Genomic DNA, 99,970 nt, shown 5'->3' with positions numbered 1-99,970 from the left:
CCCGAGGGGCGCACTCCACCGATCAAGGAGATCACCCATGACCAAATACATGTTAGCAGAAACGGTCGCGCTGAAGGCGCTTCTTTCAGACACCGCAGATCATCAAATACTGGCCGAGATGCTTGGGTTTGTCGCCGACCGCCTGATGGCGCTGGATGTGGATCAGCAATGCGGTGCTGGAACGCATGAGCGCAGTACCGAACGGGTAAACCATCGGAATGGATATCGTGAGCGCCGGTGGGAAACTCGGGCCGGGACCATCGATGTTCAGATCCCGAAGCTTCGGAAGGGGACGTATTTTCCTGAGTTTCTGGAGCCCCGCCGGGCCTCGGAAAAGGCGATGACGGCAGTGATCCAAGAAGCCTACATTCAGGGCGTTTCTACCCGCTCAGTCGATGAGCTGGTGAAAGCGATGGGTATGACTGGCGTCTCCAAAAGCCAGGTCTCGCGCCTTTGTGTCGAGATTGACGAACGTGTTGACGCTGTCCTCAACAGACCGCTGGAGGGCGAATGGCCCTACCTCTGGCTGGACGCAACCTACATCAAGGTCCGCCGCTCGGGGCGGATCGTCAGCGTCGCGGCCATAGTGGCGGTTGCGGTCAATACTGACGGACGGCGTGAGGTTCTGGGCGTCGCCATCGAGCCCAGCGAGGCCGAGGTGTTCTGGGACGAGTTCCTGCGCGCTCTGGCCGACCGGGGCCTGCGTGGGGTCAAGCTGATCATCGCGGATGAACACAAAGGACTGAAGGCCGCAGCCGCCAAAGTGCTGGGGGCTACGATCCAGCGTTGCAGGGTTCACTTTATGCGCAATGCCTTGGCCTGCGTCGGTAAAAAGGACCGCCCAATTGTCACAGCGGCACTCAGAACAGCCTTCGATCAGGACACGCTGGCAGAAACCAAGGATCACTGGGCGAAACTGATTGAGGCCTTCCAGCCGCGCCACACCAAGTTCGCCGAACTAATGCTACGCGCCGAAGACGACGTGCTGTCCTACAAGCCGTTCCCAAAAGCACACTAGCGGCAAATACACTCTACCAATCCCTTGGAAAGGCTGAACAAGGAGATCAAGCGCCGGACCAATGTCGTCGGTATTTTTCCCAACGAGCAAGCCATCAGACGTCTTGTAGGAGCGTTGATGCTGGAACAGTACGACGAATGGGTGGTCTCACGGCGTTACATGACGCCGGAAACTGTTGCCGCCATCTGCGAGGATATCACCATGGACCCGGCAAAGATCGCCGCCCTGTAAACCGGCTCATCTCCCAGCCGTAGAACAAGTTACACCACGCCTCGGGACACTACCCCGAGCGTGTCCGAACCAAGCAGAAAGGATGATTGGCAGGTCGAACAATCTACTTGCGTGCTGTGTGAAAAAACATCTTATCATCAGAGAGATGAGGGCGTTTCTTTGCGAGTATCGAAATTGTTTCGATCGGGGGCGTTCCCTATTTTCATGACAAGGATTGTCCAACCATGCGGACCAGTCAAAGCCATCCTCTGCAGATCGCCGCTGTGCGGTCTGACGCCCTTCCGGGGCGGATCGGCATCACCTTCTGTCCCGGCAAGATCCAGCCGGGAGCGATGTCGGGAAGCTGGAACCGAGACCTCGGGCTGGACCTCGACGCCATCGCCGCTTGGGGTGCGACGGCGGTCGTAACATTGGTCGAGGATCACGAACTGCAGACGCTGCAGGTGCCGCGGCTCGGTGCGGAGGTGGCCGCCCGGCACATGAGCTGGTTCCATTTGCCGATCCCGGACGTTTCCGTGCCCGATGCGGCGTTCGAGGCGCGTTGGGAAACGGTTGGTCGCGATTTGTGCGACCGGCTCCGCGCGGGGTTTGATGTGGTGGTCCACTGCAAGGGCGGGCTCGGCCGGGCAGGGACCATCGCCGCGCGGCTGCTGATCGAGCTTGGAGACACGCCGGGCGATGCGATCGCCAAGGTCCGGACAGCGCGCCCGGGCGCCATCGAGACGGCGGCGCAGCAGGGCTACGTCCTGCGGCAACAGGCGCGCCGGGAAGATGTGCCCGCGACAACGGCCGAGGCTGTTCGTGATCGTGCCGTCGGTGCCTTGCTCGGGCTTGCGGTCGGGGATGCTGTTGGCACCACGCTTGAGTTTACCACCCGTGACAGCCAAGGGCCGCTGAGCGACATGGTGGGGGGCGGGCCCTTCGGCCTGAAGCCCGGCCAGTGGACGGATGACACGGCCATGGCGCTGGCGCTGGCCGACAGCCTCGCGCAGTCGAGCGCGCTCGACGAGGCCGACCTGATGCGCCGCTTCGTCGACTGGCACGAGCGCGGCACCTATTCCTGCACCGGACGGTGCTTTGACATCGGCATCACCACGCGGCAGGCGCTGGCGCGCTGGACCCGCAGTGGCGATCCCATGGCCGGGTCCACCGATCCGATGAGCGCCGGAAACGGCAGCCTCATGCGCCTTGCTCCGGTGGCCATCGCGCATCTGAACGACCGTGCCCGGCTGCGCGACGTGGCGGCGCGGCAAAGCCGGACCACCCATGCCGCCCCGGAAGCGGTGGATGCCTGCGTGGCCTATGCCGAATGTCTGGCTGATGCGATCGAGGGGCGCCCCCGTTCGGACGTGTTGCGCAACCGGTCCGAAGGTTATGCCGGGGCCATTGATGGCATCATGGCCGGGTCGTGGCGCGGCAAGGCGCGCACGAAAATCCGCGCATCGGGATACGTGGCGCATTCGCTGGAGGCCTCGCTCTGGAGCGTTGCCCGGTCGGGCAGCTTTCGCGAGGCGGTGCTGACCGCCGCGAACCTCGGCGAAGATGCCGACACCACCGGAGCGATCACCGGCCAGCTTGCCGGGGCGCTCGGCGGGGCCGGTGCCATCCCGCCGGACTGGCTGGCGAAACTCGCTTGGCGGGATCGGCTGGTGGCTGCGGCCGAGGCGCTGTTGTCGAAAACCGTGGCTGACTGATCCCGGCGCGTCGAGGGGCAGAGCCAAAGGATTGATCGCGGCTTGCGCGAGCGAAGATCCGCGGTTCACAGTCCCCTCGGCGTATCCGCCGTGGCGGGTACGCCGACCTTTTCCAAGGCAAGGCCGGAATTGGGTTGCAGCGCCGTTAAGCCGTGGTGATCCGACAAGGCCGGAGCGCCGAACCCGAAAGTCTCGACAGGGGGCAGGGCTGCCGTGAGGCCGCGCGCAGGTCATCTTCTTGTCAGAGCAGATCAACAGCGACGCCCGCTTGCGCAGCGTCGCTGTGTCACCGAACCAGATCGTCTCGCGATTGCGGGTGGGTGTTGGCCTGCACTTGGCATCCCTGCAACCGGTCGGGTTCAAAATGAGACGCCGCGACCATCAGTGCATTGCGACAATGGCAACCCGACACAGGACCGCGCAGTGTTTCTGGCAGGAACCGCGCACTAGTGGCGCGGCGCCAGTTCAAGCTCTTGCCAGATGGTCGAGAACAACTGCTGGTATTCGGGCCGGTTGCGCACGGCGACCGGGTCGACGTCTTCACTGCCCCAAGGGGTTTCGTAGACCGACTTCACCGTGGCGGGCCGGTTGGACAGCACCACGATCCGGTTCGCCATCGAGATGGCCTCGCCGATGTCGTGGGTGATCAGGATCACGCTGCGCCCCTGATCGCGAATGATGCGCTTGACGTCGGCTTGCAACAGGGTCCGGGTCTGGAAATCCAATGCTGAAAAGGGTTCGTCCAGCAAGATCACCTCGGGGTCAAAGGCCAGCGTGCGCATCAGCGCCGCGCGCTGGCGCATGCCACCCGACAGACCCGAAGGTTTCGAAGTCTCGAATCCCGACAGGCCGTAGCGGTCGATCAGGTCCTGCGCCCTGGCGCGCGCCTTGGCCTTGGCAATGCCGCGAATTTCCAAGCCCAGCGTGATGTTGTCGATCACGCTGCGCCACGGCAGCAGCAGATCCTTTTGCAGCATGTAGCCGACGTGGCCCTTGGCCTCTTCGACCTTGGTTCCGCCCACCGAAACCTGCCCTCCCTGAAGCGGGATCAGCCCGGCAATGGCGTTGAACAGCGTGGTCTTGCCACAGCCGGACGGGCCGACGAGGGCGAGAATCTCGCCCCGGTGCAGGTCCAGCGTGATGTCGCGAACGGCCTCGACGGCCGCATCGGTGCCCTCGTTGTAAACGACGCGGGCGGCGTCGGCGCTCAGAACGGGGGTCATGCTTGGTCTCCTGTCAGGAAGGCAAGGGCGATGGCGTTGAACTCATCGGGGAACACCTGGCTTGCCGCATGGGCGCCATCGGACATGATCGACAGCTTGGCGTTGGGAATGGCCTCGGCCAGCGCCTCGGAGAAATAGGCCGGGGTCAGGTGGTCATTGGCAACGCCCATCACCAGCACCTCATGCGGGATCTTTGGCAGATCGGCGGTGCGGTCAAAGGCCAGCAGCGCGTCGATGCGGCTGGTCATAATGCCAATATCGTGGTCGCCGCCGTAGATGCCGCTTTTGCCGCCCTCGATGGCGTCGATGTTGTCGCGCACCCACCAGCTGGGGTGCAGAAACAGGGGCGTTGCCTTGATATAGGCCTCGGGCCCGGCTGTCAGCAGCAGTTGCTTGCGGGTCTCGAAGCAGCGTCGGAAGAAGCCATCCGCCTTGGTCCACCCCGAGGCAAGGATGATGCGGCCCAGCCGCTCGGGGTGATCAACCGCAATCGCCTGCGCCATCGACGCGCCGGTGGAATGGCCGACGAAATCGGCTTGTTCGATGCCAAGCGCATCCATCAGCGCCAGCGTATCGGCGGCCATCTGGTCAACGGAATAGTCGATCTGCGAGCGGCTCGATTGCCCGGTGCCACGATGATCGTGCAGGATGACGCGGAAATGTTCGGCAAAAGGGGCGATCTGCGGCGCCCAATAGGCGCCGATGCCGCCAAGCCCGGCCACCATGATCAGCGGACGGCCACTGCCGTGTTCTTCGTAGTAAAGCGCGTCGCCGTCGGGAAGGGTGATGTGCGGCATATCAGTGCTCCATGTCGAGAGAACGTTCAAAGCGCGCCACAATGGCTTCGAGCAGCAGCGCCATGATCATCAGGCTGAAGATGCCAACCCAGACCGAATTCAGATCGTACAGCTGCCCGGCATAGTAGACCATGTAGCCAAGCCCTTCTTCTGCCGAGATATATTCGCCCACCACCGCGCCGATCAGCGCGAAGCCGACGTTCAGCCGCAGCGCCGAGACGATCCACGGCAAGCTGCCCGGCACCACGATGGTGCGGAAGGTCTGCCAAGGCGAGGCGCCAAGCGATTTCATCAGGCGGATCAGGTCTGGGTCGATTTCCTGCGTGCCCTTGTAGGCCTGCAGGAACGCCACGATGAAGGTGATGATCGACGCAATGGCGATCTTGCTTTCCATGCCCAGCCCGAACCAGACGATGATCAGCGGCGCGAGCGCGATCTTGGGCACGCCGTTCAGCGCAATCATGTAGGGGTGCAGGATCTTGGCCCAAAGCGGCGACAGCCACAGCAGCAAGCCGCCCGCGCTGCCAAACAGACAGCCGATGGCAAAGCCGATCACCACTTCCACCCCTGTGACCCAGAAATGCCGCAGCAGCGAGCCATCGGCCAGATGCCCGGCAAAGGATTGCACCACGCCCAGCGGCGTGCCGTAGACATAGGGTTTCAGCCAGCCGAGCCACAGCCCGACCTGCCACAGGGCGACAATCGCCAGCAGCACCATGATCTGATAGGCGCGGATGCGCAGCGCGGCGTCCACCGGGCTGCGGCGCTTGATGCGCGCCGCAGGGGTGGATTGTGAGTCCGTTGCCATGGCCATCACGGTTTGCCGAGATATGCCGTTGCGGCGATTTCGACCAGCAGTTCATCGCGCACCAGTTCCGAGATGATGCAGTAGCGCGCGGGCGGGTTGGTCCCGAAATATTCGGCATAGACCTCGTTGAAGGCCGCGTAATCCGCGCGGTTCTTGAGGATGATCACGTTGTAGCAGATGTCGGCCAGCGTGCCGCCGGTGGCTTCGACCACGCGGATGATCTCATCGATCACATAGCGGGTCTGGGCCTTTACGTCGCCCGGATGCAGGCTTTCGCCATTGGGGCCAAGGGCAAGCATACCGGCAACGTAAAGCGTGTCGCCCACGCGGCTACCGGGAACAAAGGGAGCGATGGGCGTGGGGGCGCCTTCGGGGATGATGGGGGTGAACATGATCGGGTCCTTAGTCTGCGGGGGCGGTCAGGGTGGCGTCGACCTCGGCCAGCGTGGTGGTCCAGCCGAAAAAGGTGCGTACGTTGAACATCGTGGCCTCGTGCATGGCGCGCGGCCCGGCCTGAAGGCAGCAATCCTCGACCATGACAGGGTGGTATTCATGGGCGAAGGCGTCGCGGATCGTGGTTTCGACGCAGACGTTGGACGCCACGCCGCAGACCAGCAGCGTGCGGATCCCGCGCGAGCGCAGCATCGAATCCAGCGGCGTGTTCACAAAGCCCGAGTAGCGCGTCTTGGGCACCAGCAGATCGCCGTCTTGCACGCTCAGCTCATCGATCAGCGCGTAATCCCAGCCGCCCTTGGCCAGCAGCGTGCCCTGCAATTCCGGGCGCTCGCGCATCACGCGCAGGGCGTTGGACTTGGCCTGATTGACCGACCCCGGCCCGCCCGCCTCGGTATATTTGGCGTCCCAACCGTTTTGCAGGAACACCACCTGCACACCATGATCACGGCAGGTCTGGGCCAGCGTGGCAACATTGGCATTCACCGCGTCGATCCCCGACAAATCGAAGCCGGCGATGTCAAGATAGCCGCCGCGCGCCGCATAGGCGTTCTGCATGTCCACCACGATCAGGGCGGTGGATGCGGGATCAAAGCCAACTGCTTCGGGAAGCGCGGGCAGGCTGCGCATTTCCTTGGTATCGCTCATGACAGACCAAACTCCTTCGTCGCCTTTTCGGCAAAGCTGTTGTCGACCATCTGCTCGTAGGGCAGGTCGGCGCGCAGCGTTCCAACCCCGGCTTCGTGATCGATCAGCGTGCGCCATTCCTGTTCGCTGATCATCGGATTGCGCGGCACCAGCGGGACGTCGCCAAAGAAGCGCGGGCGGGCGGCGGCGATGACCTCGGGGGCGATCTGCGGGAATTCCTTGGTCGCAACGTCGATGAACAGCTGTTCATTCTCGTGCAGCGCGCGTTCGGCCTCGGCGATGGCGTTGCAATAGGCCTGCACCTTTTCAGGGCTTTGTTCGATGAAATCCGCAGTCACGAAGGTGGACGAGAACAGCGCCGGGCCAAGCGCCTCGCCCAGCGAATAGACCACCTCAAGATCGAATTGCGTCGCGCCGATCGAGGCATCCCATTCGAATACGGTGGCGAAATCCGCGCGCCCATCAGCGACTGCCTGAAGCTGTGCGCCAAAGGGCAGCTGCATCCAAGTCACGTCTTTCTCAGGGTCCATCCCGGCCTGTTTCATCGCGTAGAACGGCGTGGTGTAGGTGTTGGACGGGAATTTCAGCGTGGCGATGGTCTTGCCGGCAAAATCCTCGGGGCCGTTGAAGGTGGTGCCGGGTTTGGCCACCGCCCAGACCGAGATCATCCCGGCGATCTTGGCGATGTTGACCATCTGCGCGCCTTCGGCGGTGGCGTTGATCGACATGCCGCTGCCGGTGACGGCGAAATCGGCTGCGCCAGACAGAACGGCGGGCACCGGCTGGGCAATGCCGCCTGCGGATTTGAGATCCGGCGTCAGCCCGTGCTTTTCAAAGAAGCCGCCGTTCATCGCGGCGTAAAGCGGCATGTAAAGCCCAAGGTGAATGGCCTCGGAAATATTGGCGGGGGTGGCGGCGCGGGCGGCGCCGGGCAGGCCAAGACTTGCCGCGCCGGTCAATCCGGCAAGGCCAAGGACAAAGCTCCGCCGGTCCAGGGACGAATGCGTCATGGACATCTCCTGTTGGATATACTGAGTGAGCCGACCTCGTGGGCGGGCCGGATGCGATGAACCTACACCAAGTTTCTGTGTCACAAAGTGCCGATGGCGCACCGCGATGTTGCGCAAAGAGCAACGCTGAGGTCTATCCGGCGCGCAGCCCCCGGAAATGCGCGACCAGCAGCGCTGACAGGGCCTTGGCCGCGAAGGACAGCTCACGATCCCGATGCACGCAAACGGTGACCCGCGCGGCTTCGAGGTCTGGGCAATCAAGGTGCAGCGCCACGAGTCGCCCGGCAGCGACATCCTTGCGCACCATGAAACCGGGCATGAATGCGACCGCATCACCTGTCATGGCGACGCGTTTGGTCAGTTCCAGCGAATTGGTGTTGATCGCAAGCCGGGCCGTCCCGGCGCTGCGCGCAATGGCGGTATCGACCATGCGCCGCATGCCGAACGATGTTTCCGGCAGCGCAAGCGGCCAGGCAAGCACATCGCAAAGGCCAGGGCGCGGGTGGCGCGCCAGCGGATGATCGGGGCAGACAAGGCAGCAGATCGGCTCGGTGTGTTCGGCCAGCGCGGCGATGTCGTTGCGCATGGGACCGTTGAAGGTGATGCCGATGTCTGCCTGATCGTCGATCAGCGCCCCGACGATGGCATCGGTGGACTCAAAGCGGATGTCGAATCCGATCTGTGGGTGGCGCGCGGCGAAATCACTGATCACGGCGGGCAGAAATTCGGCCACCAGCCCTTCGGCGGCGTATAGCGTCACCTGTCCGCGATGCAGGCCGCGCAGGTCGTCGATGGCATCGCGCACGCGGTCAAATTCGCGAAAGGTGCGTTGCGTGTGGCGCATCAGCAAGGTTCCAGCCGCAGTCATGGTCATGCCCCGGCGGCTGCGTTCGAACAGCGGCGCGCCAAGGTCGTGTTCAAGTGCCGCAATGGCGCGGCTGACCGATGAGGGCGTGACGTGCAGCGTTTCGGCGGCACGACGGATCGATCCCGAACGGGCGGTTTCGTGAAAATAGCGCAGCGCGGTGAAGTCCATGGGCGTGATATGCCTGAGTGCGATGAAACTGTCATCCATCCTTGATCGCGTCGGGGAGGGGTATGTAGAGTTCATAACGTGATGCCCGCATCGGCAGGGGATGCCCGGCCCCGGCGTGACGTGGTCAAAGCCCCCGAGGCGCAGGCCGACCTCATCGGCCGCCGAAGAGTAAAAGGCAAATCCGGGAATGGTCGGGTTCGGATTGCGGCAATTTGGCAGAACGCGGGCTTTGACCGCCCGCCTGATGACGCTTGGGATCTGTTCTGCCTTGGTTGCCTCACTCGAACCATCATCGGCATGCCTCCGGTAATGATGAGTTCTGGCTCTTGGGGCGCCGCGCGCGACGGTGGGGTGGGTTTGCGTGATGGAGGGCCGTCCAGCACCGGCTTTCTGGACGGCACCGGCGCGGTGCGCGGCGCTTGCCAGAGGGGTTCGGGGCCGTTTCTGGACGCGGGATCGGTCATGTTTTCTCAGGGCGCGTCGAATTCGGGCAGGCCAACGACGGGATACTGGTTGCCGTCCGGCAGGTATCCCATAACGACCCAGCCGTTGATGCGGCATCCGGCGACGTCTCCGCATCCCTGATTTGCAACCTCGCGCATACAGCCTTCGAAATCCCGGATGATCGCGTAGAGCGGTGGGTAATAGGCGCGCACGAATTCCGGGGTGAATTGCTTGATGTATTGGGTCGCACCGAAGTCGTAAGGGTTGCCCCCATTGAGATCCGGCGCGTTGGCAAGCGGCGAGAAGGCATCCGCAGGCTGGCCGCTTTGCATCTGGCCGTACAGACGTTCGATCAGAGCTACATGAGACCGCGCCGATCTTCTGTAGCAGACCAGCTCTGGCCGCCTTGCATCATCGCTGCCGGAGTCGGAAACGCGCCAATCCATCGGCGCCGAGAAATTATACGGCATGCAGCCGATCAGGGGGCGGGAGTCCGGGGTCATGAAGCAGGCCGATGCCCCCGCCGGAATGATCGCCAAGGTCAGGGTGCAGGCGATCTTCGCAAGAAAGTTCATGTCAACAATCCTTTGCTCTCTGATCGAACGGATCAGGAGTTTTCCGAGTATTGATCCGGGTTCAGGAACAGCAGCTTGCCGTCGGGTGTTTTCGACACCAGCCATTCTTCTCCGAAGGCGATCTGGGTGCCAACGGTCATGCGCAGCTCCCGTCCACCCCCGAAGCATTGCGCAACAAGCGCGTTGCGATGCGGCATGACATGCACCTGCCCGCGGTCGGGGCCGGTGGAGATGCTTCTGGGCCGCAGGTTTTCGACCCGGGGAAGCGTGCGGAAATATTCCTGCGGGAACGGCCCGCCCGAAGATACGATGGGCTGCGCAAGGTCACGGTACACCGGGATCATCTGCGGTGCATAGCCAAGGGCGATTTCCGGAACGGTGCCGGTCTCGGAGTCGGGGTGCTGCTTGAAAAGGATAACGGCGGGCGTGGCGTTGACCTCGTTCTTGTAGATCATCCGGTTCCAGATACTGGCTGATTGCAGGATCAGGTCTGTGAAATTCACCAATGTGTCGAGCGCCGCAGGATCGGCCCTGCTTAGCGTGGTTGGGCGGCGGTCATGGAACGCATCGATCGCCTCGTCGCCGGGATGCATGATGAGGTCCCAGATTTTCTGCCGGTCGAGCTGCGAGCGGGCGAAGGCCGGGATCAGTCTGAGGTTGAGCGGCAGCTCTCCCGCCTTGGCTGCGAGGATCAGCTCGCGGCAGCGCGGACACCAAGGGGCGACGAGCCCATAGGCGGTCGCCGCCCGATCCTGCGGGCCAGCGCTGCGCCAGAGTGACATTTCGAGACCGGTCTGAAGATCTCCGAAACGGATCGGATCACAGTCGAAAAAGGCGGCTGCGCCCTTGGGCAAGGCGGCGCCTGCCAGGCTGGCCAGAATGAGCGCGCGGCGGTTGATCGTCATGTTGAACCCTCTATAAACAACTGCCTTTCGGCACAGTCTCGCGCGTGACGTCCGGGCGAGAGCGAAAAAATGAAACGCTTTGGTCAGGCTATGGAAGGCGGATGGGCCTTTGTCCGATCGCAGCAAAAGCCCTTGCCGGGCGGGATCATGGCAAGGGCGCAGGTGGCGCATGCCACAGTCATGGGGCTACTGGGTGTAGAAACCCGACCTGCGGGCGAATTGCAGCGCGTCCGTGGAGGTGAAGGCACGCACCGCCACCCAGTCTTCGCCGCCGAAAGCGACCGTGCCGACGCTTGGGTAGGCGCTGTTGGCGCGGATCTGATCGACGAATGGCGCATCCGGGACCGGTGCGGCGAAATAGGGGGTGTCGGCCTCGCGCGCAAAGAAATTCTGCGCGCTGCGGCTGACCTGCGGCGCCGCGCGCAGATAGTCGCCGTAGCGCGCAGGGTCGGGGGCCGTGGCAGCCTGCGTGGCGCAGAATTCACCGATCTGATCAAGATACATCCATGCGCCCATGATCGAGACAATGGAATCATTGCCGCCATCGCGCAGCACGACCGAGGGATAGGCAAAACCCACCGGGGTGGCGCTTCCGACATTCTCTCCCAGCGTCATGGAGCCGAAATCAGGCGCCATGAGATGCCCCGTGACGAGGTTGATATGGCCGAAGAGGTCGCTCGCGCGCGGCGAAAGCGCCGAATTTCGCGCACCGGTATCGCTGTAGAACAGGCCGACCTGATCATCGGCATCGCTGAAAAAGGCGTTGACCACCGCGGGCCCGTATTGGCGAAAGCCCATGAAGACAAAGCGGTAATCGATGTCCTGCGGCGTCGCCAGAATGGTCTCGTAAAGTTGCTTGCAATAGGGACACCAAGGCGCGGCGATCACATAGGCCGCGCGCTTGGCGCCGCGGCGGGTGGAAAGCCAGGCCGATTTCTCCATGTTTGCGAGAATATGGCCGGGTGTGAAGGTAACACCCTGAGCGAGCGCCAAGTTTGGCAAAAGCAATGACGATGCTCCCGCAAGAATGGCGGATCGACGTGTAAACATTAAATATCCCTCGTACTATACTACCCGCAAAGGGTAGCCGGGAATCTTGCCGTGGCATAATATTTTTCCGCTCTTTGAAGACCATTCCGGCAGGGATTGGCAGAGGTTGCCCGATGTGCGACAGCGCCCGACTTGCCTGCCTGTTCACAACTCTGGCGGCCTGATCGCCCCGGCACCGCAGCCCATCGCAAGCCTCTCTCACCAACGCTTGCGGCGTCGCAATGGCGGATCGACGCCAAGGTAAACCGAAGGTTGACGCAGCGTCACCTTTGGCGCAATCTTAGCCTGCAACCAGAATTTTGCGCGAATTCCTTTCAAACAGCTCACATGAACACGGAGGTTTTCATGGCGACGCAAGGTAATGACACCCTTTTTGGTACCGCGGGCGACGATACGATCAACGGTCTTGGCGGAGACGATCGCATCGAGGATTTTGAAGGCGGCAACGACAGTTTCATCGGTGGCGATGGACGCGACACGCTGCGCGGCGGCGATGGGAACGACACGCTGCGCGGCGGCGCGGATGAGGACAACCTGCGCGGCGGGACTGGCAATGATCTGCTCGACGCATCGGGCGGCAGCGCGCAAAGCCACGATTATGGCGACTGGATCGAGCCGGGGCTGGGACAGGATACCATCCTTGGTCATGCTGGCGCCTTTGCCACCGACAACAATGGCATCGACCTCAGTTACGAGGGCCTGACCGGCACCGGCGGGCTTGTGCTGACGGTTGGAAACAACGGCTCGGGCACGGCAGTGTCGAACATTCCGGGCCTGATCAACGATACCTTTACCTATGCCGTCCGCTTTCGGGGCACCATGGACAACGATCTGATGACCGGGTCGGGCAATAATCGCTGGGAAGGCTGGGAAGGCAGCATCGGGTTTGACACGCTGCATGGCAATGGCGGCTATGACGAGCTGCTCTATCATCAGGAATACCACGCAGGCGGCACGGGCGCTGTGACGGTGAACTTCGCCACCGGCATGGCGACGGACAGCTTTGGCGACACCGATAGCTTCAGCGGTATGGAGGCGGTGCGGGGCACCGCGCTTGGCGATCATTTCACCGGCTCTGCGTCGCAGGAATACATCAGCTATCGCGGGCTGGACGGGGCTGACACCATCATCGGCTCGGACAGTTATGACCGCGCGGATTATTCGAACGATGGCAATTATGGCGGCACGGCGGGCATCCGGGCCAACCTTGGCGCCGGGACCATCGTCGACGGATTTGGCATGACCGACCGGGTGAGCCTCATCGACGAGGTCTACGGCACCGACGCGAACGACAGTATCAGTGCCGGAAGCTACGGCAGCGATGTGCGTTTCAGGGGCGAAGACGGCAATGACACAGTTCGGGGCGGCGCAGGCGATGACAGGCTGGAAGGCGGCGACGGCAACGACCGGATCATCGGAAACAACGGCAATGATCGTCTACATGGCGATGACGGCAACGACACGCTGATCGGTGGCAACGGGCGCGACAACCTGCGCGGCGGCGCGGGCAACGACCGGCTCGACGCCTCGGGTGGCAATGCCGCAAGTCAGGAGGGCGGCGATTACATCGAGCCGGGCCTTGGCAGCGATACCATCCTTGGCCACGCCGGGCTTTGGGCCACGGGAGAGGGCAATGACCTGTCGTGGCGCGACGTGGGCGGGGTCGGCGGGCTGGTGATCAGCGTCGGGGCCAATGGCACCGGCACGGCGGTTTCGGGCGTCGCGGGGGCGGTCAACGACAGCTTCAGCTATTTTCATCTGTTCTTCGGCTCGCAGGACGACGACCTCTTCAATGGCTCCGACGAAGATCGCTGGGAGGCATGGGGCGGTTTTGCCGGAAACGACACGATCCACGGCAATGGCGGCTATGACGAATTGCTCTACGACGATGAGTTTGACGATGGTGGCACTGCTGGCGTGGTGGTGAATTTCGCGACCGGGATCGCGACCGATGCTTTTGGGGGCACTGATACATTCACCGGGATCGAAGCGGTGCGCGCCACGGCAGAGGCAGACCGGCTCATCGGCTCGGCAAGCATCAACTTTATCAGCTACCGGGCGATGGAGGGCGCCGACACCATCACCGGCAGCAGCAGCTGGGACCGTGCCGATTACAACCGCGATGCATCGAGCGGCGGCAACGCGGGCATCAATGCAGATCTGGGCGCCGGAACCATCGTCGATGGCTTTGGCGACACCGACGTGGTTTCGCAGGTCGAAGAGGTGCGTGGCACCGATTATGGCGATCGCATCGTCGCGGGCAGTTTCGGCAGCTGGGTCTGGCTCGATGGCGAGGGCGGCGATGACACCATGGGCGGGGGCGCCTTCGATGACACGTTGCGCGCCGGTGATGGCGATGACCGCGCTTGGGGCAATGGTGGCGCTGACAGCCTGATGGGCAATGACGGCAGCGATACGCTGTTTGGCGATGCCGGAAACGATGTGCTCGAGGGCGATGCGGGGAATGACCATCTCGAAGGGGGCACACAGAACGACTCCCTATACGGTGGCGATGGCAATGACACCGTGCGCGGCGACAACGGGGCGGATCGCGCATGGCTGGGCGTTGGCAACGATGTCTACACCGATACCGCGCAGGCCGGGGCGAACGGAGCGGATTCCGTCTGGGGGGGCGCCGGGGCTGACAACATCCATGGCGGCGGCGGAGCGGACCTGCTTAGGGGTGAGCTGGGCAATGACACGCTGATCGGCGGTAGCGGCGAGGATACCCTGCGCGGCGGCGCCCATCGCGACCTGCTTGAGGGCAACGCCCAAGGCGACCGACTGTTCGGCGAAGGCGGCAACGACACCATCCGGGGCGAGGGTGGCAATGACTCTGCTTGGGGCGGGGCCGGGGCGGACACGCTCAACGGGGGGGCTGGCGATGACCTCATGCGCGGGCAAGGGGGGAACGATTCCCTTATCGGCGGATCGGGGGCAGATGCGCTTTACGGCGACGTTGGCGCCGACACGATCCGGGGCGGCAACGGAACCGACAGTGCATGGCTCGGCGCAGGGAACGACCTTTATACGGATACGGGGCAGGGCGGGAGTTTCGGTCGAGACTCGGTCTGGGGTGGCTCGGGCAATGATACGATCAACGGTGGCGGCGGGGCGGACGATCTGCGCGGGCAGGCCGGCGCCGACCGGCTGATCGGCGGTGGCGGAGATGATACGCTGCATGGCGGCGAAGGTGCCGATGTTTTTGTGTTCATCGGCGGCGGCGCGGACATGATCGGCGATTTCGCACTCGCGTTCGACGCGATCGAACTGCATGCCGGAACGTCCGATACTGACGATCTGACCTTCACCGATGAAGATGGCGGCGCGCTTCTTGCCTGGGCGGGAGGCTCCGTGCTCGTTGTCGGCCTTACGGCCACGGAGTTGGCATCCGCGACGGTCGAGCTGCTTTAACGGCTTGCTGAAATGATCCAATGGCCGGAACGGTTTCCCAGCATCAGAGTATTGTCGCGTGATCGCCATGCCTGTCGGCACGTTTGTCGCACACAGCTGTTGGTCTCTTTGCGCCAGACTGCCTTTGGTTCGGGGATGCGTGGTTCTTGCGCCTTGACCTGCGGCCATCGCGTCAAGGGCGGCTATGTCGCGACATCTACTGCGAGACCGGCCCTGCAGCCGTCGACAGCTCGATGATCTCGGTTGTCATCTGTTCCTGACGTGCGCGCTGGAAGTCTGACTGCAGATCTGCGGCGATGCGTTTGACGTTGGTCTGCGCCCGCGTCATGGCCGCCGCTCGGGCCTCGTTTTCCGCCGCAAATCCCAGCATCAACGCTTCGCAGAGCGCGGTGAAGACATATTCCTCGACCAGATCCGACAGCAAGGCGTCCGCAGGCAAGTTGGTCAGAGGTAGATGCGTCGTCTGGGCGGGTAAGCGACTGAAATCGAATGGAAACAGCTTGCGGCGGATCAGCGCCAGCTCTGCCGTGTCGGGATCGGCAAACAGGATCGTAACGGGTTCGCCTGCTGTCTTTGTCAGCCGTTCGAACAGGACATCAGAAAGCCTGCTGGCCAGCGATGGCACATCAACCGCATGCGATGCTGTTTCGGTGAAGTAGACCGGCGTTACGCCTTTTTCGGCAAGCGCGCTCAGGCTGCGCCCGCCAACCATGATGATCTGTGCGCCTCGGGAGGCCTCGGCCAGCGCCGCGTCGGCGATCCGCTCGCCAAAGGCGCCCGAAAACCCTTGTGCGGTGCCGACCACGATGGTCAGGCCGGGAACATCCTTGCGAGGCGGCGCGCTCGCCTGCGCGATGGTCAGAGCGGTGGAGAGCGCCTGTGCCACGCTGGCCTCATAGGCGCGGATCGGCACAAGATGGGCGCGCGCTTCGTGCTGATGCGAGACCGCAAGCGCGCGCAGCGTCGACACGATGCTTTCGATCTCGCGGATGTTGCCGATCCGGTCGCGGATGTCTTCGGGCCGGTTCATGGCGTCGGTGCTTCGGGCAGGGCGGGCAGTTTTGCGATGGCGGTGCGCACGCAGTCGGTGGCGGCCTTTCGTGTCGCCGCGTCGACTTCGGGGGCGACGTTCAGTCCGGCAAGCTGCGGCTCGGCCGCGATCAGCGGCACCAGCGCGGCCTTGAGGGCGGGAAACTGGTCGATGGCAACGGGGTCAAGCACACCATCTGCCAATGCCGCCAGCAGCGCCACCTGCACAGCCGTTGACAAGGGGCTGTAGCGGTCCTGCGCCAGCAGCGCCCCGATACGGGCACCGCGTGCGAGCCGTTTCTTCATGGCGGCGTCACCAAACCCGCCAAATCGCGAGAACATCTTCATCTCGAGATATTGCGCATAGTCCAGCCGCAGACGCCCCGCCACCGCCTTGAGCGCGCGCGGCTGCGCCTTGCCGCCGACGCGGCTGACCGACAGGCCGACATCGACCGCCGGGCGCTGATTGCCGGCAAACAGCGTCGCCGAGGTCACGATCTGCCCGTCAGAGATCGAAATCAGGTTTGTCGGGATATAGGCTGACAGGTTGCCCGCCTCGATCTCGGCAATCGGCAGGGCGGTCAGGGAACCGCCTCCCATGGCCTTGGACAGTTTCGCCGAACGTTCCAGAAGCCGCGCATGCAGATAGAAGATGTCGCCGGGATAGGCCTCGCGCCCGGGCGGCTGGCGCGACAACAGCGCCAGTTCCCGGTGCACGGCCGCGTGCTTGGTCAGATCGTCGTACACGATCAGCGCATGGCCGCCGCGGTCGCGGATCGTTTCCGCCATGGATGTCGCCGCGAAGGGCGCAAGCCAGCGCAGCCCCGGTTGCGACGTTGCGGGCGCGACCACAAAGATCGTCCGGTCAAACGCGCCCTTCTGGCGGACCGCTTCTATCACCCGGCGCACCGCAGTCGCGCGCTGGCCGATGGAGACGTAGATGCAGACGATGTCGCTGTCTTTCTGGTTCAGGATCGCATCCACCGCGATCGAGGTCTTGCCGGTGCCGCGCTCGCCAATGATCAGCTCGCGTTGTCCGCGACCCACGGCAAAGAGCGCATCGACCACCAGCACGCCCGTCTCGACCGGCTCGCTGACGAAGTCGCGCGCGATGATCGAGGGGGCCGGGCGTTCGACCTCGGCCATTTCGCTCGCCGCGAGCGGACCAAGGTCATCAAGCACGCGCCCCAGCGGATCGACCACCCGGCCAAACAGCCCGTCTCCGACCGGCACGGACACAAGCTCTCCGGTGCGGGTGACGGTGCTGCCCGCCTCGATCCCGGCGGTTGCATCCAGAAACGCCGCCTGAAGCGTGGTCTCGTCGAGGTTCAGCACAAAGCCGCGCGCCCCGCCGGTGAACTCCAGCACTTCGCCAAGACGGGCGCCGGGCAGGCCGGAGACATGCGCCAGCCCGTCGGCGATTTCCGTCACGGTGCCGGTTTCGCGCGCCTCCGGGCCCAGCGACGCTGCGGTGACACGCGATTTCAGCGCGTCAAGTCCGGGATCCATTGTCATCGTCTAATGCCTCCGAAATGCGGCGCAGGTTGTGGGCGATTGAATTGAAGACCGCGCCGGTCGCGGAGCGCAGTTCGAGCCCCGAAATCAGCGCCGGATCGACCTCGATTGCCGCGTCGTGCAAACCCAGCGGCGCCAACACGGCCCGGGCGCTTGCAAGATCTTGCTCACCCGGCGGATGGGCGGCGATCAGCGTCAGGTTCGCGCCCGACAGCAGGGCCTTGCGTTTGCCCTCGGGCATGGCGGCCAGCTCGGCGGCCAGCCGCTTGGCAAACCCCGCAGCCGTCGGCGGATCGGGCAGATCCGATAGCGCCTTTTCGGCGATGGTTTCGGCCAGATCGCGGGCGCGCCGCAGGGTATCGGTCTGCCCGTCGGCGGCGATCCGGGCCGCTTTGGAGCGGGCATCATCGACGATCTTGCTGGCCTCGCTGTGGGCTGTCGCGACAAGCGTGGCGCGCAGCTGCTCCGCTTCGAGCTGCGCCGCGGCCAGCACATCGTTGCGGGCGATCGCGGTTTTCCCGGCTTCGTCCTGTGCCATCGCCTCTGCCGCCGCCGCCCGCGCCTGCGCGGTGTCGGCGGCATCTTTCGCGGCGACGATCTCGGCCTGCCGTCTGGCAATGATATCGGCCACTGGGCGGAACAGGAAATGCTGCAGGATCGCCAGCAAGACCAGCACGTTGAACAGCTGAAGGCCGAAGGTCACCCAGTCAAAGCTCATGGGGCTACTGGACGAACGGGTTGGCAAACAGCAGCAGCAGCGCGATCACGAGGCAATAGATCGCCGTGGTTTCGATCATCGCAAGCCCGACGAACAGCGTGCGCGAGATGGTTCCCGCCGCCTCGGGCTGTCTGGCGATGGCATCCATCGCGGCCGCCACCGCCCGGCCTTCGGCGAGCGCCGGGCCGATGGCCCCAAAGGACACCGCAAAGGCGGCCGCGAGGATGCTGGCAATGTCGACGTAATTCATGATTTGGGCTCCTTGGGGTCAGGGGAGGCGTCCTCGACCGCCGAGGCGATGAAGACGAGCGACAGGATGGCGAAAATATAGGCCTGAACGGTGCCGGTCAGCAGATCGAGCGCCATCAGCGGAATTGGCACCAGCAGGCCGGCAAGCGACAGGATGATGCCGATCACGAAGACTCCGCTCATGACGTTGCCGAACAGGCGGATCATCAGCGAAAACGTGCGGGTGATCTGTTCGATCAGGTTCAGCGGGATCATCACCCAGCTTGGCCGGGCAAAGCTTTTGACATAGCCCCACGGGCCCTGAGCCGCGATGCCGTAACCGATTGTCGCCACGAACACGATCAACGCCAATGCGGCATCGGTTTCCAGATGCGCTGTCGGCGGCTCGACCTGCGGGATCAGCGAGCTCCAGTTGGCCGCGAGGATGAATAGGAACAGCGTTCCGATCAGCGCCCGATAGCGGGCCGGATCGCCGGGGATGGTGGCGATGATCTGCGCATCGATGGTGCCGACGACCAGTTCGAGCACCGATTGCACCTTGCCGGGCCGGATCGCAAGCCGCCGCGTCAGGGCAAAGCATCCCAGACCCAGCACGATCAGGATGCCCCAGGTCACCACCACGACCCAGCTGATCGCCAGCGGGCCGAGATGAAAGGCATAGCTCAGATCCAGAGGGGAGTCGGTCATGGCGTGTCCTTTCTGGCTGCGCGCAGCACCAGCGCCCGGCCGATCAGCACCCCGGCGCCAGCGCCCAGCAGCGCCGGGGTGCCAAGCCGGGCGCAGAGGTACAAGAACAGCGCCATAGCGACGAGGCGCGCGATCTGAATCGCGACAGCCAGCAACTGTCCGGAGGCGAGCCGATCCGACACGGCTCGCAGGCTTTTGAAATGCAGGTATCCGGCAAGCACGCCCGCGAGGGCGGCGAGCAAGGCAAGTCCCAATGGCATCTCGAACCCGCTCATTGCCGGTTCATCCAGCGCATCGCCAGCCACAGGCCAAGCGCCGCGCCCAGCATTGTCAGCGCCGCTGACAGCATGATCCCGCTGCCCAGCAGATGATCGAGCCAGTTGCCGACGATCACCCCCAGCATCATCGGCCCCACGATCACCCAGCCCAGCACGCCGATCTGGCCAAAGCGCTTTGCAAGCGACGGTTCAGGGTCGCGCAGCGCGGCGGCGTCGCGTTCGCGGCTGCGTTTTGCGGCATTGGCAATCTTCTCCCGTCCGGGTTCGCTCATCGGAAATCCTCCGCAAGGGGGCGTCCCGCGTGAGAGGTTCCCAGTTGCCGTATCAGGCTGCGGATGGCAGTGGCGTGCAGGCGGGTCTGCTCTGATCGGGCCTGACGGGCCGCGTCGATCTCATCGTCGATGGTCTGCCAGACCAGCGCCTCGAGCGAGGCAAGGTCGTGGCCCCGCACCGCCTCGCGGCAGGCCACATCGACCGTCGTGCCGCCGTGCATTTGCAGCACGCCCCCGCGCAAGGCGCAGTATTCCCAAGGCCCGGAAGATTTGCGCCAGCGCAGAACCGACGCCCCCAGTATCGTGAGAAAATCGGCGTGCCCCGGCAGCAGGCCGAAGCCGCCGCTGCGATCCTCGGCGCGGATCGAGGTCACATCGGTTTCACACACCGCAACGGCAAGCGGCGTGGTCACTGTCAACGTTACGGCCTGTGTCATGCCGGGGCCTCCTTGCGCTTTGCTTCGCGGGCGCGCGCCTCGTCGAGGGTGCCGATCATGTAGAGCGATCCTTCGTCCCAGTCGTCACACTCGCCCGCAAGGATGGCGGCGCAGCCAGCCACGGTTTCCTTGAGTGGCACAGAGCGGCCTTCCATCCCGGTAAAGGCGGCGGCGACAAAGAACGGCTGCGTCAGGAAGCGCTGCAAGCGCCGGGCGCGCCCGACGAGCAGGCGTTCCTCGCGGCCCAGTTCCTCGACCCCCAGCAGCGCGATCACGTCGCGCAGTTCCTGATAATGCTCGATCAGTTCGCGCACCTGACCCGCCACGCGGGCGTGCTCTTCGCCCACCACCAGTTTGTCGAGCAGTACCGAGGTGGTGGCGATCGGGTCGATGGCGGGATAGATGCCCTCGGAGGCCAGTTGCCGCGACAGGACCACCGTGCTGTCGACATGCGCGCTGATCGCGGCGACGGCAGGGTCGGTGAAATCGTCGGCCGGGACATAGACCGCCTCGATTGCGGTCACCGAGGCGCGCCCGACCGAGGCAATGCGTTCCTGCAGATCCGCCACCTCGGTTTCCAGCGTCGGCTGATAGCCCACGCGTGAGGGCATGCGGCCCAGCAGCCCCGACACCTCGGCCCCCGCCTGCACAAAGCGGAACACGTTGTCCATCAGCATCAGCACGTTACGGCCTTGCTCGTCACGGAAATGCTCGGCGATGCTCATTGCGGTCAGGGGCACGCGCCAACGCGCGCCGGGCGGTTCGTTCATCTGGCCATAGACCAGCACGGTCTGGTCCAGAACGCCGCTGTCATGCATTTCGTTCAGCATCTCGTGGCCCTCGCGCGAGCGCTCTCCGACGCCCGCAAACACCGAGATGCCGTCATAGCCCGAAACCATCGAGCGGATCAGTTCGGTCACCAGAACCGTCTTACCGACACCCGCGCCGCCGAACATCGCGGATTTGCCGCCACGGGCCAGCGGCGCCAGAAGATCCAGCACCTTGATCCCGGTGGAAAAGATCTCTGTCTGGCTGCGCTGTTCGGCCAGAGACGGCGCTGCATGGTGGATCGGGCGGCGCGGCGTGTCCGCCGGAAGGGCGCCCTTGTCGTCGCCGATCCGGCCCATCACATCAAGAAGCCGGCCCAGCACCGCCGGGCCGACCGGAACGCTGAGCGGGGCTCCTGTCAGCCGCACGGGGGTGCCGCGCGCGATGCCTTGGGTGGATTGCAAGGCGATGACGCGGGCGTGATGCGCATCCAGATGCGCCTGAACCTCGGCAATGACGACATGGTCATCTGTGCCGATTTCCACGGCGTCATGGATCGCGGGCAACGCCCCGTCGACGCGCAGGTCCAGAACTGGCCCGCGCACTGCGGTGATGGTTGCCCGGTCAGTCAAGGTGAATGCTCTTGTGCATCTTGGGGCAACTCGTCGCCAGCCCCTTTGCCTCCAGCGCCTTTTGCAGATGGCTCATGCCGCGGTCGGGGTCTCCATGCACGATGAAAGTTTGTTTTGGGCGGCCAGTATGCGCGTGCCACGCCAGAAGCTCTGCCTGATCCGCATGGGCCGAGAAGCCGTTGATGGTGAAGATCTCGGCCTTCACCGCAACGGTTTGCCCGTAGATCTTCACGCTTTGCGCCCCGTCGACAAGGCGGCGGGCCAATGTGCCCTCGGCTGCATAGCCGACAAGGATAATGCCGCAGTCCTCGCGCCATAGATTGCGTTTTAGATGATGCACGACCCGCCCGCCTGTGCACATCCCTGATCCCGCGATGATCACGGCCCCCGAGGGAATCTGGTTGATTGCCATCGACTCGTCGGCCCCGCGGGTGAACCGCAAGCCTTCGAGGCCAAAGGGATCGCGCGCCGCCATGGTGTCGCGGAACTGCGGCTGAAAGGCATCTGGATAGCGCCCGAAAATCTCGGTCGCGGAAATGGCCATGGGCGAGTCCAGAAACACCGCAAGGTTTCTCGGAAGCTCTTCGTGTCGCACCGCCTCGGACAGGACGAAGAGGATTTCCTGTGTCCGCTCCAGAGCAAAGCTTGCAATGATGGCGTTTCCGCCGCGACCGTGAATTTTCCGGATGGCTTCGACGATACCTGCAGCGAAATCGGGATCGGCCTCGGTAAGGCGATAGCTTGGATGGGGCACGGCCCTGCGAACGCGCTCGCGTGTGTCGGGATGCGCCGGGCCGCTGGCAGGAGTGTTGGGCGTTATGCAAGCCATCCTTTCAAGCCCTGGGCCGGCGCTACGTCCATCCCGGCATTCCGGACGGCCCGTGCCGGAGAGAACATCGGCGCGATGGCTCTTGCGGCGCAGCGCCGACGCCAGCGACAGGGGGGCGAACCTTGGGCGCCCCCGGCACGGGCGGCAGAGCGCCTCGTGAGCCGTGACCCGGGGGTTGGTGTCAGTCTTTGCCGCGACCTTTCGGGCGCAAGTCAGCGGCACGTCGCCGCGATCGCATACCGGGATTATGCGGGCGTCTTTCCCGGGTAAAGACCGCAGCGGTGTAGCGCCGGTTCTACGTCGCGCAAATCCGAACAAGGGGGAGGGCAAGGCAGCGTGCGTCGCTGTCTTGTTCAAGGATGCCAAAACGTTCTGGTGCTGCTGCATTCCTATTCAACCATTGCCAAGATCGGCCCTGCGATGTCGCGCAAAAAGCGCCCTTTCGCTGGCGTGAAACCGTTGTCCTGAGTCCGGACTATCCTTGCGCGCGCCGGGTTTCCTTGATCTCGCTCATGTGCCAGCATTTGCCGATTGCATCGCCTCGCTGCCCGGCGCGCCTTGCTGAATCTTGTCACAGCTGCACTGCGAGCAAGAGCCGTTTGCGTGATCCGTTGTCTGCGCGGGGAAGCCCTCTTGCCTTGAGATCAGCACCTGACCCTGATGCCTAGCCTTTGGCGAGTGCTCTAGCGCTCGAGAACGTAGGACCCCGGCGCGGCTCCAAGCACCGGGAAGCCCTTGTCAGGCGCCGCCATCCGGGGTGGGTCGGTCTTGTCGCTGCTGTGCATGGCCAGCCAATCGATCCATTGCGGCCACCACGAGCCCTCGCTCCGGGAGGTTCGGGAAAACCACGTATCCGGATCGACATACAGATCGTCCGGCGCGCGATGGCCGATCCGGTAGTGACGGCCCGGATGGCCGGGTTCGGACAGGATGCCGCCGTTATGCCCGCCCTTGGTCAACACGAAGGTCAGGTCCGCGTCGGTGAACAGCCGTGTCTTGTAGACAGATTTCCACGGCGCGATGTGATCGGACTCGGTGGCGATCACGAACAGCGGCGCGTCGATGTCCTTGAGCACGATGACTCGCCCCTCGACGGCGAAGCGCCCGGCCGAAAGACGGTTCTCCAGAAACAGGCCGCGCAGGTATTCGGAATGCATCAAGGCGGGCATCCGGGTCGTATCGGCGTTCCAGACCCCGATATCGCTTGGCAGGTCGTCCTGGCCCAGGAAATAGCGGCGCACGGCCCGGGTCCAGATCAGGTCTTCGGCGCGGATGGATGCGAAGGCGCGGGCCATTTGCGGGCGATCAAGATAACCCTGCGCCCACATCATGTCTTCAAGGAAGGCCACCTGGCTTTCATCAAGGAACAGCAGCAGTTCGCCGGCTTCGGAAAAGTCCAGTTGCGCTGCCATCAGCGTCACCGAGGCGAGCCTGTCATCGCTGTCCCGCGCCATTGTCGCCGCCGCGATGGCCAGAATCGTGCCGCCCAGACAATAGCCGTTGGCGTGGATCTTCTGCCCCGGAACGATCGCGTTGATCGCATCGATTGCCGCCATGACGCCGCGAAGGCGGTAATCTTCAAGCGACAGGTCGCGCTGGGCGGCGCTAGGATTGCACCACGAGATGGCGAAGACGGTAAAGCCCTGACCGACAAGGTAGTTGATCAGAGAATTCTTCGGCGACAGATCGAGGATGTAGTATTTCATGATCCATGCGGGCACGATCAGCACCGGTTCGGCCTGCACCCGATCTGTCTGTGGGCTGTATTGCAGCAATTCGCAGATGTCGTTGCGATAGACCACTTTGCCCGGCGTGCAGGCCAGATCGGTGCCGATCTTGTAGCCGTCGGGCGGTGGCGCGCGGGTCTGGGTCACGGTGCGCAATACATCCTCGGCAACATGGGACAGGCCCTCAAGCAGATTGCGTCCGCTCGTCCTGACGGTCTCGTCGATGATCTCGGGATTTGTCGCCGGGAAATTCGACGGCGATGCCATGTCCAGCATCTGGCGCACAAGAAACCGGGCGCGGTCTGAATCTTGCGGGTGCAGACCGCGCAGCCCTTCTGTCGCGTGATCCCACCAGTCCTGCGTCGCAAGGAAAGACTGCTGCCACAAGCAGAAGGGGGGCTTGTGCCAACCCGGATCGGTGAAGCGGTGATCGTAGGCCTTTGGGGCAAAGGGCGGCTCTGGCGCTGTTCCCGAGACTGTCCTTGCGGCAAAGCCCATCAGCTTTGCGGCGTTCCTGCCCGCGTGTTCGGCAAGCTCGAGCTGCCGTCCGGGCGCACGGGCCATATGAAGGGCCCAGTCCGTCCATGTCTGCATCATGGCAAGAGGTGACACGCCGCCCGTCGCAACGGCATAGGCACCGCGCAGCGCACGGTCGAGATCGGCGTAGGGATGCGGGTCCGCCTCGGGCACGACGGCAGGAAGCATCGGCTTGGCCAAAGGCTCCGGCGGCACGTCTGGCCTGATTGGTCGCTTGGGCATTCGGAACCGGTTCTTTCTGCGCATGACGCCGGGGGCGCGTCCCGCGATCCCAGTATGGAGGCAGGACCCCGCGATCGCCTTGACCTGTCTCAATTGCGCGGTTCGGCGCCCTGCAACGCAGTCCTTGCCTTGGCAATCCGCTCGGCAAGTCGCGTATGCGGTTCGGTCTGGTCTCATGCCAAGCCTGTATGCCGGTGTCTGGCGGGCCGCGACCTGCCGTTCTATTGATCGACGATGGCGGTCTTTTCCCGGATGGCCTTCTGGATGCGTTGACGCACGTTTTCGGGTTCGCGCTCCACTGCCTCCAATACCGCCCGCAGGCTTCCTCGCACGCCATGCAATTGATCGATCAGCGAGATGACGATCCCGAGGGCATCGAGATGCAGGTCGAAATCCTCCGAAAGCTCGCAGAGCAACTCGATCCGGGCAAGATCGACCTGACGAAACACCGGCCCGGTGTCGGTTTGCGTTGGCGTGACAACTTCGGCCTCGACAAAGGATCGAAGCTGGACGCTCGTCAGCCTGTCAACGGACGCGATCGCCTCGGCTTCGGTGTATTTCCGATTCATGGCATCAGTCCCTCCCGCGGGTTGTATGGGTGGCTCTTGCGCCAGCTCTGCATAAACGTCGTCAGCTCGCTGTCGATCTTCTCCGGCGCGACGATCCTCAGCTCAACCCGCTGATCGCCTGCGTTTGCCTGTCCTGCCGGTTTCACGCCGCGACCGCGCAGCCGCAGGATCTGGCCGCCGCTGGCCCCCTTGGGAATGGTGAGTTTGACCGGCCCGTCTATCGTCGGCGCCTCGACCTTGCCGCCGAGGATGGCCTCGTCGAAGGTGATCGGCAGGGTGATGATGATGTCATTGCCCTCGCGGCGAAAGACCGGATGGGCCTTGACCGTCAGCGTCACCAGCGCGTCGCCCGGTGGGCCATCGCCCATCCCGGGGCCCCCTTTGCCGCGCAGGCGAATGGTCTGGCCATCCTGCACGCCTTGCGGAATTTTCACATCCAGCGTGCCGCCGTCGGGCAGGGTGATCCGCGTCGTGCCGCCCTTGACCGCGTCCATGAACATCACTTCGAGCGCATAGCGACGGTCAGGGCCGGGGGCATGGAAACCGCGGTGTCGTCCACCATGGGTCCCTTGGCGTTGGCCTGGCTGGCGCATGAACTCGGCGAACAGGTCCGACGCATCGCCGAACCATTCAAAGCCGCGTCCCGACTGGTAAGGGTTCTGTGAAGCCTCGGCATAATCGCGATAATATTGCCGCTCTGGACGCTCTGCGCCGGTGGCATCGATGTCTCCGCGATCGAATCTGGCGCGGGTCTCGGGGTCTTTCAGCAGCTCATAGGCCTGTGATGCGGCCTTGAAACGCGCCTCTGCGGCTTTGTCGTCAGGGTTCAGGTCGGGATGGCACGATCTTGCCAGCTTGCGATAGGCTGACTTGATCTCGTCTGCGCTCGCCGTTTTCGCAAGGCCGAGAATTTCATAGGGATCGCCGCTCATTGGTTTTGGCTCGGTCTGACATCGCCTGAGGCAGACCCGGCCCGGACCCGCAGAGCAGGGCGCGCCGTGAGCTTGACACTGCCCGCCAAACCTCTGGTGTGCGCCCGTGCGATCTGGTCTGCCAGCCATCCCAAGTCATCATATCTGATCATTGCTGTCCTGCTCCTGTTCTGGCTGCGATGGCACGGCGTCTCGGCGTGGGCGTGCGAGGCGTTTCCTGATCGATTATACACCAAGAGGTGCCAGACGATTTGATCCTGCTCATTTGGACCGGGTCACAGCGGGGTATCGTTTAGTTGACACCAAGGGTGGCCGCAGGTTGGGCATGGATGTCTTGTCATATGGAACACGGGGGCCGTGCAGTTCGATATCCATCGCCTGGGGGCGGGGTGTAGGCGCAGGACCCATTGATTTCCCCCGGATGGCGAGATTCACGTTCCGAAAACGGAGCGATTACATGAGCGATCTGTTCTGGCTGACCGACGCGCAGATGGCGCGTCTTGAGCCATTCTTCCCCAAGTCCCACGACAAGCCTCGCGTTCACTGCCCCGCAGGGCGGTGAGCGGCACTGTCCCGAGAGAGATGATCGTCACGTACAGATCGGTATTATTTTGATCAATGACAACGTTTTAAGAGGTCTGATTGCGGCCAGTTGGACGCTGTTGCACAAATTCAGCGAGATAAAATCGGTTGGCCGACAAAAGGTGATGCGGCTGGCCACGTCCGATTTCGCGCGTCGCTTCCTGATCTCTGTTCAGCTCGACGGGTTTCGCCGCATCCGCCACTACGGCCTGCTGTCCAGTTCGACCCGCAAGGCCAGAATCACACAGATCCTCGCCTTGCAGTGCCTCCCACGCCTTCAACAGGTCAAGGCGAGATCATACCACTAAACCTGCGCGAACCATGCCCCTGCTGCGATGGCCCGTGCGCATCATCGAAATCTATCAACGGGAGCGACAACCAATGTCGGGCGCGCCAACGAGGGAGCAGGCCGCATGATAAATCGCCTGTCATCGACTCTCTTTTACAGAAGGACACCGGATGCTCCCGGCCAAACCCAGATCGCGCCGGCCATCACCGGCCAGACTGCGTGGGTAGATTGTCCCACAAACTCTCTACGCCGTTGGGGCGATCAGGGAAGGGATCTGTCGCACATCACGCTGCCAGCCGTGCTCGGATCCCTTGGTCGCTCCAAGGGGCCGCACATTTTACTCATAGCCTGATATAAACCCTCCACGGCTTCCTCATTCCTAGGTTTGTCGTCGCAGGCCGCCACCCCGGGATGGTCACCGGTGTGCCACAACCAGCTTTGGAAAACCTTCAGGAGAGAACCCAGTCCGGATCACGGTCATGAACGGTTACACCGCCCTCGGCTTTTCTGTGGCGTTGCTGCGCAAATCCAGGGAATTTCATCTCGACCGCAATATTTGATCCTGACAAGCCCTTCGGGAACGCGGGGCTTTTGGTTTTCCGGGGCTTTTCCTTCAGAGGCTGGTCATTGATCCATTGGAAAGAGGTGTGACCTGCTGGGCAGCGCAGGTCTGCAAGCATCGGGCGATACACCGAGGCGAGGGGCCTTGGCTGACTGCCCGGAGGCAGCGCCTTGCTGCCGCATTTAACCTAGGCTTGGGCGCGACTGACGCCGCCCCACCGCTCACTGTGTGTGTTCAAGAAGCAGATCGAGGAACACCTTGCCGGGCTGCGACAGAACCTGCGACGCCGGAAGCACCAGCTTCAATTCGCAAGGAATGCTCGGGCAGAAAGGGCGGATGTTGATCGCCAAGCCCGAATAGGCATCAGCGGTCAGTTTATCCATGATCGACACGCCCATGCCATTGGCGACGAGACTGCAGATCGGGCCGGTATACGTGGAGTTCAGGATGACATTCGGGGTGACGTCTGCGTCCTTGAACGCCTGTAGCAAACGCTTCCGCATCAGACTGCTTTCAGAGATCAGCAGCAGGGGAACCTGCGCCAGATCGCCGGGCGTGACGGTGGCGAGTTTTCCCAGAGGGTGAGCCTGCGGCATGACGCAGACAAGGTTGGTCTCTGGCAATTCCCGGATGTCGACGCCGTGCACGTCCAGCGGCAGAAGCGCCAGACCGATGTCAGACCGGCCCTTTTCGATCTGCTCCACGACCTCGGGAGAGGTGCCGCTGAACAAGTTGATGATCACATCCGGGCAGAGATCGTGGAACCGTCGGATCACTTCGGGCAGCAGGAAATAGGAATGCCCCACTGTCGAGGCGACCCGCAGCCGCTTGCGGCGGAACTCTCCGAGGTTGGTTGCGAATTTGACCAGCTGCTCAAGTTCGCCATAGCATCGCTCAACCTCGACATGCAGGGCAATGGCATCCTTGGTGGGCTCGATCCGCCCGGCCTGACGGACGAATAGCTGCAAGCCGTACTCCTCTTCGAGATCGCGGATCAGGCGGCTGATCGCCGGTTGCGTGACGCCAAGAACCTCTCCGGCATGGGTCATGTTTCCGGTTTCGATCACGGTTCGAAACGCTTCGATCTGGCGCAGATTGAACCGCAGCATCGCTTGGCACCCCATAAGTTTCTGGTATGGGTTGATGATAAATAAGAATTTGCATTATGGCTAGGCCGAGGCGACATTTGCCTCAACACGGATCACTCGGGTCGAAACCCCCGGTGGTCATGACGGCACAATCGATTTAATCGCGGGGAGGCGGTTTTCGATAGAAAGAACGTGCTGAGCGTGTCTAGGAGGAGACAATTCATGAAATCGATCAAGATTTCCCTGTTGGTGGGGCTGTTGGCCACGACGGCTCTGCCAGCCATGGCCGGCAAGGCGCAGGATACGCTGAACTGGGCAACGGACAAGGAAGTCGCCGTTGTGGATCCCTATTTCAGCGTGACCCGCGAGCTGGTGATCATGGGCCATATGGGCTGGGACGGGCTGGTCCTTTTCAACAATGAAACCGGCGATTTTGACCCGCTTCTGGCCACCGGATGGGAGTGGAAGAGCAACACCGTGGTCGAGTTCGATCTGCGCCAAGGTGTGGTGTTCCACGATGGCAGCACGTTTGATGCCGATGACGTGGTCTATACCATCAACTTCCTCGCGGATGAGGCCAACGGCGTGCCAGCGCAGTCCGTGGTGAACTGGATGAAATCCGCCACCAAGATCGATCAGTACAAGGTGCGCCTTGAGCTGGTTCAGCCGTTCCCCAACGCCTTTGCCTATCTGGCTAATGAAATCTCGATCATGCCCGAAGGCTATTACGATGGCTCGACCATCGGAGCCGATGGCACCCGCGATCTGTCGGGCGTCACGCCGAATGGCACCGGCCCCTATCGCGTCAGCGACGTGCGGACCGGCAAATACGTCAACTGGGACAAGAACGAAAATTACTTCGCGGACGGCCCCAAGGGCACCCCGCAAATCGGCCACATCAATTTCCGCACCATCGGTGAAACCAACACCCAGCTGGCCGAACTGATGACCGGCGGTCTGGATTGGGCATGGGACGTTCCCAAGGAACAGGCTCTGCGTCTTGAAGACAGCGGACAGGTGCAGGTGGTCAACGAAAAGACCCTGCGGATTTCTTATCTGACCTTCGACGTCACCGGCAGTTCGGGGCAGGATTATTTCACCGATCAAAAGGTCCGCGCCGCCGTCGCCCATGCGATCAACCGCGAAGCCATCGCCAAGGAACTGGTCGGTCCGGCCTCTGTGGTCATTCATTCGGCTTGTCATCCCGAACAGTTTGGCTGCACCGAAGACGTGCCGCAGTATGATTACGATCCGGAAAAGGCCAAGGCGCTGCTCGCCGAAGCCGGTTACCCGGACGGGTTCGATTTTGATCTCTACGGCTATCGCGAGCGCGAATTCACCGAGGCGGTTATCGGCGATCTGGCCGCTGTCGGCATCCGGGCCAAGCTCAACTGGCTGCAATACAGCTCGCTGCTTCAGGCACTTCAGAACGGCAAGACGCCGGTTGCCCAGATGACATGGGGGTCAAGCTCGATCCCGGATGTTGCGGCGATCACCAGCCATTTCTTCTCGGGCAGCGCCGACGATCCGGCCAAGGATCCGCGCACGGCCGAGGCATTGCGGCGCGGCGATACCTCTGTCGATCCCGAGGTGCGCGCAGAGGCCTACGCCGAGGCGCTCAACATCATTTCGGAAGAATTGTACTGGCTGCCGATGTTCACCTACACCAAGTACTATGCCTTCTCGAACGATCTCAACTTCACGCCGACGGCGGATGAGATCCCGCGCCTTTACGAGGCCAGCTGGAAGTAACATCGCCATCTGGCGGAAGACCTTTGTCGCGGACCTTCGGGGCCGCGCGGGCCCCCCGTTTGCGCGCTGCCCTGAACTCCGGCTATGCGCGTTGGCACTGACCCTTCCATGGACATCCTAACAACGAACGAGGTTGACCGGTGCTTGCATTCTTACTGAAGCGACTATCGATGGCGGTGCTTGTCGCCCTGACGGTGTCGTCGCTCACGTTCTCACTCAATTTCCTGTCTGGCGACCCGGCGATCGCGCTGGGCGGTGAGAGCGCCACCGAAGCGGATCTGCAAACCATCCGTGAGACCTATGGTTACGACAAGCCGATCCCGGTGCAGTATATCAACTGGCTGACACGGGCGGTGCAGGGCGATCTCGGCCAGTCGCATTACCTCAACCAGCCGGTGTCAGAGGAAATCTTTCAGCGCCTGCCCACGACGATGGCGCTGGGCCTGTGCGCGCTGGTATTCGCGTTGGCGCTGTCGATTCCTCTGGGGGTTCTGGCGGCGATCCGGCCCAACAGCCTGCTCGACCGGTTTGCCCTGACCATCGCCGTTGTCGGTCAGGCGATGCCAAGTTTCTGGTTCGGGCTGACGATGATGCTCTGGTTTGCCATCAACTGGCGGATCCTGCCGGTGTCGGGCAGCGATAGCTGGAAACATTTCGTCATGCCGTCGATTGCACTGGGTTACTACATCACCCCCGGTGTCATGCGCCTGACCCGCGCCGGGATGCTCGAGGTGCTGCGCTCGGACTACATCCGCACGGCGCGAGCCAAGGGCGTTAGCAAGTTCTCGCTGTTGTTCAAGCACGCCCTGCGCAACGCGATCATCCCGGTGGTGTCGCTGGCGGCGGTGCAGTTCGGCTTCATGCTGGGTGGCTCGATCGTGATCGAGACGATCTTTGCCATCAACGGGCTGGGTTTCCTCGCCTGGGAATCGATCCAGCGGGCGGACCTGCCGATGATGCAGGCGATCGTGCTGGTACTCAGCTTCTTTTACATCGCGCTGACCTTCTTTGCCGACGTGCTGAACGCCTGGCTGGACCCGCGCATCAGGATTGGATGACATGAGCACGCTGGAAAACAACAGTCTTGAGCCGATGGCCGACGCGCCCGTTCTGTCGCCTGGCAAGGTGATGCTCTCGCACGCCAAATCGCACCGAGGCCTGATGCTGGGCGGTCTGGTCATCCTGACCATCATGCTGGTGGCGATCTTTGCTCCGCTGCTGGCCCCGCATGATCCCTATGCGCAGGTGCTGTCGCGCAAGCTGGTCCCGCCGGTCTGGTTCGACAGTTCCAAGGCAACGTGGGACCATATTCTGGGCACCGATCATCTGGGCCGCGATTACCTGTCGCGCCTGATCTATGGCGCGCGGATCTCGCTGCTGATCGGCTTCTCGGCAATGCTGATTTCGGGTGTGATCGGCACCGTTCTGGGAATTTGCGCCGGCTATTTCGGCGGCCGGGTGGACATGGTGATCAGCTTCCTCATCACCACGCGCCTGTCGATGCCGGTGGTTCTGGTGGCGCTGGCGGTGATCAGCATCGTGGGTTCGTCGCTGACCGTGGTGATCTGGGTGATCGGGCTACTGATCTGGGATCGCTTTGCGGTGGTGGTGCGCAGTGCCACGCAACAGGTGAGGGGGCTGGATTTCGTCGCCTCGGCGCGCGCCCTGGGAAGTTCCACCCCGCGCATTCTGTTCTCCGAGGTGATGCCGAATATCTCCAACCATGTCATCGTCATCGCCACGCTTGAAATGGCCCACGCCATTCTGCTCGAAGCGGCGCTGTCCTTCCTTGGGCTGGGGGTGCAGCCGCCGACACCAAGCTGGGGCCTGATGATCTCGGATGCCAAGGGGCTGATGTTCTTTGATGGCTGGCTGATTGCCGTGCCCGGCACCGCGCTGTTCCTGCTGGTTCTGGCCATCAACCTTGTTGGCGACGGGCTGCGCGATGTCACCGCCCCCGAGGATCGCAACTGATGCGCCCCTGGACACTCACTCTGGCAAGATCGGCAAGCACATGACCAATACGACCAAGCCAATCCTTTCGATCCGCAATCTCACCGTGGCCTTGCCGGTCAAGATCGAACGGGCCAACGCGGTGCAGAACCTGACCTTCGATGTTCGTCCCAAGGAGATCCTGTGCGTGGTGGGCGAGTCCGGCTCCGGCAAGTCGATCACCTCGCTGGCGACCATGGGGCTGCTGGCCTCGAGCCTGCGGGTCACCGGCGGTGAGATCGAATTTGATGGCCGCGATGTGCTGACGCTGGACCAAGCCGAACACAACGCCCTGCGCGGCGACCGCATGGCGATGATCTTTCAGGAACCGATGACGGCGCTGAACCCGGCCTATACCGTGGGCGATCAGATTGCCGAGGTCTTCCGCGTGCATCGCGATTATGACGGCGATGAACGGCGCAAGCGCACGCTCAAGCTGCTTGAGGAGGTGCGTCTGCCCGACCCCGAGCGCCTGTACAATTCCTATCCGCACCAGCTGTCCGGCGGGCAGCGGCAGCGGATCATGATCGCCATGGCCCTCGCGCTGGATCCCAAGCTGTTGATCGCCGACGAGCCGACCACGGCGCTGGACGTCACGACACAAAAACAGATCCTGCACCTGCTCAAGCAGCTCAATGCCAACCACGATGCTGGCATCATGTTCATCACCCACGATTTCAGCGTTGTGGCCGAAATCGCCGACCGCGTGGTGGTGATGCGCCACGGGCAGATCGTCGAACAGGGCACCGCGCAAGAGGTGCTGAGCAACCCCCAGCACCCCTATACCCGGGCGCTGATCGACGCGGTGCCGCGCCGTGCCCAAGACCGCGATCATGTGGTGTCGGAACACCCGGTGGTGATCGACGTTCAGAACCTGAACAAGACCTTTCATACCGCCGGAAGCATGTTCAAGAAAAGCCGCACGGTAAGTGCGGTAAAGAACATCTCGTTTCAGGTCCGGCGCGGCGAGACGCTGGGCATCGTTGGGGAATCCGGGTCGGGCAAGACCACGCTGGTGCGCTGCCTGATGCGGTTGATCGACCCCGACAGCGGCGCGATCAACATTTCTGGCGTCGATTTCGCCAGCCAGACCTCTGCCGCGCTGCGCCAGCACCGCAAGGACATCCAGATCGTGTTTCAGGATCCTTACGGCTCGCTCAATCCGCGCCGCACCATCGGCAGCCAGCTGATCCAAGGCGCGATCAATTTCGGCGTATCCCGGGAGGAAGCCTGGGATCGGGTCTACAAGCTTCTGGAAATCGTGCAGATGCCGAAATATTCGGTGCACCGTTATCCCAGCCAATTTTCCGGTGGCCAGCGCCAGCGGCTGTGCATCGCCCGCGCGCTGGTGGTCAACCCCAAGGTGCTGATCGCGGATGAGGCGGTGTCTGCGCTGGATGTGTCGATCCAGCGCGAGGTGCTCAAGCTAATCAACGACATCCGCGACCGGCTTGGCCTGACGGTGATCTTCATCACCCACGATCTGCGCGTCGCGGCGCAGATCTGCGACGAGGTGCTGGTGATGAAACACGGCGAGGTGGTCGAACGCGGCGGTGTCGGACGCATCTTTACCGCGCCAGAGCACGATTACACCAAGGCCCTGATCGCGGCGCAACCGGGGCAGGATTGGGAGATCCCGATGATGGCCGAATTCGCGCCGCAGGCCGCCGCACGAAAGGTGGGCACGCTATGACCGAAGCCTCCTACGATTTCATCATCATCGGCGCCGGCTCGACCGGCTGCGTGCTGGCCAACCGTTTGTCAGCGAAACCGGGGCTGCGGGTGCTGCTGCTCGAGGCGGGGCCGCGCGATCTCAACCCGTGGATTCACATCCCCATCGGCTATTACCGCACGATGGACGACACGCGCATCAACTGGAGCTACCAGACCGAAGACGTGCCGGAATCCGCTGGTCGGCGTTTCGACTGGCCGCGCGGCAAGGTGCTGGGCGGGTGCAGTTCGATCAACGGGCTGGTCTATGCGCGCGGGCAGGCCGAGGATTTCGACCACTGGCGCCAGCTTGGCAACACGGGCTGGGCCTATTCCGACGTGCTTCCGTATTTCCGCCGGGCCGAGGGTGCGTCGATCGACAATATTGACGAGGATTGCCATGGCCGCGACGGGCCGCTGGGCGTCAGCCGCGCCAGCCCGAACCCGCTGTGCGATGCCTATATTGCCGCAGCGGCGCAGGCAGGGATTCCCACCAACCCCGACTACAACGGCCATGACCAAGAGGGCGCTGGCTATTTCCAGGTCACCACCCGCAATGGTTGGCGCAGCAGTGCCGCCACCGCCTATCTCAAACCTGCGCGCAAACGGCCCAACCTGAAGGTACAGACCGACACCATGGTGCGCCGCCTGATCATCGACGGCACCCGCGTTGTCGGGGTCGAGGTCGAACGGGGCGGCACGGTTGAAATCCTGCGTGCCGGGCGCGAGGTGTTGCTGGCGGCGGGGGCGATCAACTCACCGCAGATTTTGCAGCTGTCAGGCATCGGCAACGCCTCTCTCCTGCGCGAGCAGGGGATCGAGGTGGCGCACCATCTGCCCGAGGTCGGTGAGAACCTTCAGGATCATTACACCTGCCGCAGCACCTATCGCTGTGCGCAGCCGGTCACCGTCAATGACGAAGTGCGCAGCTGGCCGCGCAAGATTGGTGTGGCGCTGCAATGGCTCAAGGATCGCAGCGGGCCAATGTCGCTGAGCGCCGGGCAGGTGGGGGTCTTTGCCAAGACCCGCCCCGATTGCGCCACGCCCGACGTGCAGTTCCATTTCCTGCGCTACACCGCGCAGAAACGCGGTCGCACGCTGGACCCGTTTTCCGGCTTTACCGTCACCATGTGCCAGCTGCGGCCCGAAAGCCGGGGCCATGTGCGGATCACTTCGCCAGATCACACGGCAAAACCGCTGATCCAGCCCAATTATCTGAACACCCACACCGACCGGGAAACCATGGTGGCGGGCATGAAACTGGTGCGCAAGGTCGCCGCCCAACCGGCGCTGTCCGATTACATCAGCGCCGAAATGATGCCGGGGGCGGATGTGGCCGATGATGCCGCGCTGCTGGAGTACGTGCGGGCCAATGGCGGGTCAATCTTTCACCCCAGTTCCACCTGCCGCATGGGCGCCGATGACGGCGCAGTGGTCGATCCCCGGCTGCGGGTGCGCGGGCTGACGGGGCTGCGCGTGGCCGATGCCTCGATCATGCCGACGCTGGTGTCGGCCAACACCAACGCCGCCTGCATCATGATCGGCGAAAAGGCCGCCGACATGATCCTGCAAGACATCGCCTGACCCACAAACAAGAAGCGAACACCAAGATGAAGATCAAGGATATCAAGACCTTTGTGGTCGGCAATAAATCCATCCACCGGGGCGGGCCGTATTGGGTTTTCGTCAAGCTCACGACCGATTGCGGCACTGTGGGGTACGGCGAAATCTACGGCGTCGCCTTTCACCCCAAGGCGCTGGTGGCGATGATCGACGACATGTTCGACCGCCATTTCGCGGGGGCCGATCCGTTCAAGATCGAACGCCATTTCCGCCACGTCTATTCCGCCGGATTCTCGCAGCGCCCCGATCCCACGGTGATGGGCATTTTCAGCGGCATCGAGATGGCGCTGTGGGACATCATCGGCAAGGCATTGGACAAGCCTGTGTACGAGTTGCTCGGCGGCAAGGTGCACGAGCGGCTGCGCAGCTACACCTATCTCAACGCCCCGGCCGATGCCGCGTCAAACAAGAAGGTCTATGACGACCCCGATGCCGCCGCCGAACGGGCGCTGGAATACATCGCCCAAGGCTTCACCGCGCTGAAATTCGACCCCGCCCGCCCCTATACCGCGTTCGATCCGCGGCAGCTGTCGATGGAAACGCTGGATTTCGCTGACCGCTACACCGCCCGCGTGCGCGAAGCGGTGGGCACCAGCTGCGATATCCTGATCGGCACCCATGGCGAGATGTCACCCTCGGGCGCGCTGCGTCTGGCGCGGCGGTTGGAGGCGCATGATCCGTTGTGGTTCGAAGAACCGACCCCCCCCGACAACATTGCCGGCATGGCGCGGGTGGCTGCGGGCACGCGCATTCCAGTGGCGACGGGCGAGCGGCTGACCACCAAGTACGAATTTGCAGATCTGCTGCGGCAGGATGCGGCCTCGATCCTGCAGATGAACCTTGGCCGTGTGGGCGGCATTCTTGAGGCGAAAAAGATCGCGTCCATGGGCGAAGCGTTTCACGCCCAGATCGCGCCGCATCTGTTCTGCGGTCCGATCGTTGGCGCGGCGAATATCCAGCTGTCGGCCTGTAGCCCCAATTTCCTGATCATGGAGGGGATCGAGCAATGGGGCGGCTTCCACGCGGAAATCCTGACCACCCCGATCCGCTGGGAGGATGGCTACATCATTCCGCCCACCGCGCCGGGGCTTGGTGTCGAACTGAACGAAGCGGTGGCCGAGGCCAACCCTTACACCGGCGAGCGGCTGCAACTGCGGATGGGCGATGAGCCGGCATGAGCGAATTTAGCGGAGACAACCCCATGAAGAACCCATTTTCCCTGGACGGCAAAGTCGCCATCGTCACCGGCGGCAGCAAGGGCATCGGCCTGTCCATCGCCCATCATCTGGCCGCGATGGGGGCCAAGGTCGCCATCGCCAGCCGCAAGATCGACGCCTGCGAAGCGGCCGCCGAAGAGATCCGCGCCGCCGGGGGCGAGGCCATCGCCATTGCGTGCAACATTTCGCGCCGCGAGGAATGCGAGGCGCTGGTGGCGCAAACCCATGCAGCTTGGGGGAGGCTGGACGTTTTCGTCGCCAATGCAGCGGTCAACCCGGTCTATGGCCCGCTCGCCGAATTGTCGGATGAAGCGTTTGACAAGGTGATGACGTCGAACGTGCACAGCGCCATCTGGTTCGCCAATGCCGCCATGCCGCATATGGCCGACGCGGGGGGTGGGGCCTTCATCATCGTCTCGTCCATCGGCGGCTTGCGCGGATCGGCGACGTTGGGGGCCTATGGCATTTCCAAGACGGCGGATGTGGGTGTGACCCGCTCGCTCGCTGTGGAATGGGGGCCAAAAAACATCACCGTCAACTGCATCATGCCGGGGCTGATCAAAACCGATTTCGCCCGCGCGCTGTGGGAAAACGACAGCCTTCGCGATGATCGGATCAAACGCACGCCGGTGCGCAGGCTTGGCGCCCCCGAGGATATTGGCGGAGTCGCCACCTTCCTTGCTGGCCCGTCGGCGAGATTCATCACAGGGGAGGTCATCGTCGTGGATGGCGGAACCACCATCGTCGGCCCCTAGGGCGCGTCACACGGCATGTCGGCCACTAGGGTCGCATCGCCCATATAGGGCGCAAACACTGAACACCTCCGCAGAACGGGGAGAAACGGCCGGTTTCAGGCCGCGGCTTCCTGCGGCCGTAAAATGGCCCCGCGCCAGAAAATAATGGAGCAATATCAATGGATTTCGACCAAAGCCCAAAGGTGAAAGACCTGTGCGCGCGGCTGAATGCCTTCATGGAAGAGCACATCTACCCCAACGAACCACTCTATGCCCAACAGCTGCAAGACATGGGCTATGGCGTCGAGCATTGGGAAAACTGGGGCGGTGTTCCGATCATCGAAGAGCTCAAGCCCAAGGCGCGCGAAGCGGGTCTGTGGAACCTGTTCCTGCCCGAAAGCCGCAAGGGCGGCGGGCTGACCAACCTCGAATACGCGCCGTTGTGCGAAATCATGGGTCGCGCGCCGTGGTCGGCCGAGGTGTTCAACTGTTCCGCGCCCGACACTGGCAACATGGAAACGCTGGAACGTTTCGGCACTGAAGAGCAGAAAAAGCAATGGATGGAGCCGCTGCTGGCGGGCGAAATCCGCTCGTGCTTTTCCATGACCGAGCCGGATGTCGCATCATCGGACGCGCGCAACATCAGCCTGACCATCACCCGCGACGGCGACGAATACGTCATCAACGGGCGCAAATGGTGGACCTCCGGCTCTGGCGACAGCCGCTGCAAGCTGTTCATCGTGATGGGCAAGTCCGACCCCGACGGCGCAGATCCCTATCGCCAGCAAAGCATGATCCTTGTGCCGCGCGACACGCCCGGCCTGACAATCAAGCGGATGATCCCGGTGTTCGGCTTTTCCGATGCGCCGCACGGGCATGGCGAAATTATCTATGACAACGTGCGCGTGCCGGTGTCCAACATCCTGCTTGGCGAGGGGCGCGGATTTGAAATCGCGCAGGGTCGCCTCGGGCCGGGGCGCATCCACCATTGCATGCGCATGATCGGGCAGGCCGAGGTCGCGTTGGAAAAGATGTGCAAACGGGTGCTCGACCGGCATCCCTTTGGCAAGCCGCTGTCGGATCAGGGTGTAACGCGCGAGCGCATCGCCAATGCGCGCATCCTGATCGATCAGGCGCGGCTGCTGACGCTGAACGCCGCCGACCGCATGGACAAGGTCGGCAACAAGGAAGCCCGCAAGGACATCGGCATGATCAAGGTGGTCGCCCCGAACATGGCCGCGCAGGTCATCGACTGGGCGATCCAGGCCCATGGCGCCGCCGGCGTGTCGAACGATTTCGGCCTGTCCTACGCCTATGCCCGGGCCCGCGCGATCCGTCTGGCCGATGGCCCGGACGAGGTTCACCAGAACCAGATCGCCCGTCTTGAACTGAAAAAATATACAAACAAGAAGGTGTAACATGACTGCTCCCAAAACCATCGGTTTCGTCGGGTTGGGCCAGATGGGCGAACCCATGTGCGCCTTTATCTGCAAGGGCGATGCGCCCGTTCTGTGCCATGACCGCACGCCGGGCCTTGCCCCCAAGGGCGGCACCGAGGTCGACAGCCTTGCCGCCGTCGTGGCGGGGGCGGACACGGTTTTCCTGTCGCTGCCCGATGGCAAGATCGTCAACGCGGTTGCGGGCGAAATCGCCGCACTGCCGGATGTCGCGGGCAAGGTCATCATCGATATGTCCACCATCGGCCCGGCCGCTGCCAAACAGGCCGCCGCCACCATTCAGGGCGCGGGCATGACCTATATCGACGCCCCGGTCAGCGGCGGGCGGCAAGGCGCGCTCAAGGCGGCGATCACCATCATCTGGTCCGGGTCGCGCGCCGAAATGGACCGCCACCAGCCGATCCTTGACCTGTTTTCCAAGAACACCTTCCACGTCGGCGACACGCCGGGGCAGGGGCAGGCGGTCAAGCTGCTGAACAACTTCCTGTCGGCCACCGCGATGGCGGCCAGCTCGGAGGCGGTGCTGTTCGGGCTGGCGCATGGGGTCGAGATGAAAACCATCATCGACGTGGTGAAGGTTTCGACCGGCAACAATACCGCGATCGAGGATAAATTCCCCAACCGCGTGCTGCCCGGCACCTATGATGCCGGCTTCTTTGCCGAGCTGTTGAACAAGGATGTGCGGCTCTACAACGAATTCGTGCGCGAGGCGGGTACCTCCAACCTCATGGGCGAGCGGGTGGCCGAGGTCTGGAACCTCGTCGAACAGACCCTGCCGCCGCAATCCGATTTCACCCGCGTGTTCGAAGTTCTGGAAAACAGGGGGAAATCATGAGCTTTGAGCGCCCATACGAGGGGTTGAAGGTCGTTGACCTGTCTCAGGGATTGGCAGGGCCGTATTGCGCTATGCTGCTGGCCCAGCAGGGGGCCGATGTGGTCAAGGTCGAACCGGCGGGGGGTGACTGGGCGCGTCTGATCGGCGGGGTCTACGGCGATCACACCGCCTATTCCATTGTCGCGAACATGGGCAAACGCGCCATCAGCCTGAACCTCAAACAACCCGAGGCCAAGGAGATCACCGACAAGATGATCGCGCAGGCCGATGTGTTCATCGAAGGCTATCGCCCCGGCGTGGCTGAGCGGCTCGGCTATGGCTATGAGCGGCTGGCCGAGATGAATCCCGGGCTGCTCTATGTGTCGATCTCGGGCTATGGCCAGTCGGGGCCGATGCGCGACCGCCCGGCGATGGACCCGATGTTGCAGGCCTTCAGCGGGTTCGTGGATGAGAACACCGGGCTTGACGGGATCTCACATCACACGCCGGTCAGCTATTTCGACATGGCGACGGGGCTGTTTGCCACGCAATCGCTTGCCGGGGCGCTCTATGCGCGGCGCGATCACAACCGGGGCCGCAAGATCGAGATCAGCCTGATGGAAGGCGCCGCCGCCATTCAGGCCGTGCGTCTGCTCAGCGGGTTTCGCGGCGGGGCGCGCAAGGCATCCACCGCGCCCTCGGGCACGTTCAAAACCAAGGACGGCTACATCCAGATCAACATCGTGCGCGACCGCGAATTCGCCACCTTCTGCGATCTGATGAATCTGCCCGAGCTTTGGGCCGAAGAACGCTTTCACACCATCGCGGGGCGGCTGGCCGATATCGATTACCTCAACGACTATGTGCGCGGGATCACCGCCACATGGGACGCCGCCGCGCTGTCGGATCGGCTCAGCAAGGCGGGGCTGCAAAACGAGGTCGTGCAATCTTATCGCGATTTCGTCCACCACCCTCAGGCCAAGGAAATCGGCGTGTTCAGCTGGCTGGAACAGGCGGGCAGCGACGATCCTTGGCCGGTGCCCAACATCCCCGGTCTGCCCGATTTCACCGTGGGCGAGGTGCTGTCGCAATCCCCCACCATCGGCCAGCACACCCGGCAGATCATGACCGAGCTGGGCTATGCCGCCGAGCAGATCGATACGCTTTATGCCCAAGGCGTGGTGGCCTGACCCCCCAATCCAAGGAAATGACAAGATGAACAACGATCTTTTTGAACACGGTCTCAAGCAGCGCAAGGCGGTTGTCGGCGCAGAGTATGTCGAACGCAACCTTGCCGCCGCAGATGAGTTCACCCGCCCGTTCCAAGAGGCGATGACCGCGTGGTGCTGGGGGTTTGGCTGGGGCGATGACACCATCGATCACAAGACCCGTTCGATGCTCAACCTCGTGATGCTGGCCGCGCTGGGCAAGATGCACGAGTGGGAAATCCACTGCAACGGCGCCATCAACAACGGCGTCACAAAAGAAGAGATCCGCTCGATCATCCACATCATCGGCATCTACTGCGGCGTGCCGCAATCGCTGGAATGCTTCCGCCATGCCCGCAAGGTGCTGGAAGACCGCGGGCTGCTGGACGCAGCCGACAAGTGACCCACAGGAAGCGGAGCGCAACGACGTGACCATACTCAACAAGCATTACATCGACGGCGTCTGGACCAGCGGGCAGGGCGGGCGGGATTTCCCCATCCTGAACCCGGCGAGCGAGGCGCAGATCGGCACCGTCACCCTTGGCACGGCGGCGGATGTGGATCGCGCCGTCGCCGCCGCTGCCCGGGCCTTTGAAAGCTATTCGCGCACGACCAAATCCGAGCGGCTGGGCTATCTGCGGGCGCTGCAGGCGGCGCTTGAGGCGCGCATCAATGATATGGGCGACGCCATCAGCGCCGAGATGGGCGCCCCCATCACCCTTGCGCGCAACGCGCAGGCCGGCTGCGGTCCGCGCCACGCCGCGGCTTATATCGCCGCGCTCGAGGCCCATTCCGAAGAATACAGCCTGCCGAACGGTGACATCATCCGAAAGGACCCCATCGGGGTTTGCGGTCTGATCACGCCGTGGAACTGGCCGATCAACCAGATCGCGCAAAAGGTCATGCCAGCGCTTGCGGTGGGTGCGACCTGCGTGCTCAAACCCTCGGAACACACGCCGTTGTCTGCGGCGATCTTTGCGCAATGCGTGCATGAGGCGGGCCTGCCTGCGGGCGTGTTCAACCTTGTGTTCGGGGATGGCCCCGGCGTGGGCAGCGCCATGTCGCGCCACCCGGATGTGGCGATGATGTCCTTTACCGGCTCGACCCGCGCCGGGGCGATGGTGTCGCGCGACAGCGCCGAAACAGTCAAACGCGTGGCGCTGGAACTGGGCGGCAAATCGGCCAACCTGGTCTTTGCTGATGCCGATCTGGAAACCTGCGTGGCCGCCTCGGTGCAGCGCTGCTTTCTCAACACCGGGCAGGGCTGCAACGCCCCGACCCGGATGCTGGTCGAACGCAGCTGCTATGACGCGGTGCTCGACCTTGCGCGCAAGGCAGCAGAGGCGCAGGCCGTCGACGATCCCGCCAAAGAGGGCGGCCATATCGGCCCGCTGTTTGACAAGATGCAGTTCGAGCGGGTTCAGGCGATGATCCAGCTGGGCCTTGACGAGGGCGCGCGGCTTCTGGCCGGTGGGCCGGGGCGGCCCGACGGCTTTGACAAGGGCTGGTTCGTAAGGCCGACGATCTTTGCCGATGTCAGCAATGACATGCGCATCGCCCGCGAAGAGATCTTTGGCCCGGTGCTGTGCATCATCCCGTTCGACACCGAAGAAGACGCAATCCGCATCGCCAATGACAGCGATTACGGCCTTGCTGCCTACGTGCAGACCGGCAGCGCCGGGCGGGCGCGGCGCGTCGCCCGACAGCTGCGCGCCGGGGTAGTGGCGATCAACGGGCAGGGTGCCAGCTATGGCTCGCCCTTCGGGGGGTACAAACACTCCGGAAACGGGCGTGAGGGCGGGGCTTTCGGGCTCGAGGAATATCTCGAGGTCAAGGTGATGCCGTCGATCGACGCAATGGCCGACGCAGGCCGGTTCACCACCGACTGAGCCGGACAGGAAAAGGAAGACACCATGCTGGATGCCTATATCTACGACGGGCTGCGCAGCCCTTTTGGCCGCCACGGCGGCGCGCTGGCCGCGATCCGCCCCGATGATCTGATGGCGCAGGTCATCACCGCGCTAATGGCTCGCACAGAGCTCTCGGGCGATCAGATCGAAGACGTGGTGCTGGGCAATGTCTGCCAGTCCGGCGAAGACAGCCGCAATGTCGCGCGGTTTTCCGCCCTGCTTGCCGGGCTGCCCGAGGGTGTGGGCGCGCAGACGGTCAACCGGCTTTGCGGGTCCAGCATGGCGGCGGCGCTGGATGTGGCTCGGGCGGTGTCGGTGGGCGAGGGCGATCTGTTCGTCGCCGGCGGCGTGGAAAGCATGACCCGTGCGCCCTTCGTGATGGGAAAATCGGCGACAGCCTGGTCACGCCAGAGCGAAATCCACGATGCGACCGCCGGCAAGCCCTTTCCCAATCCTCAGTTTCAGGAAGCCTTTGGCCGCGAGTCCATGCCGCAGACCGCCGACAATCTGGCGGCTGACTTCGGCCTGTCGCGCGAGGCCTGCGATCTGTTCGCCGAGGCCAGCCAGCGGCGCTATGAAACCGCGCGCGAGGCCGGGTTTTATGACGGCGAGATAACTCCGATCTCGATTGCCGGGCGCAAGGGGGCCGTCACGAGGGTCTCGCAGGACGAACATCCGCGCCCCGACACGACCCTTGAAAAGATGGCGGCGATGCGCCCGCTCGATCCCAAGGGGGTGGTCACGGCGGCCAATGCTTCGGGCATCAACGATGGGGCCGGTGCGCTGCTGATCGGGCGGGCGGGTCTTGGGCTTGCACCGCGCGGGCGCATCCTTGCCGGGGCGGTGTCCGGGGTGGCGCCGCGGGTGATGGGGATCGGCCCGGCCCATGCCATTCCCAAGGCGCTGACCCGCGCGGGGCTGAGCCTTGCGGATATGGATGTGATCGAAATCAACGAAGCATTTGCCTCGCAGGTCATCGCCTGCTGCGCCGCACTGAAGATCGCGCCCGATGATGCGAGGCTGAATCCGAATGGCGGCGCCATCGCCATCGGTCATCCGCTGGGCGCATCCGGTGCGCGGCTGATCCTGACCGGGCTGCGCCAGCTCGAGGCCAGTGGTGGGCGCTATGGCTGCCTGTCGATGTGCATCGGCTTCGGACAGGGCATCGCGGTGATCATCGAGCGTTTGCAATGAAGGGCGAGGAGGCTGAGGCGATGAAAGACGACGTTACGGCAATCGCAAGGATCGAAACCGAGGGCGAGATCGGTCTGATCTGCCTTGCCAAACCACCGGTCAACGCGGTGGGGCTGGCGCTGCGCAGCGCCATCCATGACGCGTTTCAGACCCTGAGCCAAGATCCGGCGATCCGCGCCATCGTGCTTTACGGCGAGGGGCGGTTTTTCTCGGCGGGCGCGGATATCAAGGATTTTGGCAAGGCGGATGTGCAACCGACCCTGCCACAGGTTCTCAAGGCGCTGAACGACAGCGACAAGCCGGTGATCGCTGCGCTGCACGGCGTTGCCTTTGGCGGCGCGCTGGAACTGGCGCTGGCGACGCATCTGCGGGTCGGTGTGGCGGGGCTGCGGATCGCCTTGCCAGAGGTGAAGCTGGGGCTGCTTCCGGGGGCTGGCGGCGCGCAGCGCCTGCCACGGCTGACCGGGCTGGCAAGCGCCATCGATATCATCTGCTCGGGGCGCGATGTGCTGGCGGACGAGGCGCTGTCGCTTGGCATTCTCGATCGGCTGGTCGATGGCCCTGCGCGCGGGGCCGGGATTGCAGCGGCCCGCGATGTGCTGGCCGGAACGCTGGCACACCGGCAGACCGACGCGCGAGTGGTTGCCGATGATCCGGCCGCTGTAGACGCTGCGCGCATCCGCCTGCAGGCCAAGCGCCCGGCGCTGATGGCGCCTTTGAAGGCACTGGAGGCAGTCTGCGCCGCGACCCTGCCCATTGACGAGGGGCTTGCGGGTGAACGCGCGCTGTTCATGGAGCTGATGGCCGGTGACGAACGCGCCGGGCTGGTGCACGCTTTCTTTGCCGAGCGGGCCACTGGTCAGATCCCGGAAAAATCCGCCACCCCGCGCACGATACAGCGCATCGCCGTGATCGGTGGCGGCACGATGGGGGTGGGCATTGCCACCTCCCTGCTGATCGGCGGCTATCAGACCGACCTGATCGAAGCGCAAAGCGCCCGTGTCGCTCAGGCCCGCAGCGGCATCGAAAAGAACCTCGCAGGTGCTCTGAAACGCGGCAAACTGACCGCAGAGTCGCACAAGGCCGCGCTTGACGGGCTGGGGTGCACCGACAGTCTGGATGTTGCCGCCGAGGCCGATCTGGTCATCGAGGCGATCTTCGAGAATATGGAGGCCAAGATCGGGCTGTTTGCCAAGCTTGATGCGATCTGCAAGCCGGGCGCGATCCTTGCCACCAATACCTCGTATCTTGACGTCAACCAGATCGCTGCGGCCACCGCCCGGCCCGAAGACGTGATCGGCCTGCACTTCTTTTCGCCAGCCCATATCATGCGGCTGATCGAGGTGGTCGTCGCCGAAAAGACTGCGCCAAGCTGCGTTGCGTCGGCCTTTGCGCTCGCCCGCAAGCTTGGCAAGGTGCCGGTGCGGGCCGGGAACAGTGACGGCTTCATCGGCAACCGCATCCTGACGCAGTATCGCCGCGCCGCGGATTACCTGCTGCTTGACGGAGCCGATTTTGCCGGGATCGACGCCGCGCTCGAGGAGTTCGGCTTTGCCATGGGGCCCTTTGCCGTCAACGATCTGGCCGGGCTAGATATTGCGAGGGCCACCCGCGATCGCAAGGCCGCCACCCGCCCGCCGCAAGAGCGCTATTCCCGCGTCGCCGATCTGATCTGCGATCAGGGCTGGTTCGGGCGCAAGACCGGACAGGGTTATTACCTCTACGAGGCCGGCAAAAAACCCGTCGCCCATCCCGGCGCAATGGCGATCGTCGAGACCGAACGCCGGGCGCTGGGCCTCGCCCCGCGCGCCTTCAGCCGCGAAACCATCGTCGCCCGCTGCCTGACGGCGATGATCGCCGAAGCGGTGCGGGTGCTCGAAGAGGGCGTCGCCCTGCGTCCGGTGGATATCGATGCGGTCGAACTGTTCGGCTACGGCTTTCCCCGCCATCGCGGCGGGCCGATGCATCAGGCCGATCTGATCGGCCCGGCAGAGCTGATCCGGCGCATCGAAGATTACGCCGCCGAAGACCCGCATTTCTGGCAGGTGCCCGATCTGCTTCGCAAGATGCAGCGCGACGGGCGCAGCTTTGCGGATCTGAACGGATGAGCCGGACGGACAACATAAAAGGACCCACCCCATGAGTGAGAACGGCGGCCCGCCCCTGATCGACGTCAGTGAGGCGCTCAGTTTCGATGAAAACGCTCTGCGAACCTATCTGGCGGATCATTTGCCGGGCTTTTCCGGCGACTTGACGGTGCGCCAGTTCAACGCCGGGCAAAGCAACCCGACCTATCAGCTGGTCGCGGGGGGGCGCAGATACGTCCTGCGCAAGAAGCCGCCGGGAACGCTTCTGCCGTCGGCCCACGCGGTGGACCGGGAATACCGGGTGATGCACGCGCTGCGCGACACCCCGGTTCCGGTGCCGAAAATGCTGCACCTGTGCACCGATGCTTCGGTGATCGGAACCGACTTCTACGTCATGGAAATGGTCGAGGGTCGGGTGTTTCACGATCCCAGCCTGCCGGGGCTGACACCGCCAGAGCGGCGCGCCTTTTACGACAGTTTCATCAAGGCATTGGCGTCGCTGCATGCGGTTCGCCCCGAGGCCGTGGGCTTGGGTGATTTCGGCCGACCTCAGGGCTATCTGTCGCGTCAAGTGGCGCGTTGGAGCAAGCAGTACAAGGCGACGGAAACCGAGACCATCACCGCAATGAACAAGCTGATGGACTGGCTGCCCGCCAACCTGCCAGAGGATGACCAGGCGGCCATCGTGCACGGTGACTTCCGCCCCGGCAATGCCATCGTGGCGGCGGGCTCTCCTGAGGTGATCGCGCTGCTCGACTGGGAGCTGTGCACTCTTGGTCACCCGTTGGCCGATCTGGGCTATGTCTGCGCCAATTACCACGCCGACAACTTGCCCACCGGGCAGTTCAAGGGGCTGGATTTTCAAAGCTTGGGCATCCCGACCGAGGCGGAATTCCTTGACCTTTACTGCCGCTATTCGGGCCGAGAGTCTGTCGACAACCACTTGTTTTTCGTAGTGTTTTCTTTCTTTCGCAGCGCCGCGATCATTCAGGGCGTCTATAAGCGCGGGCTTGACGGCAACGCCTCGTCGCAAAAGGCGCTCAAGCTGGGGCATCTGGCGCGGGTGCGGGCCGAAAACGCTTGGCGCATCGTCGAAGAAAACCTTTGAGCCATGGTTCGGGCGGGCGCGTCAGGCACCCGCCTGACCTGAGCCTCTGGCCAGTCTCGGCGATGCCAGCGGGTTTGCATTGCGCGCAAGGGCGTTTCCACCTTGACGTGTGTACCCTATCCGTCAGCATCCATCGCGTGTTCATGGTGGAGGGGCGGGAATGGCAAGGCTGGTGGTGTGTTGCGACGGAACCTGGAACAGTCCGGGGCAGGAGGCGCTCGGGCTGCCCTCGCCCACAAACGTTGTGCGGCTGCGGGCCTGTCTTGCCGCCGCGGGGGCTGATGGGCAGGCGCAAGACAGCTACTACCGGCTGGGCGTGGGCACTTCCGGCGGGCCGCTGCGCCGCGCCGCCGAGGGTGGTCTGGGCATCGGGCTGGGCGAGGACATCAAGAGCGCCTTTTACTGGCTTGCCACCCGCTGGCAACCGGGGGACGAGATCTTTCTGTTCGGCTTTTCGCGCGGGGCTTACGCGGTGCGCAGCCTTGCCGGGATGATCGGGCGCTGCGGGCTTGTCGATCTGTCGGGTGTGCAAGATGAGGCGCAGCGGTGGGAGCGGGTGGATACGGTCTATGCCGCCTACCGTAAGCTGTCGGCGGATGCGCCGTTTGACAGCGCCGTGCCCTGCCACCGTGATGTGCCGATCCGCTTTCTTGGCGTGTGGGATACCGTCGGTGCGCTGGGTATTCCGCAGGATTTCGGCATCAACCTGCTGGGCCGGGTGGGGCGGCTGCGTTTTCACGACACTTGGCTGGGCGAGAATGTTGCAACTGCGCGCCACGCGCTGGCCATCGACGAGCGGCGGCAGAGCTTTGCGCCGACGCTGTGGCAGGGTCACGGTGCGGGGCGCGATATCCGGCAGGTCTGGTTTGCAGGGGTGCATTCCGACATTGGCGGCGGCTACCGCGAACGTGGGCTGGGCGACATCGCGCTGCGCTGGATGATCGACGAGGCGGCGGGCTGCGGGCTGGGGTTTGCGCCCTCTGCGCTCGAGCAGATCGCGCCGGACCCGCGCGGGGTGATGCATCGCTCGGTGCGCGGGGTGTTTGCGCTGCTCGGGCGTCGGCGGCCACGCGCGGTGCCCCGGCTGGCGGAGGAGAGCGAGGCGGTGCATCCCGGCGTGGCGGCGCGGCGCCTGACACCGCCGCTTGATCAGGCGGGATACTGGCCCGAGACGGCGCTGGCGCCGGGGCAGGCGGTGCGCCTCGATGTGTTTGCGCGCAGCCGCTGGAATGCGACCGGGATCTGGCTGCAGGCCGGGGAACGCTATCGTTTCGAGGCCGACGGCGAATGGCTCGACGCCGGTATCCGCTGCAGCGCTGCCGGGCCGAAACCCGGTCTGCACCTTGGCAAGGCGCTCTGGCTTGCGGCGGCGCCGGCATCAAAGCTTCAGGGTTGGCTCCGTCGCAAGCCGGGCAATGGCAGCGCCGTGGTCTGGGCGGCGCGCCGGGCCGAGGCGCTGCCGTGGATGTCGCTGGTCGGAATCGTCGCCAGCGGGCAGGGCGCTAGCGAGACGCGCGGGCGGATCTGCCCGCATGAGACGCTGGCCATCGGCGCCGGGGGCACGCTGACCCCGCGCAGCAGCGGCTACCTCTATTGTTTCGCCAATGACGTCTGGGGCGCTTATTTCAACAATCGCGGCAAGGTGTCGCTGAGCGTTACGCGGCTTTAACGAACGCGGAAGATCAGCAGCCCGCTTTCGGAATCGCCATGCGCAACCGGGTCCAGAAACGCCGGAACCGCGCCCCGTTCCACATCGTAGCCAAAGCCCGAATAGCCGTGACGGTGCAGCGAGACCAGTTCGGGGTCGTCCGGGCACAACACCAGATAGTCGATGCCGGTCTCGGTCAGCAGGCTGTGGGCCTCTGCCGGGGACTGCGCCAGAGTGATCTCGAGCTGGCGGCGCATTCCGCCCTGATTGCGGTGATAGGGGGCCGACAAGGTCCGGTGCGCGCTGTGCAATAGGATCTGCGTGCCAAGGTTCGACGGTGCCGACACCACGCCCGTCGGCAGCGCCGCCAGCGCAGCGGTGGACTTGGCGGTGAAACAGGCGCGCGTGTCGGTTTTCGCAGAGGTGGCGGCATGGGCCGGGCCTGCAACCTGACTGATCACCCGTTCGGTGCCGTCCAGAATCTCGCCCCATGTCATCGGCACCGCGAGCAGAAAGCAGGCAAAGGCCGCAAGCGCGGCGATCGGGCGGCGGTCGCGTTGCCAGATCTGGTGCAGCCGGGTGATCAGCACGCCAAGCACCGGCGCGCAGAGCGTCAGCAGCGCCGATGCGCCGCGCAGCTGGTAGATTGTCAGCGCCAGCGCGCCGATCAGCAGCAGTGTCATCAACAGCCAGCTGGCGCTGCGCTGGTTCCAGGCAAACCACGCCGACAGGATGACTGTCGCGAGGCCAACCAGATAGTAGCCATAGAGGAACAGCAGGCCAGAGCTGCGTAGGAGGTCGTCAAGCCCGCGCGCCTCGGTGACGAAGGCCAGCCAATGCTGCGCAAGATATGGGTCGAGCGCGTCCAGCGGGTTGTGCAGGCAAGAGGGCAGCGCCGCCAGCGTCCCCCCGGCAACCCCGGCGAATAGCGCGCCCAGCACCGCGCCGCGCAGTGCCAGCCCGCGCCCCGACACCGTCAGCGCCGCCAGCGCCATCGCGCCAAGCCCCAACGCAACCGGCACCGCGAGGTCGATCGACAGCGCGTCGCAAAATCCCCCCCGGTAGGCCGAGGCCGGGGCGAGGGCCACAAACAGCACCAGCAGCCCGCCGATGCCCCCGGCGGCAAAGCCCAGCACCGGCGCACGTTCCGGCGCGCCAAGCGCCAGCCAGAACCCGGCCAGCCCCAGCGTGCCCATCGCCAGCAGCGGCAGCGTCTCGACACCGACGGCAAGCGACGCGGCCAGCGCGACCCCCGCCAACACCGGCAGCCAGCGGTTTTCGCGGCGCCCGAGAATGCCCAGCAACATCGTCAAGAACAGCGCGATCTGCACGTTGTGATGGTCGATGGACCCCGGCAGAAAGCGCACCTCCAGCCACAGCATGAACCCGGCCAGCGCGGCGGCAAAGGGCGCAGCGTTGCGCCCGCCCAGCGTTGCGGCAATGCGCCCCACCAGCCACATGGTCAGCGCCAGCAGGATCAGCGGCCAGCAGAAGATCGCCAGATATTCCGCCTGCGCCCGCGTGGTGACCAGATCGAACAGCAGGATCAGCCCTGCAATCGGTGCATCGACCAGCCGCGACCAGTGCATCTCGAAGCCGCCATCGAGGCCAAGCCTTGGCTGCGTCAGATCGAACCATGGCTTGCCGTTCAGCAGATCGCGCACCTCGACCAGACGCAGGGCGGAATCATTGTACATGTCGAACATGAAATCCGGCAGGCCCTTGGCCCTGCTTACGCTCATCAAGAAAAGATAGGCAAAGACAGCGACGGGAATCCATCGCATCGGGCTGGGGGCTTGGCGCGCCTGGGTCATCTGGACTGCTCTTGCTTGTTGCCGTCGTTGGCATGGTGTTCGCCGCGCCACAGCGGCGCAATGGGGGCTTGATCACGGCGGCAGGCTGCGTCCATCAAGAGGAGCGCATCAACCCGAAGGTTCCGACCATGCCCCGCCAAGACCCCGCCGAGACCCGCCGCCATCTTGGCGGTTTCCTCGTGGCGGGCGGGCTGGGGTTTGTGGCCGACGCTGCGGTTTTGACGCTGGGCACCATGGCCGGGCTGCCCCCGGCGCTGGCACGGGTGCCGTCTTTCCTTGTGGCCGTGCTGCTCACATGGGCGGTGAACCGCAAGCTGACCTTCCGCACAAGCGCCGCGCCGGGGGTGCGCGAATTCCTGCACTACCTCGCGGCGATGGCGCTGGGGCTTGGCATCAACTACGCGGTGTTCGTGGCGGTGCTGGCCGCCGCGCCGCTGGCGCAGGGCTGGCCGGTGCTGGCGCTGATCCCCGCCACGGCGGCAGGGATGATCGCCAATTTCCTCTCGGCGCGACATGTTCTGAACCGCTGATGTCATGGCCGCCCCCGCAGCCCTCAGCCCCGAGGGCCGGGGATCTGAAGATAGGTCATGTAGCGCGCCTCGCGTCGTCCGCGCGCCACGGTTTCTAGGATCACCGCGCAGACCAGCGACAGCGCCGCCAGCCCAATGCCGGTCAGCGACACGAACAGCGAGGGAAAGCGCGCCACCAGCCCGGTTTCCATGAACTCGGCAAAGATCGACGCAAACACCGCCAGCGAGGGCAGTGCCATCAGCCCGGCGAGCCCGGCAAAGAACTGCAGCGGCTTTTCCTCTTTCACCAGCAGGCCGATCATCCGCAGGATGCGCCAGCCATCGCGATAGGTACTCAGTTTGGAATTGCTGTTCTCGGGGCGGGCGGAATAGGGGGTCGGCACTTCTCCGGCGGGCATCCGCAGTTGCAGCGAATGCACCGTCAGTTCGGTTTCGATCTCGAACCCTTGGCTGAGGGCGGGAAAGCTTTTGACGAAGCGGCGCGAAAACACCCGGTAGCCTGACAGCATGTCGTTGAAATCGCGCGCGAACAGGGTCTGCACGAGGCCACTCAGCAGCCTGTTGCCGAATTTGTGCCCGGCGCGATAGGCGGCGGCGTCGGTGCTGATCCGCGCGCCGTTCACCATATCGAGCTTGCCGTCCATCAGCATGGAGATCATCGCGGGGGCCGAGGCCGCGTGATAGGTCGCATCGCCATCGGCCATGACATAGATGTCGGCTTCGACATCGGCGAACATGCGGCGCACCACGTTGCCCTTGCCCTTGCGCGGCTCGAAGCGAACGATGGCCCCGGCGTCGCGGGCAATGCGGGCGGTATCGTCGGTGGAGTTGTTGTCATAGACATAAATCCGCGCCTGCGGCAGCGCCGCGCGGAACTGCTGCACGGTCTGGGCAATGGCGGCGGCCTCGTTGTGGCAGGGCAGGATCACCGCGATTTGCGGATCTGGCTCGGCGCGCCGCGCGCGGCCTGCAAACGCGTCGAGAAGGCCAAGGCCATCGGCGTAATCGCCCGCGACGGGGGCTGCGTAATCCTTCATTCCCGTGCCCTTTTCCGGCTGCGTGTATCGGCAGCGATCCGGCGGCAAAATGCCGGACAGATGCGCGTTGTTCAGCAGGGTTACAGGGGCAATCGGGCAGGCTTTGGCCGCGAATGTGGCACAAGCGGCGCTTTTTCGCGGGAGGCGCGGGGCTTACCAAGGCGCAGAAACGAAAACGGCCCCGCCAATGGCAGGGCCGTTCCAGTCGATAGCGTGGGAGGATTACTCCTCGGTGGCTTCTTCGCCTTCTTCATCATCCGCTGCCTTCAGGCCGCGCGGCGCCGAGATGTTGGCGATGACGAAATCACGGTCGATGGTCGGCTTGGCGCCTTCCGGCAGCACCACATCGGAGATGTGGATCACGTCGCCGATCTGGCGGCCGGCGAGGTCGACGGTGATGTGGTCGGGGATGTCACCGGCCAGCACGTTCAGTTCGACTTCCTGACGCACGATGGTCAGCACGCCGCCCTTCTTGATGCCGGGGGCCGTTTCCACGTTGATGAAATCGACGTGGATGAACAGGTTGATCCGGCTGGTGCGGCGCAGGCGCATCAGGTCGAAGTGGGTGGGCAGGTCTTTGACGACATCGCGCTGCACGTCGCGGCAGATCACGCGCACGTCTTCGTGGCCTTCAACCTTGAGGTTGAACAGCGTCGACTTGAAGCGACCCTGCTTGAGGCGCTTGAGCAGCACGTTGAACGGCATCTGAACCGCAAGCGGTTCGGCTTCGCCGCCAAAAACAATGCCCGGAACCATGCCATCGCGGCGTACCTGCCGAGCGGCGCCCTTGCCCGTCCCCGGCCGTTCCAGAGCTTCGAGATCAGGAATCTCACCAGCCATGTTGTATCTCCATATATAAGGGCAGGGTGCCTCCAAGGCTGTCACCCCGCGTAAGAGCGTCCCTTTAGACCGGATCGCGGCATTTCTCAACCGGTTTCTGCACGGCTGGCGCGGCGCATGAAAAACCCCCGGCAAGCATCTGCTCGCCGGGGGCCAGAGCCGCGCAAGGAGGGGGCGTTTCAACGCGGCCCTGTTTGCGGTGGGCTTACATCGCGGGCAGCAGCACCCGGTCGATGACGTGGATCACGCCGTTCGACTGGCGCACGTCAGCAATGGTGACGGTGGCGGTGCGGCCCTGCTCGTCGGTCAGCTCGATCTTGGCGCCGTCCATCTTGGCCTGAAGCGTGCAGCCGCCGACAGTCGGCACCGGGTGGACGCCGCCGTCATCGGCGATCATGCCAGCGATGGCATCGGACATGGCCGAGGCCGCCACCACGTGGCAGGTAAGGATCTTGGCAAGCTGCGCCTTGTTCTCGTCCATCATCAGCTGCGACAGGCTGTCCTCCGAGATCATCGCGAAGGCGTCGTTGGTGGGGGCGAACACGGTGAACGGGCCTTCGCCGCTGAGCGTGTCGACCAGCCCGGCCTGCTTGACAGCCGCCACCAGCGTGGTGTGATCGGCCGAGTTCAGGGCGTTCTCGACGATGGTCTTGTCGGCATACATCGCCGCGCCCCCGACCATCGGGTTATCCATCGGATCGGCGGCCAGCAGCGGGGCGGCAAAGGTGGCGGAGGCAAGTGCGGCGACAGCGGTGGTCTTGAAAAACATCTGGTCTCTCCCGTAGCGCCGGGCGGTTGTCGCCCGGATCTGCACGAAGACACGCAAGACCCCGGTGTCGCAGTTTCAGAAAGCGCCATCACAGCTTCGTGAAGGTGCTGAAAATCGCCCTGCGGCGGACACCAACGCGATGCCCGCCGCGACGATCACTCCTGCCAGTCGCCGGAAAAATTGCGCGGAATCATCAGGATGTCGCGATCAAGCGCTGTGACATCCGTGCGCCCGCACAGCCCCATGGAGGTGTCGAGTTCCTTGTGGATCACTCGCAGCGCCTCCGAAACCCCGGTTTCGCCCATGGCGCCCAGCCCATAGATATAGGCGCGCCCGATCCAGCAGCCCTTGGCGCCCATGGCAACAGCCTTCAGAACGTCCTGACCCGAGCGCACGCCGCTGTCGAGATGCACCTCGATACGATCCCCGACCGCGTCCATGATCGGCCCTAGCGCCCGAATCGAGCTGAGCGCGCCATCCAATTGCCGCCCGCCGTGGTTGCTGACCACGATGGCATCGGCGCCGACATTGCACGCCTCGAGCGCATCGCGTGGGTCCATGATGCCCTTGATGATCAGCGGGCCATCCCACATCTTGCGGAACTGCCGGATGCGATCCCAGTCCAGCGCCTGATCGAAATTGTTATGCGTCCAGTCGGTGAGGCTGGCCGCATCCCCGACGCCCTTGGCATGGCCGACGATATTGCCAAAGAACCGCCGCTTGGTTTTCAGCATGTCCAGCCCCCAAGCGACGCGGTAGCTCATGTCGGCGATGGATTTCGCGGTCAGCTTGGGCGGGGCGGACAGCCCGTTCTTGATATCCTTGTGGCGCTGACCCAGCATCTGCAGATCCACCGTGATCACCGCCGCCGAGCATTTGGCGTCTTTGGCCCGGTCGAACAGGCGCTGGGTGAAATCGTCGTCCTTCATGGTATAGACCTGCAGCCAGAACGGTTTCGAGCTGTTCTCGGCCACATCCTCGATCGAACAGATCGACATCGTCGACAGGCAATAGGGCACACCGAATTTCTCGGCGGCGCGCGCGGCGTGAATTTCGCCATCCGCATGCTGCATCCCGGTCATGCCCACCGGGGCCAGCGCCACCGGCATTGCCACATCCTGCCCGACCATCTGCGATTTCGTCGTGCGGCCGGTCATGTCGATGGCGACTCGCTGGCGCAGCTTGATTTCGCTGAAATCCGAGACATTCTCGCGGAAGGTCTGTTCGGTCCAGCTGCCGCTTTCGCAATAATCGTAGAACATCTTCGGCACACGCCGTTTGTAGATGCGCTTGAGGTCCTCGATCTCGGTGATCACGGGCATTGCGCCCTCCTTTATGCTGAAAGCGGTCAGATTTTCTTACCGCTCAAGCGCGCGGCGCGCAATCTTCTCGGGAAAAACTTGCTGCGGCTGCAAGATCTGCATCTGGCGATAGCCGATGGCGCAATGACGTGCGGGCAAACCGAACCCATGGGGCCAAGCCTGAACGTGGCGTTTCGGGTCGTGTCGGGAATCGCGATTGCCGACATCACCGAAGCACTGGCAGGGCCGGGGTGAGTCATTTCCTTCAATCTCAAGCCATGTTATAGCCACGCACGTAGAAAAAGGAGGCACGCATGGCCTGGAAAGTGTTCATCGACGGCGAAGCCGGTACCACGGGATTGCAGATCCGCGAGCGTCTCGAGGCGCGCGCGGATATCGCCCTGGTCCAGGTGCCGCATGAGCTCCGAAAGGATGCGGGCGCGCGCTCCGAGGCGCTGGCCGAGGCAGACGTGGCGATCCTGTGCCTGCCGGATGACGCGGCAAAGGAAACCGTCGCATTGGCCGCGCCGCACGGCACGCGGATCATCGACGCCTCGACGGCGCATCGGGTCGCGGACGGCTGGACCTTCGGTTTTCCCGAAATGTCCAAGGGCCAGCGCGCGGCAATTGCCTCGGCGCGTCTGGTGTCGAACCCCGGCTGCTGGTCGACCTGCGCCATCGCCCTGATCCGCCCGCTGGTCGAGGCAGGAGTGCTGGCCGCAGACGCCGCGCCAGCGATCTCGGGCGTGTCCGGCTATACCGGCGGCGGCAAGGCGATGATTGCCGAGTTCGAAAGCGGCGAGACCGGCGGCGGCTTCCTGTATGCCGTCAGCCAGGGCCACAAGCACCTGCCCGAGATCTCGAAGCACGGGCTGCTGAGCGCGCCTGCGGTGTTCGTGCCGTCTGTCGGGCAGTATGCGCAGGGCATGGCGGTGGCGGTGCAACTGCCGGGGCTTGGCGCCGATGGCGCTGAGGCGGCCGAAGCGGCGCTCAAGGTGGCCTATGCGGGCGAGCGGTTTGTGTCGGTGGTGGCAGCTTCGATGCACGAGCCTCGCGTGATGCCGCAACGACTGAACGGCACCAACCGGCTGAAGCTGTCGGTGCATGGCAACCCGGAATCGGGTGCGGTGGTGCTGGTGGCGGTGCTCGATAACCTCGGGAAAGGGGCGTCGGGGGCGGCGGTTCAGAACCTCAACATCATGCTTGGCTGCGACGAAGGCGCTGGGCTTGAGGACGCGGCGCGCGCTGCGGCGGAGTAAAAGCAGGGGGGCGCTGCCCCCCTCGGCGCCTGCGCGCCTTCCCCCCGGAGTTTACCTGCAAGATGAAGCCGGGGCGCGGCGCCTCATCTTCATCTTGCTGAATAAACTCCCGCCGGAGGCAGGCATGACATGGCGGTCAGGCGCGCGCTCAGGCCCGATGCGCGCCGTCTGCCAGCGATTTTACAAAGGCAAGCACTTCGGCGACGGGCTTGCCTTCGGCTTGGGCAGCCACGATCGCCGAGCCCACGACGCAGCCGTCGGCCACGCTTGCGATGCTCTGCGAGGTTTCCGGCGTGCGGATGCCAAAGCCGACGATGACAGGCAGATCGGACGCGGCTTTGATGCGGGCCACTTCGGGGGCGACATCGGTGGCCTGTGCGGCGGCCGCGCCGGTGATGCCGGTGATCGACACGTAATAAACAAAGCCCGAAGTATTCTGGAGCACCTTTGGCAGGCGGTTGTCGTCGGTGGTGGGCGTGGCGAGGCGGATGAAGTTCAACCCGGCCTTCTGGGCGGGAATGCACAGTTCTTCGTCTTCCTCAGGGGGCAGGTCGACCACGATCAGCCCGTCAATCCCGGCCTCTTTTGCATCGACCAGGAACTTGTCGACGCCGCGATTGTAGATCGGATTGTAATAGCCCATCAGCACGATCGGGGTGGTGTTGTCGCCCGCGCGGAAATCGCGCACGAACTGAAGCGTGCGCTCCAGCGTCATGCCCGCTTCGAGCGCGCGTTGCCCGGCCAGCTGGATCGTCGGGCCGTCCGCCATCGGGTCGGTGAAGGGCAAGCCGAGCTCGATAATGTCGACGCCCGCGCCGGGCAGGCCGCGCACCAGCTCGAGAGAGGCGTCATAATCCGGGTCTCCGGCCATGACATAGGCGACGAAGGCCTTTTTCCCCTCGGCTTTCAGGGCGGCGAACTTGGCGTCGATACGGGTCATGGTCTTCCCTTCACTTGTCTCGGGGGCAGGTCTGCCGGATCGGCGGGGGGAAATCAATGGGCCGCGCGCCGGTTGACACGTGTCAAGGCGGCGCTCACGCTTGGCCTGTATCGTCGCGTCAACCCACAGGAAGGACCGACATGACAGACATTCCCGAGGCGAGCCAGCCGCTTCAGGCCTCCGAGCCTTCGCAAGTCTTGCCCCAAGGCGCCGAGGTTCCGGTTCCAGCGCCGGCTGCGAACCAGTCGCCTCAGGCGCGCATCCGCCGCCATGCGCCGACCCCGGACGACATCCGCCGCGCCTTCGAGACTGGCGAATACCCGTATGACGTCAAGCTGTCGCGCCGCAGCTACGAGCGGCAGAAGGCGCAGCTTCAGGCGGAATTGCTCAAGGCCCAGCTTTGGGTGCAGCAATCCGGGCAGAAGCTGGTCTTGCTGTTCGAGGGCCGCGACGCCGCTGGCAAGGGCGGCACCATCAAGCGCTTTACCGAACATCTCAACCCGCGCGGGGCCCGCGTTGTGGCGCTGAACAAACCCAGCGACGAAGAGCGCGGCCAATGGTATTTTCAGCGATATATCAATCATCTGCCGACCGCAGGTGAGATCGTTCTGTATGACCGCTCGTGGTACAACCGGGCCGGGGTCGAGCGGGTGATGGGGTTTTGCGAGCCCAATGAATACCTTGAATTCATGCGCCAGACGCCGGATCTGGAACGGATGCTCGTGCGCTCGGGGGTGAAGCTGTACAAATACTGGTTCTCGGTCACGCAGGACGAGCAAAAGCGCCGCTTTGCCAGCCGCGAGACCGATCCGCTGAAGCAATGGAAGCTGTCGCCGATCGACAAGGCCAGTCTCGACAAATGGGAAGATTACACCGAGGCCAAGGAGGCGATGTTCTTTTACACCGACACCGCCGATGCGCCGTGGATCGTGGTCAAGTCGAACGACAAGAAGCGGGCGCGGCTGAACTGCATGCGGCATTTCCTGTCGACGCTGGAGTATCCGGGCAAGGACCGTCGCATCGCGACCCCGCCGGACCCGCTGATCGTTGGCGGTGCGGCGCATGTGATCCACAAGTCAGAGCATATTCTGGGCACCGCGCTGCATCCCGACAGCCGGCACGTCACCTAGCGACGTTTCGCGCCAGCCAGTCCTGCAGCGGCGCAAGGCGGTCGAACGTGTCGACAAGCGCTGCCTCGGCGTCGACGCACAGCGAGTGGTACAGATCGTCGATCCAGACAAGGCAGCCGGTGTGGCGCAGCAGCTCTGCGTGAGGGTGCGCGCTGTCATAGGGGGCAGGCGGGCTGACGAGGGGTGGCGGATCCATGCGGCCCTTCAGTTCCGGCAGCAGCGCCGCGAGCTTGCCGCCTTCGGGGCTGTCGAGGGCGGCGCGCCAATCCTGCGTCTGTGCCTCGTCGAACACCATCACCCCCGCCGCCGCCGTGGCGTAGTTTGGCGACAGGCCGAAGTACCAGCCGCGCCCGTCAGGCAGGGTCCAGGCGGCGTGAAGATGGGTGAAGAACGGCGTCTTGTCGTTGGAAAACCGCACGTCGCGGTGCAGGCGGAACAGTTTGGGGCGCACCCGTTGCCGTGTCCGCTGCGACAGGCGCAACGCAATCCGGTCTACTAGCATCTCGGCGGGGCGGCGGACTTCGGCGTCATAGCGGGGCTTTTCAGCGCGAAACCACTCGCGATTGTTGTTGGCGGCAAGATCTTCGAGAAACGCCCTGACCCTTGGAGCGAAAGCGGTTTTCTCGATCGTCTGGGTCATGTCGGTGTCCTTCTGACAAAGTGACTCGAATTAGGGAGGGCCAAACCTTAGGATGGCGCGCGGCGGCGCGGCCGGTGCCGTATTGACCAACCCCCTTGTCCCGTGACGGTTCCCATATGATTCGCGTTCTGAGCTTTCTGCCCCTGCTGCTGCCTGCTTCGGGTGCGCTTGCGCATCCGCACATCTTTGTCGACACCGCGCTGGAGGTTGCGCTGAACGAGGCGCAGCAGGTGACCGGGGTTACGGTCAGCTGGGCCTATGACGAGTTTTTCACGCTGCTGCTGTTCGAAGACATGGGGCTCGACCCTGACGGCGACGGTGTGCTGAGCGATGCCGAGATGGAGGAGCTGCAGGGCTTTGAGCTGGCCAACTGGCCGCTTGATTATGCCGGAGATCTCTACCTGTTCGCGGGGGATGAGGCTGTCGAGCTTGGCAGGCCAGAGGCCCGCGGCGTGACGCTGAAAGACGGGCGCATCCAGTCCGATCACTACCGCCCCTTGCTGCCGCCAAGCCCTGCCGATGGGCTGCACATCGCGCAATATGATCCGACCTATTACATCGCCTACACGCTGTCGCGCGGGGTGACGGTAGACGGTGCATGCGAGGCCATCGTGACCGACCCCGATCTTGATGAAACCGCGCGTGCCATGCAGCAGGAACTTGCCAATATCCCCGAGGATGGCTTTACCGAGCTGCTGGCCGGGCATCTCTACGCTCAGGATGTGAGGATCGTATGCGCAGCGTCGGAGTGATCGGGGCGGCGCTGGTGGCGGCCTTGGCGCTGTGGCTTTGGGCCGGGGATGGCGCCGCGCAGGTGGCGCGGCTGGCGGCGGCCGGGCAGCACGAGGCGCAGGTGGCCATGGCCCGCGCGCTGAGGGCGTTGCGCGCGGGCGATCCCGGCGCGCTGTCGTGGCTGCTGGCGATGTGCTTTGCCTATGGCGTGCTGCATGCGGCGGGGCCGGGGCATGGCAAGCTGTTGGTCGGCGGCTATGGTGTCGGGCGGCGGGTGCCGCTGGCACGGCTGTCGGCGCTGGCGCTGGTGTCGAGCCTTGCGCAGGCCGGGGTGGCGATTGCCGTGGTCTATACCGGGGCGGCGCTGCTGGGGCTGGGCCGCGTGGCGATGACCGATGCCGCCGAGGATTATCTGGCTCCTGCCAGCTATGCCGCCATCGGCTGCATCGGTCTGTGGCTGCTGCTGCGCGGCCTGCGCAAGTTGCCCGCGCCGAAGGCCCATGTGCACGATCATCACTGTGACTGCGGCCATGCCCATGCCCCGACGCCCGAACAGGTGGAAACCCTGCATGGGCTGCGCGACGCCGCATTGCTGGTGGCGGCCATCGCCATCCGCCCCTGCACCGGCGCGTTGTTTCTGCTGATCCTGACATGGCGGATGAACCTTGATCTAGCCGGGATCCTTGGCGTGACCGCGATGGGGCTGGGCACGGGGGCGGTGACGGTGGCCGTGGCGGCGGCGTCGGTGACCTTTCGCGAAGGCGCGCTGATGCGCCTTGCTAGCGGTGCGCAGGCCCGCCGGGTCATGGGCGGGATCGAGGCCACCGCGGGCGCGCTGATCGCCATGATTGCCTTTGAGGTGACGCTGCGCACAGTGCTCTGAGCGCTGGCGCAGTACGCGCCGCCTTGCCGGGGCGCTTTGCCCAAGATATGGGCGTTTACATGACAGCCTCCCTTTCATATCCCGCCCACGCCCGGGCGATCCTGCTGCTTGGCCTGCCGCTGATCGGCGGGCACCTCGCACAGATGGCGATCAGCTTCACCGATGCGGCGATGATCGGGCGCTATGGCGTGCCGGAACTGGCGGCGCTGACGCTCAGCTCGATGGTGTTTGCGGTGTTCTTCCTGTTCGGCTCGGGCTTTGCATGGGCGGTGATGCCGATGGTGGCGCAGGCCGAAACCGAAGGCGATCACACCCAGATCCGCCGCGTCACCCGCATGGGGCTGTGGCTGTCGACGGCGTTCTTCGCGCTGGCCATGCCGGTGATGTGGTTCTCCGAGCCGTTGCTGATCGCGCTAGGGCAGGAGCCGCAGGTTGCCAAGGGCGCGGGGGCCTATCTGCGCATCGCGGGCGTCGGCCTGCTGCCGGCGCTGGGCACCATGGTGCTGAAAAGCTATCTTGCCGCGCTGGAACACACCCGCGTGGTGTTCTGGATCACCGTCTTGGCCGCCATCGCCAACGCGCTGGCCAATTACGCGCTGATCTTCGGCCATTGGGGCGCGCCGGAACTGGGCATTCGCGGCGCGGCCATTGCCTCGCTGGCATCGCATGGCACGGCGCTGGTGGCGGTGATCGCCTACGCCCGGGTGCGGCTGCCGCAATACCCGCTGTGGCAGCGCTTCTGGCGGCCCGATCCCGAGGCGCTGCGCGATGTCTTTGCCCTTGGCTGGCCGATCGGGTTGACCACGCTGGCCGAGGTCGGCCTGTTCGCGTCCACCTCGGTGTTCATGGGCTGGTTCGGCACCGAGGCGCTGGCAGCGCATGGCATCGTGCTTCAGATCGCCTCGGCGACCTTCATGGTACATCTCGGGCTGGCCAATGCGGCGACGGTGCGGGCCGGGCAGGCGCGCGGGCGCCGCAATGCCGCGTTTCTGGTGCGCGATGCGCGCACGGTGCTGGCGCTGTCGGTTGCCGCTGTGGCGATCACGATTGTGCTGTTCCTTGCCATCCCCGAACCGCTGATACGGATCTTTCTGTCGCGCGACGATCCTGCCTACGCGCAGATCCTGCAGATCGGCGTGGGGCTGCTGCTGATGGCAACGGTGTTTCAGCTGGTGGATGCGTTGCAGGTGGTCACCCTTGGCCTGCTGCGCGGGCTGCGCGATACCAGCGCCCCGATGCGGATCGCCGGGCTGTCTTACTGGGGCATCGGCCTGCCTGCGGCCTGGGGGCTGGGGATCGCGCTCGGGGTCGGCCCGGTCGGCATCTGGGCCGGGCTTTGCCTTGGGCTGGCCTTGGCGGCGGTGCTGCTGCTGCGCCGTTTCTGGCGCAGCGCGGTACCAGCGCTCAGGGCTGCATCGCGGCCATGATCATCCAGCGGATGCCATAGCGGTCGGTCAACGTGCCAAAGGCCGGGGACCAGAAGGTTGGCTCCAGCGCCATCTGCACCTCGCCGCCCTCGGCTAGCGCCTCGAACACCCGCTTGGCCTCATCGGCGTCGGGCAGGGTCAGAGTCAGCGAACACCCCGCCATCGGCCCTGCTTCGGCGTCGTCCGATCCCATGATCACCGAGTCCTCGAAGGTGATCATGCAATTCATCACCGCATCGGCGGGCAAACCCGGCATCTTTGCCTGCTCGTCGGGCGGCAGGTCGGACAGGCTCAGGAATTGTGGCGCGGGCAGGTTCAGGATCTGCGCATAGCGGCTCATCGCCTCGCGGCAGGTGCCATCAAAGAACAGGTAGGTGGAAAAGGGCATCCGTGGTCTCCTCGATGAAGGTTGATATCAACATGACCGCCCTGCGCCCATCGGTCAAGCCAGCAAGCTTGCGCTTGCGCGCATCCCCGCCTAGAAGGCGCGAAACCTCGGATATCAGGAGCGTCACATGGGCTTTCGCATGGGCATCGTGGGTCTGCCGAACGTCGGCAAATCGACCCTCTTCAACGCGCTGACCAAGACCGCCGCGGCGCAGGCGGCGAACTTTCCCTTCTGCACCATCGAGCCCAACGTGGGCGAGGTCGCAGTCCCCGACGCCCGGCTCGACAAGCTGGCCGAGATCGCGCAGTCGAAATCCATCATCCCGACCCGGATGACCTTTGTCGACATCGCCGGTCTGGTAAAGGGCGCCTCCAAGGGCGAGGGCCTCGGCAACCAGTTCCTTGCCAACATCCGCGAGACCGATGCCATCGCCCATGTGCTGCGCTGCTTCGAAGACGATGACGTCACGCATGTGGATGGCCGCGTCGATCCGGTGAGCGATGCCGAAACCATCGAAACCGAGCTGATCATCGCTGACATGGAAAGCCTTGAAAAGCGGCTTGCCAACATCACCCGCAAGGTGCGCGGCGGCGACAAGGATGCGGTGCAGCAGGAACGGCTGATGCGCACTGCGCTGGCGGCGCTTGAATCCGGCCAGCCCGCCCGGACCGTCACCATCGACGCCGACGATCTCAAGCAGTGGAAGATGTTGCAACTGCTCACCGCCAAGCCAGTGCTCTACGTCTGCAATGTCGATGAATCCGAGGCGGCAACCGGCAACGCCCTGTCGGCAAAGGTCGCTGAAATGGCGGCGGCGCAGGGCAACAGCCACGTGGTGATCTCGGCCAAGATCGAAGAGGAAATTAGCCAGCTCGACCCGGATGAGGCCGAGATGTTCCTGTCCGAGCTCGGCCTCGAAGAAGCCGGTCTCGACCGGCTGATCCGCGCCGGCTACGAGCTGCTGCACCTCGAGACATATTTCACCGTCGGCCCCAAGGAAGCCCGCGCATGGACGATCCGCAAGGGCACGATGGCGCCGCAGGCGGCCGGGGTGATCCACGGTGATTTCGAAAAGGGCTTCATCCGCGCCGAAACCATCGCCTTTGACGATTTCATCGGCAATGGCGGCGAACAGGGCGCCAAGGAAGCCGGCAAGATGCGCGCCGAAGGCAAGACCTACATGGTCAAGGACGGCGACGTGCTGCACTTCCTGTTCAACACCTGAACCCTCGCTGGGCGCGGCGGCCTGCCGCGCCCGGTCGCACGCGCGCAGGCCTCGCTCCGGCTTGAAACATCGCCGATGCCGTCTCGGATTTCTTTACCTCGATCGGCCTCTGCCAGACCGTATCCGCGCCGGATGGCGTCGAATGTCATGTCCCCCAAGACACGCCTCGCGGCCCCTGCGCCGCGCGGTTTCTAGCGCTCAAAACCGCGCCGCGTACCCGCGAACAGGGCCGCGCCGCTCGGGCGGCCATGTCTCAGGCCACCATCCGTCCCGCCGTCAATTAAACTCGCGCAGACCCAAGCGCTCCGGGCGCCGCGCCCCGGTTTCTTCTGGCCGGAAATATCCCGGGGGTCCGGAGGCTGGCCCCCGGCCGGTCTCACAGCCTCAACGGCCCTTACAGCCCACTCACCGCCTCGGGCACAAGCGCACCCGGAGCCTGAATGACCCGCGAGGCCAGCTGCATCGCCTGTCCCGCGCTGTCGGCCAGGGTCTTGCCGCAGGCGAGGCCCGCAAGCAGACCGGCAGCAAAACTGTCACCCGCGGCGGTGGTGTCGACAATCGACTCGACTTTTTGCGCCTGCACCCGGCTCTCTCCGGCCTGCGCCTGCCAGAGCACCAAATCGCCGCCTCCCTGCTTGATCGCCACCAGATCCGCGCCATGGTCGCGATAGCGCCTCAGCGTCTGCGCCGGATCGGTATCGCCCCACAGCACCTCTTCCTCGTCAAAGGACGGCAGCACGATATCCGCCGTGCGCGCGCCCATGGTCAGCCCGGCGCGCATCGCCTCGGGGCTTTCCCACAGCTTCGGACGCAGGTTGGTGTCAAAGGCCACGATCGCGCCCCGCTTGCGCGCCTTGGCCAGCGCGCCGCAGAACACCTCACGGCTTTTCGGCGGCAGGATAGCCAGCGTGATGGCCGAGAAATGGATCATCTCGCGCCCCTTCAGGGCGCCGTCGAGCCATTTGAGATCCTCTGCCAGCATCCGCGCCGCCGACTGGCCGCGCCAATAGGAAAAGCTGCGCTCGCCCTCCTCGACGGTGATCATGTAGAGGCCCACGGTGCGCTCGGGCACGCGGCGGATCGCGCCGGTGTCGATGCCTTCGCCATCCAGAAACGACACCATCGCATCGGAAATCGCGTCGGTGCCGACGCAGGTGGCGTATCCCACGGTCCAGTCCTGCGGCAGCAGGCGGCGCATGTACCATGCGGTGTTCAGCGTATCGCCCGCAAAGCCGCGCCGATACAGCCCGTCTCCTGCGCTCGACAGTTCCACCATGCATTCACCAAGGGCCAGAAAGGCGCTCATTCGTCTTACTCCAGTCGTGCCCCGCAGGGGATCATTGGGCCGGGGGCAGAATCTTGCCGGGGTTGAGGATGCCCTTCGGATCAAAGGCTGCCTTCACCCGCGCCATCCAGTCAAGCGCCGGGCCATGTTCGGCGGCCATGTATTTCTGTTTGCCGATGCCGATGCCATGTTCACCCGAAACCGTCCCGCCAAGCCGCAGCGCGGTCTCGGCCAGAATGCCCGAAAAGTCCATCACCTTTGCAACCATCGCCGCATCGGCAGGATCGTAGCGCAGGCCGCAATGGAAATTTCCATCCCCGACATGGCCGACGATGGTGCACAGCAGATTGCGCGCCTCGGCCTCGGTGCGGGCCACGCTGACCGCCTCGGCAAGCCGCGAGATCGGCACGCAGACATCGGTCGACAGGGTTTTCTTGCCCGCGCCGGGATCAAGCGCCGAAATCGCCGGCAGCGCGCCATGGCGCAGCGCCCAGAGCGCGTTGCGTTCTTCTTGCGTCTGCGCCTCTTGCCAGTTGCCTGCGTTCGCATCCGACGCGATCTCGCGGAACCGCTCCAGCTGTTCGCGCACAGCTTCAGGTGTTCCATGCAATTCGATGAAAAGATGCGGTTTCTCGGGAAGTCCGGCGTTTTGCGCAAGGTTGAAGCCGCGCACCATCATCTCGTCGACCAGTTCGATCCGGGCCATGGGCAGCCCGCACTGGATGGTCAGGATCACCGCGTTGACCGCATCGTCGATGCTGTCGAAATGACAGGTGGCCGAGGCCAGTGCCTCGGGCTGCCCGTGCAGCTTCAGCGTCAGCTCGGTGATCAGGCCCAGCGTGCCTTCGGAGCCGACAAGCAGATGCGTCAGGTCATACCCAGTCGAGGATTTACGCGCCGCCGTGCCGGTGCGGATCACCGATCCGTCGGCCATCACCGCCTCGAGCGCCAGCACGTTCTCGCGCATGGTGCCATAGCGCACTGCGGTGGTGCCGCTGGCCCGCGTTGCCGCCATGCCACCGAGCGAGGCGTCGGCGCCGGGGTCGATGGGAAAGAACAACCCGGTGGCGCGCAGCTCTTCGTTCAGCTGCTTGCGGGTGACGCCGGGCTGGACCACCACGTTCATGTCTTCGGCCCGCACGTCGAGAACCTTGTTCATCCGGCTGAAATCAAGGCTGATGCCGCCAAGATGTGCCAGATGCTGGCCTTCGAGCGAGGTGCCGGTGCCGAATGCCACCACCGGAACACCATGCGCCGCGCAGATCGTCACGATCTGCGACACCTCGTCGGTGGTCTCGGGCTGGGCCACAGCGTCGGGCAGGATCTCGGGGTAATGGCCGTCGTTCTGACCATTCTGGCGGCGCGCGGCTTCGGTGGTCGAAAAGCGGGGGCCGAGCAGTTCGGCAAGAGCCTCGAAGGCAGACATGGGGGCCTCTCGGGTTGGGACTTGCAATCGGGTATACCAACCAACAAGAGTGGTGCAAGCAGGCAGCAAGGGGGAGCCATGGCGCAGAATATCGTAATCACCGGGGCGGGCAGCGGAATCGGGCGCGCCTGTGCGCAGGCGTTCCTTGGCGCGGGCTGGCAGGTGGCGCTTGTCGGGCGGCGCGAAGAGACGCTGCGCGACACCGCCAATGGCGATCCCGGCGCGCTGGTGGTGCCGTTCGATGTGTCGCAACCCGCCGAGGTCGAGGCGGGCTTTGCGCAGATCGCCGACACATGGGGGCGCATCGACGCGCTGTTCAACAATGCCGGGATCTTTACCCCCGGCGCCCCGATCGACGAAATTCCGGTGGCCGACTGGACGGCGTTGTGCGGCGTGAACATCACCGGCATGTTCCTGTGCGCTCGCGCGGCCTTTGGCCAGATGCGGCGCCAAGCGCCGCAAGGTGGGCGCATCATCAACAATGGCTCGATCTCGGCGCATGTGCCGCGCCCCGGCTCGGCCCCCTATACCATGTCGAAACATGCGGTGAGCGGGCTGACCCGGTCGGTCAGCCTTGACGGGCGGCCCTTTGGCATCGCCTGCGGGCAGATCGACGTCGGCAATGCGCTGACCGAGATGGCCGCGCCCATGGCGAAGGGCGTGAAACAGGCCGATGGCCGCATCGCCCCCGAGGCGGTGATGGATGTGGCCCATGTGGCCAGCACGGTGCTGCACATGGCCAGCTTGCCGCCCGAGGCGAATGTGCAATTCGTCACGGTGATGGCGACGACGATGCCGTTTGTCGGGCGGGGCTGAGCCTTGAACGAGCCGATCCTTGCCGAGCAGATCGCCGATGAGCTGCGCCGCCGCATCCTGCGTGGCAGCCTGCCACCCGGCGCGCCGCTCAAGGAGCGCGACACGGCGCTGTTGATGGGCGTGTCACGCACCCCGATGCGGGAGGCAATCCGCATGCTGGCGCAGGAAGGGCTGGTCGATCTGCGCCCGGCGCGCAGCCCGGTCATCGCCAAGCCGACCCTCAAGCAGGTGCAGGATCAGATTGTCGTGCTGCAGGCGCTCGAGCTGCTGTCGGCGCGGCTGGCCTGCGCTGCCGCCAGCGACGAGGATCTGCAAGACATCGCCCGCCTGCACCGCGCCGTGGCGGAAAACTACGATGCGCTCGATGCGCTGGATGCGTTCGAGCTGGACATGAGCTTTCACCGCCGCATCGCGCAAGCCTCGGGCAACGCCGCGCTGGCGGAAACCCACGGGGCCTATCTGGCCCGGCTGTGGCGGGCGCGGTATCTGTCGGCGCGGATGCGCCGTAACCGCGCGCGGGTGGTGGGCAATCACGAGATTATCCTTGCGGCGCTGATGGCCCGCGACGAGGCCGCCGTGGCGGTTGCGACGCAGGCGCATATGGCCAGCATGGAAGACGACATCGCGGCGGCGCTGCGCGCCGAGGAACACAAGGAGAGCAAGCCATGAAACTGATGCGCATTGGCGAAAAGGGGCAGGAGCTGCCCGTGGTGATCGACCAGAACGGCGGGCTGCGCGATCTGTCCGGCGTGGTACCGGATTTCGCCGGGCAGGGGGTGTCTCTGGCGGCGCTGGATGCGATCCGCGCGCTGGATCTGACCACGTTGCCGCTGCTGCCCGAGGGCGCGCGCATTGGCGCCTGCCTTGCCTCGGTGCCCAATTTCTATTGCATCGGGCTGAACTATACCGGCCATGCCGCGGAAACCGGCGCCAAGATCCCCGCCGAGCCGATCATGTTCACCAAGGCCAGCTCGGCGCTGTCGGGCCCCAATGACGATGTGATCATCCCGCCGGGGTCGGAAAAATCCGACTGGGAGGTCGAACTGGGCGTGGTCATCGGTGCGCCGTGCTGGCAGGTGCCGCAGGCGCAGGCGCTGTCCCATGTCGCGGGGTACTGCGTGGTCAACGACCTGTCGGAACGCGAATGGCAGATGGAGCGCGGCGGCCAGTGGATCAAGGGCAAATCCGCGCCCGGATTCGGCCCCTGTGGGCCAATGCTGGTCACCGCCGACGAGATCCCCGATCCGCAGGCGCTGGCCCTGTCACTGGATCTGAACGGGACGCGGGTGCAGGACAGCCATACCTCGGACATGATCTTTGGCGTGGATGAGATCGTCTCGTATCTCAGCCGTTTCATGGAGCTGCTGCCGGGCGACATCATCTCGACCGGCACGCCGTCGGGCGTGGGGCTGGGCATGAAACCGCCACGCTACCTGCGCGCGGGCGATACCATGACGCTGCGCATCGACGGCCTGGGCGAGCAGCACCAGAAAGCGGTCGCGGCCTGATCGGCGGCCGGGTGGCCCGCAAGGTCCGCCCGCCTGCGCATTCTGGTGGCTTGCATGGGCCGACCGTTCACGCGGCGTCGCTGCGTTTTTCCGCAAGCGCGGTGAACAGCGCCGTCTCCAGCTCTTTTTCCAGCTCGCGGGCGCGTTTGACATAGGCCTCGTTCTCGGCCGAGGGGATATTGGGATCCCACAGCCCGGCCAGTTCGGCCACGGTCTCGCGGTCGTGGTGGTAGAATGTCTCTTCGGCGATGGCCGCCTCGTATTCGGTCATGCCGCTTTCCTCGAGCACATAGCGCCCGGCGCGCAGCGAGCTGTCGAACATCTCGCGCACGATCTTGTTGGCCCCGGCCTGATAGAGCTCGTAGACATGGGTGCGGTCATGGGCACGGGCCACGATGAACAGATCCTCGCGCACGCGCCGGGCAAAGCGCACCAGTTTGGTCGTGGCCTTGGGATCGTCAAGCGCCGCCACCAGCACCTTGGCATCCTTGATGCCCGCCGCGTGCAGCAGTTCGGGCCGGGTCGGATCGCCAAAAAAGCCGCGATAGCCAAAGCGGCGCATCAGCTCGATTGTCTGCATGTCGTGGTCGATCACCACGGTGCGCATCCCCGAGCTTTGCACCAGACGGTTGACGATCTGCCCAAAGCGCCCGATGCCCGCGATGATGATCGGTCCGTCCGCCTCGACATGATCGTCGGGCTGGGGCTCGCCGGTCTCTTTGAGCCGCGAGGCGAGCACGTCGAACAGGATGAACAGCAGCGGCGTGATCAGCATCGACAGCGCCACCACCAGCAGCAGCCGCTGCCCCATGTTCTGGGTGAAAATTCCCAGCTGCAACGAGAAAGAGATCAGCACGAAGCCGAATTCCCCCGCCTGCGCCAACGCCAGCGTGAACAGCCAACGCCCGCGGATGCGCAGTTTGAAGATGTGGCTGAGCAGGTGCAGGATCGCACCTTTGATGACGATCAGCCCCACCGCCAAGCCGACAATCACAAACGGTTCGCGCATGAAGGAGTCAATGCTGACGCCCGCGCCCACGGTGATGAAGAACATCCCCAGCAGCAGACCCTTGAACGGCTCGATGTCGGATTCCAGCTGGTGGCGGAACTCCGAGTTCGCCAGCACCACCCCGGCGAGAAAGGTGCCAAGGGCAGGCGACAGGCCGACCAGCTCCATCAGAAAGGCGATGCCCGCAACGATCAGCAGGGCGACGGCGGTGAACATCTCGGGCAGGCGGGCGGAATTGATATGCCGGAACAGCGGGCGCGCGCCAAAGATCCCGGCGACGATGATCGAGGCCACGGCGGTCAGCGTTACCAGCGCCACGCCCCAGCCGGGCAGCCCGTCAACGAGGCTCATGGCGTGATGCGCTTCGGTATCGGCGGGGAGCAGGATCGAGCCATCGGGCGCCAGCGAGGCTGCCACCGGCACCGCCAGCAGCGGCAGCGCGATCAACATCGGGATCACCGCGATATCCTGCGTCAGCAGCACGCTGAAGGCCGATCGCCCGCCGCCTGACTGCATCAACCCCTTTTCGCTGAGCGTCTGCAACACGATGGCGGTCGAGGACAGCGCGAAGATCATGCCGACTGCCAGCGCCGGCGCCCAGGCCATGCCCAGGATCATCGCCCCCGCCATGATCGCCAGCGTGGTCAGCACGATCTGCGAGCCACCAAGCCCGACAAGGCGGTGCCGCATGTCCCACAGCGCGCGCGGTTCAAGTTCGAGCCCGATGATGAACAGCATCATCACCACACCGAATTCGGCAAAATGCAGCAGATCTTCGGTGGCCGAGACCAGATGCAGCACCGGGCCGATGATGATGCCAGCCAGAAGGTAGCCAAGTACCGAGCCAAGCCCCAGCCGTGCCGCTATGGGAACTGCGATCACCGCGGCCAGAAGATAGATTGACGCTTGGAATAGAAAACCGTCCATGATGGGTCCTGTGCTGCTCGGAGGCATCTTGGGGCACGGCGCGGGCAGGGGCAACAGGGCATGGCGGGCACGCGCTATCATGGCGTCGTGATCGCCATGCTGCGTGGGCGCGACTTGACGGGGCAGGGGCGCCGGGTATATGCGAGCGCCCGTGGCGCTTTGTTACCGGATTGCGGGCCACGTTAAACAAACCGCTAAAGAGGTCGGACGAAAGCCCCTTTCGCTTGACCGCGACGGGGCTTTTTTCATTTGGGCGCATGGCCCGGAAGGACGAGACAGATGAGCGACACCAAATCCCGCACCGCACTGGTTCACGGCGGAACGAAGCGCAGCCAGTGGAACGAGGTTTCCGAGGCAATTTTCCTGACCCAGGGCTTTGTTTACGACAGCGCCGAGGCGGCCGAGCAGCGCTTCGTCAAGGCGGGCGAGAACGAGTTCATCTATGCCCGTTACGGCAACCCGACCATGCGCATGTTCGAGGATCGCCTGTCGCATTATCTGGGCTACGAGGATGGCTTTGCCTGTACCAGCGGCATGGCGGCGGTGTCGGGCGCGTTGATGGCGCTGTGCAAGGCGGGCGACCGGGTGGTGGCCTCAAGGGCGCTGTTCGGCTCGTGTCTCTTCGTGCTCGAGGAAATCCTCGGCAAGTTCGGGGTCGAGATCGTGCTGGTCGACGGGCGCGACACCGCGGCCTGGGATGCGGCGCTGAGCAAAGACACGCGGGCGGTGTTCCTTGAATCGATCTCGAACCCGACGCTGGAAGTGATCGACCTGAAATACGTGTGCGATGCGGCGCACAAGGTCGGCGCGCTGGTCATCGTTGATGATGCCATGGCGACGCCGGTGTTTTCCTACGCGCAGGCCTGCGGCGCCGATCTGTGCGTGATCTCGACCACCAAGCATGTCGACGGGCAGGGCCGGATGCTGGGCGGGATGATCTGCGGCAGCAAGGAGCTGATCCGCGGCCCCATCGAAACCTACATGAAGCACACCGGCGGTGCGATGAACCCGTTCACGGCGTGGTCACATCTCAAGGCGCTTGAAACGCTGGAACTGCGGGTGCGCGCGCAGGCCGATGCCGTGCTCAAGGTCTGCGACGCACTGTCGGGCCATGACAAGATCGCCTTCGTGCATTATCCGACCCACAAGGATCACCCGCAGCAGGCGCTGGCGCTGAGCCAGGCCCCGTTTGGTGGCACCGTGCTGGCCTTTGAGGTGAAGGGCGGCAAGGAGGCCTGCTTCCGCTTCCTCAACGCGTTGGAAACCATCCTGATTTCCAATAATTTTGCGGATGCGAAATCGATCGCGACCCATCCGGCGACCACCACCCACCAGCGCCTGCCGCAGGATCAGAAAGACCTGCTGGGCATCACGCCCGGCCTCGTGCGCCTGTCGATCGGGCTGGAAGACCCCGCCGATCTGATCGCCGATCTGCTGGCCGCGCTGGAACAGGCCTGAACAGGCCTGATCGGGACAATCGCGGGAAATAGGAAACCATCCTGACGGAAAATCTTGGAAAAGGGCGCGGATCATCTTATCTGTTCCCTTGACCATCCAACCCCGAAGGGTGCCGAAAGATGAACGTTCACACGCCCGACCTGAGCATCGACCCGAGCCGCGAAGAGGCCGCCGCCGCGCTGGCCCTGCTGCGCCGCTATATCGCCAGCGCAGGCGAGGGGGATCTGGCTGCGGTGGACCCGGGTTTGTCGGCCCTGCGGGAGGGCGTGAGCTATCCGGATCTGGCCTGCGAGTATCCCGCAGATTTCGATGCCAACGCGGCCTATCGCGCCACGCTGCCCGATTTGCAGAACGGTCCTGCCTCTCTGATCAAGGGCGAAAACCGGGCGATCCAGCATGTCGGGATTTCCAACTTCCGCCTGCCGATCCGCTATCGTACCCGCGATGCCGGTGATCTGATGCTGGAAACATCGGTGACCGGCACCGTGAGCCTTGATGCCGGTAAGAAGGGCATCAACATGTCGCGCATCATGCGCAGCTTTTATGTCCATGCCGACAAGACCTTTTCCTTTGACGTGATCGAGGCGGCGCTGGACGATTACAAGAGCGACCTTGGCAGTTTCGACGCCCGCATCCAGATGCGCCTGTCGTTTCCGCTGCGGGTGACTAGCCTGCGCTCTGGCCTGTCGGGCTATCAGTATTACGACATCGCGCTGGAACTGGTCGAGGTTGCGGGCGTGCGCCGCCGCATGCTGCATCTCGATTATGTCTACAGCTCGACCTGCCCATGCTCGCTGGAACTGTCGGAACACGCTCGGCGCACCCGCGGGCAGCTGGCAACGCCGCATTCGCAGCGCTCTGTGGCGCGGATTTCGGTGCAGATGAAGCCGGGGCGCTGCCTGTGGTTCGAAGATGTCATCGAGCTGTGCCGCGCCGCGGTGCCGACCGAAACGCAGGTGATGGTCAAACGTGAGGACGAGCAGGCCTTTGCCGAGCTCAACGCCGCCAACCCGATCTTTGTCGAAGACGCGGCGCGTCTATTCGCCGAGCAGTTGCACGCCGATCCGCGCATCGGTGATTTCCGCGTGCTCGCCAGCCATCAGGAAAGCCTGCATTCGCATGATGCGGTGTCCGTGCTGACCGAAGGCCCAACATTTGCCGCGCAAAGCCTCGATCCAAAGCTGCTCGCGAGCCTGCATCACGCTGGCTGATCCGCCCTTTCCCGCGCCAATCTGCCCAAAGCCCGTGCGTTTCGCGCGGGCTTTTCTGCGTTGCAGCAAATCGTGAACGCTGGGTTCGGGATATTTTCAGAAACAGACCTAATATTTGCCGTGGGGGGAAACCAAACCACTCGAAAGGGTTTCCGAATGCACAGCAACAATGTTGCGATCACGCTGGGGCACGGCTCGCTCAGGCACAAGATCGACACTTATTTCACCAATGTCGGCCTCGGGGTGAACCCCTATGGGCTGCGCCGGGCGCGGATGGCGGAGATCATCCGGCTGGAGATGAAAAGCGATGCGCAACTGGCCCGCATGGGGCTGACCCGCGATCAGATCCTGCCGCATGTGTTCGAAGACCTGCTGACCGGCTGACGACGCCGGGCGGCAGTGTTGCGACACTTCGGGCGCGGGCGCAACGGTGGCACAACGCGGCGGCTTGACAGACCTGCACGGGCGGTCCAACCCTCGCACATGTTCGATATCCGCCCCGTCGCCTATGTCATCGGCCTTCTTGTTGCGACGCTGGGCGCGACCATGTTCCTGCCCATGCTCGTCGATATCGCCGAGGGGCGGGGGGAATGGCACGTCTTTCTGGAATGCGGCCTGCTGACCGTTCTGATCGGTGGTCTGATCGCGCTTGGCTGCGCCAATGCGGTCAAGGAAGGGCTGACGCTGCAACAGACCTTTCTGCTTACGGTCGGCGTCTGGGCGATGCTGCCGCTGTTCGGCGGGCTGCCGTTTATCTTTGGTGAAACCGAGGCCAGCTTTACCGACAGTTATTTCGAGGCGATGTCGGGCCTGACCACCACCGGATCGACGGTCTTCGTCGGGCTTGACGATCTGCCCATGGGGCTGCTGCTGTGGCGCGGCATCCTGCAATGGCTCGGGGGCATCGGCATCATCGTGGTCGCCATGGTGTTCCTGCCGGAACTGCGCGTGGGCGGGATGCAGGTGTTCCGCTCCGAGGCGTTCGAGACCATGGGCAAGATCCTGCCCCGCGCCACCGAAATCGCCTCGTCGATCTCGACCATCTACGTCGCACTGACGCTGGCCTGCGCGATTTCATACATGCTGTGCGGGATGAATGCCTTTGACGCGGCGGTGCACGCGCTCACCACGGTGTCGACCGGGGGCTTTTCCAACTACGACGCCAGCTTTGGCACTTTCTCGGGGGCGGCGGAATACGTGGCGTCGGTTTTCATGATCTCGGCGGCGCTGCCCTTTGTGCGCTACGTCCAGATGCTGAACGGCCATTACACCCCGTTCTGGAAGGACGGCCAGATCGTCGCCTTTCTGCTGACCATTGTCGTGCTGGTTGTCGTGATGGCGGGGGCGTTGATGGTCCAGTTTCCGCACCACCCGGAACAGGCGTTTCGCGAATCGCTGTTCAACATCACCTCGATCATTTCGGGCACTGGCTATGCTTCGGTCGATTACATGGGGTGGGGGCCGTTCGTCATCACGATGTTCTTCTTCATCGGCCTGATCGGAGGCTGCGCTGGCTCGACCGCCTGTTCGATCAAGATCTTCCGCTACCAGATCCTGTTCGCCTCGATCCGGGTGCAGATGCGCCGTATCCGCGCCCCGCACGGGGTGTTCGTGCCGCGCTTTCAGGGGCGGGCGGTGGATGACGAAACGCTATCGTCGGTGTTGGCGTTCTTTGCCTTCTTCGTGGTGTCGCTGGGGGTGCTGTCGGTGGGGCTGGGCATGACCGGGCTGGATTTCATCACCTCGATTTCCGGGGCGGCGACGGCGCTGGCCAACGTCGGCCCGGGGCTTGGCAGCGAAATCGGCCCGGCGGGCAATTTCGCCGGCATCAATGATACGGCGAAATGGATGCTCGCCTTTGCCATGCTGACCGGGCGGCTCGAACTGATGGCGGTGTTCGCGCTGTTCACCCCGAGGTTCTGGCAGGCCTAGGCTTTCTTCTTGGCCAGCTGTTCGCGCCACAGCGTGAACAGCCCTGCAGCAACGATGATCGTCGCGCCGACCACCACGTTGGGGCGCAGCGTCTCGTCGAACATCGTCATGCCGATGGTCGCGGCGAACACCAGCTGAAGATAGGCAAAGGGCTGCACCGCAGAGGCTTCGGCCACCTCATAGACTTTGATCAGGGTGAAATGCCCGAATGCCCCGGTAAAGCACAGCACGATCATCCAGCCCCAGTCCGGGCCGCTCATCGGCTCCCAGAAAAATACGCCCACGGCGGTGGCGGTGATAGCGCCGGACACTCCCGTCCAGAAGAACGAGGTCGCCGCGCTGTCTTGGCGTGCCACGTAGCGCGTCAGCAACCCGTAGAGCGCGAACATCAGCGCCGCGAGCAGCGGCACGGCGGCCAGCGGCGAGAACACCCCGCCCGAGGGTTGCAGGATGATGATCACCCCGATGAACCCGATACCGATGGCCGACCAGCGCTTCCAGCCGACCTTTTCGCCAAGGATCGGCCCGGACAGCGCGGCGATCAACAGCGGGTAGACGGTGAACACCGCATGGCTTTCGGTGAGGCCCAGCAGCACGAAGGCGCTGATCATCACCCAGATCTCGGCCACCAGCAGCACACCGCGAAAGATCTGCAACAAGGGCTGCGTGGTCTTGACGGCGCCGCGCAGACCGCCGGCCTTGCGCGCGGCCACGGCCATGACGAAAGCGGCAAAGAACCAGTAGCGGATCATCACCACCATGTAGACGTTGTATTCCCCGGACACATGCCGCGAAATCCCGTCCTGAACCGCAAAGACGAACGTGGTCAGCACCATCAGCCAGATGCCAAGCTTGGTGTTCTGTTCGGTCATGTGCTGCGCTCCGCTCGGGTCATGTGCCTTTTGCGCCCGTAACCGGGGATGCGCTCAACCGCAAGCCCTGCCGCTTCCAAGGCGCGCCTGACGTGCCCCGCCGCGGTATAGGTCGCGGCGCTGGCGCCCGGAACCATGTGGCGCGCCACCTCTGCCATCAGCGCCTCGCCCCAAAGCTCGGGGTTCTTGGCGGGGGAAAACCCGTCGAGGAACCACGCATCGACCCGCCCGTCCCAGCCGGGCAGGGTGGTGCGCGCATCGCCCTCGATAAGTTCAAAGCGCAGGTCCGGCAGATCGATGCGTGCCGCGCCCCAATGCGGCGCCAGCTCCTGCGCCACGCCGGACAATTCGCCAAACGCCGCCTGCGCGCGGATCATGTCCTGCGGCGCCATCGGGAAGGCCTCAAAGGTGGTGAAGTGCAGCACGCCAGCCGCCCCGCTCTGCCGCCACAGTGCCAGCGTCGCCAGCAGGTTGAGCCCGGTGCCAAAGCCCAGCTCGGCAATGTGAAATCCATCGCGGAACCGCTCCGGCAGGTGATTGCCCGCAAGAAAGGTGTGGCGGGTTTCGGCCAACCCGTCATCTAGTGAAAAATAGGGGTCGTCGAAGCGATGCGACACCGGCACCTCTCCGTCACGCCATGATAGCGTCTCGGGCTGGTTCGTCATGATACTCTGTCCTAGAACTGGCGCGACCATGCAGAAGGGGCCAGACAATGACAAGCATCGACGTGACCGTGCGCGGGGCCGGGATCTTTGGCCTGTCTATCGCTTGGGCCTGCGTGCAGGCCGGGGCCCGGGTGCAGGTGATCGACCCGTTCGGCCCGGGCGCCGGATCGTCCGGCGGGCTGGTCGGCGCGCTTGCCCCGCATGTGCCGGAAAACTGGAACGCCAAGAAGCAGATCCAGCTCGACAGCCTGCTGATGGCACAGGACTTCTGGGCCGATGTCGAGGCCACGGGCGGCGTGTTTGCCGATTACGCCCGATCGGGCCGCCTGCAACCCATAGCCGATGAGCGCGCGCTGGCGCTGGCCCACGCCCGCGCCGAAAGCGCTCGCCAGCTCTGGCAGCACCACGCCACATGGGAGGTAATCCGCGCCGAGGCGGCAGGCCCATGGGCCCCGGTCACCCCCAGCGGATGGCTGATCCGCGACACGCTGTCGGCCCGTATGTCGCCGCGCCGCGCGGCGGCGGCGCTGGTCGCGGCGCTGGCAGTGCGCGGGGTGCAGGTCAGCCGCGATGCCCCCGAACAGGGCCGCGTCCTGCACGCTACCGGCTGGCAAGGCTTGCGAAAGCTGTCGGAAACGCTGGGAAAACCGGTGGGATCAGGCGTCAAAGGCCAGTCGCTGCTGCTGCGCCACGCCAGCGGAGAGGTGCCGCAGATCTTCGCCAACGGGCTGCACATCGTGCCGCATCACGACGGCACGGTAGCGATTGGCTCGACTTCTGAACGCGATTTCACAGACCCATCCGAATGCGATGCGCAATGCGACGATCTGCACCAGCGCGCGCTCGCGGCGCTGCCCCTGCTGCACGGGGCCGAAATCGTCGAACGCTGGGCCGGGGTGCGCCCCCGTGCCAAAAGCCGCGCCCCGATGCTGGGCCACTGGCCCGACCGCCCCGGCCATTACATCGCCAATGGCGGCTTCAAGATCGGCTTTGGCATGGCCCCGAAAGTGGCACAGATCATGACCGAACTTCTGCTCAACGACAAAGACATCATCCCCGACGGTTTCCGCGTCACCGACTCGCTCTGACGCCGCAGTCGGAAAACTGCCCCCGGTTTCTTGTGGCCCCAAATATCCCCGCCGGAGGCATCCGACCTCGCGGCAAGGCGCAAGGTTCAGTCGAACTTGCGCGACGGGGCTAGTACATTGGCCTCGCCGACCAGCACTTTCTTGCCATCGACGGTGCAGTCGCACGCCAGCGTCACGCGCCGCTTGGAATGGTCGATGTCAATCACGGTGACCGTGGCCGTCACCATGTCGCCGGGTCGCACCGGCGCGATGAACTTCAAGGTCTGGCCCAGATAAACCGTACCATGCCCGGGCAATTGCTCGCCGATCACCGCCGAGATCAACCCGGCCGTCAGCATGCCATGCGCAATGCGCCCGTGAAAGATCGTGTCCTGCGCATAGGACTCGTCAAGATGCACCGGGTTGTGATCGGTCGACACCTCGGCAAACAGCTCGATGTCACGATCCGTCACCACCTTTCGCAGGTGGCGCGACATGCCCATCTCGATATCCTCGATGCAGATGGTTCCGCGCGGGAAATTGTCGAGCATTTCTGCCTCCATGAGTCACGGTCCGGTAATATTAATGTAATTCGTATTGTTGTTACGGCAACTTTATTACTTCGCAGACGCAGAAAATCAAGCCCCAACTGCTGTGTTGCGACCAAGGCAGCACGCAAACGCCGCCCCGAAAGGCGGCTCTCAGCAGGGGCAGTGTGTTTCAGATCAGCGCAGGAAGCCGATAGAATAGGTCGGGCTGACGTTTTGCTCGGCCAGATACCGTTCAAGCGCCGCGGGATCGGGTTGCCGCACGGTGCCTGTTTCAGCCGCGGCCAGCCCGCCCGAGATGAACAGCGAATCAAGATCCTCGCCAAGCGCGCCCTGAATATCCGTCTTTACCCCGTCCCCGATCGCCAAAATGGCACTGTCGGGAATGTCGGGGGCGATCTCGGCCAGCCGGCTGCGGGCCAGATCGTAGATCGGCGCGAAGGGCTTGCCGAAATACAGGCTCTCGCCGCCCATTTCGGTGTAAAGCTCGGCGATGGCCCCGGCGCACCACTCGCGCGTCTCGCCCCGGTCGACGATGACATCGGGGTTGGCGCAGAGCAGCTTCAGCCCTTTTTGCTTGGCATAAAGAAGCTGGGGGCGCAAAACGTCGGGATGCTGGCTGGCGTCGAACGCGCCGGTGCAGACGATGCCACCCGCATCCTCAAGCGGCACGCGGGTGATCTGCACGGGGTTGTCGATCATCTTCATCGGCTCAAAGAACGGCAATTCGTCCTGTGTGCCGACAAACCAGACCTTGTCGCCCACGGCGCCCCTGAGCATCGCCGAACGGGCGCTGTCGCCCGAGGTGGCGATATTGTCCCAGCAATCGTCCGGCACATCGAAGCCTTCGAGCTGCTTCATCACCTCGGTGCGCGGGCGCGGCGAATTGGTGACCAGCACCACCAGACCGCCGCGCTTGCGATAGGCCCGCAGCGCGTCGACGGCTTCGGGATAGGCGGTCATGCCATTGTGCACGCAGCCCCAGAGATCGACGAACATCGCCTCATAGCGGTCGGAAATCTCGGAGAGCGAGTCGATAATCTGGCTCATTGCGGCTAGGCCTTCTCTGGCTTGGGGGTCACGCCTACCTAGAGCCTGCGCCGCGCCTTGGCCAGAGCTTCAGCCCAGCACCGTGACCTGCCATGCAAAACGCACCGTCTCGCCGGGGGCCAGCGTCAGCGTGTAAGGCCTGTCGGTCATTTGCGCGGTGCCGCCGTGGCGCGCGGCGGTCCCATGCCATGGCTCGATACACAGGAAGGGCGCGCCGACCTTCTGCCAGATCGCCAGATTGGGCAGGTTCTCGAATCCAAAGCGCAGCTCCGGGCCGCTCGTCGAGCTCCAAGTCAGGCCGGTCCCTGCGCCTTCGGGGAAGATCAGCGCATCTTCGACAAAAAGATCCGGGGTGATGGTCAGCCGTCCGGCCTCAAAGGGCGAGGGGTGGCGCTCTGCCGCCAGAAGCCCGTCAGAGGCAAGCCGCGCCAGCGGAGGCTCTGCGCCGTTGTCCAGCGTGATGATGGTTTCTGCGCCGCCGCCGGGCTGCGGCAGCGCAAAGGCCGGGTGAAAGCCAAACCCAAACGGCATCGCCCTTGTGTCGGTGTTGGTGATCTCGGCGGCCTGCTTCAGCGTCGATCCATCAAGGCTGTGGATCACCGCCAGTTCGAAGCCGAAGGGAAAGCAGGCGCGGGTGGCGTCGCTGTCGCGCAGCACGTGGCGGCAGGAGGTCGCCGTTTGCTGTTCGGCGGTGAACCGGCTGTGCCGCGCGAACCCGTGCTTGGACATCTCGAAGACGTCGTCGCCGAAGGCGACCTTGTTGTCGGGGGCAAGCCCGATGATCGGGAACAGGATCGGCGCCGTTGCGGCCCACCACGCCGGATCCCCCTGCCAGAGCAATTCGCGCCCCTGTGCCTGCAGGCTCTGAAGCTCGGCGCCCTGCGCTGCGATGGCAACCTTTAGGACGTCGTTTTGAAGGCGGACACGATCGGTCATGGAATCTCCTGCGGTTTTGCGCAACTTGGCAAGGCCGGGCCTGAACCACCAGTGCCGCGCGAGAAAAAAGGCGCCCCCGCAGGGACGCCTTTGTGAATTTGCCAAAGGGCGAGATGTCACGCAGACATCAGGCCGCCGCGCTCAGAGCTTGAGGTTCGGGATGATCTGCTTCTTGCGGCTCATGATGCCGGGAAGCACCACGGTGTCGCCCTCAACCGTTGCGCCAAAGCTCTTTTCGGCCACGGTCTTGACCAGCGCGTTGGGCACCAGCAGCGTTGCCTCCTCGCGCAGGATGTCGACCACGAACAGCAGCACCTCGTCGACGCCATCTTCGGCGGCAACGGTCTTGAAGCTTTCCATCAGCGACGCCTTGCGATCCAGCGGGATCTCGGGCGCGGTGGTTTCCAGCACCGAGACGCGGAACTTGGTGCCATCGACAGCGTATTCCTTGCTGTCCATGCGGATCAGCTCGGCATCCGAGAAGCCCGACACGTCGGACTTGGCGGCAAACATCTGCGCGGCGAACTCGGCAATGTCGACGCCCAGATCCGAGGCCAGCGTTTCAGCCACGGACCGGTCATGCGACGTCGTGGTGGGCGAGCGGAATTCCAGCGTGTCGGACAGGATGCAGGTCAGCGCCGCGCCCTTGATGGCCTTGGGCATCTTGGCGATGTCCTTGCCCATCAGGTCGACCATGATGGTTGCGGTGCAGGCCAGCGGGCGCACGGTAATGTCGATCGGGCCCTTGGTTTCCAGCCCGCCGACCAGCTTGTGATGGTCGATGATCGCCTGAATATCCGCCGCGTTGATCGCGGCGGGCAGTTCTGCGGGGTTGTTGGTGTCGACGATGACGACCGGCTGGCCTTCGCTCACATCCGAGATGATCTCGGGCTTTTCGAGGCCCCAGTGTTGCAGCATGAAGGCCGCTTCGGTGTTGGGCTCGCCCAGCAGCGCGGGCTTGGCGGCAACGCCTTTTACTTCATTCAGATACCAGGCCCAGATGATCGGGCTGCCGGTGCTGTCGGTGTCGGGGGACTTGTGGCCGAAAACCAGGGTGGTCATCGAATGGCTCCTTCAAAGGTGCGTCACATGAATTCGCGGGCGTTGTAGCGGTGCCCCGGCGCCTTGTCACCCACGGAAATGCGGCCCGGGGGCGGGCTGGCGCATGTGACGCAGGGAACCCTTGGCCGGTGCCCTGCGTTCACAATCCAAACAAAGGATATGATCAGATGACTATGCAGACAGACGTTTCCACCCTCGACAAGCTTGATGCCGCGCTGGACGTGCCCCCCGATCCGCGCGAGCCGATGAGCGCCACGCAGGAAGAACGCCTGCGCGAGTTGTCGGAGCGCGCCGGCGAGCCGGTTCCCGAACACCTGACCGTGCAGCAGGCAGGCCAGCGTATCGAATTGCTTGAAGCGGTGGTCTACTGACAGACACCGGCGGCGCCTGATGCGTCCTACTGGACGGGTGTAGCCCTAGCTGCTATGCGGCCTCTAACGAATTGTTCAACCTTGAACTAACTCGGGAGAGGGCCCCAGATGTCCGATACGACCCAGGAATCGCTGCGCCAGGCGGCGCTGTTCTATCATGAGAATCCGAAGCCCGGAAAACTCGAGATCCGCGCCACGAAGCCGCTTGCCAACGGCCGTGACCTCAGCCGGGCCTACAGCCCCGGCGTCGCCGAGGCCTGTCTCGAGATCAAGGCCGATCCGGCCAATGCGGCCCGCTACACCGCGCGCGGCAACCTTGTTGCCGTGGTGTCCAATGGCACCGCGGTTCTGGGGCTTGGCAATATCGGCCCGCTGGCGTCCAAGCCGGTGATGGAGGGCAAGGCCGTGCTCTTCAAGAAATTCGCCGATATCGACTGTTTCGACATCGAGCTCGATCAAAGCGATCCTGAAAAGCTGGCCGAGATCGTCTGTGCGCTGGAACCGACCTTCGGCGCGATCAACCTCGAAGACATCAAGGCCCCCGACTGTTTCATCGTCGAAAAGATCTGCCGCGAGCGGATGAACATTCCGGTGTTCCACGATGACCAGCACGGCACCGCCATCGTCGTTGGCGCGGCCGCGACCAACGCGCTGCACGTGGCGGGCAAGAAATTCGAAGACATCAAGATCGTCTCGACCGGCGGCGGCGCTGCTGGCATCGCCTGTCTCAACATGCTGCTCAAGCTGGGTGTCAAGCGCGAGAACGTCTGGCTGTGCGACATCCACGGCCTCGTCTACGAGGGCCGTGCCGAAGACATGAATCCGCAAAAGGCCTGCTATGCACAGGCCAGCGACAAGCGCACGCTCGACGATGTGATCGACGGCGCCGACCTGTTCCTTGGTCTGTCGGGGCCGGGTGTCCTGAAGCCCGAGCAGGTGGCGCGCATGACGGCCAAGCCGATCATCTTTGCCCTCGCCAACCCGACGCCCGAGATCATGCCCGACCTCGTGCGCAAGGTGGCCCCGGATGCGATCATCGCCACCGGTCGTTCGGATTTCCCGAACCAGGTCAACAACGTGCTGTGCTTTCCGTTTATCTTCCGCGGCGCGCTTGATGTAGGCGCGACCGAGATCAACGATGCGATGTCGATTGCCTGTGTCGACGGTATCGCGGCGCTGGCCCGCGCCACAACAAGCGCCGAGGCTGCCGCGGCCTATCATGGCGAGGCGCTGACCTTTGGGGCCGACTACCTGATCCCCAAGCCGTTCGATCCGCGCCTGTCCTCGGTGGTGTCCTCTGCCGTGGCCAAGGCGGCGATGGAATCGGGCGTGGCGACGCGCCCGCTTGAGGATCTCAAGGCTTACAAAGAAAAGCTCAACCAGAGCGTGTTCAAATCCGCGCTGCTGATGCGCCCGGTCTTTGAGGCTGCCCGCACCGCCAGCCGCAAGATCGTCTTCGCCGAGGGCGAGGACGAGCGCGTGCTGCGCACAGCGCAAGCGATCCTTGAAGAAACCACCGAACAGCCGATCCTCATCGGTCGCCCCGAGGTGCTGGAGGCGCGCTGCGAGCGCATGGGGCTGGAAATCCGCCCCGGACGTGACTTCCACGTGGTGAACCCCAACGACGATCCGCGCTACCGGGTGTATTGGGAAAGCTATCACAAGCTGATGGCGCGTCAGGGCGTGACCCCGGATCTGGCCCGCGCCATCTTGCGCACCAATACCACCGCCATCGCGGCGATCATGGTGCACCGCGGCGAGGCCGACAGCATGATCTGCGGCACCTTCGGTGAATATCGTTGGCATCTCAACTATATCACGCAGGTTCTCGGGGGCAGGGGCTTTGAGCCGCAAGGCGCGCTGTCGCTGATGATCCTCGAAGATGGGCCGCTGTTCCTTGCCGATACCCAAGTCTGGACAGAACCGACCCCCGAACAGATCGCCGCGACCACCATCGGCGCGGCCCGGCATGTGCGTCGCTTTGGCATCCTGCCCAAGGTGGCGCTGTGCTCGCGCTCGCAATTTGGCAACCAGCTTGACGGCACTGGCCCGCGGATGCGCGCCGCGCTTGATATTCTTGACAGCAAGGCGCGGGATTTCAACTACGAGGGCGAAATGCACGTCGACAGCGCGCTTGACCCCGAGTTGCGCGAGCGTCTGATGCCGGGCAACCGGCTGCAAGGCGCGGCCAATGTGCTGATCTTTGCGCAGGCCGATGCGGCCTCTGGGGTGCGCAACATCCTGCGTCTCAAGGCCGGAGGGCTCGAGGTTGGGCCGATCCTGATGGGGCTGGGCAACCGGGCGCATATCGTGACGCCCTCGATCACCCCGCGCGGCTTGCTGAACATGGCCGCGATTGCCGGAACGCCGGTGGCCAGCTACGGCTGACCCGGCAGCGCGCCTTCGCTGCAAACGAAGGCGCGGGCTTGCAATGGCGCGCGCTCTGGGCAAAATGGGATGCCATATCCCTTGACGTGAAACGAGCCCCGCGTGAGCCACAGCCTGACCGATCTTCCAGACGATCCGCCGCCTGCCGCAGACTCTCCGACAGCGATTGCGCAATGGGTGGCCGATGTGCTGCGCGAGCGTATCGTCAAGGGCACCTATGCGCCCGGATCGCGGCTGGTGGAACGGCGCATCTCGGCCGAGCTGGAACTGTCGCGCACCCCGGTGCGCGAGGCGCTCAAGCTGCTGCATCAGGATGGGCTGATCGAGATTTCGCGCAATCGCGGCGCGCAGGTATTGCGCTGCACCGCCGAAGACGCGCTGCGCCTGTTCGACGTCATCGCTGCGCTGGAAAGCCTTGCCGCCGAGCGGCTGGCGGCGGTGATCACCCCGGCGCAGCTGGACGATCTTGAAGACATGCACGCCCGGATGCTGACCTATCACAAGGTCGGCAGCCACGCCGATTACTTCGACACCAACAGCGAAATACATGAATTCATTGTCGAAAGCTGCGGCAATCCCATCGTGCAGGATGCGCGCGGGCGGCTGATGGCGCGGGCGCGGCAGGGGCGGTTCATGGCGATCCACAGCCCCGAGCGGCTGGCGCAATCGGTGCAGGAACATGAGGCGCTGATGCAGGCGCTGCGCGCCCGCGATGCCGGTGCCGCCGCGCTGGTCTGGCGGCAGCACCTGTTGCACACCGGCGATAGCCTCGCCGCGATGCTGGATAGCGACTAGCCCCGCGCGCGCTGCCAGAGCCGGTCGCAGACCGTCTGCGCGGTCTGCACTACTTCGGACATGTCGGCGCGGGTGGGGCGGTGGCCGCGCACCAGCCAGTCACCGCCCACCATCACATCGGTGACATTTCCAGCGCTGGCGGAATGCGCCAGAAGGCCAGCCCCGTCGATCTGCGGGCGCAGGTTGGGCGCGTCTGCATCAAGCAGCACAAGGTCTGCCGGATCGCCAACGCGCAGCATCCCGGTGGCGCCATGGCCGCGCAGCGCCGCCGCGCCGCCGCGCGTCGCCCAGTCAAACACCGTGGCCGCGTCGAAATCGAACGACATGCCCGCCCGCCAGCGCGCCGTGGCCAGCGCCATGCGCATCGCCTCGAACATGTCGGCGGATTTGGTGTCGGTGCATAGCGTAATGGTCGCGCCCGCGCCGTGCAGCGCCTTGATCGGGGCGGCCGCGCCAAAGCTGGCATTGCCGATGGGCGCATGGGCCAGCACCGCCCCCGCCTTGCCGAACCGCGCGATGTCGCTGTCGGACATGAATATACAATGCGCCGCGATCAGATCCGGCGACAACAGCCCGAGATCGTCGAGGAATTCCGTCGGGGTCAGGCCTTCGCGGGCGCGGATCTGGTCGACCTCCATCTGCGACTGGCTCAGATGGGTATGCACTTGCTTGCCGCTTTTTGCCGCGAGATCGCGCATGGTTTCGAACATCTGGCGCGAGCAGCTGTCGGGCGCATGCGGCGCAAGGATGGTCGAGATCCGGCCCTTGCCGTCCCACTTCTCCTGCACCGCCAGCGCCGCGCCCAGCGTCGCCTCGCCAAGGGCATCGTCGCGCACAAAGCGCCCCTCGGACAGGGCGGCGCTGTCCATGTCCATCACCCGGCCGCCGATCTGCGCCCGTAGCCCGAATTCCGCCGCCGCCTGCGCCAGCGCCTCGGGGCAGCGGTAGTAATCGACGATGGTGGTGGCCCCGGCGCAGAGCATCTCCATCACACCGAGCCGGGCGAGGGCGAGGGTTTCCTCGTCCGACAGCCAGTGCCCCTGCGGCACGCCGGGGGTGTAGGCGGGGGCAAAGCTGACATCCTCGATCATGCCGCGCACGATCATCAGCGGCGAATGGTTGTGGGTGTTGACCAGCCCCGGCAGGCAGAGCGCGCCGCGCGCGTCGATCTGCTCTGCGCCGGGGGTCGGGGGCAGGGCCGCGCCGATGGCGGTGATGGTGCCAGCGTCGTCGATGGCAAGGTCGATGCCCTTCTGCATCCCCGAATCGGGGGTCAGCAGGGTGACGTTTTTCAAATGGGATGCCATTTTGGTTTTCCTTTCGGTCAGTCGATTGGCAGGGCGCTCGAAAGCCTGCCTAAAACTTGGTCAGTTCAAGAAAATCAGGAGATTAAGGCCCGTTTCTATCGAAACCTGTGCGGGTTTCACGCCTAAGTCAAATGGCATTCCATTTCGAGCCGGCATCAGAACCGGTCTTCCCCCGGGGCGAAATGGCCCCTCAAACCGACGGAGAGACCCCGATCATGACCACCTTCACAAGACGCTCCTTGCTCAAGACCTCGGCCCTCGCGGCTGCGGGCACGCTTGCCACCCCGGCGCTGCTGCGCGCGCAATCCACTGAGCTGGTGATCGGCTGCGCCGGATCGCACACCGCGTGGATGGAAGCGATCGTCATCCCCCATATGAAAGCGGCCATCGGCGCCGATATCCTGTTCGAAGGCACCAAGTCTTCGGTCAACCTCGAGAAGATGGCGTCGAACAAGGATGCGCCCTACCTGTCGGTTGTCCAGATGGATGACCCGGTGATGATTCAGGCGGTCGAGGCCGACCTGCTGACCCCGATCTCTGAAGAGGCGGTGCCCAACCGCGCCGATCTGCGCCCCGATGCGGTGCATATGGAGGGCATGTGGTGCAACTATGTGCAGCCTTGGGCCGGGGTCGCCTATAACACCGATTTCGCCGATGGTGTGCCCAGCTGGGAGGCGCTCTGGGCCCCCGAAGCCGCCGGGCAGGTGATCATCCCGTCGCTGCAGAACACCGAAGGCATGTGGACGCTGTTCGTGGCGGCAATGCTGGGTTCGGGCAAGCCGTTCTCCGAAGCGCAATACGAGATCGACGCCGCTTTCGCCAAGCTCGAAGAGCTCAAGCCCAACCTGCTGTCGGTCTATTCGACCATGAGCCAAGCGTTCAACCTGCTGGAGCAGGGCGAGATCTCCATGCTGGCGGGCAATTTCTCCAGCTACACGCTGCCGCGCAAGGCCGAAGGCGTGCCGGTTGATCTGGCCGCGCCCAAGGAAGGCATCTTTGCCATGCCATCGGGCATCTGCCTCGTGAAGGGCGGGCCGAACCCCGAGCTTGCCGCCGCCTATGTCAACGAGATGCTGGGCGCCAAGATGCAGGCCGAGATCGCCGATTTCGCCAGCTCGGTGCCGGCGAACACCACCGTCACGGCCGGTGCGGTCATCCCCGAAGGCGTGCAGATCTATAGCCCTGACTGGGCCTTCGTCGCCGCCAACCGCCGCGACTGGATCGAGCGCTTCGACAAGCTGATGGCGCTGTGATCGCGATGCTGGACAGGGCACCGGTGGCGGCGGACAGACGCTATCTCGACGTGGTCGGGGTTGGAAAATCCTTTCGAGGCACCCGTGTCATGTCCGGCATGGATTTCCGGGTGGAGCGGGGAGAGCTTGTGTCTCTGCTCGGTCCCTCGGGCTGCGGCAAGACCACCTTGCTGCGCATCATCGCCGGGTTGATGGATGCGGATGACGGTGCGGTGGTGCTGGGCGGGCGCGACATCAGCCGCCTTCCGGCGCACCGGCGCAACGTGTCGGTGGTGTTTCAGAACTATGCGCTGTTCCCACATCTGACGGTGGCGGAAAACGTCGCCTTCGGGCTACGGGCACGCGGCACGCCCAAGGCGCAGATCGATGGCCCGGTGCTCGAGGCGCTGGCGCTGGTGCGCATGGACAGCTTTGCCGATCGTCCGATCAGCGCGCTGTCGGGCGGGCAGCAGCAGCGCGTCGCGGTGGCGCGGGCGCTGGTGGTGCAGCCCGATCTGCTGCTGCTCGACGAGCCGTTCTCGGCGCTGGATCGCAAGCTGCGCGAGACCATGCAGGTCGAGCTGAAGACCCTGCTGCGCGACCGTGGCATCACCGCGATCTTTGTCACCCACGATCAGGAAGAGGCGATGGGCGTCTCCGACCGCATCGCGGTGATGAACGCTGGCAAGATCGAACAATTCGCCGATCCTTCCATGCTATATGCGCGGCCTGCCTCGCCCTTCGTGATGGATTTTGTCGGCTTGTCGACCCGGATCAGCGGCAAGGTCAGCGCGGTTCAGGACGGCATTCTGACGTTGAGCACCGCCTATGGTACGCTGTCGGCGCCGGGCGATCTGCCCATCGGCAGCGCCGCGCAAATCGGCGTGCGCCCCGAGCTGATCTCGCTTGGCGCCGGGGAAAACGCGCTGAGCATCACGCTTGAGGATGCCATGGTGCTGGGCTCCAAGACCGTGCTTCATGGCCGCGCCGAGGACGGCGACCGGATCCTGTGCGAGCTGCCCGGCATCCGCACGGGCCTAAGCCGGGGCGAGAGTGTGACCCTTGGCTGGGCGGTGGGCGATACGCTGGTCTACGGGGGCGGGGCATGAACCGGATCACGTTGCTGGCGGTGCCCGCGCTGGGGTTTCTGGCCATCCTCTACGCGTTGCCGCTGCTGATGCTGCTGGCCAAGTCGGTCAGCACCGCAGACGGGCTGTCGCTGGCCGAATACCGCAGCTTCTTCGCGGATGAGCACAACATGCGGGTGATCTGGCGCACCCTGCGGGTGGCGGCGCTGACCACGCTACTGGCGCTGGTCATCGCCTATCCCACCGCTTTTGCCATGAGCCGCGCCAAGGGGCCGTGGCTGACGGTTTATCTGGTGGCGATGGTGCTGCCGATGTCGCTGGGCGTGGTGGTCAAGGCCTTTGCCTGGTCGATCCTGTTCCGCGCCAACGGGGCCCTGAACGACGCGCTGCAATGGTTGGGGCTGATCGAACGCCCGGTGCGGATGCTGTTCACCGAAACCGCGCTGGTGGTGGGGGCGGCGAATGTGTTCCTGCCGTTCATGGTGTTGCCGATCTATGCGGTGGTGCGCCAGCTTGACGCGCGCCTGCCCGAGGCCGCCGCCAGCCTTGGCGCGACCCCGATGTTCCGGTTCTTCAACGTCACGCTGCCGCTAACCCTGCCGGGGGTGGTGGCCGGGTCTGCCTTTACCTTTTCGCTGGCGGTGTCGATGTATGTCATCCCGTCGTTGATCGTGGGCGAGCGCCAGCAGACCATGTCGATGCTGATCGCCCGGTCCTTCCTGTATCTGCGCAACGAGCCGCTGGGCTCGACCATCTCGGCGGTGCTTCTGGCCATCGCGGTGGCCGTGGTCGTGCTGTCTAGCATCGCTGCCCGCCGTCTAGGAGCCCGCCAATGACCCGCACCGACGAGATTTTCCGCGCCCTCAGCTGGGTCGTGGCGCTGGGCTGCGTCGCCTTCCTGATGCTGCCCATCGTGATCACCGTGGTGGTGTCGTTCAGCGACTCGCCGGTCTATACGCTGCCACCCCCCGAATGGTCGCTGCGCTGGTATCGCTCGCTGGGCGAGCGCTCGGGGCTCTGGGATGCGGTGACGATGTCGCTGAACATCGCGCTGGTATCGACGGCGCTGGCGCTGGTGCTGGGCACGCTTGCCTGCGTGGCGGTGAGCCGCGGCGATTTCCGCGGGCGCGAGGCAATTGCCACCTTTGCCGTGTCGCCGCTGATGATGCCGGGGCTGGTGGTGGGCGTGGCGCTGTTGCAGTTCTTCCGCGAGATCGGCCTGCGCGATGCCTATTGGTCGCTGCTGCTGGGCCATATCGTCATCACGCTGCCCTTTGTCATGCGCACGCTGCTGGCGTCGATGTCGGCGTTCGATTTCTCGCTGATCGATGCGGCGCGCACATTGGGACTGAGCTATCCCAAGGCGATCCTTAAGGTGTTGGTGCCCAGCCTTGCGCCCGCCTACCTGACCTCGGGGCTGTTCGCCTTTCTGGCGTCGATGGACAATTACCCGATCTCGATCTTCCTGACCGATGCGCGCAACAAGACGCTGCCGATCAAGATGCTGCAATATCTCGAAGAGCAGCCCGACCCGTCGCTGGCGGCGATGTCCTCGGGGTTGATCCTGCTGGCGGTGATCGTGCTGGCGTTTGGCGCGCGCACCGTGGGCCTGAACCGGATGATCCAGGGATGAGTGCGCTGAACGATCCAGACCGCCGCGATTTCCGGGGCTATCATGGCGCCGAACCGGCGCCCTGCTGGCCGGAGGGGGCGCGGCTGGCGGTGTCCTTCGTGGTCAATGTCGAAGAGGGGGCGGAATATGCCATCGGCGATGGCGATGCGCGCAACGAATCCGTCTACGAGATCCGCGAAGAGGTCGAACACGTCCCCGATCTGTGCATGGAAAGCCATTTCGCTTATGGCACGCGGCAGGGCTATGGCCGCATCGTGCGGGCGCTGGGCAAGGTGGGCGCGCGCGCAACCTTCAGCACCTGCGGGCGGGTGGCCGAGCGTGCGCCTTGGCTGCTGGCCGATGCGGTGGCGCGCGGGCATGAGGTGTCGTGCCATGGCTGGCTGTGGGAGCGTCACGCCAACATGGACCGCGCGCATGAGGCGTCGATCATCGAGCGCACTCATGCCGCGATTACTGCCGCCACCGGCATTGCGCCGGTGGGTTGGCACACGCGCTCTTCGGCCTCGGTCAATACCCGCAACCTGCTGCGCGAACGGGGCGATTTCCTCTATGACAGCGATGCTTATGATGATGACATCCCGCGGATGCAGGGCACGCATGTCATCCTGCCCTATGCGTTCGATACCAACGACATGCGCTTTTCGCCCGGCGGCGGCTTTGTGCAGGCGCGGGATTTTTCCGATTACGTGATCGGGGCGTTCGACCGGCTTTATGCCGAAGGCGCCGAGGCGGCGCGAATGATGTCGATCGGGCTGCATCTGCGGCTGATCGGGAGGCCCGGCCGGATTGCCGGGCTGGAGGAGGTGCTGGCGCATATCGCCGCGCACAGGGGCGTCTGGATCGCCCCGCGCCGCGACATCGCCGCGCATTGGGCAAAGGAACACAGCATATGAACCCCATGGATCTGAGCGCGCAGGCGCTGGCGCAGGCGATCACCGAAGGGCAGATCACCCCGCGCGCCGCCGCCGCCGCCGCGCGCGCCCGCGCCGAGGCGCTGAACCCGGCGCTGAACGCGCTGACGCTGATCAACCCGGCGCTCGAGGCCGAGGCAGACGCGGTGGCCGCGCGGCTTGCAGTGGGCGAGACGCTGCCATTGGCCGGTGTGCCGGTGGTCATCAAGGACAACATCTGGGTCGGAGGGCTGCCGATCACCCAAGGCTCGAAGCTGTTCGAAGGCTTCATCGCGCCGCAGGACGCGCAGGCGGTGGCGCTGCTGCGGCAGGCGGGGGCGGTGATCCTTGGCATCGGCACCTGCTCGGAATTTGCCTGCAAGGGGTCTACCAACACGCCGCTATATGGCATGACGCGAAATCCGGTGAACCTTGCCCGCACGGCGGGGGGCTCGTCTGGCGGGCCGGTGGCGGCGGTGGCGGCCGGCATGGCGCCTTTGGCGCTGGGCACCGATGCGGGTGGATCGTCGCGCCGCCCCCCGGCGCATACCGGTCTTGTCGGGCTCAAGCCGACGCAGGATCTGGTGCCTTACGGTCCGGGCTTCGACGATCCGGTCTATGGCATTTCGGTGCTGGCACCGATCGCGCGCAACGTCGGCGACGTGGCGCTGATGATGTCCGTGCTGAGCGGGCTGCCCGAGGCCGCGCCGCTGGACGGCCCCATCGCCTTTGCCGCCGATTTCGGGCTGGGGCAGGTGCTGGACCCGGATGTGGCGGCGAATTTTGATAGCAGTATTGCGGCGCTCAGCGGCGCCGGGCTGACGCTGCACCCCGATGCGCCCGACTGGAAGGGGTTGAACGGTGCGTCGGTTATGCCCTTGCAGCACGCGGGGCTTGCGGCGCTGTTTGGCGCGCGCTGGCAGGCCGAGCCAGAGCTCTTCGATCCCGACCTCGGGGCGCAGATCGACTCCGGGCTGGCGCTGAGCGGGCCGGATGTGGCGCGCGCCCATCATGCCAGCCAGTGCATTCGCGAGATCATGAGCGATTTCCTGACGGGCTACGCCGCGATGATCACGCCCACCACCTCCTGCGCGGCATGGCCGGTCGAGCTGAGCGCGCCCACGACCATCGCGGGCAAGCCCTGCGGCGGGCGCGACCACGCCGCCTTTACCTCGCAGCTCAACCACGCTGGCTGCCCGGCGATCTCGGTTCCCTGCGGGGTCGACAGCGAGGGCATGCCGCTGGGCCTTCAGATCATCGCCGCCAAAGGGCAGGATGCCGCGCTCTTGGCGCTGGCGGCGCGGATCGAGACCATCCTTGGGGGGCAGGGCTGATGCGCCTGCTGCTGATCAATCCCAACATGACTGTCTCGTTGACAGACAGCATGGCGGGCGTCGCCCGTCAGGTGGCGGGGGACCGCGCCGAAATCGTTGCCCTGACCGCTCCGCGCGGCTTTCCCTATATCGCCTCGCGCGCCGAGGCGCAGATCGCCGGGGCCATCGCGCTGGAGATGATCGCGGAGAACCTCAGCGGCATCGACGCGGTGATCCTCGCGGCCTTTGGCGATCCGGGGCTGGTCGCCGCGCGCGAAATCTTCGATGTGCCGGTCATCGGCATGGCCGAAGCGGCGATCCTGTCGGCGGCGATGCTGGGCGAGCGGTTTTCCATCGTGACCTTTTCGCCGGTGATGCGCCGCTGGTACAGCGACAGCGTGGCGCAGACCGGGTTGTCGGCGCGGTTCACCGGGGTGCGCACGCCCGCGACGCATGATCCCGATGTGCTGGCCTCGCGCCATGCGCGGCGCGATGCGCTGGTAGCGTTGGCACGCGATGCGGCGCAATGCGACGGGGCCGATGTGGTGATCCTTGGCGGTGCGCCGCTGGCGGGGCTTGCACCCGAGATTTCCCCCGAAATCCCGGCGGTGGTGCTGGACCCGATCGCAGCGGCGACGGTGCAGGCAATGGCGCTGGCCGGGCTGCGCACCAGCGGTCAGCGCCGGGCCGCGCGCCCGGTGGGCAAGGCGTCGGTCGGGCTGGCCCCGGCACTGGCGCAGGTCATCGCGCTGGACTGACTGCCGCACAAGGCGGGTATGGCGCGCGCAGGACACCGACTAAAGTTTTGAGGCCAAAGTTTTGAGGACTGAACGACATGATGCATGACCTTGTGATCAGCGGCGCCCGCGTGGTTTGCCCCGGCGTGGTGAGCGATTGTGACATTGGCATCAGTGGCGGCAAGATCGTGACGCTCGGCGCCGGGCTTGAAGGCGCCGAGGTGATCGACGCCGCCGGGCTGATCGCCATGCCCGGCGGCATCGACAGCCATGTGCACATCGCGCAGCCCTCTGGCCCCGGCATCGAGATGGCCGATGATTTCGCCTCTGCCACGCGCTCTGCGGCCTGTGGGGGCAACACCACGGTGATGCCCTTCTGCCTGCCCGAGGCGGGCCAGACCCTGCGCGAGGCGGTGGCTGCCTACCACGCCAAGGCCAAGGGCAACTGCCTGACCGATGTGTCGTTCCACCTGATCGTCACATCAACCGATCCGGTGACACTTGGGCAGGATCTGCCGGCGCTGATCGCGCAGGGGCTGACCAGCTTCAAGGTGTTCATGACCTATCAGGGGATGCGGCTGAGCGATGCCGAGATCCTGCAGGTGATGGATGTGGCGCGCGAGCAGGGCGCGCTGACCATGGTGCATGCCGAAAACGAGGACGCCATCGAATTCCTGCGCGACAAGGCCGAGCGGTTGGGCGACACCGCGCCCGTGCATCACGCCCGCACCCGCCCCGTGCCGGTCGAGCGCGAGGCGACGCACCGCGCCACCACGCTGGCCGAGGTCGCGGGCGTGCCGGTGATGATCGTGCATGTGTCGAACGGCGCGGCGCTGGACGAGATCCAGCGGGCCAAGGCGCGCGGCGTGCAGGTGCTGGCGGAAACCTGCCCGCAATACCTGACGCTGACGGCGGATGATCTCGACCGCGCGGGCTTTGACGGTGCCAAATGGGTGTGCTCGCCGCCGCCGCGCGACACCGCCGAACAGGCGGCGATCTGGGCCGGGCTGGAGCAGGGGGCGTTCGATGTGTTTTCCTCGGATCACTGCCCGTTCCGCTTTGCCGATCCGGCGGGCAAGGATGCGCCCGGGGCGCGCGCCTCGTTCCGCAATATCCCCAACGGCATTCCCGGCGTGGAAACTCGCCTTCCGATCCTGTTCTCAGAAGGGGTGCGCAAGGGGCGGATCTCGCTGACCGCCTTTGCCGCGCTGACGGCCACCAACCATGCCCGCATCTATGGGCTGAAAGACAAGGGCGCCATCGCCATCGGCAAGGACGCCGACATCGTGCTCTGGGACCCCGAAGCAAAGCGCACCATCTCGCAGGACATCCTGCACCACGGCGCCGATTACACGCCATGGGAAGGTTTCGAGGTGACGGGCTGGCCGGTGCGCACCATCCTGCGCGGGCAGACGGTGGTGCAGGATGGCGCACCCGTCGACTCGGCGCCGGGGGTTCATGTTGCGCGCGAGGCTCCGGACGTGTCGCGCTAGGGCCGTCTTTGCAGGACGCGACTTTGCAGTTATGCAAAACACGCCTCAGGGGCGCTGCGATCTGCGAAACTCTGGGGGCTTTGCAAAATTTGCACGGCGGTTTTCAGCTTAGTTCGCAAAACTTCGCGAAATCTGCGCAGGGTTTCCGGTAACATACTTGCCTCAGCGGAAAGCGATCCCTACCACCTTTGGTCAGAGGTGAGAGGAGGATGTTACGCATGGGTTACAAGGACGTGTACGCGGCCTGGAAGGCCGATCCCGAAGGGTTCTGGATGGAGGCAGCCACGGCCATCGACTGGGCCAAACCGCCATCAAAGGCGCTCTTTGACAAGGGCGAGAACATGTATGAATGGTTCTCGGACGGCATGGTCAACACCTGCTGGAACGCGGTGGACCGCCATGTCGAGGCCGGGCGCGGCGATGAGATCGCCATCATGCATGAAAGCCCGATCACCCATGCCTCCAAGGGGCTGACCTACGCCGAATTGCGCGACCGGGTCGCCAGCCTTGCCGGGGCGCTGCGGATGCGCGGCGTGGAAAAGGGCGACCGGGTGATCATCTACATGCCGATGATCCCCGAAGCGCTTGAGGCGATGCTGGCCTGCGCGCGCATCGGTGCGGTGCATTCGGTGGTATTCGGCGGCTTTGCCGCAAATGAGCTTGCGGTGCGGATCGACGATTGCACGCCCAAGGCGATCATCGCGGCGAGCTGCGGGCTCGAGCCGGGGCGGGTGGTGCATTACAAGCCGCTGCTCGACAACGCCATCGAGCTGGCGCGCCACAAGCCGGAATTCTGTGTCATCTTCCAGCGCGAACAAGAGGTCGCCAAGCTGATCCCGGGCCGCGATTTCAGCTGGCATGGCTTTCAATACGGTGTGAAGCCCGCCGAATGCGTACCGGTCGAAGGCAACCATCCGGCGTATATCCTGTATACCTCGGGCACCACCGGCCAGCCCAAGGGCGTGGTGCGCTCCACCGCCGGGCATTTGGTGGCCCTGCAATGGTCGATGAAGAACATCTACAACATCGAGGCCGGGGATCGGTTCTGGGCCGCATCGGATGTTGGCTGGGTCGTGGGGCATTCCTATATCTGCTACGGTCCGCTGATCGTCGGCGCGCAGACCATCGTGTTTGAAGGCAAGCCCATCGGCACGCCGCATGCGGGGGTGTTCTGGCGGATCATCCAGAACCACCGGGTGAAATCCTTTTTCACCGCGCCAACCGCGCTGCGGGCGATCCGGCGGGCGGACCCTGACGGCGAATACATCCGCCGCTACAAGCTGCACGATCTTCAGGCGCTGTTCCTTGCCGGCGAGCGCGCCGACCCAAGCACCATCGAATGGGCGCAAAAGCACCTTGGCGTGCCGGTGATCGACCATTGGTGGCAGACCGAAACCGGCTGGGGCATCGCCGCCAACCCGCTGGGCATCGAGGAATTGCCGATCAAGCTGGGCAGCCCGTCGGTCGCCATGCCGGGCTATGACGTGCGTATCCTTGACGAGGGCGGGCACGAGGTGGCGCCCGGCACGCTGGGGGCCATCGCCATCAAGCTGCCGCTGCCGCCGGGCACCCTGCAAACGCTGTGGCAGGCCGAGGACCGGTTCCGCAAATCCTACCTGACGACCTTTCCCGGCTATTACGAGACCGGCGATGCGGGGCTGACCGACGAGGACGGCTATCTCTACATCATGTCCCGCACCGATGACGTCATCAACGTGGCGGGCCACCGCCTGTCGACCGGCGCCATGGAAGAGGTGCTGGCCGCGCATCCCGATGTCGCGGAATGCGCGGTGATCGGGGTGTCGGATGCGCTCAAGGGGCAGATGCCGCTGGGCTTCATCTGCCTCAGCTCGGGGGTGGCACGCGACAGCGCCGAGGTCTGCCGCGAATGCGTCAAGCTGGTGCGCGACAAGATCGGCCCGGTTGCGGCGTTCAAGCTGGTGGCGGTGGTGGATCGTCTGCCCAAGACCCGCTCGGGCAAGATCCTGCGCGCGACCATGGTCAAGATTGCCGATGGCGAGGCCTACAAGATGCCCGCGACCATCGACGACCCGGCGATCCTCGACGAGATCGAGGTGGCGCTCAAAGCGCTTGGCTACGCCACCACGGTTCCGGCCTGACGCGAAACGCGCCGCCCTTGCGGGGGCGGCGCCTGTGCCTTGGTGCGACGCGGCGCGATGATCCTGCAAGGCGCTGCGACCTGCGGGCGCGGATGTCGCCTCGTTCGACAGTGCCGGAAAGGGTCAGGGCGGTGCCGTGCCTTTGGGCAATCCGCCGGGTCCGGGATCAATCCGAGAAGCTGACGGAAATCTGCGGATCGCCCGGCAGCCCGCTATATTGCACCGCCGCGCCGCCCCCGACCTTGCCCACCGGGATCAGCGGGCCGAACGAGCCGACGCTGACGATATCGCCCGCCTTGAGCACGATGCCTTCGGACATCAGCCAGAGAAGGGCATTGGCCGGATGGCCCAGCACCGCCGCGCCCGGCGCTTCTGATAGCACACTGCCGTCGTCGGCGCGCAGGGTCACGGTCATGCTGGACAGCGCGGCGCTCATCGCGGCGGCATCGGTGATCGGGATGTCGGCCCCCATGACGCCAAGCCGCGGCCCGACCCCCATCGCCGTCAGGGTTTCGCCGGTCAGCGGCTCGCCCTTGGCGACACTCAGGTCGGGCAGTTCGATGAACGGGCGCAAGGCCGAGACATGTTGCAGGATCTCTTCCGGCGTCGTTGCCTGCGCAATGGCGTCATCCGCGACGATCATCAGCAGGTCAGCCTCGACCATCGGCACCGCGCCAAAGCTGGCGGTGATGGTGGCGCCGTCTTCAAGCAGCATGTCGCGGTACAAAACCCCATGCACCGGGGCGCTGACCCCGAACCGCTCCTGCGCGGGCTGGCTGGTCAGCCCCGCCTTGTAGCCGACCACCGGGCCAAGGCTGGGCGTCAGCGCCGCGACCAGCTTGGCTTGGGTGCACAGCGCGTCCTGCATGTCGCCGCCGATGCCAAGCGCCTTGGTGGGGCTCAGCGACAGGTAACTGGCGACAAAGGCCGCGATCTCGTCATCGCTGGCGCAGGCTGCGGATGCGGCCTCTGCCAGCGGGGTCAGGGCCAGCGCGGCCAGCATGGCGCGAAACATGATCGGTTCTCCTCCCGTATAGCGCGAGAAACCTGCCAGCCCGTGCCGAGTCTGGCAAGCGCTCACGCCTCGTAGAGTTCGAGCGGCAGACCGTCGGGATCGTTGAAGAACGTAAACCGCTTGCCGGTGAATTCGTCGACGCGGATCGGTTCGACCGCGACGCCCGCTGCCTCGAGCGTCTGTTTCGCCGCCGCGACGTCGGGCACGGTAAAGGCAAGATGGCGCAGGCCCTGCGCTTCGGGGCGCGAGGGGCGCGGCGGCGGAGCGGGAAAGGAAAAAAGCTCGATCTGCCCGCCGCCGGGAATGGCAAGGTCAAGCTTCCAGCTCTGGCGCTCCTCGCGCAGCGCTTCGTTGAGGATCGTCAGGCCCAGCGTGTCGACGTAAAAGGCGCGACTGAGGGCATAGTCAGAACAGATGATCGCGACGTGGTGAAAGGCTTGCAGCATGGGGGGTCCTGTCGGTTGCGGGCAGGGAGAGTAAGGGCCGATTCAGCCGCGGTCTGCAAGCGGGCCGCTGGCAGCAGGGCGCGGCTGGCATGTGTGAAACAGGTAGTGGTTGTCTCCAAGGTGTTAAAAACGAATTTAGTTTCAGCAGCTTGTACTGGGCTGATTTGACATCGCAGCTTAGAGCTTTGAGGTGCGCAGCAATGGTAACTCGTTTTCGACGGGGCAACTTCGCGGCATTCACATGCCGGTGTGGCCATGAACGCGAGCTGTGCCCAAGCTTTGATGATGATGTGGCCGCTGACGTGCCAGTCGATGTGCTGAACGAGGGCGGTCTGACGCTGCGCGCCGAGGTGCTAAAGCGGTTTGGTTGCACCGGCTGCGGGCGAGTCTGGCGGCCCGACGTCAGATTTTTCTAGTCGCATTTGGCGTAGGGGGGTAGCTTGGGTGGGCCGAGGGCAAACGCTACAACACTCTGGCAGAATATGACGCTATTCAGCCCAAGCTGAAATGCCGGGCTAGCGCGAGAATACGGATTGGAAAGCAGGGCAATGCCAAAAATTATCAACCCACTGCTGCCGGGGGATACTCTGTACTTCTTACGCGTCTCGGGGAGGCTCGAGTGTGAGCCGTTCCCGGTCTATGTCGTAGAAGCCAAGCCTCGCGTCGGGTTTGATTTGGGCAAAGCATCCGACATTGTCCTGATTGATGCGGATAATCGCGAGGTCGGGCTGTCCTTGGACGGTGACTGGCCTGATGCCTAGGGTCAGGATGCA

92 protein-coding genes, 1 pseudogene and 1 riboswitch are annotated in these 99,970 nt (G+C 64.4%); of the genes and pseudogenes, 48 read left to right on the top strand and 45 right to left on the bottom strand.

Annotated features, from left to right (window positions below):
• Positions 1-49 precede the first annotated feature (49 nt).
• Positions 50-1,249: pseudogene (locus KO516_RS20840) on the top strand (IS256 family transposase).
• A gap of 224 nt (positions 1,250-1,473) precedes the next feature.
• Positions 1,474-2,943, top strand: coding sequence for an ADP-ribosylglycohydrolase family protein (locus KO516_RS20835; protein WP_216005707.1), 1,470 nt, complete (start codon positions 1,474-1,476; stop codon positions 2,941-2,943).
• A gap of 446 nt (positions 2,944-3,389) precedes the next feature.
• On the opposite strand, the gene KO516_RS20830 is transcribed toward KO516_RS20835, so the two are convergent.
• The 10 genes from KO516_RS20830 to KO516_RS20785 all read right to left on the bottom strand — a co-directional run bounded on the left by KO516_RS20830 (position 3,390) and on the right by KO516_RS20785 (position 11,850).
• Complete coding sequence (locus KO516_RS20830) at positions 3,390-4,166, bottom strand: ABC transporter ATP-binding protein (RefSeq protein WP_216005706.1); 777 nt, start codon at positions 4,164-4,166, stop codon at positions 3,390-3,392.
• Complete coding sequence (locus tag KO516_RS20825) at positions 4,163-4,963, bottom strand: alpha/beta fold hydrolase (protein ID WP_216005705.1); 801 nt, start codon at positions 4,961-4,963, stop codon at positions 4,163-4,165. Before KO516_RS20825 ends, KO516_RS20830 begins: the two co-directional genes overlap by 4 nt.
• Before the next feature lies 1 nt (position 4,964).
• Positions 4,965-5,771 (bottom strand): ABC transporter permease, encoded by an 807-nt coding sequence (locus KO516_RS20820; protein WP_252737764.1) that lies wholly within the window; start codon positions 5,769-5,771, stop codon positions 4,965-4,967.
• 5 nt (positions 5,772-5,776) lie between these two features.
• Entirely contained in the window at positions 5,777-6,163 is a 387-nt protein-coding gene (locus tag KO516_RS20815; protein ID WP_216005704.1) for a Rid family hydrolase, read from the bottom strand.
• A gap of 10 nt (positions 6,164-6,173) precedes the next feature.
• Complete coding sequence (locus tag KO516_RS20810) at positions 6,174-6,872, bottom strand: cysteine hydrolase family protein (RefSeq protein ID WP_305833661.1); 699 nt, start codon at positions 6,870-6,872, stop codon at positions 6,174-6,176.
• On the bottom strand, positions 6,869-7,882 hold the full coding sequence (locus KO516_RS20805; RefSeq protein WP_216005703.1) for an ABC transporter substrate-binding protein: 1,014 nt from the start codon (positions 7,880-7,882) through the stop codon (positions 6,869-6,871). The genes KO516_RS20810 and KO516_RS20805 overlap by 4 nt, the downstream gene beginning before the upstream one ends.
• 133 nt (positions 7,883-8,015) lie before the next feature.
• Positions 8,016-8,957: a LysR family transcriptional regulator gene (locus KO516_RS20800; protein WP_216005702.1), complete on the bottom strand. Its 942-nt coding sequence runs from the start codon at positions 8,955-8,957 to the stop codon at positions 8,016-8,018.
• Between the two features lie 431 nt (positions 8,958-9,388).
• The gene (locus KO516_RS20795; protein WP_216005701.1) at positions 9,389-9,937 is read right to left on the bottom strand and encodes a hypothetical protein; all 549 of its coding nucleotides are present in this window, start codon (positions 9,935-9,937) and stop codon (positions 9,389-9,391) included.
• A 32-nt stretch (positions 9,938-9,969) separates the two neighbouring features.
• Positions 9,970-10,842, bottom strand: a complete 873-nt coding sequence (locus KO516_RS20790) for a hypothetical protein (RefSeq protein WP_216005700.1) — start codon at positions 10,840-10,842, stop codon at positions 9,970-9,972.
• A 186-nt stretch (positions 10,843-11,028) separates the two neighbouring features.
• Positions 11,029-11,850: a hypothetical protein gene (locus tag KO516_RS20785; RefSeq protein ID WP_216005699.1), complete on the bottom strand. Its 822-nt coding sequence runs from the start codon at positions 11,848-11,850 to the stop codon at positions 11,029-11,031.
• A 387-nt stretch (positions 11,851-12,237) separates the two neighbouring features.
• On the opposite strand from KO516_RS20785, the gene KO516_RS20780 reads away from it, so the two are divergent.
• Entirely contained in the window at positions 12,238-15,306 is a 3,069-nt protein-coding gene (locus KO516_RS20780) for a calcium-binding protein (protein ID WP_216005698.1), read from the top strand.
• A 196-nt stretch (positions 15,307-15,502) separates the two neighbouring features.
• Here KO516_RS20780 and KO516_RS20775 read toward each other — a convergent pair whose 3' ends face one another.
• From KO516_RS20775 to KO516_RS20715, 13 genes are all read right to left on the bottom strand, one after another.
• Positions 15,503-16,336, bottom strand: a complete 834-nt coding sequence (locus tag KO516_RS20775) for a FoF1 ATP synthase subunit gamma (protein ID WP_216005697.1) — start codon at positions 16,334-16,336, stop codon at positions 15,503-15,505.
• Positions 16,333-17,850, bottom strand: coding sequence for a F0F1 ATP synthase subunit alpha (locus KO516_RS20770; RefSeq protein WP_216005696.1), 1,518 nt, complete (start codon positions 17,848-17,850; stop codon positions 16,333-16,335). The genes KO516_RS20775 and KO516_RS20770 overlap by 4 nt, the downstream gene beginning before the upstream one ends.
• Positions 17,828-18,568, bottom strand: coding sequence for an ATPase (locus KO516_RS20765; protein WP_216005695.1), 741 nt, complete (start codon positions 18,566-18,568; stop codon positions 17,828-17,830). Before KO516_RS20765 ends, KO516_RS20770 begins: the two co-directional genes overlap by 23 nt.
• Before the next feature lie 4 nt (positions 18,569-18,572).
• The gene (locus tag KO516_RS20760; RefSeq protein ID WP_216005694.1) at positions 18,573-18,818 is read right to left on the bottom strand and encodes a F0F1 ATP synthase subunit C; all 246 of its coding nucleotides are present in this window, start codon (positions 18,816-18,818) and stop codon (positions 18,573-18,575) included.
• Entirely contained in the window at positions 18,815-19,504 is a 690-nt protein-coding gene (locus tag KO516_RS20755; protein WP_216005693.1) for a F0F1 ATP synthase subunit A, read from the bottom strand. The genes KO516_RS20760 and KO516_RS20755 overlap by 4 nt, the downstream gene beginning before the upstream one ends.
• Entirely contained in the window at positions 19,501-19,779 is a 279-nt protein-coding gene (locus KO516_RS20750; protein WP_252737762.1) for an ATP synthase subunit I, read from the bottom strand. Before KO516_RS20750 ends, KO516_RS20755 begins: the two co-directional genes overlap by 4 nt.
• Positions 19,776-20,054, bottom strand: coding sequence for an AtpZ/AtpI family protein (locus tag KO516_RS20745; RefSeq protein WP_216005692.1), 279 nt, complete (start codon positions 20,052-20,054; stop codon positions 19,776-19,778). Before KO516_RS20745 ends, KO516_RS20750 begins: the two co-directional genes overlap by 4 nt.
• Positions 20,051-20,491, bottom strand: a complete 441-nt coding sequence (locus tag KO516_RS20740; protein WP_216005691.1) for a F0F1 ATP synthase subunit epsilon — start codon at positions 20,489-20,491, stop codon at positions 20,051-20,053. The genes KO516_RS20745 and KO516_RS20740 overlap by 4 nt, the downstream gene beginning before the upstream one ends.
• On the bottom strand, positions 20,488-21,873 hold the full coding sequence (atpD, locus tag KO516_RS20735) for a F0F1 ATP synthase subunit beta (RefSeq protein ID WP_371742125.1): 1,386 nt from the start codon (positions 21,871-21,873) through the stop codon (positions 20,488-20,490). Before atpD ends, KO516_RS20740 begins: the two co-directional genes overlap by 4 nt.
• 10 nt (positions 21,874-21,883) lie before the next feature.
• Positions 21,884-23,107, bottom strand: a complete 1,224-nt coding sequence (locus KO516_RS20730) for an MBL fold metallo-hydrolase RNA specificity domain-containing protein (RefSeq protein ID WP_216005689.1) — start codon at positions 23,105-23,107, stop codon at positions 21,884-21,886.
• Between the two features lie 296 nt (positions 23,108-23,403).
• Complete coding sequence (locus KO516_RS20725; RefSeq protein WP_216005688.1) at positions 23,404-25,206, bottom strand: alpha/beta hydrolase; 1,803 nt, start codon at positions 25,204-25,206, stop codon at positions 23,404-23,406.
• A gap of 221 nt (positions 25,207-25,427) precedes the next feature.
• Positions 25,428-25,775 carry a chaperone modulator CbpM gene (locus KO516_RS20720; RefSeq protein WP_216005687.1) on the bottom strand — a complete coding sequence of 116 codons (348 nt, stop codon included), beginning with the start codon at positions 25,773-25,775 and terminating at the stop codon, positions 25,428-25,430.
• Positions 25,772-26,707: a DnaJ C-terminal domain-containing protein gene (locus KO516_RS20715; protein WP_216005686.1), complete on the bottom strand. Its 936-nt coding sequence runs from the start codon at positions 26,705-26,707 to the stop codon at positions 25,772-25,774. The genes KO516_RS20720 and KO516_RS20715 overlap by 4 nt, the downstream gene beginning before the upstream one ends.
• Before the next feature lie 707 nt (positions 26,708-27,414).
• On the opposite strand from KO516_RS20715, the gene KO516_RS20710 reads away from it, so the two are divergent.
• Positions 27,415-27,597 (top strand): transposase, encoded by a 183-nt coding sequence (locus KO516_RS20710; protein ID WP_216005710.1) that lies wholly within the window; start codon positions 27,415-27,417, stop codon positions 27,595-27,597.
• Positions 27,598-28,027: 430 nt separating this feature from the next.
• Here KO516_RS20710 and KO516_RS20705 read toward each other — a convergent pair whose 3' ends face one another.
• Both KO516_RS20705 and KO516_RS20700 read right to left on the bottom strand, forming a co-directional pair.
• Positions 28,028-28,258 (bottom strand): hypothetical protein, encoded by a 231-nt coding sequence (locus KO516_RS20705; RefSeq protein WP_216005685.1) that lies wholly within the window; start codon positions 28,256-28,258, stop codon positions 28,028-28,030.
• A 103-nt stretch (positions 28,259-28,361) separates the two neighbouring features.
• Entirely contained in the window at positions 28,362-29,249 is an 888-nt protein-coding gene (locus KO516_RS20700; RefSeq protein WP_216005684.1) for a LysR substrate-binding domain-containing protein, read from the bottom strand.
• A 201-nt stretch (positions 29,250-29,450) separates the two neighbouring features.
• Between KO516_RS20700 and KO516_RS20695 the strand changes: the two genes are divergently transcribed.
• The 16 genes from KO516_RS20695 to KO516_RS20620 all read left to right on the top strand — a co-directional run bounded on the left by KO516_RS20695 (position 29,451) and on the right by KO516_RS20620 (position 49,703).
• Entirely contained in the window at positions 29,451-30,980 is a 1,530-nt protein-coding gene (locus tag KO516_RS20695) for an ABC transporter substrate-binding protein (protein WP_216005683.1), read from the top strand.
• Positions 30,981-31,120: 140 nt separating this feature from the next.
• Positions 31,121-32,038, top strand: coding sequence for an ABC transporter permease (locus KO516_RS20690; RefSeq protein WP_216005682.1), 918 nt, complete (start codon positions 31,121-31,123; stop codon positions 32,036-32,038).
• A gap of 1 nt (position 32,039) precedes the next feature.
• Complete coding sequence (locus tag KO516_RS20685; protein ID WP_216005681.1) at positions 32,040-32,954, top strand: ABC transporter permease; 915 nt, start codon at positions 32,040-32,042, stop codon at positions 32,952-32,954.
• Positions 32,955-32,994: 40 nt separating this feature from the next.
• On the top strand, positions 32,995-34,665 hold the full coding sequence (locus KO516_RS20680) for an ABC transporter ATP-binding protein (RefSeq protein ID WP_216005680.1): 1,671 nt from the start codon (positions 32,995-32,997) through the stop codon (positions 34,663-34,665).
• Positions 34,662-36,266, top strand: coding sequence for a GMC family oxidoreductase (locus KO516_RS20675; protein ID WP_216005679.1), 1,605 nt, complete (start codon positions 34,662-34,664; stop codon positions 36,264-36,266). The genes KO516_RS20680 and KO516_RS20675 overlap by 4 nt, the downstream gene beginning before the upstream one ends.
• Before the next feature lie 26 nt (positions 36,267-36,292).
• Positions 36,293-37,483: a mandelate racemase/muconate lactonizing enzyme family protein gene (locus KO516_RS20670; protein WP_216005678.1), complete on the top strand. Its 1,191-nt coding sequence runs from the start codon at positions 36,293-36,295 to the stop codon at positions 37,481-37,483.
• A gap of 23 nt (positions 37,484-37,506) precedes the next feature.
• Complete coding sequence (locus KO516_RS20665) at positions 37,507-38,277, top strand: SDR family NAD(P)-dependent oxidoreductase (protein WP_216005677.1); 771 nt, start codon at positions 37,507-37,509, stop codon at positions 38,275-38,277.
• Between the two features lie 158 nt (positions 38,278-38,435).
• Complete coding sequence (locus tag KO516_RS20660; RefSeq protein ID WP_216005676.1) at positions 38,436-39,674, top strand: acyl-CoA dehydrogenase family protein; 1,239 nt, start codon at positions 38,436-38,438, stop codon at positions 39,672-39,674.
• Between the two features lies 1 nt (position 39,675).
• The gene (locus KO516_RS20655) at positions 39,676-40,548 is read left to right on the top strand and encodes an NAD(P)-dependent oxidoreductase (protein WP_216005675.1); all 873 of its coding nucleotides are present in this window, start codon (positions 39,676-39,678) and stop codon (positions 40,546-40,548) included.
• Positions 40,545-41,717, top strand: a complete 1,173-nt coding sequence (locus KO516_RS20650; protein WP_216005674.1) for a CaiB/BaiF CoA-transferase family protein — start codon at positions 40,545-40,547, stop codon at positions 41,715-41,717. The genes KO516_RS20655 and KO516_RS20650 overlap by 4 nt, the downstream gene beginning before the upstream one ends.
• A gap of 25 nt (positions 41,718-41,742) precedes the next feature.
• A complete protein-coding gene (locus KO516_RS20645) occupies positions 41,743-42,138 on the top strand; it encodes a carboxymuconolactone decarboxylase family protein (protein WP_216005673.1) in 396 nt (131 codons plus the stop codon).
• Between the two features lie 25 nt (positions 42,139-42,163).
• On the top strand, positions 42,164-43,624 hold the full coding sequence (locus KO516_RS20640) for an aldehyde dehydrogenase family protein (protein ID WP_371742123.1): 1,461 nt from the start codon (positions 42,164-42,166) through the stop codon (positions 43,622-43,624).
• A gap of 24 nt (positions 43,625-43,648) precedes the next feature.
• Positions 43,649-44,839 (top strand): acetyl-CoA C-acyltransferase, encoded by a 1,191-nt coding sequence (locus tag KO516_RS20635; protein WP_216005671.1) that lies wholly within the window; start codon positions 43,649-43,651, stop codon positions 44,837-44,839.
• Positions 44,840-44,859: 20 nt separating this feature from the next.
• Complete coding sequence (locus tag KO516_RS20630) at positions 44,860-46,947, top strand: 3-hydroxyacyl-CoA dehydrogenase NAD-binding domain-containing protein (RefSeq protein ID WP_216005670.1); 2,088 nt, start codon at positions 44,860-44,862, stop codon at positions 46,945-46,947.
• 31 nt (positions 46,948-46,978) lie between these two features.
• The gene (locus KO516_RS20625) at positions 46,979-48,034 is read left to right on the top strand and encodes a phosphotransferase family protein (protein WP_216005669.1); all 1,056 of its coding nucleotides are present in this window, start codon (positions 46,979-46,981) and stop codon (positions 48,032-48,034) included.
• A gap of 160 nt (positions 48,035-48,194) precedes the next feature.
• Positions 48,195-49,703, top strand: a complete 1,509-nt coding sequence (locus tag KO516_RS20620; RefSeq protein WP_216005668.1) for a DUF2235 domain-containing protein — start codon at positions 48,195-48,197, stop codon at positions 49,701-49,703.
• On the opposite strand, the gene KO516_RS20615 is transcribed toward KO516_RS20620, so the two are convergent.
• Positions 49,700-51,496, bottom strand: a complete 1,797-nt coding sequence (locus KO516_RS20615) for a hypothetical protein (RefSeq protein WP_216005667.1) — start codon at positions 51,494-51,496, stop codon at positions 49,700-49,702. The two genes, KO516_RS20620 and KO516_RS20615, sit on opposite strands and share 4 nt — an antisense overlap.
• Positions 51,497-51,624: 128 nt before the next feature.
• Between KO516_RS20615 and KO516_RS20610 the strand changes: the two genes are divergently transcribed.
• The gene (locus KO516_RS20610; RefSeq protein ID WP_216005666.1) at positions 51,625-52,026 is read left to right on the top strand and encodes a GtrA family protein; all 402 of its coding nucleotides are present in this window, start codon (positions 51,625-51,627) and stop codon (positions 52,024-52,026) included.
• A 23-nt stretch (positions 52,027-52,049) separates the two neighbouring features.
• Here KO516_RS20610 and KO516_RS20605 read toward each other — a convergent pair whose 3' ends face one another.
• The 4 genes from KO516_RS20605 to KO516_RS20590 all read right to left on the bottom strand — a co-directional run bounded on the left by KO516_RS20605 (position 52,050) and on the right by KO516_RS20590 (position 55,994).
• A complete protein-coding gene (locus tag KO516_RS20605) occupies positions 52,050-53,063 on the bottom strand; it encodes a glycosyltransferase family 2 protein (protein WP_216005665.1) in 1,014 nt (337 codons plus the stop codon).
• Between the two features lie 222 nt (positions 53,064-53,285).
• Positions 53,286-53,903 carry a 50S ribosomal protein L25/general stress protein Ctc gene (locus KO516_RS20600; protein WP_216005664.1) on the bottom strand — a complete coding sequence of 206 codons (618 nt, stop codon included), beginning with the start codon at positions 53,901-53,903 and terminating at the stop codon, positions 53,286-53,288.
• Between the two features lie 205 nt (positions 53,904-54,108).
• A complete protein-coding gene (locus KO516_RS20595) occupies positions 54,109-54,672 on the bottom strand; it encodes a fasciclin domain-containing protein (protein WP_216005663.1) in 564 nt (187 codons plus the stop codon).
• Positions 54,673-54,827: 155 nt separating this feature from the next.
• Entirely contained in the window at positions 54,828-55,994 is a 1,167-nt protein-coding gene (locus KO516_RS20590; RefSeq protein ID WP_216005662.1) for an alpha-hydroxy acid oxidase, read from the bottom strand.
• Positions 55,995-56,072: 78 nt separating this feature from the next.
• On the opposite strand from KO516_RS20590, the gene KO516_RS20585 reads away from it, so the two are divergent.
• Together KO516_RS20585 and argC are read left to right on the top strand one after the other, a co-directional pair.
• A complete protein-coding gene (locus KO516_RS20585; protein WP_216005661.1) occupies positions 56,073-56,228 on the top strand; it encodes a hypothetical protein in 156 nt (51 codons plus the stop codon).
• 59 nt (positions 56,229-56,287) lie between these two features.
• Entirely contained in the window at positions 56,288-57,232 is a 945-nt protein-coding gene (gene argC / locus KO516_RS20580) for an N-acetyl-gamma-glutamyl-phosphate reductase (protein ID WP_216005660.1), read from the top strand.
• 148 nt (positions 57,233-57,380) lie between these two features.
• Here the strand turns inward: argC and trpA are convergent, their stop codons facing one another.
• Entirely contained in the window at positions 57,381-58,172 is a 792-nt protein-coding gene (gene trpA / locus KO516_RS20575) for a tryptophan synthase subunit alpha (protein ID WP_216005659.1), read from the bottom strand.
• 140 nt (positions 58,173-58,312) lie between these two features.
• On the opposite strand from trpA, the gene ppk2 reads away from it, so the two are divergent.
• Entirely contained in the window at positions 58,313-59,302 is a 990-nt protein-coding gene (gene ppk2 / locus KO516_RS20570; protein ID WP_216005658.1) for a polyphosphate kinase 2, read from the top strand.
• On the opposite strand, the gene KO516_RS20565 is transcribed toward ppk2, so the two are convergent.
• Positions 59,295-59,942, bottom strand: a complete 648-nt coding sequence (locus KO516_RS20565; RefSeq protein WP_216005657.1) for a TIGR02453 family protein — start codon at positions 59,940-59,942, stop codon at positions 59,295-59,297. The two genes, ppk2 and KO516_RS20565, sit on opposite strands and share 8 nt — an antisense overlap.
• Positions 59,943-60,058: 116 nt before the next feature.
• Between KO516_RS20565 and KO516_RS20560 the strand changes: the two genes are divergently transcribed.
• The 3 genes from KO516_RS20560 to KO516_RS20550 are packed head-to-tail and all read left to right on the top strand — an operon-like array spanning position 60,059 to position 62,984.
• The gene (locus KO516_RS20560; RefSeq protein ID WP_216005656.1) at positions 60,059-60,694 is read left to right on the top strand and encodes a DUF1007 family protein; all 636 of its coding nucleotides are present in this window, start codon (positions 60,059-60,061) and stop codon (positions 60,692-60,694) included.
• On the top strand, positions 60,676-61,557 hold the full coding sequence (locus KO516_RS20555; RefSeq protein ID WP_216005655.1) for a nickel/cobalt transporter: 882 nt from the start codon (positions 60,676-60,678) through the stop codon (positions 61,555-61,557). The genes KO516_RS20560 and KO516_RS20555 overlap by 19 nt, the downstream gene beginning before the upstream one ends.
• A gap of 59 nt (positions 61,558-61,616) precedes the next feature.
• Complete coding sequence (locus KO516_RS20550) at positions 61,617-62,984, top strand: MATE family efflux transporter (protein WP_216005654.1); 1,368 nt, start codon at positions 61,617-61,619, stop codon at positions 62,982-62,984.
• Here KO516_RS20550 and KO516_RS20545 read toward each other — a convergent pair.
• On the bottom strand, positions 62,962-63,372 hold the full coding sequence (locus tag KO516_RS20545; RefSeq protein ID WP_216005653.1) for a VOC family protein: 411 nt from the start codon (positions 63,370-63,372) through the stop codon (positions 62,962-62,964). The two genes, KO516_RS20550 and KO516_RS20545, sit on opposite strands and share 23 nt — an antisense overlap.
• 127 nt (positions 63,373-63,499) lie before the next feature.
• On the opposite strand from KO516_RS20545, the gene ychF reads away from it, so the two are divergent.
• Entirely contained in the window at positions 63,500-64,597 is a 1,098-nt protein-coding gene (gene ychF, locus KO516_RS20540) for a redox-regulated ATPase YchF (RefSeq protein WP_216005652.1), read from the top strand.
• 394 nt (positions 64,598-64,991) lie between these two features.
• On the opposite strand, the gene KO516_RS20535 is transcribed toward ychF, so the two are convergent.
• Complete coding sequence (locus tag KO516_RS20535) at positions 64,992-65,903, bottom strand: sugar kinase (protein WP_216005651.1); 912 nt, start codon at positions 65,901-65,903, stop codon at positions 64,992-64,994.
• 31 nt (positions 65,904-65,934) lie between these two features.
• A complete protein-coding gene (locus KO516_RS20530) occupies positions 65,935-67,308 on the bottom strand; it encodes an FAD-binding oxidoreductase (RefSeq protein ID WP_216005650.1) in 1,374 nt (457 codons plus the stop codon).
• Between the two features lie 78 nt (positions 67,309-67,386).
• Between KO516_RS20530 and KO516_RS20525 the strand changes: the two genes are divergently transcribed.
• The 3 genes from KO516_RS20525 to KO516_RS20515 are packed head-to-tail and all read left to right on the top strand — an operon-like array spanning position 67,387 to position 69,632.
• A complete protein-coding gene (locus KO516_RS20525; RefSeq protein ID WP_216005649.1) occupies positions 67,387-68,124 on the top strand; it encodes an SDR family oxidoreductase in 738 nt (245 codons plus the stop codon).
• Positions 68,125-68,127: 3 nt separating this feature from the next.
• Complete coding sequence (locus KO516_RS20520) at positions 68,128-68,793, top strand: GntR family transcriptional regulator (protein ID WP_216005648.1); 666 nt, start codon at positions 68,128-68,130, stop codon at positions 68,791-68,793.
• Positions 68,790-69,632 (top strand): fumarylacetoacetate hydrolase family protein, encoded by an 843-nt coding sequence (locus KO516_RS20515; RefSeq protein WP_216005647.1) that lies wholly within the window; start codon positions 68,790-68,792, stop codon positions 69,630-69,632. The genes KO516_RS20520 and KO516_RS20515 overlap by 4 nt, the downstream gene beginning before the upstream one ends.
• A 67-nt stretch (positions 69,633-69,699) precedes the next feature.
• Here the strand turns inward: KO516_RS20515 and KO516_RS20510 are convergent, their stop codons facing one another.
• A complete protein-coding gene (locus KO516_RS20510; protein WP_216005646.1) occupies positions 69,700-71,568 on the bottom strand; it encodes a cation:proton antiporter in 1,869 nt (622 codons plus the stop codon).
• A 141-nt stretch (positions 71,569-71,709) separates the two neighbouring features.
• Positions 71,710-71,787, top strand: a riboswitch (SAM riboswitch).
• Between the two features lie 60 nt (positions 71,788-71,847).
• Here KO516_RS20510 and KO516_RS20505 point away from each other — a divergent pair.
• The 4 genes from KO516_RS20505 (at position 71,848) to KO516_RS20490 (ending at position 76,169) form a co-directional block, all read left to right on the top strand.
• Positions 71,848-73,026: an aminotransferase class I/II-fold pyridoxal phosphate-dependent enzyme gene (locus tag KO516_RS20505; protein WP_216005645.1), complete on the top strand. Its 1,179-nt coding sequence runs from the start codon at positions 71,848-71,850 to the stop codon at positions 73,024-73,026.
• Positions 73,027-73,145: 119 nt separating this feature from the next.
• Positions 73,146-74,237, top strand: coding sequence for a GTP cyclohydrolase FolE2 (gene folE2 / locus KO516_RS20500; protein ID WP_216005644.1), 1,092 nt, complete (start codon positions 73,146-73,148; stop codon positions 74,235-74,237).
• Between the two features lie 156 nt (positions 74,238-74,393).
• Complete coding sequence (locus KO516_RS20495; protein ID WP_216005643.1) at positions 74,394-74,621, top strand: hypothetical protein; 228 nt, start codon at positions 74,394-74,396, stop codon at positions 74,619-74,621.
• 99 nt (positions 74,622-74,720) lie between these two features.
• On the top strand, positions 74,721-76,169 hold the full coding sequence (locus KO516_RS20490; protein ID WP_216005642.1) for a TrkH family potassium uptake protein: 1,449 nt from the start codon (positions 74,721-74,723) through the stop codon (positions 76,167-76,169).
• On the opposite strand, the gene KO516_RS20485 is transcribed toward KO516_RS20490, so the two are convergent.
• Together KO516_RS20485 and mnmD are read right to left on the bottom strand one after the other, a co-directional pair.
• Entirely contained in the window at positions 76,166-77,041 is an 876-nt protein-coding gene (locus tag KO516_RS20485; RefSeq protein WP_216005641.1) for a DMT family transporter, read from the bottom strand. The genes KO516_RS20490 and KO516_RS20485 overlap by 4 nt on opposite strands.
• Positions 77,038-77,706 carry a tRNA (5-methylaminomethyl-2-thiouridine)(34)-methyltransferase MnmD gene (gene mnmD / locus KO516_RS20480; RefSeq protein ID WP_216005640.1) on the bottom strand — a complete coding sequence of 223 codons (669 nt, stop codon included), beginning with the start codon at positions 77,704-77,706 and terminating at the stop codon, positions 77,038-77,040. The genes KO516_RS20485 and mnmD overlap by 4 nt, the downstream gene beginning before the upstream one ends.
• A gap of 47 nt (positions 77,707-77,753) precedes the next feature.
• Between mnmD and KO516_RS20475 the strand changes: the two genes are divergently transcribed.
• Complete coding sequence (locus KO516_RS20475; RefSeq protein ID WP_216005639.1) at positions 77,754-78,794, top strand: FAD-binding oxidoreductase; 1,041 nt, start codon at positions 77,754-77,756, stop codon at positions 78,792-78,794.
• Between the two features lie 86 nt (positions 78,795-78,880).
• Here KO516_RS20475 and KO516_RS20470 read toward each other — a convergent pair whose 3' ends face one another.
• The 4 genes from KO516_RS20470 to KO516_RS20455 all read right to left on the bottom strand — a co-directional run bounded on the left by KO516_RS20470 (position 78,881) and on the right by KO516_RS20455 (position 82,369).
• Positions 78,881-79,324 (bottom strand): MaoC family dehydratase, encoded by a 444-nt coding sequence (locus tag KO516_RS20470; protein WP_216005638.1) that lies wholly within the window; start codon positions 79,322-79,324, stop codon positions 78,881-78,883.
• Between the two features lie 174 nt (positions 79,325-79,498).
• Positions 79,499-80,371, bottom strand: a complete 873-nt coding sequence (locus KO516_RS20465) for a TIGR01459 family HAD-type hydrolase (protein ID WP_216005637.1) — start codon at positions 80,369-80,371, stop codon at positions 79,499-79,501.
• Positions 80,372-80,440: 69 nt separating this feature from the next.
• Entirely contained in the window at positions 80,441-81,307 is an 867-nt protein-coding gene (locus tag KO516_RS20460; RefSeq protein WP_216005636.1) for an aldose 1-epimerase family protein, read from the bottom strand.
• Positions 81,308-81,448: 141 nt separating this feature from the next.
• The gene (locus tag KO516_RS20455) at positions 81,449-82,369 is read right to left on the bottom strand and encodes a manganese-dependent inorganic pyrophosphatase (RefSeq protein ID WP_216005635.1); all 921 of its coding nucleotides are present in this window, start codon (positions 82,367-82,369) and stop codon (positions 81,449-81,451) included.
• A 167-nt stretch (positions 82,370-82,536) separates the two neighbouring features.
• Here KO516_RS20455 and KO516_RS20450 point away from each other — a divergent pair, with 167 nt between their 5' ends.
• From KO516_RS20450 to KO516_RS20440, 3 genes are all read left to right on the top strand, one after another.
• The gene (locus KO516_RS20450) at positions 82,537-82,740 is read left to right on the top strand and encodes a DUF3072 domain-containing protein (RefSeq protein WP_216005634.1); all 204 of its coding nucleotides are present in this window, start codon (positions 82,537-82,539) and stop codon (positions 82,738-82,740) included.
• 108 nt (positions 82,741-82,848) lie between these two features.
• The gene (locus KO516_RS20445; RefSeq protein ID WP_216005633.1) at positions 82,849-85,128 is read left to right on the top strand and encodes an NADP-dependent malic enzyme; all 2,280 of its coding nucleotides are present in this window, start codon (positions 82,849-82,851) and stop codon (positions 85,126-85,128) included.
• Between the two features lie 102 nt (positions 85,129-85,230).
• A complete protein-coding gene (locus KO516_RS20440) occupies positions 85,231-85,923 on the top strand; it encodes a GntR family transcriptional regulator (protein ID WP_371742122.1) in 693 nt (230 codons plus the stop codon).
• Here the strand turns inward: KO516_RS20440 and KO516_RS20435 are convergent.
• Complete coding sequence (locus tag KO516_RS20435; RefSeq protein WP_216005632.1) at positions 85,920-87,230, bottom strand: amidohydrolase family protein; 1,311 nt, start codon at positions 87,228-87,230, stop codon at positions 85,920-85,922. The two genes, KO516_RS20440 and KO516_RS20435, sit on opposite strands and share 4 nt — an antisense overlap.
• 215 nt (positions 87,231-87,445) lie before the next feature.
• Between KO516_RS20435 and KO516_RS20430 the strand changes: the two genes are divergently transcribed.
• The 9 genes from KO516_RS20430 (at position 87,446) to KO516_RS20390 (ending at position 97,736) form a co-directional block, all read left to right on the top strand.
• Positions 87,446-88,483 (top strand): extracellular solute-binding protein, encoded by a 1,038-nt coding sequence (locus KO516_RS20430; protein ID WP_216005631.1) that lies wholly within the window; start codon positions 87,446-87,448, stop codon positions 88,481-88,483.
• Positions 88,484-88,488: 5 nt separating this feature from the next.
• Positions 88,489-89,571 carry an ABC transporter ATP-binding protein gene (locus tag KO516_RS20425; RefSeq protein ID WP_216005630.1) on the top strand — a complete coding sequence of 361 codons (1,083 nt, stop codon included), beginning with the start codon at positions 88,489-88,491 and terminating at the stop codon, positions 89,569-89,571.
• Complete coding sequence (locus KO516_RS20420) at positions 89,568-90,386, top strand: ABC transporter permease (RefSeq protein WP_216005629.1); 819 nt, start codon at positions 89,568-89,570, stop codon at positions 90,384-90,386. Before KO516_RS20425 ends, KO516_RS20420 begins: the two co-directional genes overlap by 4 nt.
• A complete protein-coding gene (locus KO516_RS20415) occupies positions 90,383-91,183 on the top strand; it encodes an ABC transporter permease (protein ID WP_216005628.1) in 801 nt (266 codons plus the stop codon). The genes KO516_RS20420 and KO516_RS20415 overlap by 4 nt, the downstream gene beginning before the upstream one ends.
• Entirely contained in the window at positions 91,180-92,076 is an 897-nt protein-coding gene (locus KO516_RS20410) for a polysaccharide deacetylase family protein (RefSeq protein ID WP_252737758.1), read from the top strand. Before KO516_RS20415 ends, KO516_RS20410 begins: the two co-directional genes overlap by 4 nt.
• On the top strand, positions 92,073-93,407 hold the full coding sequence (locus KO516_RS20405; RefSeq protein WP_216005627.1) for an amidase: 1,335 nt from the start codon (positions 92,073-92,075) through the stop codon (positions 93,405-93,407). The genes KO516_RS20410 and KO516_RS20405 overlap by 4 nt, the downstream gene beginning before the upstream one ends.
• Entirely contained in the window at positions 93,407-94,144 is a 738-nt protein-coding gene (locus KO516_RS20400; RefSeq protein ID WP_216005626.1) for an aspartate/glutamate racemase family protein, read from the top strand. The genes KO516_RS20405 and KO516_RS20400 overlap by 1 nt, the downstream gene beginning before the upstream one ends.
• A gap of 77 nt (positions 94,145-94,221) precedes the next feature.
• On the top strand, positions 94,222-95,616 hold the full coding sequence (hydA, locus tag KO516_RS20395) for a dihydropyrimidinase (protein WP_216005625.1): 1,395 nt from the start codon (positions 94,222-94,224) through the stop codon (positions 95,614-95,616).
• Between the two features lie 218 nt (positions 95,617-95,834).
• Positions 95,835-97,736 carry a propionyl-CoA synthetase gene (locus tag KO516_RS20390; protein WP_216005624.1) on the top strand — a complete coding sequence of 634 codons (1,902 nt, stop codon included), beginning with the start codon at positions 95,835-95,837 and terminating at the stop codon, positions 97,734-97,736.
• 166 nt (positions 97,737-97,902) lie between these two features.
• On the opposite strand, the gene KO516_RS20385 is transcribed toward KO516_RS20390, so the two are convergent.
• Positions 97,903-98,751 carry a 2-keto-4-pentenoate hydratase gene (locus KO516_RS20385; RefSeq protein ID WP_216005623.1) on the bottom strand — a complete coding sequence of 283 codons (849 nt, stop codon included), beginning with the start codon at positions 98,749-98,751 and terminating at the stop codon, positions 97,903-97,905.
• A 62-nt stretch (positions 98,752-98,813) separates the two neighbouring features.
• Positions 98,814-99,197: a VOC family protein gene (locus tag KO516_RS20380; protein ID WP_216005622.1), complete on the bottom strand. Its 384-nt coding sequence runs from the start codon at positions 99,195-99,197 to the stop codon at positions 98,814-98,816.
• Between the last annotated feature and the right edge of the window lie 773 nt (positions 99,198-99,970).

The organism is Citreicella sp. C3M06, assembly GCF_018860705.1.
Taxonomy (GTDB): Bacteria; Pseudomonadota; Alphaproteobacteria; order Rhodobacterales; family Rhodobacteraceae; genus Salipiger.
This window is presented reverse-complemented; position numbering and strand designations above follow the sequence as displayed.

Bases quoted from the DNA above. Each gene is read 5' to 3' on its own strand.
- KO516_RS20565 (WP_216005657.1), bottom strand. From the start codon at position 59,942: ATGACCCAGACGATCGAGAAAACCGCTTTCGCTCCAAGGGTCAGGGCG.
- KO516_RS20490 (WP_216005642.1), top strand. From the start codon at position 74,721: ATGTTCGATATCCGCCCCGTCGCCTATGTCATCGGCCTTCTTGTTGCG.
- KO516_RS20600 (WP_216005664.1), bottom strand. From the start codon at position 53,903: ATGGCTGGTGAGATTCCTGATCTCGAAGCTCTGGAACGGCCGGGGACG.
- KO516_RS20595 (WP_216005663.1), bottom strand. From the start codon at position 54,672: ATGTTTTTCAAGACCACCGCTGTCGCCGCACTTGCCTCCGCCACCTTT.
- KO516_RS20680 (WP_216005680.1), top strand. From the start codon at position 32,995: ATGACCAATACGACCAAGCCAATCCTTTCGATCCGCAATCTCACCGTG.
- trpA (WP_216005659.1), bottom strand. From the start codon at position 58,172: ATGACCCGTATCGACGCCAAGTTCGCCGCCCTGAAAGCCGAGGGGAAA.
- KO516_RS20535 (WP_216005651.1), bottom strand. From the start codon at position 65,903: ATGAGCGCCTTTCTGGCCCTTGGTGAATGCATGGTGGAACTGTCGAGC.
- ppk2 (WP_216005658.1), top strand. From the start codon at position 58,313: ATGACAGACATTCCCGAGGCGAGCCAGCCGCTTCAGGCCTCCGAGCCT.
- KO516_RS20555 (WP_216005655.1), top strand. From the start codon at position 60,676: ATGCGCAGCGTCGGAGTGATCGGGGCGGCGCTGGTGGCGGCCTTGGCG.
- hydA (WP_216005625.1), top strand. From the start codon at position 94,222: ATGATGCATGACCTTGTGATCAGCGGCGCCCGCGTGGTTTGCCCCGGC.
- KO516_RS20825 (WP_216005705.1), bottom strand. From the start codon at position 4,963: ATGCCGCACATCACCCTTCCCGACGGCGACGCGCTTTACTACGAAGAA.
- KO516_RS20475 (WP_216005639.1), top strand. From the start codon at position 77,754: ATGACAAGCATCGACGTGACCGTGCGCGGGGCCGGGATCTTTGGCCTG.
- KO516_RS20515 (WP_216005647.1), top strand. From the start codon at position 68,790: ATGAAACTGATGCGCATTGGCGAAAAGGGGCAGGAGCTGCCCGTGGTG.
- KO516_RS20655 (WP_216005675.1), top strand. From the start codon at position 39,676: ATGACTGCTCCCAAAACCATCGGTTTCGTCGGGTTGGGCCAGATGGGC.
- KO516_RS20405 (WP_216005627.1), top strand. From the start codon at position 92,073: ATGAACCCCATGGATCTGAGCGCGCAGGCGCTGGCGCAGGCGATCACC.
- KO516_RS20805 (WP_216005703.1), bottom strand. From the start codon at position 7,882: ATGACGCATTCGTCCCTGGACCGGCGGAGCTTTGTCCTTGGCCTTGCC.
- KO516_RS20505 (WP_216005645.1), top strand. From the start codon at position 71,848: ATGAGCGACACCAAATCCCGCACCGCACTGGTTCACGGCGGAACGAAG.
- KO516_RS20795 (WP_216005701.1), bottom strand. From the start codon at position 9,937: ATGAACTTTCTTGCGAAGATCGCCTGCACCCTGACCTTGGCGATCATT.
- KO516_RS20710 (WP_216005710.1), top strand. From the start codon at position 27,415: ATGCGGCTGGCCACGTCCGATTTCGCGCGTCGCTTCCTGATCTCTGTT.
- KO516_RS20525 (WP_216005649.1), top strand. From the start codon at position 67,387: ATGGCGCAGAATATCGTAATCACCGGGGCGGGCAGCGGAATCGGGCGC.
- KO516_RS20465 (WP_216005637.1), bottom strand. From the start codon at position 80,371: ATGAGCCAGATTATCGACTCGCTCTCCGAGATTTCCGACCGCTATGAG.
- KO516_RS20400 (WP_216005626.1), top strand. From the start codon at position 93,407: ATGCGCCTGCTGCTGATCAATCCCAACATGACTGTCTCGTTGACAGAC.
- KO516_RS20720 (WP_216005687.1), bottom strand. From the start codon at position 25,775: ATGAATCGGAAATACACCGAAGCCGAGGCGATCGCGTCCGTTGACAGG.
- KO516_RS20560 (WP_216005656.1), top strand. From the start codon at position 60,059: ATGATTCGCGTTCTGAGCTTTCTGCCCCTGCTGCTGCCTGCTTCGGGT.
- KO516_RS20495 (WP_216005643.1), top strand. From the start codon at position 74,394: ATGCACAGCAACAATGTTGCGATCACGCTGGGGCACGGCTCGCTCAGG.
- KO516_RS20725 (WP_216005688.1), bottom strand. From the start codon at position 25,206: ATGCCCAAGCGACCAATCAGGCCAGACGTGCCGCCGGAGCCTTTGGCC.
- KO516_RS20385 (WP_216005623.1), bottom strand. From the start codon at position 98,751: ATGTTTCGCGCCATGCTGGCCGCGCTGGCCCTGACCCCGCTGGCAGAG.
- ychF (WP_216005652.1), top strand. From the start codon at position 63,500: ATGGGCTTTCGCATGGGCATCGTGGGTCTGCCGAACGTCGGCAAATCG.
- KO516_RS20665 (WP_216005677.1), top strand. From the start codon at position 37,507: ATGAAGAACCCATTTTCCCTGGACGGCAAAGTCGCCATCGTCACCGGC.
- KO516_RS20435 (WP_216005632.1), bottom strand. From the start codon at position 87,230: ATGGCATCCCATTTGAAAAACGTCACCCTGCTGACCCCCGATTCGGGG.
- KO516_RS20695 (WP_216005683.1), top strand. From the start codon at position 29,451: ATGAAATCGATCAAGATTTCCCTGTTGGTGGGGCTGTTGGCCACGACG.
- KO516_RS20545 (WP_216005653.1), bottom strand. From the start codon at position 63,372: ATGCCCTTTTCCACCTACCTGTTCTTTGATGGCACCTGCCGCGAGGCG.
- KO516_RS20700 (WP_216005684.1), bottom strand. From the start codon at position 29,249: ATGCTGCGGTTCAATCTGCGCCAGATCGAAGCGTTTCGAACCGTGATC.
- KO516_RS20620 (WP_216005668.1), top strand. From the start codon at position 48,195: ATGGCAAGGCTGGTGGTGTGTTGCGACGGAACCTGGAACAGTCCGGGG.
- KO516_RS20425 (WP_216005630.1), top strand. From the start codon at position 88,489: ATGCTGGACAGGGCACCGGTGGCGGCGGACAGACGCTATCTCGACGTG.
- KO516_RS20670 (WP_216005678.1), top strand. From the start codon at position 36,293: ATGAAGATCAAGGATATCAAGACCTTTGTGGTCGGCAATAAATCCATC.
- KO516_RS20705 (WP_216005685.1), bottom strand. From the start codon at position 28,258: ATGCTTGCAGACCTGCGCTGCCCAGCAGGTCACACCTCTTTCCAATGG.
- KO516_RS20415 (WP_216005628.1), top strand. From the start codon at position 90,383: ATGACCCGCACCGACGAGATTTTCCGCGCCCTCAGCTGGGTCGTGGCG.
- KO516_RS20625 (WP_216005669.1), top strand. From the start codon at position 46,979: ATGAGTGAGAACGGCGGCCCGCCCCTGATCGACGTCAGTGAGGCGCTC.
- KO516_RS20530 (WP_216005650.1), bottom strand. From the start codon at position 67,308: ATGTCTGCCTTCGAGGCTCTTGCCGAACTGCTCGGCCCCCGCTTTTCG.
- KO516_RS20815 (WP_216005704.1), bottom strand. From the start codon at position 6,163: ATGTTCACCCCCATCATCCCCGAAGGCGCCCCCACGCCCATCGCTCCC.
- KO516_RS20650 (WP_216005674.1), top strand. From the start codon at position 40,545: ATGAGCTTTGAGCGCCCATACGAGGGGTTGAAGGTCGTTGACCTGTCT.
- folE2 (WP_216005644.1), top strand. From the start codon at position 73,146: ATGAACGTTCACACGCCCGACCTGAGCATCGACCCGAGCCGCGAAGAG.
- KO516_RS20755 (WP_216005693.1), bottom strand. From the start codon at position 19,504: ATGACCGACTCCCCTCTGGATCTGAGCTATGCCTTTCATCTCGGCCCG.
- KO516_RS20745 (WP_216005692.1), bottom strand. From the start codon at position 20,054: ATGAGCGAACCCGGACGGGAGAAGATTGCCAATGCCGCAAAACGCAGC.
- KO516_RS20430 (WP_216005631.1), top strand. From the start codon at position 87,446: ATGACCACCTTCACAAGACGCTCCTTGCTCAAGACCTCGGCCCTCGCG.
- KO516_RS20820 (WP_252737764.1), bottom strand. From the start codon at position 5,771: ATGGCAACGGACTCACAATCCACCCCTGCGGCGCGCATCAAGCGCCGC.
- KO516_RS20750 (WP_252737762.1), bottom strand. From the start codon at position 19,779: ATGAGCGGGTTCGAGATGCCATTGGGACTTGCCTTGCTCGCCGCCCTC.
- KO516_RS20450 (WP_216005634.1), top strand. From the start codon at position 82,537: ATGACTATGCAGACAGACGTTTCCACCCTCGACAAGCTTGATGCCGCG.
- KO516_RS20390 (WP_216005624.1), top strand. From the start codon at position 95,835: ATGGGTTACAAGGACGTGTACGCGGCCTGGAAGGCCGATCCCGAAGGG.
- KO516_RS20760 (WP_216005694.1), bottom strand. From the start codon at position 18,818: ATGAATTACGTCGACATTGCCAGCATCCTCGCGGCCGCCTTTGCGGTG.
- KO516_RS20610 (WP_216005666.1), top strand. From the start codon at position 51,625: ATGCCCCGCCAAGACCCCGCCGAGACCCGCCGCCATCTTGGCGGTTTC.
- KO516_RS20830 (WP_216005706.1), bottom strand. From the start codon at position 4,166: ATGACCCCCGTTCTGAGCGCCGACGCCGCCCGCGTCGTTTACAACGAG.
- KO516_RS20455 (WP_216005635.1), bottom strand. From the start codon at position 82,369: ATGACCACCCTGGTTTTCGGCCACAAGTCCCCCGACACCGACAGCACC.
- KO516_RS20485 (WP_216005641.1), bottom strand. From the start codon at position 77,041: ATGACCGAACAGAACACCAAGCTTGGCATCTGGCTGATGGTGCTGACC.
- KO516_RS20810 (WP_305833661.1), bottom strand. From the start codon at position 6,872: ATGAGCGATACCAAGGAAATGCGCAGCCTGCCCGCGCTTCCCGAAGCA.
- KO516_RS20645 (WP_216005673.1), top strand. From the start codon at position 41,743: ATGAACAACGATCTTTTTGAACACGGTCTCAAGCAGCGCAAGGCGGTT.
- KO516_RS20380 (WP_216005622.1), bottom strand. From the start codon at position 99,197: ATGCTGCAAGCCTTTCACCACGTCGCGATCATCTGTTCTGACTATGCC.
- KO516_RS20765 (WP_216005695.1), bottom strand. From the start codon at position 18,568: ATGAGCTTTGACTGGGTGACCTTCGGCCTTCAGCTGTTCAACGTGCTG.
- KO516_RS20605 (WP_216005665.1), bottom strand. From the start codon at position 53,063: ATGAAGGATTACGCAGCCCCCGTCGCGGGCGATTACGCCGATGGCCTT.
- KO516_RS20800 (WP_216005702.1), bottom strand. From the start codon at position 8,957: ATGGATGACAGTTTCATCGCACTCAGGCATATCACGCCCATGGACTTC.
- KO516_RS20780 (WP_216005698.1), top strand. From the start codon at position 12,238: ATGGCGACGCAAGGTAATGACACCCTTTTTGGTACCGCGGGCGACGAT.
- KO516_RS20660 (WP_216005676.1), top strand. From the start codon at position 38,436: ATGGATTTCGACCAAAGCCCAAAGGTGAAAGACCTGTGCGCGCGGCTG.
- KO516_RS20420 (WP_216005629.1), top strand. From the start codon at position 89,568: ATGAACCGGATCACGTTGCTGGCGGTGCCCGCGCTGGGGTTTCTGGCC.
- KO516_RS20790 (WP_216005700.1), bottom strand. From the start codon at position 10,842: ATGACGATCAACCGCCGCGCGCTCATTCTGGCCAGCCTGGCAGGCGCC.
- KO516_RS20635 (WP_216005671.1), top strand. From the start codon at position 43,649: ATGCTGGATGCCTATATCTACGACGGGCTGCGCAGCCCTTTTGGCCGC.
- argC (WP_216005660.1), top strand. From the start codon at position 56,288: ATGGCCTGGAAAGTGTTCATCGACGGCGAAGCCGGTACCACGGGATTG.
- KO516_RS20630 (WP_216005670.1), top strand. From the start codon at position 44,860: ATGAAAGACGACGTTACGGCAATCGCAAGGATCGAAACCGAGGGCGAG.
- KO516_RS20445 (WP_216005633.1), top strand. From the start codon at position 82,849: ATGTCCGATACGACCCAGGAATCGCTGCGCCAGGCGGCGCTGTTCTAT.
- KO516_RS20460 (WP_216005636.1), bottom strand. From the start codon at position 81,307: ATGACCGATCGTGTCCGCCTTCAAAACGACGTCCTAAAGGTTGCCATC.
- KO516_RS20730 (WP_216005689.1), bottom strand. From the start codon at position 23,107: ATGCAGCAGCACCAGAACGTTTTGGCATCCTTGAACAAGACAGCGACG.
- KO516_RS20510 (WP_216005646.1), bottom strand. From the start codon at position 71,568: ATGGACGGTTTTCTATTCCAAGCGTCAATCTATCTTCTGGCCGCGGTG.
- KO516_RS20470 (WP_216005638.1), bottom strand. From the start codon at position 79,324: ATGCTCGACAATTTCCCGCGCGGAACCATCTGCATCGAGGATATCGAG.
- KO516_RS20715 (WP_216005686.1), bottom strand. From the start codon at position 26,707: ATGAGCGGCGATCCCTATGAAATTCTCGGCCTTGCGAAAACGGCGAGC.
- KO516_RS20675 (WP_216005679.1), top strand. From the start codon at position 34,662: ATGACCGAAGCCTCCTACGATTTCATCATCATCGGCGCCGGCTCGACC.
- KO516_RS20775 (WP_216005697.1), bottom strand. From the start codon at position 16,336: ATGAACCGGCCCGAAGACATCCGCGACCGGATCGGCAACATCCGCGAG.
- mnmD (WP_216005640.1), bottom strand. From the start codon at position 77,706: ATGACGAACCAGCCCGAGACGCTATCATGGCGTGACGGAGAGGTGCCG.
- KO516_RS20770 (WP_216005696.1), bottom strand. From the start codon at position 17,850: ATGACAATGGATCCCGGACTTGACGCGCTGAAATCGCGTGTCACCGCA.
- KO516_RS20550 (WP_216005654.1), top strand. From the start codon at position 61,617: ATGACAGCCTCCCTTTCATATCCCGCCCACGCCCGGGCGATCCTGCTG.
- KO516_RS20835 (WP_216005707.1), top strand. From the start codon at position 1,474: ATGCGGACCAGTCAAAGCCATCCTCTGCAGATCGCCGCTGTGCGGTCT.
- KO516_RS20740 (WP_216005691.1), bottom strand. From the start codon at position 20,491: ATGACACAGGCCGTAACGTTGACAGTGACCACGCCGCTTGCCGTTGCG.
- KO516_RS20685 (WP_216005681.1), top strand. From the start codon at position 32,040: ATGAGCACGCTGGAAAACAACAGTCTTGAGCCGATGGCCGACGCGCCC.
- KO516_RS20590 (WP_216005662.1), bottom strand. From the start codon at position 55,994: ATGCCCGTGATCACCGAGATCGAGGACCTCAAGCGCATCTACAAACGG.
- KO516_RS20615 (WP_216005667.1), bottom strand. From the start codon at position 51,496: ATGACCCAGGCGCGCCAAGCCCCCAGCCCGATGCGATGGATTCCCGTC.
- KO516_RS20410 (WP_252737758.1), top strand. From the start codon at position 91,180: ATGAGTGCGCTGAACGATCCAGACCGCCGCGATTTCCGGGGCTATCAT.